Annotated in this window: 113 protein-coding genes, 1 tRNA gene and 5 pseudogenes (1 of these 119 running past the window's edge); 65 read left to right on the forward strand and 54 right to left on the reverse strand. The window is 70.9% G+C overall.

Going from position 1 to position 111,653, the window contains the following annotated elements; all coding sequences use genetic code 11:
• Nucleotides 1-119: 119 nt before the first annotated feature.
• Nucleotides 120-500 carry a hypothetical protein gene (locus tag IPI43_11350; protein ID MBK7774714.1) on the forward strand — a complete coding sequence of 127 codons (381 nt, stop codon included), beginning with the start codon at nt 120-122 and terminating at the stop codon, nt 498-500.
• Nucleotides 501-1,225: 725 nt separating this feature from the next.
• Here IPI43_11350 and IPI43_11355 read toward each other — a convergent pair.
• From IPI43_11355 to IPI43_11400, 10 genes are all read right to left on the reverse strand, one after another.
• Nucleotides 1,226-1,495, reverse strand: a complete 270-nt coding sequence (locus tag IPI43_11355; GenBank protein ID MBK7774715.1) for a hypothetical protein — start codon at nt 1,493-1,495, stop codon at nt 1,226-1,228.
• A 42-nt stretch (nt 1,496-1,537) separates the two neighbouring features.
• Complete coding sequence (locus IPI43_11360) at nt 1,538-1,687, reverse strand: hypothetical protein (protein MBK7774716.1); 150 nt, start codon at nt 1,685-1,687, stop codon at nt 1,538-1,540.
• A 22-nt stretch (nt 1,688-1,709) separates the two neighbouring features.
• Nucleotides 1,710-1,865 (reverse strand): hypothetical protein, encoded by a 156-nt coding sequence (locus IPI43_11365; protein ID MBK7774717.1) that lies wholly within the window; start codon nt 1,863-1,865, stop codon nt 1,710-1,712.
• A gap of 542 nt (nt 1,866-2,407) precedes the next feature.
• The gene (locus IPI43_11370; protein MBK7774718.1) at nt 2,408-2,677 is read right to left on the reverse strand and encodes a hypothetical protein; all 270 of its coding nucleotides are present in this window, start codon (nt 2,675-2,677) and stop codon (nt 2,408-2,410) included.
• Entirely contained in the window at nt 2,674-3,324 is a 651-nt protein-coding gene (locus IPI43_11375) for a hypothetical protein (GenBank protein MBK7774719.1), read from the reverse strand. The genes IPI43_11370 and IPI43_11375 overlap by 4 nt, the downstream gene beginning before the upstream one ends.
• Before the next feature lie 348 nt (nt 3,325-3,672).
• Entirely contained in the window at nt 3,673-4,233 is a 561-nt protein-coding gene (locus IPI43_11380) for a hypothetical protein (protein MBK7774720.1), read from the reverse strand.
• Between the two features lie 588 nt (nt 4,234-4,821).
• Nucleotides 4,822-5,625: a hypothetical protein gene (locus tag IPI43_11385; GenBank protein ID MBK7774721.1), complete on the reverse strand. Its 804-nt coding sequence runs from the start codon at nt 5,623-5,625 to the stop codon at nt 4,822-4,824.
• Nucleotides 5,622-6,185 (reverse strand): ATP-binding protein, encoded by a 564-nt coding sequence (locus IPI43_11390; GenBank protein ID MBK7774722.1) that lies wholly within the window; start codon nt 6,183-6,185, stop codon nt 5,622-5,624. Before IPI43_11390 ends, IPI43_11385 begins: the two co-directional genes overlap by 4 nt.
• An 11-nt stretch (nt 6,186-6,196) precedes the next feature.
• Nucleotides 6,197-7,393, reverse strand: coding sequence for a serine/threonine-protein kinase PknK (locus IPI43_11395; GenBank protein MBK7774723.1), 1,197 nt, complete (start codon nt 7,391-7,393; stop codon nt 6,197-6,199).
• 40 nt (nt 7,394-7,433) lie between these two features.
• Complete coding sequence (locus IPI43_11400) at nt 7,434-8,495, reverse strand: alpha/beta hydrolase (GenBank protein ID MBK7774724.1); 1,062 nt, start codon at nt 8,493-8,495, stop codon at nt 7,434-7,436.
• A 117-nt stretch (nt 8,496-8,612) separates the two neighbouring features.
• Here IPI43_11400 and IPI43_11405 point away from each other — a divergent pair, with 117 nt between their 5' ends.
• The 7 genes from IPI43_11405 to IPI43_11435 all read left to right on the forward strand — a co-directional run bounded on the left by IPI43_11405 (nt 8,613) and on the right by IPI43_11435 (nt 15,985).
• A complete protein-coding gene (locus IPI43_11405; GenBank protein MBK7774725.1) occupies nt 8,613-9,077 on the forward strand; it encodes a hypothetical protein in 465 nt (154 codons plus the stop codon).
• A complete protein-coding gene (locus tag IPI43_11410; protein MBK7774726.1) occupies nt 9,074-10,438 on the forward strand; it encodes a GAF domain-containing protein in 1,365 nt (454 codons plus the stop codon). Before IPI43_11405 ends, IPI43_11410 begins: the two co-directional genes overlap by 4 nt.
• Nucleotides 10,439-10,568: 130 nt before the next feature.
• Nucleotides 10,569-11,195, forward strand: a complete 627-nt coding sequence (locus tag IPI43_11415) for a hemerythrin domain-containing protein (GenBank protein MBK7774727.1) — start codon at nt 10,569-10,571, stop codon at nt 11,193-11,195.
• A gap of 73 nt (nt 11,196-11,268) precedes the next feature.
• Nucleotides 11,269-12,804, forward strand: a complete 1,536-nt coding sequence (locus IPI43_11420; GenBank protein MBK7774728.1) for a hypothetical protein — start codon at nt 11,269-11,271, stop codon at nt 12,802-12,804.
• Nucleotides 12,805-12,809: 5 nt separating this feature from the next.
• On the forward strand, nt 12,810-13,736 hold the full coding sequence (locus IPI43_11425; GenBank protein MBK7774729.1) for a hypothetical protein: 927 nt from the start codon (nt 12,810-12,812) through the stop codon (nt 13,734-13,736).
• A gap of 108 nt (nt 13,737-13,844) precedes the next feature.
• A complete protein-coding gene (locus IPI43_11430) occupies nt 13,845-14,417 on the forward strand; it encodes a hypothetical protein (GenBank protein ID MBK7774730.1) in 573 nt (190 codons plus the stop codon).
• A gap of 14 nt (nt 14,418-14,431) precedes the next feature.
• The gene (locus tag IPI43_11435; protein ID MBK7774731.1) at nt 14,432-15,985 is read left to right on the forward strand and encodes a CehA/McbA family metallohydrolase; all 1,554 of its coding nucleotides are present in this window, start codon (nt 14,432-14,434) and stop codon (nt 15,983-15,985) included.
• Here IPI43_11435 and IPI43_11440 read toward each other — a convergent pair.
• Nucleotides 15,915-16,907 (reverse strand): bile acid:sodium symporter, encoded by a 993-nt coding sequence (locus IPI43_11440; protein MBK7774732.1) that lies wholly within the window; start codon nt 16,905-16,907, stop codon nt 15,915-15,917. The genes IPI43_11435 and IPI43_11440 overlap by 71 nt on opposite strands.
• Nucleotides 16,908-16,984: 77 nt before the next feature.
• On the opposite strand from IPI43_11440, the gene IPI43_11445 reads away from it, so the two are divergent.
• Together IPI43_11445 and IPI43_11450 are read left to right on the forward strand one after the other, a co-directional pair.
• Nucleotides 16,985-17,584 (forward strand): DUF2378 family protein, encoded by a 600-nt coding sequence (locus tag IPI43_11445; GenBank protein MBK7774733.1) that lies wholly within the window; start codon nt 16,985-16,987, stop codon nt 17,582-17,584.
• Nucleotides 17,585-17,634: 50 nt separating this feature from the next.
• The gene (locus tag IPI43_11450; GenBank protein ID MBK7774734.1) at nt 17,635-18,285 is read left to right on the forward strand and encodes a hypothetical protein; all 651 of its coding nucleotides are present in this window, start codon (nt 17,635-17,637) and stop codon (nt 18,283-18,285) included.
• A gap of 29 nt (nt 18,286-18,314) precedes the next feature.
• On the opposite strand, the gene IPI43_11455 is transcribed toward IPI43_11450, so the two are convergent.
• From IPI43_11455 to IPI43_11470, 4 genes are all read right to left on the reverse strand, one after another.
• The gene (locus tag IPI43_11455; protein ID MBK7774735.1) at nt 18,315-19,004 is read right to left on the reverse strand and encodes a TetR/AcrR family transcriptional regulator; all 690 of its coding nucleotides are present in this window, start codon (nt 19,002-19,004) and stop codon (nt 18,315-18,317) included.
• Nucleotides 19,005-19,067: 63 nt separating this feature from the next.
• Entirely contained in the window at nt 19,068-20,441 is a 1,374-nt protein-coding gene (locus IPI43_11460; protein MBK7774736.1) for a hypothetical protein, read from the reverse strand.
• Between the two features lie 16 nt (nt 20,442-20,457).
• Nucleotides 20,458-21,444 (reverse strand): NAD(P)-dependent alcohol dehydrogenase, encoded by a 987-nt coding sequence (locus IPI43_11465; protein MBK7774737.1) that lies wholly within the window; start codon nt 21,442-21,444, stop codon nt 20,458-20,460.
• Complete coding sequence (locus IPI43_11470; GenBank protein MBK7774738.1) at nt 21,441-25,967, reverse strand: DEAD/DEAH box helicase; 4,527 nt, start codon at nt 25,965-25,967, stop codon at nt 21,441-21,443. The genes IPI43_11465 and IPI43_11470 overlap by 4 nt, the downstream gene beginning before the upstream one ends.
• 84 nt (nt 25,968-26,051) lie before the next feature.
• Between IPI43_11470 and IPI43_11475 the strand changes: the two genes are divergently transcribed.
• Entirely contained in the window at nt 26,052-26,891 is an 840-nt protein-coding gene (locus tag IPI43_11475) for a hypothetical protein (protein ID MBK7774739.1), read from the forward strand.
• 34 nt (nt 26,892-26,925) lie between these two features.
• Here IPI43_11475 and IPI43_11480 read toward each other — a convergent pair whose 3' ends face one another.
• Nucleotides 26,926-27,651 carry a hypothetical protein gene (locus IPI43_11480; protein MBK7774740.1) on the reverse strand — a complete coding sequence of 242 codons (726 nt, stop codon included), beginning with the start codon at nt 27,649-27,651 and terminating at the stop codon, nt 26,926-26,928.
• 146 nt (nt 27,652-27,797) lie between these two features.
• Here IPI43_11480 and IPI43_11485 point away from each other — a divergent pair, with 146 nt between their 5' ends.
• Entirely contained in the window at nt 27,798-28,565 is a 768-nt protein-coding gene (locus IPI43_11485; GenBank protein MBK7774741.1) for an arginyltransferase, read from the forward strand.
• A 33-nt stretch (nt 28,566-28,598) separates the two neighbouring features.
• Nucleotides 28,599-29,042 carry an STAS/SEC14 domain-containing protein gene (locus IPI43_11490; GenBank protein ID MBK7774742.1) on the forward strand — a complete coding sequence of 148 codons (444 nt, stop codon included), beginning with the start codon at nt 28,599-28,601 and terminating at the stop codon, nt 29,040-29,042.
• Here IPI43_11490 and IPI43_11495 read toward each other — a convergent pair.
• Genes IPI43_11495 through IPI43_11515 form a run of 5 tightly spaced genes read right to left on the reverse strand, consistent with a single transcriptional unit; the run spans nt 29,002 to nt 33,357 of the window.
• On the reverse strand, nt 29,002-30,477 hold the full coding sequence (locus IPI43_11495) for a hypothetical protein (protein ID MBK7774743.1): 1,476 nt from the start codon (nt 30,475-30,477) through the stop codon (nt 29,002-29,004). The two genes, IPI43_11490 and IPI43_11495, sit on opposite strands and share 41 nt — an antisense overlap.
• 45 nt (nt 30,478-30,522) lie before the next feature.
• Entirely contained in the window at nt 30,523-31,488 is a 966-nt protein-coding gene (locus tag IPI43_11500) for a hypothetical protein (protein ID MBK7774744.1), read from the reverse strand.
• A 42-nt stretch (nt 31,489-31,530) separates the two neighbouring features.
• The gene (locus tag IPI43_11505; protein MBK7774745.1) at nt 31,531-32,076 is read right to left on the reverse strand and encodes a hypothetical protein; all 546 of its coding nucleotides are present in this window, start codon (nt 32,074-32,076) and stop codon (nt 31,531-31,533) included.
• Between the two features lie 50 nt (nt 32,077-32,126).
• On the reverse strand, nt 32,127-32,963 hold the full coding sequence (locus IPI43_11510; protein MBK7774746.1) for a hypothetical protein: 837 nt from the start codon (nt 32,961-32,963) through the stop codon (nt 32,127-32,129).
• Between the two features lie 13 nt (nt 32,964-32,976).
• A complete protein-coding gene (locus IPI43_11515) occupies nt 32,977-33,357 on the reverse strand; it encodes a hypothetical protein (GenBank protein ID MBK7774747.1) in 381 nt (126 codons plus the stop codon).
• A 104-nt stretch (nt 33,358-33,461) separates the two neighbouring features.
• Between IPI43_11515 and IPI43_11520 the strand changes: the two genes are divergently transcribed.
• From IPI43_11520 to IPI43_11535, 4 genes are read left to right on the forward strand one after another with little or no spacing between them, the layout of a single operon-like run.
• Nucleotides 33,462-34,091, forward strand: coding sequence for a hypothetical protein (locus IPI43_11520; GenBank protein MBK7774748.1), 630 nt, complete (start codon nt 33,462-33,464; stop codon nt 34,089-34,091).
• A gap of 58 nt (nt 34,092-34,149) precedes the next feature.
• Nucleotides 34,150-34,452: a hypothetical protein gene (locus IPI43_11525; GenBank protein ID MBK7774749.1), complete on the forward strand. Its 303-nt coding sequence runs from the start codon at nt 34,150-34,152 to the stop codon at nt 34,450-34,452.
• A 13-nt stretch (nt 34,453-34,465) separates the two neighbouring features.
• Nucleotides 34,466-35,056 carry a nucleotidyl transferase AbiEii/AbiGii toxin family protein gene (locus IPI43_11530; GenBank protein MBK7774750.1) on the forward strand — a complete coding sequence of 197 codons (591 nt, stop codon included), beginning with the start codon at nt 34,466-34,468 and terminating at the stop codon, nt 35,054-35,056.
• A 40-nt stretch (nt 35,057-35,096) separates the two neighbouring features.
• Nucleotides 35,097-35,678: a hypothetical protein gene (locus IPI43_11535; GenBank protein ID MBK7774751.1), complete on the forward strand. Its 582-nt coding sequence runs from the start codon at nt 35,097-35,099 to the stop codon at nt 35,676-35,678.
• A 17-nt stretch (nt 35,679-35,695) separates the two neighbouring features.
• Here IPI43_11535 and IPI43_11540 read toward each other — a convergent pair whose 3' ends face one another.
• Nucleotides 35,696-36,547, reverse strand: a complete 852-nt coding sequence (locus IPI43_11540) for a sel1 repeat family protein (GenBank protein MBK7774752.1) — start codon at nt 36,545-36,547, stop codon at nt 35,696-35,698.
• A gap of 107 nt (nt 36,548-36,654) precedes the next feature.
• Between IPI43_11540 and IPI43_11545 the strand changes: the two genes are divergently transcribed.
• Both IPI43_11545 and IPI43_11550 read left to right on the forward strand, forming a co-directional pair.
• Nucleotides 36,655-38,187 carry a mechanosensitive ion channel gene (locus IPI43_11545; GenBank protein ID MBK7774753.1) on the forward strand — a complete coding sequence of 511 codons (1,533 nt, stop codon included), beginning with the start codon at nt 36,655-36,657 and terminating at the stop codon, nt 38,185-38,187.
• Nucleotides 38,188-38,238: 51 nt separating this feature from the next.
• Nucleotides 38,239-38,910 (forward strand): hypothetical protein, encoded by a 672-nt coding sequence (locus IPI43_11550; GenBank protein MBK7774754.1) that lies wholly within the window; start codon nt 38,239-38,241, stop codon nt 38,908-38,910.
• A gap of 22 nt (nt 38,911-38,932) precedes the next feature.
• Here the strand turns inward: IPI43_11550 and IPI43_11555 are convergent, their stop codons facing one another.
• Both IPI43_11555 and IPI43_11560 read right to left on the reverse strand, forming a co-directional pair.
• On the reverse strand, nt 38,933-42,268 hold the full coding sequence (locus IPI43_11555) for a hypothetical protein (GenBank protein ID MBK7774755.1): 3,336 nt from the start codon (nt 42,266-42,268) through the stop codon (nt 38,933-38,935).
• A 54-nt stretch (nt 42,269-42,322) separates the two neighbouring features.
• A complete protein-coding gene (locus tag IPI43_11560) occupies nt 42,323-42,739 on the reverse strand; it encodes a YjbQ family protein (protein MBK7774756.1) in 417 nt (138 codons plus the stop codon).
• A 107-nt stretch (nt 42,740-42,846) separates the two neighbouring features.
• Here IPI43_11560 and IPI43_11565 point away from each other — a divergent pair, with 107 nt between their 5' ends.
• Entirely contained in the window at nt 42,847-43,116 is a 270-nt protein-coding gene (locus IPI43_11565; protein MBK7774757.1) for a hypothetical protein, read from the forward strand.
• A 15-nt stretch (nt 43,117-43,131) separates the two neighbouring features.
• Nucleotides 43,132-43,935 (forward strand): subclass B1 metallo-beta-lactamase, encoded by an 804-nt coding sequence (gene bla, locus IPI43_11570; GenBank protein MBK7774758.1) that lies wholly within the window; start codon nt 43,132-43,134, stop codon nt 43,933-43,935.
• On the opposite strand, the gene IPI43_11575 is transcribed toward bla, so the two are convergent.
• From IPI43_11575 to IPI43_11590, 4 genes are all read right to left on the reverse strand, one after another.
• Complete coding sequence (locus tag IPI43_11575) at nt 43,936-45,309, reverse strand: FAD-binding protein (GenBank protein MBK7774759.1); 1,374 nt, start codon at nt 45,307-45,309, stop codon at nt 43,936-43,938.
• A gap of 82 nt (nt 45,310-45,391) precedes the next feature.
• A complete protein-coding gene (locus IPI43_11580; GenBank protein ID MBK7774760.1) occupies nt 45,392-45,535 on the reverse strand; it encodes a hypothetical protein in 144 nt (47 codons plus the stop codon).
• A gap of 87 nt (nt 45,536-45,622) precedes the next feature.
• Nucleotides 45,623-46,885: a GAF domain-containing sensor histidine kinase gene (locus IPI43_11585; protein MBK7774761.1), complete on the reverse strand. Its 1,263-nt coding sequence runs from the start codon at nt 46,883-46,885 to the stop codon at nt 45,623-45,625.
• A gap of 85 nt (nt 46,886-46,970) precedes the next feature.
• Complete coding sequence (locus tag IPI43_11590) at nt 46,971-49,241, reverse strand: protein kinase (protein MBK7774762.1); 2,271 nt, start codon at nt 49,239-49,241, stop codon at nt 46,971-46,973.
• Nucleotides 49,242-49,298: 57 nt separating this feature from the next.
• Here IPI43_11590 and IPI43_11595 point away from each other — a divergent pair, with 57 nt between their 5' ends.
• Nucleotides 49,299-49,712 carry an HIT family protein gene (locus IPI43_11595; GenBank protein MBK7774763.1) on the forward strand — a complete coding sequence of 138 codons (414 nt, stop codon included), beginning with the start codon at nt 49,299-49,301 and terminating at the stop codon, nt 49,710-49,712.
• A 3-nt stretch (nt 49,713-49,715) separates the two neighbouring features.
• Here IPI43_11595 and IPI43_11600 read toward each other — a convergent pair whose 3' ends face one another.
• The 3 genes from IPI43_11600 to IPI43_11610 form a co-directional block, all read right to left on the reverse strand.
• Nucleotides 49,716-50,957: a DUF2236 domain-containing protein gene (locus tag IPI43_11600; GenBank protein ID MBK7774764.1), complete on the reverse strand. Its 1,242-nt coding sequence runs from the start codon at nt 50,955-50,957 to the stop codon at nt 49,716-49,718.
• Between the two features lie 357 nt (nt 50,958-51,314).
• Complete coding sequence (locus IPI43_11605; GenBank protein MBK7774765.1) at nt 51,315-51,485, reverse strand: hypothetical protein; 171 nt, start codon at nt 51,483-51,485, stop codon at nt 51,315-51,317.
• A 67-nt stretch (nt 51,486-51,552) separates the two neighbouring features.
• On the reverse strand, nt 51,553-53,409 hold the full coding sequence (locus tag IPI43_11610) for a hypothetical protein (GenBank protein MBK7774766.1): 1,857 nt from the start codon (nt 53,407-53,409) through the stop codon (nt 51,553-51,555).
• Nucleotides 53,410-53,536: 127 nt separating this feature from the next.
• Between IPI43_11610 and IPI43_11615 the strand changes: the two genes are divergently transcribed.
• Genes IPI43_11615 through IPI43_11625 form a run of 3 tightly spaced genes read left to right on the forward strand, consistent with a single transcriptional unit; the run spans nt 53,537 to nt 56,630 of the window.
• Complete coding sequence (locus tag IPI43_11615) at nt 53,537-53,827, forward strand: hypothetical protein (protein ID MBK7774767.1); 291 nt, start codon at nt 53,537-53,539, stop codon at nt 53,825-53,827.
• Nucleotides 53,824-55,266: a TolC family protein gene (locus IPI43_11620; GenBank protein MBK7774768.1), complete on the forward strand. Its 1,443-nt coding sequence runs from the start codon at nt 53,824-53,826 to the stop codon at nt 55,264-55,266. The genes IPI43_11615 and IPI43_11620 overlap by 4 nt, the downstream gene beginning before the upstream one ends.
• 2 nt (nt 55,267-55,268) lie before the next feature.
• Nucleotides 55,269-56,630, forward strand: a complete 1,362-nt coding sequence (locus IPI43_11625; protein MBK7774769.1) for a copper oxidase — start codon at nt 55,269-55,271, stop codon at nt 56,628-56,630.
• Nucleotides 56,631-56,633: 3 nt separating this feature from the next.
• On the opposite strand, the gene IPI43_11630 is transcribed toward IPI43_11625, so the two are convergent.
• From IPI43_11630 to IPI43_11645, 4 genes are all read right to left on the reverse strand, one after another.
• Nucleotides 56,634-57,386, reverse strand: a complete 753-nt coding sequence (locus IPI43_11630; GenBank protein MBK7774770.1) for a hypothetical protein — start codon at nt 57,384-57,386, stop codon at nt 56,634-56,636.
• A gap of 144 nt (nt 57,387-57,530) precedes the next feature.
• Nucleotides 57,531-58,454 carry a class I fructose-bisphosphate aldolase gene (locus IPI43_11635; GenBank protein ID MBK7774771.1) on the reverse strand — a complete coding sequence of 308 codons (924 nt, stop codon included), beginning with the start codon at nt 58,452-58,454 and terminating at the stop codon, nt 57,531-57,533.
• A 36-nt stretch (nt 58,455-58,490) separates the two neighbouring features.
• Nucleotides 58,491-58,576 (reverse strand) — tRNA-Ser (locus IPI43_11640).
• A gap of 106 nt (nt 58,577-58,682) precedes the next feature.
• Nucleotides 58,683-60,428 carry a serine/threonine protein kinase gene (locus IPI43_11645; protein MBK7774772.1) on the reverse strand — a complete coding sequence of 582 codons (1,746 nt, stop codon included), beginning with the start codon at nt 60,426-60,428 and terminating at the stop codon, nt 58,683-58,685.
• 166 nt (nt 60,429-60,594) lie between these two features.
• Between IPI43_11645 and IPI43_11650 the strand changes: the two genes are divergently transcribed.
• The 6 genes from IPI43_11650 (at nt 60,595) to IPI43_11675 (ending at nt 68,595) form a co-directional block, all read left to right on the forward strand.
• Nucleotides 60,595-63,108: a serine/threonine protein kinase gene (locus IPI43_11650; protein MBK7774773.1), complete on the forward strand. Its 2,514-nt coding sequence runs from the start codon at nt 60,595-60,597 to the stop codon at nt 63,106-63,108.
• 33 nt (nt 63,109-63,141) lie between these two features.
• Nucleotides 63,142-63,876 (forward strand): hypothetical protein, encoded by a 735-nt coding sequence (locus IPI43_11655; GenBank protein ID MBK7774774.1) that lies wholly within the window; start codon nt 63,142-63,144, stop codon nt 63,874-63,876.
• A 23-nt stretch (nt 63,877-63,899) separates the two neighbouring features.
• Nucleotides 63,900-64,718, forward strand: coding sequence for a hypothetical protein (locus IPI43_11660; protein ID MBK7774775.1), 819 nt, complete (start codon nt 63,900-63,902; stop codon nt 64,716-64,718).
• 132 nt (nt 64,719-64,850) lie between these two features.
• Nucleotides 64,851-65,849, forward strand: a complete 999-nt coding sequence (locus IPI43_11665; protein ID MBK7774776.1) for a hypothetical protein — start codon at nt 64,851-64,853, stop codon at nt 65,847-65,849.
• Entirely contained in the window at nt 65,846-66,388 is a 543-nt protein-coding gene (locus IPI43_11670; protein MBK7774777.1) for a hypothetical protein, read from the forward strand. Before IPI43_11665 ends, IPI43_11670 begins: the two co-directional genes overlap by 4 nt.
• Nucleotides 66,385-68,595 carry a hypothetical protein gene (locus IPI43_11675; GenBank protein MBK7774778.1) on the forward strand — a complete coding sequence of 737 codons (2,211 nt, stop codon included), beginning with the start codon at nt 66,385-66,387 and terminating at the stop codon, nt 68,593-68,595. Before IPI43_11670 ends, IPI43_11675 begins: the two co-directional genes overlap by 4 nt.
• A gap of 26 nt (nt 68,596-68,621) precedes the next feature.
• Here the strand turns inward: IPI43_11675 and IPI43_11680 are convergent, their stop codons facing one another.
• Nucleotides 68,622-69,434: a DUF2199 domain-containing protein gene (locus tag IPI43_11680; GenBank protein ID MBK7774779.1), complete on the reverse strand. Its 813-nt coding sequence runs from the start codon at nt 69,432-69,434 to the stop codon at nt 68,622-68,624.
• A 198-nt stretch (nt 69,435-69,632) separates the two neighbouring features.
• Between IPI43_11680 and IPI43_11685 the strand changes: the two are divergent.
• Nucleotides 69,633-71,230: pseudogene (locus IPI43_11685) on the forward strand (glycerol-3-phosphate dehydrogenase/oxidase).
• A 424-nt stretch (nt 71,231-71,654) separates the two neighbouring features.
• On the opposite strand, the gene IPI43_11690 reads toward IPI43_11685, so the two are convergent.
• The 4 genes from IPI43_11690 to IPI43_11705 all read right to left on the reverse strand — a co-directional run bounded on the left by IPI43_11690 (nt 71,655) and on the right by IPI43_11705 (nt 73,471).
• Nucleotides 71,655-71,819 (reverse strand): hypothetical protein, encoded by a 165-nt coding sequence (locus IPI43_11690; protein ID MBK7774780.1) that lies wholly within the window; start codon nt 71,817-71,819, stop codon nt 71,655-71,657.
• A gap of 551 nt (nt 71,820-72,370) precedes the next feature.
• Nucleotides 72,371-72,664 carry a hypothetical protein gene (locus IPI43_11695; protein MBK7774781.1) on the reverse strand — a complete coding sequence of 98 codons (294 nt, stop codon included), beginning with the start codon at nt 72,662-72,664 and terminating at the stop codon, nt 72,371-72,373.
• A gap of 5 nt (nt 72,665-72,669) precedes the next feature.
• Entirely contained in the window at nt 72,670-72,921 is a 252-nt protein-coding gene (locus IPI43_11700; GenBank protein ID MBK7774782.1) for a hypothetical protein, read from the reverse strand.
• 7 nt (nt 72,922-72,928) lie between these two features.
• The gene (locus IPI43_11705) at nt 72,929-73,471 is read right to left on the reverse strand and encodes an SRPBCC family protein (protein ID MBK7774783.1); all 543 of its coding nucleotides are present in this window, start codon (nt 73,469-73,471) and stop codon (nt 72,929-72,931) included.
• Nucleotides 73,472-73,500: 29 nt separating this feature from the next.
• Here IPI43_11705 and IPI43_11710 point away from each other — a divergent pair, with 29 nt between their 5' ends.
• The 3 genes from IPI43_11710 to IPI43_11720 all read left to right on the forward strand — a co-directional run bounded on the left by IPI43_11710 (nt 73,501) and on the right by IPI43_11720 (nt 75,265).
• On the forward strand, nt 73,501-74,097 hold the full coding sequence (locus tag IPI43_11710; GenBank protein ID MBK7774784.1) for a hypothetical protein: 597 nt from the start codon (nt 73,501-73,503) through the stop codon (nt 74,095-74,097).
• Nucleotides 74,063-74,374 (forward strand): hypothetical protein, encoded by a 312-nt coding sequence (locus IPI43_11715; GenBank protein ID MBK7774785.1) that lies wholly within the window; start codon nt 74,063-74,065, stop codon nt 74,372-74,374. The genes IPI43_11710 and IPI43_11715 overlap by 35 nt, the downstream gene beginning before the upstream one ends.
• Before the next feature lie 303 nt (nt 74,375-74,677).
• Nucleotides 74,678-75,265, forward strand: coding sequence for a hypothetical protein (locus IPI43_11720; GenBank protein MBK7774786.1), 588 nt, complete (start codon nt 74,678-74,680; stop codon nt 75,263-75,265).
• Here the strand turns inward: IPI43_11720 and IPI43_11725 are convergent.
• From IPI43_11725 to IPI43_11735, 3 genes are read right to left on the reverse strand one after another with little or no spacing between them, the layout of a single operon-like run.
• Nucleotides 75,262-75,522, reverse strand: coding sequence for a hypothetical protein (locus IPI43_11725; GenBank protein MBK7774787.1), 261 nt, complete (start codon nt 75,520-75,522; stop codon nt 75,262-75,264). The genes IPI43_11720 and IPI43_11725 overlap by 4 nt on opposite strands.
• Nucleotides 75,519-76,016 (reverse strand): hypothetical protein, encoded by a 498-nt coding sequence (locus IPI43_11730; protein ID MBK7774788.1) that lies wholly within the window; start codon nt 76,014-76,016, stop codon nt 75,519-75,521. Before IPI43_11730 ends, IPI43_11725 begins: the two co-directional genes overlap by 4 nt.
• Entirely contained in the window at nt 76,013-76,879 is an 867-nt protein-coding gene (locus IPI43_11735) for a TIGR02147 family protein (protein ID MBK7774789.1), read from the reverse strand. The genes IPI43_11730 and IPI43_11735 overlap by 4 nt, the downstream gene beginning before the upstream one ends.
• Before the next feature lie 260 nt (nt 76,880-77,139).
• On the opposite strand from IPI43_11735, the gene IPI43_11740 reads away from it, so the two are divergent.
• The 5 genes and pseudogenes from IPI43_11740 to IPI43_11760 all read left to right on the forward strand — a co-directional run bounded on the left by IPI43_11740 (nt 77,140) and on the right by IPI43_11760 (nt 81,872).
• Nucleotides 77,140-78,492 (forward strand): hypothetical protein, encoded by a 1,353-nt coding sequence (locus IPI43_11740; protein ID MBK7774790.1) that lies wholly within the window; start codon nt 77,140-77,142, stop codon nt 78,490-78,492.
• A 192-nt stretch (nt 78,493-78,684) separates the two neighbouring features.
• Nucleotides 78,685-79,850 (forward strand): annotated as a pseudogene (locus IPI43_11745) (DUF1016 family protein).
• A gap of 32 nt (nt 79,851-79,882) precedes the next feature.
• Entirely contained in the window at nt 79,883-80,152 is a 270-nt protein-coding gene (locus IPI43_11750) for a hypothetical protein (GenBank protein MBK7774791.1), read from the forward strand.
• Between the two features lie 93 nt (nt 80,153-80,245).
• On the forward strand, nt 80,246-80,632 hold the full coding sequence (locus IPI43_11755) for a YciI family protein (GenBank protein ID MBK7774792.1): 387 nt from the start codon (nt 80,246-80,248) through the stop codon (nt 80,630-80,632).
• Nucleotide 80,633: 1 nt separating this feature from the next.
• A complete protein-coding gene (locus IPI43_11760; protein ID MBK7774793.1) occupies nt 80,634-81,872 on the forward strand; it encodes an RNA polymerase sigma factor in 1,239 nt (412 codons plus the stop codon).
• Between the two features lie 97 nt (nt 81,873-81,969).
• Here IPI43_11760 and IPI43_11765 read toward each other — a convergent pair whose 3' ends face one another.
• Nucleotides 81,970-82,236 (reverse strand): hypothetical protein, encoded by a 267-nt coding sequence (locus tag IPI43_11765; GenBank protein ID MBK7774794.1) that lies wholly within the window; start codon nt 82,234-82,236, stop codon nt 81,970-81,972.
• Between the two features lie 128 nt (nt 82,237-82,364).
• Between IPI43_11765 and IPI43_11770 the strand changes: the two genes are divergently transcribed.
• The 6 genes and pseudogenes from IPI43_11770 (at nt 82,365) to IPI43_11795 (ending at nt 85,644) form a co-directional block, all read left to right on the forward strand.
• Complete coding sequence (locus IPI43_11770) at nt 82,365-82,841, forward strand: SRPBCC family protein (protein MBK7774795.1); 477 nt, start codon at nt 82,365-82,367, stop codon at nt 82,839-82,841.
• A 19-nt stretch (nt 82,842-82,860) separates the two neighbouring features.
• A pseudogene (locus IPI43_11775) lies at nt 82,861-83,324 on the forward strand (GyrI-like domain-containing protein).
• Nucleotides 83,325-83,399: 75 nt separating this feature from the next.
• Nucleotides 83,400-83,636 (forward strand): type II toxin-antitoxin system ParD family antitoxin, encoded by a 237-nt coding sequence (locus tag IPI43_11780; GenBank protein MBK7774796.1) that lies wholly within the window; start codon nt 83,400-83,402, stop codon nt 83,634-83,636.
• Complete coding sequence (locus IPI43_11785; GenBank protein MBK7774797.1) at nt 83,633-83,938, forward strand: type II toxin-antitoxin system RelE/ParE family toxin; 306 nt, start codon at nt 83,633-83,635, stop codon at nt 83,936-83,938. The genes IPI43_11780 and IPI43_11785 overlap by 4 nt, the downstream gene beginning before the upstream one ends.
• A 532-nt stretch (nt 83,939-84,470) precedes the next feature.
• A complete protein-coding gene (locus tag IPI43_11790; GenBank protein MBK7774798.1) occupies nt 84,471-85,415 on the forward strand; it encodes a hypothetical protein in 945 nt (314 codons plus the stop codon).
• The gene (locus IPI43_11795; GenBank protein MBK7774799.1) at nt 85,375-85,644 is read left to right on the forward strand and encodes a hypothetical protein; all 270 of its coding nucleotides are present in this window, start codon (nt 85,375-85,377) and stop codon (nt 85,642-85,644) included. The genes IPI43_11790 and IPI43_11795 overlap by 41 nt, the downstream gene beginning before the upstream one ends.
• A gap of 322 nt (nt 85,645-85,966) precedes the next feature.
• Here IPI43_11795 and IPI43_11800 read toward each other — a convergent pair whose 3' ends face one another.
• From IPI43_11800 to IPI43_11810, 3 genes are all read right to left on the reverse strand, one after another.
• Complete coding sequence (locus IPI43_11800) at nt 85,967-86,641, reverse strand: hypothetical protein (protein ID MBK7774800.1); 675 nt, start codon at nt 86,639-86,641, stop codon at nt 85,967-85,969.
• Nucleotides 86,642-86,703: 62 nt separating this feature from the next.
• Complete coding sequence (locus tag IPI43_11805; GenBank protein MBK7774801.1) at nt 86,704-87,240, reverse strand: hypothetical protein; 537 nt, start codon at nt 87,238-87,240, stop codon at nt 86,704-86,706.
• Between the two features lie 68 nt (nt 87,241-87,308).
• Nucleotides 87,309-87,524 (reverse strand): hypothetical protein, encoded by a 216-nt coding sequence (locus IPI43_11810; protein ID MBK7774802.1) that lies wholly within the window; start codon nt 87,522-87,524, stop codon nt 87,309-87,311.
• A 221-nt stretch (nt 87,525-87,745) separates the two neighbouring features.
• On the opposite strand from IPI43_11810, the gene IPI43_11815 reads away from it, so the two are divergent.
• The 7 genes and pseudogenes from IPI43_11815 (at nt 87,746) to IPI43_11845 (ending at nt 93,815) form a co-directional block, all read left to right on the forward strand.
• Nucleotides 87,746-88,276, forward strand: coding sequence for a hypothetical protein (locus IPI43_11815; protein MBK7774803.1), 531 nt, complete (start codon nt 87,746-87,748; stop codon nt 88,274-88,276).
• Nucleotides 88,257-88,625, forward strand: coding sequence for a hypothetical protein (locus IPI43_11820; GenBank protein MBK7774804.1), 369 nt, complete (start codon nt 88,257-88,259; stop codon nt 88,623-88,625). Before IPI43_11815 ends, IPI43_11820 begins: the two co-directional genes overlap by 20 nt.
• 405 nt (nt 88,626-89,030) lie before the next feature.
• Nucleotides 89,031-89,375 (forward strand): hypothetical protein, encoded by a 345-nt coding sequence (locus IPI43_11825; GenBank protein ID MBK7774805.1) that lies wholly within the window; start codon nt 89,031-89,033, stop codon nt 89,373-89,375.
• A 36-nt stretch (nt 89,376-89,411) separates the two neighbouring features.
• Nucleotides 89,412-90,062 (forward strand): SOS response-associated peptidase, encoded by a 651-nt coding sequence (locus tag IPI43_11830; protein ID MBK7774806.1) that lies wholly within the window; start codon nt 89,412-89,414, stop codon nt 90,060-90,062.
• 155 nt (nt 90,063-90,217) lie between these two features.
• Nucleotides 90,218-91,187 (forward strand): annotated as a pseudogene (locus IPI43_11835) (nitronate monooxygenase).
• A gap of 572 nt (nt 91,188-91,759) precedes the next feature.
• Nucleotides 91,760-92,461, forward strand: a pseudogene (locus tag IPI43_11840) (thioredoxin domain-containing protein).
• Nucleotides 92,462-92,627: 166 nt separating this feature from the next.
• On the forward strand, nt 92,628-93,815 hold the full coding sequence (locus tag IPI43_11845) for a thioredoxin domain-containing protein (protein ID MBK7774807.1): 1,188 nt from the start codon (nt 92,628-92,630) through the stop codon (nt 93,813-93,815).
• Nucleotides 93,816-93,833: 18 nt separating this feature from the next.
• Here IPI43_11845 and IPI43_11850 read toward each other — a convergent pair whose 3' ends face one another.
• The 3 genes from IPI43_11850 to IPI43_11860 all read right to left on the reverse strand — a co-directional run bounded on the left by IPI43_11850 (nt 93,834) and on the right by IPI43_11860 (nt 96,897).
• Nucleotides 93,834-94,913, reverse strand: coding sequence for an Rpn family recombination-promoting nuclease/putative transposase (locus IPI43_11850; GenBank protein ID MBK7774808.1), 1,080 nt, complete (start codon nt 94,911-94,913; stop codon nt 93,834-93,836).
• Between the two features lie 120 nt (nt 94,914-95,033).
• Nucleotides 95,034-96,395: an amidase gene (locus IPI43_11855; protein MBK7774809.1), complete on the reverse strand. Its 1,362-nt coding sequence runs from the start codon at nt 96,393-96,395 to the stop codon at nt 95,034-95,036.
• Nucleotides 96,396-96,402: 7 nt separating this feature from the next.
• A complete protein-coding gene (locus IPI43_11860) occupies nt 96,403-96,897 on the reverse strand; it encodes a DUF2505 family protein (GenBank protein MBK7774810.1) in 495 nt (164 codons plus the stop codon).
• 125 nt (nt 96,898-97,022) lie between these two features.
• Between IPI43_11860 and IPI43_11865 the strand changes: the two genes are divergently transcribed.
• The 4 genes from IPI43_11865 to IPI43_11880 all read left to right on the forward strand — a co-directional run bounded on the left by IPI43_11865 (nt 97,023) and on the right by IPI43_11880 (nt 100,351).
• On the forward strand, nt 97,023-97,499 hold the full coding sequence (locus tag IPI43_11865) for a hypothetical protein (protein ID MBK7774811.1): 477 nt from the start codon (nt 97,023-97,025) through the stop codon (nt 97,497-97,499).
• Between the two features lie 27 nt (nt 97,500-97,526).
• Nucleotides 97,527-97,994, forward strand: a complete 468-nt coding sequence (locus IPI43_11870; protein MBK7774812.1) for a hypothetical protein — start codon at nt 97,527-97,529, stop codon at nt 97,992-97,994.
• A 72-nt stretch (nt 97,995-98,066) separates the two neighbouring features.
• Entirely contained in the window at nt 98,067-99,824 is a 1,758-nt protein-coding gene (locus IPI43_11875) for a long-chain fatty acid--CoA ligase (protein MBK7774813.1), read from the forward strand.
• Nucleotides 99,825-99,838: 14 nt separating this feature from the next.
• The gene (locus IPI43_11880; protein ID MBK7774814.1) at nt 99,839-100,351 is read left to right on the forward strand and encodes a hypothetical protein; all 513 of its coding nucleotides are present in this window, start codon (nt 99,839-99,841) and stop codon (nt 100,349-100,351) included.
• A gap of 27 nt (nt 100,352-100,378) precedes the next feature.
• On the opposite strand, the gene IPI43_11885 is transcribed toward IPI43_11880, so the two are convergent.
• Nucleotides 100,379-100,966 carry a DUF1266 domain-containing protein gene (locus tag IPI43_11885; protein ID MBK7774815.1) on the reverse strand — a complete coding sequence of 196 codons (588 nt, stop codon included), beginning with the start codon at nt 100,964-100,966 and terminating at the stop codon, nt 100,379-100,381.
• 147 nt (nt 100,967-101,113) lie between these two features.
• Between IPI43_11885 and IPI43_11890 the strand changes: the two genes are divergently transcribed.
• The gene (locus IPI43_11890) at nt 101,114-101,659 is read left to right on the forward strand and encodes a hypothetical protein (protein ID MBK7774816.1); all 546 of its coding nucleotides are present in this window, start codon (nt 101,114-101,116) and stop codon (nt 101,657-101,659) included.
• A 47-nt stretch (nt 101,660-101,706) separates the two neighbouring features.
• Nucleotides 101,707-102,375: a TetR/AcrR family transcriptional regulator gene (locus IPI43_11895; GenBank protein ID MBK7774817.1), complete on the forward strand. Its 669-nt coding sequence runs from the start codon at nt 101,707-101,709 to the stop codon at nt 102,373-102,375.
• 3 nt (nt 102,376-102,378) lie between these two features.
• Here the strand turns inward: IPI43_11895 and IPI43_11900 are convergent, their stop codons facing one another.
• Together IPI43_11900 and IPI43_11905 are read right to left on the reverse strand one after the other, a co-directional pair.
• A complete protein-coding gene (locus IPI43_11900; protein MBK7774818.1) occupies nt 102,379-103,251 on the reverse strand; it encodes an SDR family oxidoreductase in 873 nt (290 codons plus the stop codon).
• 5 nt (nt 103,252-103,256) lie between these two features.
• The gene (locus tag IPI43_11905) at nt 103,257-103,802 is read right to left on the reverse strand and encodes a hypothetical protein (protein ID MBK7774819.1); all 546 of its coding nucleotides are present in this window, start codon (nt 103,800-103,802) and stop codon (nt 103,257-103,259) included.
• Between the two features lie 69 nt (nt 103,803-103,871).
• Here IPI43_11905 and IPI43_11910 point away from each other — a divergent pair, with 69 nt between their 5' ends.
• From IPI43_11910 to IPI43_11935, 6 genes are all read left to right on the forward strand, one after another.
• A complete protein-coding gene (locus IPI43_11910) occupies nt 103,872-105,176 on the forward strand; it encodes a hypothetical protein (GenBank protein ID MBK7774820.1) in 1,305 nt (434 codons plus the stop codon).
• A gap of 538 nt (nt 105,177-105,714) precedes the next feature.
• Nucleotides 105,715-106,815 carry a D-alanyl-D-alanine carboxypeptidase family protein gene (locus tag IPI43_11915; protein MBK7774821.1) on the forward strand — a complete coding sequence of 367 codons (1,101 nt, stop codon included), beginning with the start codon at nt 105,715-105,717 and terminating at the stop codon, nt 106,813-106,815.
• A complete protein-coding gene (locus tag IPI43_11920) occupies nt 106,812-108,014 on the forward strand; it encodes a trypsin-like peptidase domain-containing protein (GenBank protein MBK7774822.1) in 1,203 nt (400 codons plus the stop codon). The genes IPI43_11915 and IPI43_11920 overlap by 4 nt, the downstream gene beginning before the upstream one ends.
• Nucleotides 108,011-109,159, forward strand: a complete 1,149-nt coding sequence (locus IPI43_11925; protein ID MBK7774823.1) for a hypothetical protein — start codon at nt 108,011-108,013, stop codon at nt 109,157-109,159. Before IPI43_11920 ends, IPI43_11925 begins: the two co-directional genes overlap by 4 nt.
• An 18-nt stretch (nt 109,160-109,177) precedes the next feature.
• Nucleotides 109,178-110,335, forward strand: a complete 1,158-nt coding sequence (locus IPI43_11930) for a trypsin-like peptidase domain-containing protein (GenBank protein ID MBK7774824.1) — start codon at nt 109,178-109,180, stop codon at nt 110,333-110,335.
• Nucleotides 110,332-111,138 carry a crotonase/enoyl-CoA hydratase family protein gene (locus IPI43_11935; GenBank protein MBK7774825.1) on the forward strand — a complete coding sequence of 269 codons (807 nt, stop codon included), beginning with the start codon at nt 110,332-110,334 and terminating at the stop codon, nt 111,136-111,138. Before IPI43_11930 ends, IPI43_11935 begins: the two co-directional genes overlap by 4 nt.
• Before the next feature lie 10 nt (nt 111,139-111,148).
• Here the strand turns inward: IPI43_11935 and IPI43_11940 are convergent, their stop codons facing one another.
• Nucleotides 111,149-111,653: the 3' portion of an inorganic diphosphatase gene (locus tag IPI43_11940; GenBank protein ID MBK7774826.1), read on the reverse strand. 47 nt of this gene lie beyond the right edge of the window; only the last 505 of its 552 coding nucleotides appear in the window; its start codon lies off the right edge, out of view; its stop codon occupies nt 111,149-111,151.

Raw genomic sequence — 111,653 nt, forward strand, 5'->3', positions numbered from 1 at the left:
CGTGCAGCACGCGTTCCACAGCGCCATCACGTCCATCCGCGTGCTGGACGGGCTCGGCGTCCGCGCGACGTCGCCAGCGGACCCGGGTTCGCCCGTGGGGCTGTCGATGGGCCTCTTAGGTGTCCCTCTCCACGGTCACGCTGAAGCTCGAGCCCGAGTACATCTTGAACGGCTGGACGTCGGTGCAGCAGGCCGGGGACTGTCAGATCGACCTGTTCGGCGACGGTGACGCCACGCGCCCATCGCTGCAGAAGTTCTTCGAGACCAACGACTACGCGCGCCTGCTCTACTGGCCACAGAAGGGCGTGGAGCGGGTGGAGATCTGGACCGCCGAGCGCGCCGCGAAACGCCCGGCTGGAAGCCGAAGCCCTACCGTCAGTTCGACCGCGCCGTTCCTCACGCGGTGGTTCGTGCGCTTCTTGTACGCGCGTGCTGCCGCGCATCGACCTGGTGCCCGGAGACGCGGACGCCGCCGCCGCGGGGCCTGGCTGCGCCTTTGATCGATGACGCGTTTGCGGACGCGGGCCTGAGCGCGCCAGCGCTGTCAGAACCGTTCCTGGACAACCTCATCGACAACCTGGCCGACACGCTCGAGGACGTGGATGACAGCGTGGACAGCGTGAAGGAGGTGCTGGTGCGCGAGGCTCCATCCGCATGGTGGTCTCGCTCAGCAACAAGAGTGGCGGCGTGTACGAGGAGGAAGGGCTTCACGGACACCTGGTACGACGGGCTGCCGCACGATAGCCAGATGGACGACCAGCTGATGCCGGTGCTCTTCACCGGGCTGTGGGTGCCGCTCGACAGAGCGCCGAAGGTGATGCGCGCGCTGCGCGACTTCTGGGCGGCTGGCGGTCTCGAAGCCACCGGCACGTTCGCCACCGAGATCTACGCCGCGCCGGCCAGCCCCTTCACGCTGAGCGCGGCGCACGGCACGCCCGTGCTGCGCATCGACCCGTTCGTGTTCTGGCGCGACGGCGCGGCCGAACCGACTTCTTTCACAGTACTGGGAGCTGCTGAAGAGCTTCGACGCGCGCTTCCACTGGGGCAAGTCGCTCTCGGCCCCGGGCAGCAGCACAGGCTCGGCCTACCGCCGCGACAAGTGCAGGGCAGCCGCGTGGGACTCGTGGAAAGCTCTGCGCGCCGCATGGGACCCCAGCAGGTGTTCGTGAACCACTACTGGCGCGCCCACCTGGGGCTCCAGGCACGGGGCTGGCTCAGGCCGCCCTCAGGGCATGGGGGGCAGCGTGAAGAGCGCGTCCTGCAGCAGCTGGAGGGTGGGCGCCGTAGGGCGTGTGGGCCCCTTCGTAGTGCTGATGCATGTGCTCCTCGGGGGGGTGGTGTAGCCCGCGTAGTCGCCCGCATAGCCAATCAGGCTGGCGCTGCTCACGCCCCGAGCGCCGCGAGACGCCGCCAGCTCCACGCGCCGGCCCGCCACGGTGGTGGGCTCGCCCGGCACCGTCAGGAACACGTGCGTGCCCGGCTGCAGGCGGTGCACCGGATGCCAGGGCGAAGGCGAGGCCCCGCCGCGCAGGAAGCGCTACAGCACGGGCAGCACCGAGCGCCCGGGCCACTGCCTGTCGCCGGGCGGCTGGGTGCCGGGGCGCTTGCGCATGCCCTCGCGCAGCACGCTGCCCAGGATCTCCGGTGCGCCCGTCCTCGGCCCCGAACAAGATGGGGTAGCCAACATCCACGGGTGCGCGGGCCGGGAATCAACGCGCCGCCCATGCGCTGAGCGTGAGCGGCGTGCTGCTGCTGAGCAGGTTGGCCAGCAGCTCCGCCACCACGGCGCCCACACCCCGCTCCCACGCCAGGCCGGGGACTCGCCCTGCGCGGCCCTCCACTTCGCCGGGAGGCAGCGGCGTCACGTCCCCCCGCGCAAGCGAGCCCCAGCGCGGCCACCACGCCGGTGGGGTGCGCGCTCTCCACCCGCGCCAATGGCGTAGCCCGGCCATCGCGGTGGTAGGTGGCCTGCTTCGGCCCGAGCGCCGTGGCGTGGCACGCATAGAACGCGAACGCCGCCGCGTCACCCGTGCCGCTGGGGCGCGCCGCGATGCACGTGACGCGCGGGTCGATGGCCTTCTGCGTGGGGTCGAGACCGGCTGGCGCGCTGGCCGCAGGGTGGCCCGCGGTCGCCCACGCGCTGGCCTCGGGGTTGGCCACGAAGGGCGGCTCGGAGCGGTTGCGCGCGAGCCAGAAGCAGTCTTTCTGGCCCACCCCACCACACCCGGGCGCAAGCCGCGCGCGCGCGCCATGACCCCGCTCGCGATGGCGTCCCGGCCAGCTGGTCGATCCACGCCGTGTCGGGCGTGAGCAGCGCGTCGGGCCGCACGGGCCTGCGCGAACACCCAGTAGAACGAGTCCGCGTAGTAGTGCCCCGGCGCGGTGTGCGTGTGGGTGCCCGCCAGGATCAGGCGCTCGGCGGGGACGCCGCTCTTGGCCACCACGGCCTCGAAGACCGCGAGCGACGGGCATGGGGTCCACGATGCACACCGGCCTCTTCGCCGCTAGCGTCTTTGAGCGCGAGGCTGCGCGCGTAGAGCGTCTGGCCCCCCCACGGCGCCCTTCTTCCCGCCAGCGAGTAGCCGGCCATGCCGTAGTCGTCGGGCAGCGGGAGCGGGTGTTCGCTGGTGCCGTACTCGAGGGTGCCGACGCTGTGCCAGGTGATGCCGGTGGTCATGGGGTGGGCTCCCTGCGCTCCACGCGCATGCCGGGCAACATCGCCTCGAGGTTGCACATGTTGATGGTCTCATCGATGACCTCCTCGAGCTCCGCGCTCGTCAAGGCCGCAAGGCGGTCGAGACGCGCGCTCTGCAGCGCGCCATAGCCGGCCATGATCAGGCGCCGGTAGGTGGCCACGTACGTGATGGCGGCGGTGCTCACCTTCTCCATCTGGATCGCGCGGAAGATGGTGGGGTCGACCGCACGCTGGTAGTCCGCACGCAACTCGAAGAGCCCCACGAGCTGCGCGGAGAGGTAGATGCTCACGAGGAAGCGCCACTCCGCGACCTCCGCCTCGCTGGGGATGAGCAGCTCATAGAGGTGACGGCAGTCCGGATAGGTGATGCCCAGCTGCTGGGCCAGGCGGGTCCCGCGCGTGACCACCGCGAGGCTCATGTCTTCGGGAGAGTGCACATAGCGACGCAGGTCACTCATGGCCTGTTGGATCTCGGGCTCGCTCAGCGGCGCGAGCTCCTCTTCACAGTGGTAGCCGTCCACGTGGATGGGCACCGCGCCCTCGGGGCACGGCACGTCGTACAGGTCCAGGATGTGTCCGTCGGGGCCCGCGCCGATGTTGCCGCGCCGCGCCGCGCCGCCCGCGCGCACGTCACCCCGAGCGGCATGGACCCGTCGGCGCAGCGGTACTCGGCCACGCGCCGGTAGTCACTGCGCGTGTCGAAGCACGCGTGCCACGCGGTCTCGGGCGTGCGCCCGTCGCGGCCGTCGGGCATGGCACCCACCTCGCCCACCTGAGCCGCCGGGCGAGGTGCCGTGGCGGCCGATCCACCGCAGCCGGCGAGGCCGAGCGCGAGGATGAACAGAGACGCACCGACGCGGATCGGCGCAGGGAGGTGGGCAGTCCTCGTCATCGCCACACGGTAGGCGCGACGTCGCCCGAGCGTCAATCGCGTCGTGTGCTCGGCTCGAGACGCGGTGTCCCCTCAGGGACAGCGCCTACAAGAACTGCCCCTCGCCGAAACCCGGGGTGAGGTACCGCGCCCAGCGCGTGGGGACCGTCATGCCGTGGTCCGCCAGCGCCGCGCCCAGCGCCTCGTCGGGCTCGCCCCGCAGGCGCAAGAGCGCGCGCTCCACCATGAGCCCATGCGCGCCCAGCCGGGCCACATCACAGGCAGCCTTGGCCCGCACCAGCTCGGCCTCGGCCTGTGCGCGCGAACCCGCCGCCAGGTGCAGCGCGGCCTGCGCAAACTGCCCGAGCGCAGGCCCATCCGGACGCTTCACCGCGCGCAGCTCGTCGCACGTGCTCTTCACGCGCTTCCGCAAGCGACCATCCCCGCGGTTCTCGGCCCACGCCGCCATCTCGGCGGCCAGGCGCACGTGCAGGATGGCGGGCAGCACCACGGGCACGCGCAGCAGGTTGGCCGTGCGGATGGCAGGCCAGGCGGCGTCCACCAGCTCGAGGGCGCTCGCGGGGTGGTCGCCCATCAGGCGCTCCAGCACTTCCAAGCGCAGGCGGTAGAAGTCCCACATGCCGAAGTCCACCGTCCACGAGTCCATCGTCGCGCATGTCGCGGATGGCACGCGACAGGCCCTCGGCGTCGCCGGCCGCGGCCAGCGTGTAGCCCAGCGCGCTGGTCACCATGACGAAGGTGATCTGCTCGCCGCTGTTGGCGGTCTGACGCAGGAACTCTTCGCTGCGGGAGCGCATCTCGCGCAGGCGCCCGCGGTACTCGAGGCACGCGGTGATGGTGGTGCGCGCAATGGCCACGCTCCACGCGGTGGGCTCGGGCGATGCCGTGAGCAGCTCGACCGCACGGTCGCCGTGCTCGATGGCCGCGTCCCAGCCGCCCTCCAAGAGACCGCGCTGGCACCACGCCACGTGCACCAGGCCGCGCAGCGTGGGCGACTCCTCGGCGTCGGCGATGCGCCGCGCCAAGGCCATGAAGTCGTCGGGGCGCGTGCCCATGAACGGCACGAAGCCGGAGCCCACGAAGAGCAGGCCGTTGGCGGCCGCGCGCGGGCAGCCCGAGTCCAAGCCATAGAGCAGGCTGCGCAGGATGGTGACCGTGCCCTCGACCGGCGCGATGTTGCTGAGCCCCTTGCCCACCGACCAGCACAGCGCGCTCTTGAAGAGGGCGTCTTCGTTCACCTTCGGGCGTGGGGTGAGCGCCGCCTCCCGCACGCGCATGCGCACGCGCGCCGTGGCCAGCAAGAGCCCACGCAGCGCAGCCCCGCTGTCCTTCGGGAAGGGCGTCGGCCGCCGCGAAGAGCGGCCGCAGCACCTCGAAGGGCCTCCTTCACGGCGCCCGCCGCCAAGAACGCCTCGGCGGCCAGGCGCTGCAGCTCCATGCGCGCGCGCCCGTCCTGCACACCCTCCACGGCCGCCAGGTAGGCCGCGCCGGCTTCGTCGCAGCGCCCCGCTTGGTGCAGCGCGTCGGCGCGCGCCCGCTGCACCGCCGCCACGTTGGGCAGCTGGCCACCGGACCACAGCAGCGCGTCGCGATACGAGTCCGCCGCGGCCTGATACGCGAGCGTGCGCTGGGCCTCGGCCGCGGCCAGCAGCGCGTACTCGGCCGCCTCGCGCAGCTGCCCCGAGCCGTGCAGGGGTGAAGCCACCAGCTGCGGCGCCACGTCGGGCTCGCCAGCAGCTCGCGCGCCAGCGCCAGCGTGGCAGTGGCGCCGCTCCTCGGGCTCGAGCGCCAGCAGCACGCCCTCGCGGATGCGGTCGTGATAGGCCACCACGTTGGCGTTCAGGCCCGCGCCATCCACGCGCAGCAACGACTGGCCGCCAGCGTGGCCACCGTGGCGCGCGCGTCGCTCACGGCCGCCGCGCGGCAGCAGCAGCTGCTGGGGCAGCGGCTGGCCCGCCACCGACACCGTGCGCAAGAGGCTGCGGGCCTGGTCGGACAGCTCCTCGTAGCGGGCCTTCACCACGGACTCCACGCTCACCCGCTGGCCCGTGCGCGCCGTGCAGCGCCAGCTGCTCGATGAGGGAACGGGTTGCCGCCCGCGTCGGCCGCGATCTCCGCGAGCTCCAGCGTGTTCACGTCGTGGCTGCAGCGCCGCGCCAGCTCCACGCCAGCGGCCGCGGAGAGCGGGGCGAGGTCCAGGTGGCTCTCGTGGTGCAGGTCACGCCCCGACAGCGGCGCCAGCTGCTGCAGCAGCGCGCTCTCGTGGGCCTCGTCGGAGCGGTAGGCCAGCACCCAGAAGACCGGCAGCGAGATGGGCGGGCTCATCAGCGAGGCGAGGATGCGGCCCGCGCCGGCGTCGCCCCACTGCGCGTCGTCCAGCACCAGACACAGCGGGCGCTCGAGGTGCAGCGCCGAGAGCAACGTGGCGAGGCCGGCATAGGCCAGCTCGCGCACGTCGGCGCCGCCTGGGAGGGCCGGCGCGTCGGGCAGCTCGGGGAAGGCGCCGTAGATGGCCGGGAACATGCGCGCCGCGTGCGTGGTGTCCTCGGTGTTGAGCGCCTGCCGCACGTCCGGGGGGAAGCGACACAGGCGCAACACCGCCTGGTCGATCAGGTCGTCCAGGCCCTTGTACGGAATCGCCTCCGAATCATGGCGCTGGCGTTGAGTACGGTGGCCACGCTGGACAGGCGCAGAACGGCCTCTTCGATGAGCCGCGACTTCCCCACGCCCGAGCGCCCGCGCACGTGCAGCACCGTGGGGCGGCTGGTGTCGCGCTCGTGGTAGGCCGTCAAGATGGTGTCCAGCTCCTCCTCGCGGCCCACCAGCGCCACGGCCGTGGCCCCGAGCGCGCGGCCAGAGCTGGCCAGCTCCGGCCGCAGCACCGCCAGGATCTCGTCCAGCGTGGGGCGCGCTCCGGGGTCACGCTCCATCAAGGCATGCGCCAGGTCCGCCAGCGGCAGGCACTCGGGCGGCAGCGCCACCACGTCGCTCGGGTGCGGCAGCGCCTCCGAGCACTTGCGCATGATGATGGTGAGCGCCGAGTCGCCGGCCTTCTCGAAGGGCCGCCGCCCCACCAGCGCCTCGTACAGCATGACGCCCAGCGCATAGAGGTCTGCGCGCGTGTCGGTGGGTGCCCCGCGCGCCTGCTCGGGCGCCATGTAGAGCGGCGTGCCCACCACGCGGTGGCCCTCGGTGCCGCGCGTCTGCCCGCCCTTCAGCGCAGCCACGCCGAAGTCCAGCAAGAGCACGCGGCCCTCGTCCGACACCATCACGTTGCTGGGCTTGAGGTCCAGGTGCCGGACCCCCGCGGCGTGCAGCGCACCGAGGCCATCCACCAGCTGCGCGAACACGTCGCGCAACACACCGGCCTGCAGCGCCCCGGGCGGCGAGCGCAGCGTGAGGTGCTCGCCCAGGTCCGCGCCCGGCACGTGCTCCATGGTGAAGAACCACGTGTCGTTGGCCACGCCCAGCTCGTAGAGCTTCACCAGGTTGGGGTGCGCCAGCGCGGCCGTGTAGCGGAACTCGCTCTTGAAGCGCATGAGCGCCACCGGGTCGGGCGAGCGCAGCGTCTTCAGCGCCACCGCGCGCGCGTCTTCGGGCTCGAACGGGTCGCGCGCCAGGTAGACCACCCCCATGCCGCCAGAGCCCAGCACCTCGTCGATGCGGAAGCGCCCGATGGTGGCCGGCGCCGCCGGATCCGAGCGCCGCACCGGGTCCGCACGCGTGGCGGTTCCGTCGTTCGTGACCACGCCGCTGTCTTGGCGCGTCTGCGCCGCCGAGTCAGCTTCGGGTGGGTCCCAGGGCATGCCGTGGTGTACCACTTCTGGGTGTCGGAACGGCGCGGAATCAGGCCCGGCGCAGGGCTGCCGGGAGCCGAATGAGGCGGCCGCTCGGGGCTGCGGCTGGAGCCACCGGCGCGGCCTCGAGGGTCACCCCCGCGGGGGCCGGCAGCGCGTGCTTGGCCCCCTGCCGCAAGAGCGCGCGCCACTCGTCGGCGCTGTGCGTGCAGGCGCTGGTGCTCGCGTAGAACTCGCGGAACACGCGCAGGAATCGGGCCGGGTCGTGCTGGTGCGGGAAGTGCCCGGCGCCCTCGAACACCTCGAGCCGACTGTCGGGCAGCGCTTCGTGGATGCGCCCCGCGTGCTTCACCGGGATGACGCCGTCGCGCTCGCCCCAGACCACCAGCGTGGGCATGTCCTTGGCCAGGTAGCAGCGGTCCAGCATGGTGATGGCCTGCCCGCGCCAGTCCACCGCGCCGCGCAGCGTTCGCACGAAGGCGCGCCGGGAGGCCGCGTTGGGCAGCGCGTCGAAGATGCGGACGAGCTGGGCGGAGTCGAGCCCGATGTTGGTGTCGAGCGCCCGCAGCGCGGCGAACACGCCCTTGCCCACGAGGCGCGCGCCCGGGACGCTGAGCAGCGGCAGCACCAGGTCGGCGTTGGGCGCGGCCACGAAGCGCAGCACCGGGTTCACCTCGTGGCTCACGCCGCCCGTGCCCACCAGCACCAGGCGCTCGCAGCGCTCGGGGTACTGATAGGCGAACTGCATGGCCACGCCGCCGCCCAGCGAGTGCCCCATGACCGTCACGCGGTCCACGTCCAGCACGCTCAGCAGGTCGCGCATGGCGTTGGCGTACGCGCCGATGGAGTAGTCCGCGCGCGGCTTGTCCGACTCGCCGTGGCCCAGCAGGTCGGGCGCGATGACCGTGAACTCCTCGGCCAGCTCGGGGAGCACATCTTCCCAACTGTCGGCGTTGTCGCCGATGCCGTGGATGAGCAGCAGCGCCGGCCCGCTGCCCGCCTTGATGAAGGCGCGGCGGTACCCATGCACGTTCCGGAACTGCCGACGCAAGGTGGTCACGATTTGCACAGCGTAGCCGTCCGGGGGCTGGCTGGCCCTCGGGAGGGACACGCCGCGTGTCGAAGTTGCGGGGCTGATATGGCGACGAAACAAGGCTGAAACGGGTGCGCGGTTGGAGCGTGAGCGCCCGCACGGTTCGTGGTACCCCTCTCGGTCGGACAGCCACCCATGGACCAGGTCGACATCGCGGAATTCTTGAAGGTGGGGCTGGGCGTGCTGGTGGCCACGCGCAGCGAGCAGCTGGTCCCGCACTGCGTCTCGGGCGCTGCGCTGTCGCTCACCGGGCCCGAGCACGCGGTGGTCTTCCTGCCCCAGTACGAGGCCGCGCCAGCCATCGCGAACGTGAGCGCCAACGGCGCCATCGCCGTGGTGATCGAGCAGCCCACCACGCACCGCGGCATCCAGCTGAAGGGGCGCGCCACGGCCGTGCGCGACACCACGCCCGGTGAGGAGGCCGAGATCGCGGCGTTCGTGGGTCGCACGCTCGCGGAGTACGCCATGATCGGGCTGGCCCCCGCCGTCATCGCGCGCATGGTGTTCACGCCCTGCAAGGCCGTGGAGTTCACGTTCACCGACGTGTTCGAGCAGACCCCCGGGCCAGGCGCAGGGCGCGCCGTCACGGTGCGTCGATGAAGCTCGCGGACTTCTCCCACTGCTTCCAGGGCGTCACCCCCGCGGGCATCGCCACGTGCGGCGCCGACGGCGTGCCGAACATCGCCATGCTGAGCCAGGTGCACTACCTGGACGAAGGCCACGTGGCGCTGTCCTGCCAGTTCTTCAACAAGACGCGCCGCAACGTGGACCAGAACCCGTTCGCCAGCGTGCGGCTGTGGGACCCCGTCACGCTCCAGCCCTACCTGCTGCAGCTGCGCTTCCTGCGCGCCGAGACCGAAGGCGCGCTGTTCGACGACATGTCGGCGCGCATCGAGGCCATCGCGCGCACCACCGGCATGAGCGGCATCTTCAAGCTGCTGAGCGCCGACGTGTACGAAGTGCTGTCGTTCACGGTGCTCCCGGACGCACTGGCTCCCATGACCGAGCTGTCCGGCACCTGGTCGGGCTGCCCGGAGACCACGGCCGACCAGCGCCGCGAGGAGCTGCGTGGGCTGCAGCTGCTGAGCGACCGCATCTGCCGCGCGCGCACGCTGGACGCGCTCTTCGCCGCCGTGCTCGAGAGCATGACCACCTTGTTCGGTGCACAGCACGCGCTGTTGCTGCTGCACGAAGAGGAGCGCGCCACGTTGGTGGCCATCGACAGCACCGGCTACGAGCGCAGCGGCGCGGGAGCCGAAGTGGCCGTGGGCGAAGGCCTGATCGGCACGGTGGCGCAAACGCTACGCCCGCTGCAGCTCAGCGGCCTCAGCGCGGTGCGGAGGTACGCGCGCGCGGTGCAGGAGAGCGCACAGAAGGCGGGCGCACAGGTCACGGCGGAGATCCCGCTGCCGGGCCTCACCGATGCCCAGGCGCAGCTGGCGCTGCCGCTGGTGGCGCACGACCAGCTGGTGGGGGTGCTGGTGCTCGAGAGCCGCGACCCGCTGGCCTTCGAGAACTGGCACGAGGCGTACCTGGGGCTGCTCGCCAACCAGGCGGCGCTGGCCATCGCGGTGCTGTCCGAGCGCGACGACGAAGACAGCGGCGGGGACGCCTGCCCGGAGACGGCGCCCTTGCCGGCGCACCGACGGGTCTTCACGTGGTACGCGGCCGACGAGAGCGTGTTCGTGGACGGCGAGTACCTGATCCGCAACGTGCCCGCGCGCATCCTGTGGAAGCTGCTGAACGAGCACGCGGGTGGGCGGCGCGAGTTCACCAACCGTGAGCTGCGCATGGACCCGGCGCTGGGCTTGCCCGAGTACCGCGACAACCTCGAGAGCCGGCTGATCCTGCTGCGCAAGCGCCTCTGCGAGCGCTGCCCCGACGTGCGCCTGGTGCCCATCAAGCGCGGGCGCTTCGTGCTGGAGCGCGACTGCGAGCTGCAGCTCGAGGCCAAGCCCTGAGCAAGCGCGGCGGCGCGCTTAGGATCTATTTAGCAAGTCGCTAAGGAACACTTAGCGAATGGCCCGCGCGCGCTCGGCTATCTCTCTCTCGCTGGCACTTCGCCAGCCCACTCATACGAGAGAGACGCTCATGACCACCAGCCGCTACAACTTCTACACGATCATCCACAAGGGCATCCGCCACGAGCTGGGCGAGCTGCTGCGCCTCGGCGCCGGCACCGACTTCGCGGGCCCCGAGGCCGCCGCGTACGTGGCCCGGCTGCGCGCCTCCATCCGCCTGATGAACGAGCACGCGCTGCACGAAGACCACCACGTGGAGCCGCTGCTCGAGCGGTTTGCGCCCCCGCTCGCGCGGCGCGTGGCGGCCACCCACCGCGTGCTCGAGGCGCACGAGCACGAGGTGCTCACGCTGTGCGAGCCCGCGCTCGGCAGCCCCGCCGACGGCCACGCGCTGTACCTGGCGCTCACGCGCTACGCGGCCACGCAGTACGGCCACATGGCCGAGGAGGAGAGCGACGTGATCGAGGCGCTCTGGGAGCGCATGAGCGACGAGCAGATCATGGGGGTGGAGCACGCCATCGTCAGCAGCATCGCCCCCGAGGACAACGCGACGTACATGGCGTGGATGATCCACGGCATCAGCGACCCGGAGCGCGAGGCCTTCATCGGGGCCATGCGGCAGGGCGCGCCGGCCGAGGTGGTGGCCTACGCCGAGGCACTGGCGAACTCGGCGCGGCAGATGCGGCTGGCCGCCTGAGAGGGACGTCAGCGGTCCATGAGGACGTCACGGACTGTGGACGACTCGACACCGACGCGACCATCATCCGCCGATGCCGCACTGGTCGCTGAGCTTCGAGGGACCTGTCTCGTGGGACGAGCTGACGCGCGCGCTGGGCGCCGCGGTGGACGCGCTGGCAGGGCAGCAGGCGCCGTGGGTGGACCCTGGGCGCGAGGCGCTGGACGACCCGAACGGACCGACGGGCAACGCGTTCCGCCACGCGCTGACGCGCCCCGAGGCGACGCTGGCGCTCGCCCAGGAGGCTGGCGAGGGAAACCCGCGCGACGGGTACGGGTACCACCGGTCCGTGGTGCTCACGGTTGCCACACCGGGAGTGCTGTTGCAGGCGCGCGAGAGCGGCTACGAAGGCGGCTTCCGGCGCCTCGACCTGCACTTCGAGGCCCCGCGCGCCGAGGACGTGGACACCATCCGGGGCGCGCTGCGCGGCGTGCTCGGCCCCGCGCGTGACCGCTCCGCCGCAGCGTCGCTGGCGGCCCGGAACATCGCCGTGGCGCTGCCCCTCGACGAGGCGCGTGCGCGCCGCTGGCTGGCGGAGGGGAAGGCGCAGGGCCCGCAAGCCTATGGCTGGCGCGAGCTCTTGGCGCTGGCGGCGGAGCTCGAGGGCAGCACGCCAGCGCTCCTGACGCAGCGGCTGCGGGAGGCGCCCCACGACGTGGCCGCGTGGCGCGAGGCCACCCCCGAGACCAGCGGGCTCGCCGCCGAGGTGCTCACCGAGGTGCGGTGGCGCTTCGAGGCGCCGGCACCCACGGACGGCTGGCGACGGCTCGAGGACGGTCTCGGGCCGATTGGCGGACGCATGGGGCTCTCAGGCAGGCTCGACTCCGCGCTGTGGGGCGAAGCGCTGCCCCAGGAGAGCGGGCTCGTGCGCACCGCAGATGCGAGCGGCGCGACCCAACGCGGGCTGCGCGCGGCGTGGGCCGGCGGCGAGCTGCCGCGCATGGGTGTGGAGGAGCTCGACGCCGTGCAGGGGGAGCGCACCACCACGTTGCACCTCTGGGACGACACCGCAGGCGATCGCGTGGTGCTCCGCTGGGTCATCACCGACAAGAAGCCAACGGCGCTGCACCTCGGGTACGCCGCCGCCGCGGAGGGGAGCGCCGCGTTCCAAGCGCGGGCCTGGGCAGCGCTCGAGACGCTGAGCCCCGGCCGCTGGGAGCCCACGCCAGTCGCCGAGCTCTTCGCAGAGCGCGCACCGCGCCACAACGCGTTCGTGTCCCGCGCGTTGTCACGCCGCGAGCGGGTGCTGGCGACACTCGCGCTCACCGGGGACGACCTGCTCCCCGAGCTTACGGAGATCCTGCGCGCGTGCGCGTGTGACGAGCCCTACTGCCCACACGCCCGCCGCCTCATCGACCTCGAGCGCACCGCCGAGCGCGCGGTCTCCGCCGCCACCCTGTGGGCCGACCTATGCGTGCAGGCCACCCGCGCCGCCGCGCTCGACGCCGCCGTCGCGCTGCTGCAGGGGCGCCCCGACAGCGTCGACTACGCGCTGGCCCGCGCCGAGCACCACTGGGCCACGCACGAGTCCCTGCGGCCTGGGGTGGCGCTGAGCGACACGGTAGGCTGACCGCCATGCTGAGATCCGCGCGCGGTCTGGTGATGATGCTGCTCACTTGCGGGTGGCTGGCGCCGGGGTGTGGCCCCCACTACGAGCACTTGGTGGAGCGGAGCCTGCCCGCATCCGTCGAGCTCGCCTGCCCGGGCTACGTGGTCTGGAACCAGGAGCCCGTGCGGGACGTGTTCGTCGTCATGAATGGCTCGGGGACACTCTCCAACGCGTTCGTGCATCCCACCTTCGAGCGTGTGCTCGAGACACGGCCCATCGCGTACCTGACGTACGACAAGCCGGGCATCCGCGCCCCGTTCGGCGATCCGGGAGCCGTGCAGCGCGACCCCGCGCTGTTCCAGCAATACACGCTCGGTCACGGGGTGGAGTGCGCCACCCACGCGCTGCGCTGGGCGCGTGAGCAGTTCGGCGACGCGGTGCGCCTGCACCTGCGTGGTCACTCCGAGGGCACGCTGGTGGCCCTGTACACGTACGACGCGCTGCTCGAGCGTGATCCGGCGACGGGCGCGCGGATTGCGAGTCTCGTGCTGAGCGGCCTGGCGCTCGAGCCCTTCGCAGACATTCTCGAGCACCAGCTGGCGACCATGCCAGACGGCGACCGCCTGCGGGAGGCGCTCGCGTCGTGTGATGCCCGCGTCCTCGCTGCGAATCTGGGTGTCTCGTGCGCCTACGTGGACGACGCCACGCGGCGTCCCTCCGGTCGTGCCATGTTCGAGCGCTTGGCGGCGCGAACACCAGCGGCGCAGTTCCACGTCTTCCACGGCATCCAGGACTGGAACACGCCCGTGCAGCCGGTCCGCGACCTCGAGGCGTGGAACGCGGCGGAGGGTCACCTGGACATGACCTTTCATTACTACGAGGGAGGCCACGCGGGCAGCCACGCGGTGCGAGCGGAGCTGGCGCGGCTGCTCTCGGCGATCACCTCGAACTGAACCCACCCTTCCGCTCGGCGCAGACACCTGATGCGGGCCCCCCGCCATCGCGTGTACCCTGCGCTTCGGCGTCACCCCCCGCGTCCACTCTCTCCCCGAGGCCCCTGCATGTTCCGTCACGACTCTCTTGCCGCGCATCGTCCCACCCCTCGCTCGTTTCACCGCGTGCTCATCGCGCTCGCGCTGTGCACCGGGCTCTTCACCAGCGCCTGCGGTGGCGGCAGCACGGAGGGCGGCGAAGGAACCGCGGGTGGCGAGGAGACCTCCGCCATCCAAGCCGCCGAGGTGCCTCTCGACCAGAGCGCGCCCCAGGGCGAGACCGTGGCCGTGCTGTTCACGGCCGCGGCGCTCACGGGGCCGGACGAAGAGATCCCGCGCAACAGCGTGGGCGTCATGCTCACCGACGAGACCGGCACCACCGTGGAGGTGGCGCTGGTGGACCTCACCGGCACCTGCGGCGCCGTCGAAGCGGCGGCCGGTGGCATCGCGTCGTTCCAGTGCTGGTGGGCTGGCGGCGGCACCAAGCTGCACGCCCGCGCCGAGAACGGCGAGCTGGTGATCTACCGCGAGGAGCTCGAGGAAGAGAGCCCCGAGGACCCGACCGAGGCCGTGGCCATCCACCGCTTTGCGCTGGCCGCGGGTGCCAATGTGGTGGCGGCGCCCACCGACAGCCCGCTCTGAGGCACCATGGCGGGATGACGCGCTCCGCTCTCCCGCTGTTGGTGCTCCTGCTCTCGCTGCCGCTCGGCGCCCGCGCCCAAGTGGTGCTGACCCTCGACGGCGCCGTGCCGGACGGCGACGAGACGCACTTCTTCGTGCCGTTCGAGGTGCCCGCGGACATCGTGGAGATCGAGATCGCGCACGACGACCTGTCGGCGGACAACATCCTCGACTGGGGCGTGGAGAACCCCGCCGGCTTCCGCGGCTGGGGCGGTGGCAACACCGAGCCTGCCGTCATCGGCGTGGACCGCGCGTCGCGCAGCTATGTGCCGGGGCCCATCACCCCGGGCACGTGGCGCGTGGTGGTAGGCAAGGCGAAGATCGTGGCCGAGCCCGCCATGTACCAGCTGCGCGTGACCCTGCGGACGGCGGCCCAGGCCACGCTTGCCGCGCAGCCCGAGCGCGCTCCCTATGCGGACCCGGGCGCGCTGGCGACAGGCCGGCGCTTCTACGCGGGCGACTTCCACGTGCACTCGCGCGAGAGCGGTGACGCCGGGCCCACGCTCGACGCGATCGCCACGGCGGCCCGGGCGCGGGGCCTCGATTTCGTGGTGATCACCGACCACAACACGCACACTGCGCTCGACTACATGAACGACGCGCAGGCGCGCCACCCCGACTTGCTGTTCATCCCGGGCGTGGAGTTCACCACGTATGCGGGGCACGCGAACGCCATCGGCGCCACCGAGTGGGTGGACCACCGCATCGGCGTCGAGGGCGCCACCATCGAGGACGCGGCCGCGGCCTACCGCACACAGGGCGCGCTCTTCTCCATCAACCACCCGGCGCTCACGCTGGGTGACCTGTGCATCGGCTGCGCCTGGGAGCACACGCTCGCCGACGAGGCCATCGACGCCGTGGAGATCATGACGGGCGCGAGCGCCATCGCGCAGAGCGCGTTCCTGCAACCGAGCCTCGCGCTGTGGGACGGGCTCTGCGCGCGCGGGAGGCACGTGGCGCCCCTCGGAGGGAGCGACGACCACCAGGCTGGCGAAGGCACCGGTGGGCTCGACTCGCCCGTGGGCTCTCCGACCACGATGGTGGAGGCCGACGAGCTGTCGGTGACGGGCATCCTGGCGGGCATCCGCGCGGGCCGCACCGTGGTGCGCATCCCCGGCGAGAGCGCGCCCATGGTGGTGCTGAGCGCGCGCGAGCCGCTGACCGGCGACACGGTGGAAGCCCGCCGGGTGCGCCTGCTGGTGGACATCACCGGCGGCATGGGCGGCACGTTCCGCGTGGTGATGAACGGCGCGTTGCTGGGTGAGGCCATGGCGGTGGACTCGGACGCGTTTCACTTCGAGCTGGACGTGGTGGCCCCTGCGCTGGGCGAGGACCGCTACCGCGTGGAGGTGGTGGAGGAGCGCCGGCCCGTGACCATCACCAGCCACGTGTACGTGCGGCGGCCCGCGGGTGGCGGAGGCTGCGCCGTCCTGGGCGGCGCGACGGCGCCGGTGGCGCTCACGCTGCTGGGCTTGGCTCTCGGTCTGGCCTTCGCGCGAAGCGCTGCGCGAGCACGGCGCAGACCATGAGCTGGAGCTGGTGGAAGAGCATGAGCGGCAGCAGCAAGAGCCCCAGCGTCTGACCCGCGAAGAGCACCTGCGCCATGGGCACGCCCGTGGCCAGGCTCTTCTTGGACCCACAGAACAAGATGGTGATGCGGTCCTCGAGGCTGAAGCCCAGCCACTTGCCGAGGAGGTGCGTGGACAGCAGCGCCAGCGTGAGCAGCACGGCGCACGCCACCCCGAGTCCCAGCAGCGTGAGCGGCGCCACCTGCTGCCAGAGCCCGCCGATGACCGCGGCGCTGAACGCCGTGTAGACCACCAGCAAGATGGACGACTGGTCCACGTACTTGAGCACGTCCTTGTGGCGCGTGACCCAGGCGCCGATCCATCGGCGTGCCAGCTGCCCCAGAACGAACGGCAGCAGCAGCTGGAGCCCGATCTTGGCGATGGCGTCCAGCAGCGAGCCCTCGCCCGCGCCACCCGAGACGCCTAGCAAGAGCCCCACCAGAAGCGGCGTGACGAACACGCCGAACAGGCTCGACGCCGCCGCGCTGCAGATGGCCGCCGGGATGTTGCCGCGCGCGAGCGAGGTGAACGCGATGGCGGACTGCACCGTGGCCGGCAGCGCGCACAGGTAGAGCACGCCGCGGTACAGCTCGGGGCCCGTGAGCGGCGTGAGCAGCGGCCGCAGCGCGAGGCCCAGCAGCGGGAAGAGCGCGAAGGTGCACGCGAAGATGAGCAGGTGCAGCCGCACGTGGCTCGCGCCGGCCAGCACGGCCTCGCGCGAGAGCTTCGCGCCGTGCAGGAAGAACAGCAGGCCGATGCCCACGTTCGTGATCCACCCGAAGGCCACCGCCACGTCTCCGCGCGCCGGCAGCAGCGTGGCCACGGTCACCACCGCCACGAGGCTGAGCGTGAAGTTGTCGGGCAGTAGGCGAGAGCGGGCCATGGCGACCGGCCTGGTATGGGCGCCTTGGGCACACACGGCCAGCGGACGCCTCGGATTCTCTGCTAGGGTCCGCCGCCGTGTCGTACGTGTTCGTCAAACCCCGCTTCGACCAGCCCGTCGACGTGGAAGGCCACCTCGCGCGGCTGCCGGCGAACGCCACCTGCAAGGGCATGTTCTTCCGGGACCTGATCGCGCTCGCCACGCCGCACGTCTCGGAGGAGGACCTGCTGGCTTCGGCAGGCATCCCGGCGCGACGCTACCTGGCGTTCCTCGACTACCCCATGCGCGACAACCTGAAGCTCACCGTGGCGGTGGCGAAGGTGGTGCATCCGCACGTGCCGCTGGGCGAGGGGCTGCGGCGCCTCGGGCGCACGGGCTACCAGACCTTCCTCGCGAGCCACGTGGGCAAGGTGCTGATCCTGGCGGTGAGCCACGACCTGGCCGCGGTGCTGGAGCTGGCGCCGCGCGCCTATCCGCTGGTCATGAACTTCGGCGAGCTGAGCACCGAGCGGCCGGCCCCGCGCACGGTCATCGCCCGCTGCCGCTCTTTCCCGGCCTTCGTGGCAACCTACCAGGTGGGCACCATCGAAGCGGTCTTCCAGCACTTCGGGGTGGAAGGACAGCTGCGGGTCTGCGTGGAAGACATCGCCAACGTGGCCATCGAAGCCAGCTGGTGACGTGGTGTTTGCGCTTGCCTGCACGCAAGCGCTGACGGCATGGTCCGAGCATGCGACCCATCGCCGAGCTGTGCGCCGAGGTAGACCATGCACTGCAGCAGGTCTCGCTGCAGCTGACCAACGACGGCTTCGTGAACCGCCGCTATGAAGGCACGCTGGACGGCCTGCCGCTGCGGGGCGCGCTGAGCCTGTTCATGGACACCGGCAGCAACATCCGGCTGACCAGCGGACAGGCCACCGGCTATCAGCTCTCGCTCGAGTACGACAACGGGCTGCCCACGCGCTGGGTGATGGGCCACGACATCCCGGTGCTGCTCGGCGCGGGCCTCACGCGCGTGGCCAACGTCACGCCGAACGCGCTGCTGCGCGCCGACGACACCGCCTGGGCGGGGCGCTTCCTGAGCCCCGAGGTGAAGCCCGCGTTCACGCACCTAGCGGAGGTGGCCACCTTCGCGGAGCAGCGTCCCGGCGTGATGCAGCTCCAGGTGCGGCGCTTCGGAGACACCACGCTTCCGCCGCTGCTGCCGCTGTTGCATGCGTTCGCGGCCGTGGCGCGCGCCTCGCAGGCAGCGCCAGCGCCGCGCCCGAGCAAGGCACGGCTGGCCGACAACCGTGCGCTCATGATGGTGCTGATCACGCTGGCGGTGCTGGCCACGTTCGGCACCTGCCTGGTGCTGGGCTTCAGCCTACTGCCGTACTGAGCTGGTGCTGTCCTGACCGCAACGCGCCGTCACTCCGGTAGCGTAGCCTGACCGAAGGCGCCTCCGCGAGGCCAGGTGAGCGGCAGCGGTGGAGGCGTCAAGAAGGTGGCCTCCTGCGTAGCCAGCTTCTTGGCCTTGGCAGCCCGCACGCCCAGCTGCTGGAGCAGGCGCGTGGCCCCTTCGTCGATGGCGCTGGCGGGGATGATGCGGCGATAGACGTCGAGCGCCATGCCCAGCATGCCGCCAGCCACGATGCTCACCGTGAGGTCGGGGTCCACCACGGTGAACGTCCCGTTGGCAATCCCACGCTTCACGTCGGTGTAGAGGTGGGTGCGCATGCCACGCAGGAAGTGGTCCATGGGCAGGCCGGCGTCGAACAGGTACTTGCCGTAGTGGGGTGACTCCGCGATGAAGCGCAGGGTCTGGCGCGTGGACAACGCGAAGATCTCGGCCGAGTCGCTCACGCCGGCGGTCAACGTCGCCATATGCTGACCGTGCGTGACGGTGAAGAGCAGCGACAGGTTGTCGAGCAGCGCCTCCACGGTGTCGAAGTAGTTGTAGAACGTGCCGTGCGACAGCTCCGCCTGGTGGCTCACGTCGCGGATGGTCAGCGACCCCGCCGAGCGCTCCAGCAGCAGCTCCTGCGTGGCGATGAGCAAGCGGTTCCGCGTGCGCTCGCGCTTGGTGCCGCTGTCACGGGGGTCGGGGATGACGCGCATCGCGGGACCCTGCCAGATGCTGACGCGATGTCAATTATGACTGAGGGGGCGCGCCGGTGCCGCTCACGGGACCAGGCCGATGGCGTCGATCTCGTTCCAGCCCATGACCTGGTTGGTGTCCAGGTAGAGGCGCACCGTCTCGATGGTGCGCGGCGCGGGCAGCGACACCGTGACCACGGCGGAGGCGTACTGGGCGCTGGGATCCGTGCCCGTCCACAACGTCACGGGAGCGCTCGGGTTGGTGAGGTCGTCCACGCGCACCACGGCGCCGGGGTTGAACGTGGCCAGCCACATCACGTAGCGGGCGGCGACCGGCGCAGCGAAGCGGACGGTGATGTGCTGCAGCCCACCGTCGGACACCAACGTGGCCCAGGCCGCGCTGAGGTCTCCCGCGCGCGGATACACGTCGGGAGCGCCCAACGCCTGTGCGGCCGAGTTGGCCGACGACCCGTACTCGGTGGAGAAGTCCACCACCGAAGCGGCCCACACGGGGTTGCGCGCCAGCACCGTCTCGAGGGCCGGTGCCTCGGCGGCGATGGTGGTCCCCGGCACGCTCTCCGCGGCCGGCGTCATGACCGTGGGCGTGGAGGCGCTGCTACCCTCGCTCGCCACCGCCGCCACGATGCCGCCCACCACGCACAGCGCCACGACCGCGAACATCACCCACATGGCACCGCCGACCGAGAGCTCTTTGGTGGGCGGCGGGATCATGGGGCGCGCCGCGAGCGGCAAGAGGTCACGCGCGAGGAGGGCCACCGTGTCGATCTCGGCGTAGCCCGGCGTGTTGGTCAGGTAGACGCGCAGCTTGCGGATGACGCGCGGCCCGTCGAGCGTGACCTCGAGCGCGCAGGCCACGCTGCGCGGGTCGGCGGGTCCGGCATAGAGCAGCTCGTCGCCCGACGTGTGGTCCACCACCGCGTACACGCTGCCCGACTTGTTGGTCTCGTAGACGCGCAGCGCCGTGACGGGATAGTCGCTGGTGTACTCGAGCTCCACCCACTCGACCGGGCTCGAGCTGGACGACGGCGCCCAGGCGCCGCCGATGTCGCCGTAGCGCGGGAACACCTTGGGCGGGCCCACCATGGCCGAGGGCGACCAGCTGCCACCGTAGGTGCTGGAGGCCGCCGCGCGCGTGGGCCAGATGGCGCGGTCGGCCGGCACCAGCGCCTCCACCTTCATGTCGCGCGTGGTGAGCCGCGCGCCGCGCCCCTTCGCCGGCACGCTCCCCGGCCCGCTCAGCAGCCGCTCGTGGATGCCGGTGGGGCGCTCGGGGTGGGCCGCCGCCGAGGCCAGCTCTTGCTGCGCGCCGCTCACGATGGTGGCCGTGAGGTACGTGGCCTGGCTGCAGTACGCGCACTCCACCACGTTCTGGCCAGGCACCGGCGAGAGGTTGGCGCCGCAGTTGCCACAGCGCAGGACTTGCGATTCGGAAGGCATGGAGGGCGATCCTACATCAGCCGACCTCGAGCACCACCTTGCCGCGTGCGCGCTTGGTCTCCATGTAGCGGTGCGCCTCGGCCACGTCGTCGAGCGCGAACGAGCGGTCCACCACCACCGTGAGGCGACCGGCGTCGATGTGCTCACGCAGCCACTCGAGCTGGGCGCGCTGCGAGCGCACCACCACCAGGCGCGCGCGCTGCTTCGAGAACACGGTGCGCGCCACGTCCTTCACGATCTGGCCGCTGGGGATGGTCTGCACGTAGGTGCCGCGCTCCGTGAGCAGCGGGCGCAGCGTGTCGAAGCGGTAGTTGCCGAACACGTCGAAGATGGCGTCGAAGCGCTGGGTCAGGCCCGTGAGCGGGGTCTCCGCGTAGTCCACCACGTGGTCCGCCCCGAGGCCGCGCACCAGCTCGGCGTTGCGCGCGCTGCACACCGCAGTGACCTCGGCGCCCAGCAGCTTCGCGATCTGCACCGCGAACACACCCACGCCGCCCGACGCACCGTTGACCAGCACGCGCTGCCCAGGCTTGACGCGCGCCTCGTCGCGCAGGCCTTGCAGCGCCGTCTGCGCGGCCAGCGGAACGGCGGCAGCGGTGCGCAGGTCCACCGTGGTGGGCACCGCACACAGCGACTGCGCGTCCACGGCGGCGTACTGCGCATAGGCCCGCCCGGCGAAGTCGTTGATCATGCCGAACACCTGCTGGCCCACCGCGAGGTCTGCGCCGGGCGCGGCCTCCACCACCTCGCCGGCGATGTCGTGGCCCACCAGCAGCGGGAACTTCTTGCCGGTGGCGATCTTGAACTTGCCCTTGCGGACGATGACGTCTTTCGGGTTCACGCCGATGAAGCGCGTGCGCACCAGCACCTGGCCGCGCGTGGGCACCGGCCGTGGCACCGTGGCCGGGCGCAGCACGTCGGCCGCGCCGTAGCGGTCGATGACCACGGCGTGCATGGTCTCGGTGGGGTGGAGGTGCTTTCCGTACTGCGGGAGGGCGCTCATGGTGCGCTCGTCGTACCACGCCGGAAGACGCCCCGCCCCGACGCGCGGTAGCCGGCGGCGTCCAGCCAGGGCGCGAGCGCGGACTCCTGGGGGTGCCCGCCGTCGACGGCCTCGAGGTGCGCGGCGCTCGGGCTCTGCGCGAGGGCGCTCACCAGGGCCGCTGCGAGGCGCCCACGCTCCGGGTCCGCCGCTGGCAGGTGGGTGACCAGGTTCTTGCCGCTGGCCGCGCGGTAGCCTGCGAGTGCACCATCCACCAGCCAGACACGCGCGCCGGCGCTACGGGCGAAGCGGCCACCCCCCGCCGGCCAGGGGAGCACGGCGCCGTAGGGCTGAGCCGGGTCCATGGCGGCCAGCTCCAGCACCTCGGGGCCCGCGCTCGCGGCACGCTCACGCAGAGTGCGCAGGCGCTCGGCCGCGCCGGGCCACGCAAACTGGACCCCGCCCAGGTCCTTCACGAAGTAGCCGCGCCGCACCCGCCCGGCCGTCTCCATGGCGTCCAGCACCGGGTAGATGCCGCCGAAGCCGCCTGGCACCTCCTCGGCGGTGAGGCTCTCGCGCAGCAGCACGCCGTGCCGCAGCAAGAGCCGCGTGACGCGGGCCTCGGCGCGCTCGGTGTCCGTGGCCTGGGTATCACTCTCGAGGTGGGGCGGGAACAGCAGCGACCAGCGCCCCTCGCCGCCTGGCGGGGTCTGCCGGCCGCGAGCTGGGCGGCCTGCCGTCCGGCCACCAACGAGGCGACCGCTGACGGGCCGACCCCGACCACGTGACGCCTCACGCCCGTCTGGGCGGGCCAGACTGCGGAGCGGAAGCAGCGTGTCATTGGTGACAACGCCCTGGTGCATGAGCTCCCAGATCGCGGCCAGCAGGTCAGCCGGGAAGGCGCGCGTCTCGGCCAGCAGCTCGTGGAAGAACATGGCGCCGTGCCCCGTGAGCGCGTGCTGCACCTGGCGTATCAAGCTGGGCTCATGCTCCTCCACCGAGATGGGGAGCGGTGCAGGCGGGACCAGCAGCGTGTCCACGCTGTCCGCGAGGAACAGCGCCACGCGCGCATCCCGCAGCCCGAGCGAGCCCCGCCCTTGAAACAGCACCTCGCCGGAGGCCAGCAGCGCGTCCAGGTCGCGCACGTCGAAGTCGGCCAGCCGCGCGGGCAGCACGCTGCGCTCGAGGTCGGTGGCGGGCAGCGGATAACCCTCGAGCTGGGCGATGACGTCCAGCAGGGCCTCGGGACCGCGACCCCGTTCCCCCACGCCCTGCCACGCGGGCAGAAAGCGCCCCAGCGTGTCGGCGGGGACAGGCTCCACCTCGCGGGCATGCCGAGCCAGCGACGCACGCCGGAGCCGCTTGAGCACCTGCTCGTCGCAGTGCTCGTGCCCTTCACCCGTGGGCAGGAAGGCACCCTCCACCACGCGCCCGTCGGCCACGAGCTGCCGCAGGGCAAGCTGAGTGGCCGCCAGCGTGAGGCCCAGCCGAGAGGCGGCATCGGCCGCGCGGAACGGCCCGTGCGTGCGGGCAAAGCGGCCCACCAGGTCACCCAGCGGGTCCGGCACGGGCTCGAGGAACACGGGCGGCACCCCAGGCGGTGGGGTGACCCCCAGTGCGTCGCGGTAGCGCGAGAGGTCTTCCGCGGCGATGACGTGCGGCACACCGTGGATATCAACAGAGATAACTCGCCAGTGCTCCGCCAGCTGAGCGAGCAGCTCCGCGAGCGGCGCTTCTCCTTCATAGCGCTCCGCCAGCGCGGGCCCCGTGAGCGCGCCGAGATCACGCAGCAGGTCGTGCACCCCATCGGCCGTGTGGGCCTGGCGGGCGTCCAGGTGTTGCAGGCTGCGCTCCACCTGGGCGATGGCCAGCGGGTCCAGCAGCTGGCGCAGGTCGGGCTCACCCAGCAGCTCGCGCAGCTGTGCGTGGTCCAGCGTCAGCGCGCGCGCGCGGCGCTCGGCCACGGGCGCGTCGTCGTCATAGAGGTAGTTGCCCACCCAGCTGAACAGCAGCGATGCAGCGAAGGGCGACGGGCGCGCGCTGTCCACCACGGTGACGCTCACCTCGCGGCGCTCGATCTGCTGCAGCAAGCTGCCGAGCCCGGGCAGGTCGAACACGTCGCGCAGGCACTCGCGGTAAGTCTCGAGCACCATGGGGAAGTCGCCGAAGTCGCCCGCCACCGAGAGCAGGTCCGCTGAGCGCCGCCGGTTGAGCCACAGGGGCACGCGCTGCCCGGGCCGGCGCTTGGGCAGCAGCAGCGCGCGGCCCGCGTTCTCACGGAAGTGCGCGGCGAACAGTGCGGTGTCTGCGAGCGCGCGCGAGACGCTGTCTTCGAGGCCGTCGGACTCCGGGAAGAACAGCGCGGGGTCCGGCGCCTGGGCAAGCTCGGGCAGCCGGAAGAGCATGCCCTCGTCGTGCCACATGACGTCCAGCGTGGTGCCGTAGGCGCTCTCGAGGCGGCGCTTGATGGCGGTGGCCCAGGGCGCATGCACGCGGCCCCCGAAAGGCGAGAGGATGGCTACGCAGCGGTCCCCCAGCGCATCGGCGAAGCGCTCGAGCACGATGGCCCGGTCGCTGGGCACGGCCCCGGTGGCGGCACGCTGCTCGGCGATGTAGCGGACCAGCTCGGAGGCGGCGAACGCGTCCAGGCTGTGCTGCTCCTGCAACACGCGCTCGGCGTCTGCCGCGGGCTGCGCGCTGAGCTGGCCCGCGAGCTCGCCGATGACCCTGCCGAACTCGAGCGGCCGCGAGGGGCGCTCGCCCTTCCAGAACGGCATGCGCCCCGCTTCGCCCGGCGCAGGCACCACCAGCACACGGTCGTGCGTGATCTCGTCCACCCGCCAGCTGGTGGCGCCCAGCTGGAACACGTCGCCCGGCTGCGACTCGAAGACCATCTCCTCGTCCAGCTCGCCGAGGCGCGTGGGCTTCTCGGCGCCGGCCAGGTACACGCCATAGAGGCCACGGTCGGGGATGGTGCCGCCGTTCACCACCGCCAGGAGCCGCGCACCGCGCCGCGCCTCGAGCCGCCCCGTGACGCGGTCCCACCTGATGCGCGGCCGCAGCTCGGCGAAGCGGTCGGACGGATAGCGTCCGCTCAGCATGTCCAGCACGCCCTCGAACGCGCGCCGCGGCAGCTCCGCGAAGGGGGCCGCGCCGCGCACCCACGCATACAGCGTGCTCACGTCCACCGGCTCGGCCGCCAGCATGGCCACCACCTGCTGCGCCAGCACGTCCAGCGGGTTCACCAGGTAGCGTGTTTCTTCCACGTGGCCCGCGTGCACGTGCTGCACCAGCGCCGCGCAGGCCAAGAGGTCGCTCCGGTGGGTGGGGAACAGCACGCCCTTCGACACCGCGCCCACCTGGTGCCCGGCGCGCCCGATGCGCTGGATGCCGGACGCCACCGACGGCGGTGCCTCTATCTGCACCACCAGGTCCACCGCGCCCATGTCGATGCCCAGCTCGAGCGACGACGTGGCCACTACGGCGGGCAGCGTGCCCAGCTTGAGCCGCCCCTCGAGCTCCGCACGGGCCTCCTTGCTGATGCTACCGTGGTGCGCGCGAGCCACCTCGGTGCCCGCCAGATCGTTGAGCGCCTGCGCCAGCCGCTCGGCCAGGCGCCGGCTGTTCACGAACACCAGCGTGGTGTGGTGCTCCTGGATCAACGCCAGCAGGCGCGCGTGCAGGCTGGGCCAGATGCTGGGTGCCGCAGGGCGCGAGCCTGCGGGCTCGGTACCCGGCTCGGCTTCCACCTCGGGCGGCAGCTCCACACGCAGCGCAAAGGTCTTGCCTCGGCCCGCGTCCACCACCGTGACCGGGCGCGGGGTGAGCTGCGGGACCTGAGGCGTGGCCGGGTCCAGCGTGACCTCGAAGCCGCCCAGGAACGCGGCCACCTCGGTCAGCGGCCGCTGCGTGGCGCTCAGCCCGATGCGCTGGAGCGGCGGGGCTTCCGGGTTGGCAGCGCGCCGCAGCGCTTCGAGGCGCTCGAGGCTCAGCGCCAGGTGCGCGCCGCGCTTGGTGCCCACCACCGCGTGGATCTCGTCCACGATGACCGTCTCGACGTGAGCCAAGCCCGCGCGCGCCTGGCTGGTGAGCAGCAGGTACAGCGACTCGGGCGTGGTGATGAGGATGTCCGGCGGCCGCTTGCCCAGCTGCGCGCGCACCTTTTGGGGCGTGTCGCCGGAGCGCACCCCCACGCTGGGCACCCGATGCGGCACGCCATCGGCAAGGGCCTGCTGCGTGATGCCGGCGAGCGGCACGGCGAGGTTGCGCTCCACGTCCACGCCCAGCGCCTTGAGCGGCGAGAGATACAGCACGCGCGTGCCGGGTTGCTGCGCGGGCGTGCCGAACATGAGTTTGTCGAGCGCCACCAAGAACGCGGAGAGCGTCTTGCCCGAGCCCGTGGGTGCCAGCAGCAGCGTGGAGGCCCCGCTCGCGATGGACGGCCAGGCCAGCGCCTGCGCCTCGGTGGCGCATGGGAACGCCTGCTCGAACCAGCGCTGGGTCGACGGGTGCGCGAAGCGGAGCGCGTGGGGCGGGGTGGCCACCCCAGGGTTCTACGGGGTGGGTGCGACACTGTCACGGGTCCTGGGGCGCGCCACGCGCGTCCAGCGGTATAAGCTCGGGTGCCCATGAAACGAAACCGCGCGCTGACGAGCCTGGCGACCACGAGCCTCTGGCTGTTCGCCACGCTGGCCCTCGGGTGTGGCCGGCCTGCCTCGGTGCCTGGGCCGACTACCCCCGCGCCGTCGCAGGTGGCCTCCGATGCGCCCACCAACCTTCTGAGCCGCCCGCTGGCGGGGGACGTCTACTGGGTGAGCGGCGGGGATGACGACGTGCGCGCCGTCTTCCTGGAGATCGAGGCGATGCCGCAGCCGGAGGGCGACGTCATCGGGAGCATCGAGCTGCACCACGCCTTCCGCGTGCTGCGCCTGGTCGATGAGGTCCCCGCGCCGGCGACCGTGGTCATCGTGGATCAGACCAACCTCTGCGAGGCAGAGGTGACCCGCGCGCGCCGCGTTCACACCCTCTTCGTGGGCGAGGACGACCCGGAGACGCCCCCGAACGATCCGCGCACCTACCTGGTGCTGGACTTCGAGGGCTGCGACGACGGGACGGCGGGCATCAGCGGGGTGCCGCGCGCCGACATCCGCGTCCGCTCCCTGCGCCGTGACGCCCTCACGGAGCGCGCCACGCCAGCGCTCGTCGCCGCCGTGAGGCCCAGCGACGATGGTGTGTGGGGCGACGACCCCCTGCCCACCGACGCGTTCCGCATGATGGCGCTCCCGGCCCACGGCGTGACCATCGTGGTGGGCAGCAGCTCATGGGTGGTGCGCGACGGTGTCGTGCTGGCGGGCGCCGCGCCCGTCACGCTGATCGAGGCGGGGCCGCTGGTCCTGCTGGAGCTGGAGACGCCCAGCGAGGGCTGGCTCGGCACGCTGGCCGACTTCACGGACCCAACGCACCCCTGAGCATCCCGCGCAGAGGGGCTCACACGCGGCCAACTCAGTCGCGCACGTCCACGTCGTTCGAGCGCACCGACACCGTCCCATTCGCACCCACACACGCGAGCCGCACACGCGCCCCCACGGCCGGCGGGTTGGCCCCCGGCATGTCGATCTGGCAGCGCCCGGGCGAGTGGTAGAGCCTCTGCACGCGGTCCCCGGAGCTCACCGCATAGAGTCCATAAGCCGAGCCCTGCGCGGCAGGCGCCACCGCCACGCCCACCACGTCCGTCGGGAGCGCCGTGTGCAAGCGCGCCTCGAGACCCCAGGTGGGTGGCGAGTACGGCTCCGATGTCCCCTCGTGGCGAACCACGCGCACGGTCGCCACACGACACGGCGCGGGCGGCGTGGCGGCGGCGTCCACCAGCGTGACCGGCAGCTCACCCGCAGGCCCACGCACCACACCGGCCCCGACCACGAACTGGTTCGGCAGCAGCCGGATCATCCCTGGTGCGAGCGGCGCTGCGTGCAGCCGGATGGTCGCGCCACCCACCGTGAGCGTGTAGTGGCCGCCGAACGGGTCCTCCATGCCCCCGCCGAAGTGCAGGTCGGCGCTGAGCAAGATGGCCCCACCGCGCCCGAGAGTGGCGCCTGCCACGGTGCGGTACGCCGGCCCGAAGCCAGGCGGTGCACACGCCCCCGCACGCGCGGTGCTGGGCAGGAACGCGCTCAGCGCCGAGGTACCCAGGGTGGCCACCGACCAAGCAAGCATCTCTCGTCTGCGCATGTGATCCCTTGTGGTGTCGGGTGCTCGTCGATGCGACGCGGCACCCCCAGCATGGTCTCCGACCCAGGCGACCACGTCACGCTTGGATCGCGCGGCTGACCGATCCGTGCGCACACCCTTGTCGGGCCCCGGTCCGGCCCGCCATCATGTGGGCGATGGATCCCTTGCACACCCTGCCCCGCCTGCTGGACCGCGTCCCAGCAGAGGTCTTGGTGCACTCGGAACCCGAGCCCTGTCCGTACATCGAAGGGCAGGTGGCGCTGATGCCGCTGCGCCTGCCCATTCGGCGCCTGCAGCCCGGCGAGCTGGACCAGCGCCTCGAGCAGGGCGACCGGCGTCACGGCGCGCTGCTCTACCGGCCCACCTGCGCGGAGTGCCACGCTTGCGAGGCCATTCGCCTGGACGTGAGCGCGTTCAAGCTGCGGCCGCATCACAAGCGCGTGCTGCGCAACGGCGACAAGGTGCTGCGCGTGGAGCTGGGGCCGCCGCTGTCGGACCGCGAGCGCGTGCAGCTGTTCGAGCGCCACAAGCGCCTGCGCGGGCTCGAGAGCCCGAGCGCGCGGCCCATCACCATGCTGTCGTACCAGCGCTTCCTGGTGGACCGGCTCTGTGGCTCGTTCGAGATGCGCTACTACCACGAGGGCCGGCTGGTGGGCGTGGCCGTCACCGACAAGGGCGAGAAGGCGCTGTCGGCGGTGTATTGCTACTACGACCCGGAGCTGCCGAAGCTGAGCCTGGGCACCTATTCCATCCTCAAGCAGCTGGAGCTGGCCAAGCGCTGGGGCATGCGGCACCTCTACCTGGGGCTCTACATCGAGGCCAACGAGCACATGGCCTACAAGGCGCGCTTCCTGCCGCACGACCGGCTGGTGCGCGGCGAGTGGCGCAAGTTCGAGCGCGAGCCGGCGGATTGACCGGCCCCCGCGCGGTCGATAGGTTGCCGCGCCGTGAGCTCCATCTCCCTCATCCAGTCCGAGTGGCCCTTGGTCGTGGCGCGCTGGCCCTCCGACGGAGAGCTGTCCGACATCGACGCGTACTTCGACCTCTACCCGGCGCTCATCCGCCGCGCCCGGCTCGAGGGACCCATCGTGTTCATCACGGACCTGCGCAAGATGACGATGTCGGCCACCAACGCCACCAAGCGCAAGCGCGTGGCCGACCGCTCGGCCGAGACGCTGAGCGCACTGCGGCCCCTGATCCGCCGCGAGGCCGTGCTGGCGTCGTCGAGCTGGGCGAAGGCGAGCCTCACGGCGGTGTTCATGTTCTCGAAGCCGGAGTGGCCGCTGCGGGTGTTCACCGACGAGGGCGAAGCGCGCGCATGGCTGGCCGAGGCCGAGGCCGCGGTGCAGCTCACTCCGCCGGTGGGGACTGGGGTGTCGTTCTCCCGCTAGTCGGGCTCTCGAGCCCTTCGAGGTAGGGGTCGACGCCTGCCAGGAACGCGGCCTCGTCGTAGACCACCGCGAGATCGGGCGCGTGGCCCTGGCCGTCCACGCAGCCCGGGGTGGCAACGTGGCGGAGCTCCAGCAACGACATCAGCACGCTCACGCCGCGGTGCGGCGTGGTGTAGACCACCGGCACCTCGCCCACGTGGCGGCCGCACTCGCCGCCCGTGGGTTCGCCGTGCAGCTCCGCGTCGGGACGCCAGGCGCGCAGCGCGGTCACCAGCTCCACGGCGGCGGAGTTGGTGTGGCCGTCGATGAACGCCACCACGCGCCCGCGGTGACCCTCGCCATGCGGGACCATGAGCGAAGCGAGCGGGTCGCCGGTGCGCACCCACAGCTCGCCGTCGCGCTCGGCGCCGGCCAGCAGCGCGGCCAGGTGTTCCTCCGGCACGAAAGGAAACGTGGTGAGCGAGCGAAATGCGCTAGGCACGCGCAGCACGCGTGCGCTCAGGCTCGCCCACTGCGCATAGGGCGCACCCAACACGTGGTTCAGCACCGCCACGCCGTGCGTGCGCAGGCCGCCCTCGTTGCCCCGCAGATCGAGGATGAGGGTGTCGTCGGGGTCGATCTGCGCGAAGAGCGCGTCCACCCGCACGCGATAAGCCTCCTGGTCCGCGATGCCGAAGCTGGGCAGTCGCAGCAGCACGGTGCCGTCGGCGACATCCACCACGAAGGGCCAGGGCGGCTCTTCGGGCGACACGGGTCCCCATACGGGGGCCGAGTGCCGCGCGCGCGAGAGCGGACCGAGGGCGTCGCGCGGGACGCCCGCGAGTGTGAGCGTCTGCGCCTCCCCGTCGGGCAGCTCCACGTCCACGCGATAGCTGGCGCGCATCCCGCGCAGCAGGTGGTAGTGGCGCGCGAAGCCGCGCTCGAGCGCCGCCCGTCGCGCGCTCTCGTGCACCCCATCGGCCAGCACCAGCGCCTCGAGCTCGGCCCACAGCGCCTCGATGGGCTCCCCGTCGATGGCGATCAGCCGCGTCCCGCGCGGCAGCTCGGTGCTGCACGCGTCCACGAAGAACGTCTCCCCAGCAAGCTTGGGCAGCAGCGGCAGCAGCGTGAGCGCGCTGGCCACGTCGTCTTGGAACACGGGCAACGCCACGGCCACGTGCCCATCGCCGAGACGCGCGAGCACCCGGTGGAAAGCGAGCCCCACCGTGAAGTCGTCGGGCGCGTCGAGCGCGTCCAGCCGCTGCGCCTCCGCCTCGGCCAGCGCCTCGAGCTCCGCGCGCGAGACGTAGGCGTAGGGCCGTGGATGCGTGGCCTGCACGAAGCGCAGGAGCCCGCGCAGGTCTTCTCCGGGGCTGCTGGGCGCGCTGGCGCAGCCGCCTGCGAGCATCGCCGGAAGCACGGCCACGAGCAGGAGAGTGGTCCGGTCACGGAGCATCAAGGCCCACTCTAGCGTCGCTGCGCTAGGCGTGCCCCTGCGAGTCTAGGCGCTCGCGCTGAGCAGGCGTGTGGCAGCGATGCGAATGGCCGCGTCGTCCGCGCCAGAGGCCACAAGCTGCCTGAGCGATGCGGCGCTCTCGGGGCTGGCGCGCATCAGGTCGCGGAACGGAACTCCGGCTTCCACCACGCGCCGCGCCAGCTGCGCCTGCTCGGCCTCGCGCGCGTAGGCCCCGAAACCGGTGGCGGCGCTCCGGCCGAGCCAGCTCTTCGAGAGCCAGTCCGAGGTGTCCTCTTCGAAGGGGACGATACCCAGTTCGTCGCGCACCTCCGAAAGCGGGCGCGGCAGCAGCTCCTCCCAGTAGGCGTACATGGGCGGCAGCCGCTCGTGCGCCAGAACGCCGTTGGCATAGGCCTGCCGAAGGAGCGCGCGCCAGCGCGTCTGGCCCACGTGGGGGCGCAAGAAGAGCAGCGGGCCGAGCCCATGAGGCGAGAGCGCCATCCGGCCGAACGACTTCGGCTGGTGGTAGGCGAACTGGAAGTAGATGAGCAGCCCCTCGCCCGCCAGGTCCGTGCCGTACCCGGTGAGCACGTGGAACATGTCGTGGAGCCAGCGCGTGCGCTCGATGGCGTAGCGCACGTCCTCGGGCATCTCGTATCCGTCGAAGAAGCCATCACGGTAGATGAGCCCGGCCAAGAGGTAGCCGGGGATGCCGCCCGGCACGCTCATGGAGTCGAAGAACGCGCGCCCCAGGCTGCCCGGCGGCATGGTCGCGAGCCCGGATGGATTCGAGAGCGTGGCGGCCAGATCCGGCCGGTCTGCGAGCACACGCTTGCCGGTGGGGTGGGACCGCATGCGCTCCACCGCGGCCAGCATCTCGGGGCCGTTCGCGTAGAGCAGCATGCGGGGCACCTGCTTGGCGCCACCCTCGGACACGGGGTTCACGAGCCAACGCACGCCGGCCGCGAGAGCTCGCAGGGGATAGTGCTCGGTGATGGTCGGTGCAGTCATACGATAACCTATCGTAGATCCACTCAATGGCGGCGTCAACGCCTACTCATCGAGGTCACGTGTGGTGACGGCCAGCATCTCGCCACAAGTGCGGGCCCGGCAGAGACGCAGGCGCTGCGTGTCCACCACCGTGGCCCCCAGACGGACGGTGCTGCCCACCTCGAAGCGCGTGCCCAGCGCGTGCGCAAAGGGGATGTCGGTGTCCACCCAGCTGCGCCGGCAGCGGGTGAGCGACTTGGTGGTGATGGTCTCCACGTGCAGGGTGAGCAGGCTCACGGCGGCGTCGCGCCCACGGGCCGGCGCCACGTCATAGCGGCCGCGCACGAGCGCGGGGTTGCGCAGGCCCTCGGGCCAGACCGACAGCTGGAAGCGCTCGCCGCGCACCTCGAAGCACAGGTGCTGCCCATGGCGATGCGTGTCGCGCTCCCAGCGAGCCGAGGTGCCCCACGGTAACGCGAGGCTGGGAGGCTGCGCCGAGGCGGCCCGAGGCTGGGTGGGGGCCGTGTCCTGTGCGGCGCCAGCGACCACCAGAGCTACCGCGAGCGCCCGCAGGCCCACGAGGGAAACGCTCCGTGGCAGCCGGCCCATGCTCCGCACGGTACCAGAATGTAGGCCGCTCGGGGACGGTGACCCGGTGGCTAGCTCGAGCTCACGGAGCGGTATGGCCCGCCTTCACTGGCCTGGACCCCGCGCAGCGCGTCCAGCTGCTTCTGCCAGCGCTTGCGGATGTCCTTGCGCGCCGCGCTCACGTCCGCGCGCGGGTTCGCGTCCAGCAAGCGCAGCAGGCCTCGGTCGTCCGCGCTGGTGGCCTCGACCATGATGGCGAGGGCATACCCCAACTCGGCTTGCGACAAGGTGCCGGACCTCGAGGACTGCCAGCCCAGCATGGTGCCGGTGGTGAACTGTCGAAAGCGAAACGACGCGTTCGCCAGGAACAGACCAAAGCCCATGAGCACCGCGCCGAGGTCCACGTAACAAGGCCGCTGCTCCGCAGTGCCGGGCACGGGTTGGGCCGCCTCGTAGAGTAGGTAGTGGCTGAGCGAGCGGGCCATGTGCGCCACCAGCGTGACGGGGTCCTCGAGGTTCTCGGCGCGGTACGTCACCACCAGCGGCTCCCCCTCCGGGATGGGCACGCCCTCTTCGTCACTGGGTGGGATGTCGGCGGAGCTCACGTGATGAGGAAGAGGGCCGAGCGCGCGCTGGATGTCGAAGCTGTCCTCCGCCTCGAGCACGACGTGCCACTCCAGCATCTGCGCGTGCTCGAGCACCGAAGCGAAGATCAGCTCGGCGAGTTCTTCGCCCTCCAGCGTTCCGTCGAGCGTGAAGTAGTCATCGGTGGGCAGGACGATGGGAGTGCTCGCCAGCGCGGCGAAGCCGCCGAAGTTGGCGGTCCACCACGCCGTGGCATCGAACAACCAGCGGATGGCCTCGTCGGACAAGGACGTGGCGGGAGCACGAGAGAAGAACGAGAACAACGGCGGCGAGTCCTCAGCCGATCGGCGTGGTGGTGGTGTGGGGCAGCCCGCTGTAGACCAGCCACGCGGCGACGATGAGCACCCCCACGAACACGGCGGTGTACAGGCGCTTCCCCGAGGTGACCTCCTCGGGCACGGAGCCTGCCTCTTGGAGCATGGTGGTGAGCGTTCGCAGCTTCTGGAGCCCCACCAGGGACAGCAACGCCGCGATGGCGCCGAGCGCCAGGCGTCCGAAGTCCGGGCCGTAGACCGCCGTCGCAGAGCCCACCCCATTCACGACCTCGCTCGAGGTCACCACGCTCTGGAAGGAGACGACGCTCCCCGCCGCGGCACACGCCGCAGCCGTGATCGCGCTCTTCTTGGTCTGGGCGAGTGGGTTCTCCTCATCGGTCATGCTGCAGCCTCCAGGTAGGTGAGCAGCGTACGTGTTCTCGGTTGCCATGTCTTGCACGGCGCACACGCTTGACCGGCCGCCAGGGCGAGCACCAAGGTGCGGGCATGCGGAACCTCCACCGAGACGTGCTGCGCCGGAGCCTGGACGCTCCCGGTTGGGCGTACCTCGAGCTCGGACCCGGCACGGACCGCCGCCGCATGCGCGAGGCCATGCGGCGCCTGGGGCTCGAGCTCAGCAGCACGGAGCAGCGCCTGCACGGGCGTGGCCTCGTGCCCACGGCGCTGACTCAGTTCGACCAGGGGGAGACCACCCCGTTCCACGTGGACGGAGGCCCCGACGAGTCCGTGCTGATCCTGGGCTACGAGCCCACGCCTCGCTCGAGTGTGTTGCGCGTGGCCTGCCTCTCGACGTGCGCCGCCGCTCACGGGCAGACTCCACGGGCCTTCGTGGAGTCCCACCCACGGGGAATCCCGGCGGACGACTCCATCATGCAGACGCACGCCACCGAGATCCCCATCCTCTCGGAGCGCTGGCCCATCGTGCTGCTCTGCAACAGCGTGACCGACCTCGGCGCGGGATGGCTCGGTGTCCTGCATCAAGCCGAGCTGGCCCTCGAGCCGCGCGGCGAGCGCATAGTGAACACCGTCCACCTGGGCGTGAGCTCGGTGGCAGACGCCAACGCGTCGGAAGCCAGCGCCGCTTGGGACGACTGGGTCGCGGTGGGAACGCGCTGAGCGCTCCCCGCACTCTCTCGCGATCGACTTCCCGGCTCGTCGGCCATACGCTGTCGGCATGCTGCGCGCGCCAACGCCCCCTGATCAGCTCGTGGATCGGCGCGGTCGTCCCTACTTTCTGTGGGATGTCGAGATGACGCTCACCGACTGGCTCGCGAAGGTGAACGGGCCCGACGCCGACGACGCCGCCTACTGGTTGGCGCGTGCGCTTCGGGACGCGAAGCCAGACGACGTCCTCGAGTTCGTCGATTGGGAGCGTATCGAGCGCGACTGGCAGCGCATGGCGCCGCACCTGGGACGGCAGCGAGAATTCTGGGCCTGGTGGCTCGCAAAGGTCGGTCGTGCAGTCGACGCTCAGTAGCTTGCAGGACCGCGTGCTGGGCGTGGTCGCCACCGTCGGCGGCTGGACGCTCACGGGTGGTGGCGCGCTCGCGGGGGTGTATCTGGGCCACCGCGTCACGGACGATCTCGACCTCTTCCTCTATGGCCCCCGCAGCTTCGACCAACAGCCAAGGGTGTTCGAAGATGCGCTGGTCGCAGATGGACTCACCGTGACGGCACTCCAGCGCACGCCCGGATTCGTGCGGCTCGCTGTCGACGACGAGCAGGAGCGCCTGATCGTGGATCTCGTCGCCGAGCCCGTCCCGAGGGTGGATCAACCCGTCGAAGTGCGGCCCGGTCTCTGGGTCGACTCGGCGTACGAGATCTTGGTGAACAAGCTCGGCACCCTGTTGTCGCGGTCAGAGCTGCGTGATCTCGAAGACGCCCGCGTGCTGGTCGCCAGCGGGCTCGACCTAGGACGGGCTCTCGAAGATGTGCCGCGGAAGGACGGTGGCTTCTCTCCGATGACCCTCGCATGGGTACTTCAGCGGTTGGACCTATCCCGCGCCACGGTGCTGGGGTTCGATCCCGCCGAGCTACAGCGGTTCCGCCAGCAGCTCGTCGCGCGGCTGACGAGCAAGTAGCGGCGCGGGAATGCCCGGGCGCGTGCCACGGTTGCCTCACGTGACGCGCACCTGGCCACGCTGGACTCTCGCGCTGAGCCTGCTGCTGGGCGCGTGCGGTCTGCTCTGGGCTGGCGAGAGCGCGCGGCTGGGAGGCTGCACCCCACGCGCGCCCCGCACGGACGAGGGCCCCATGGACGTTCCGCTCGTGCACGCGCCGAGCGACCCCAACGCCGAGCGCGAGGTCACGGGCGCCGTGGCGCTCGAGCCCACCGGCGCCGCCCGCAGCGCGTGCGAGGCCGCGTGCGAAGACGTGTTCTGGCCAGAGGCCACGGGCTTCGCGCCAGCGCCACGACGTGCCGGTGCCTCGCTTCGTGCGCTTCCAGGGGCCCGTGGATGGTGGGTGGACGCGGCACCCGACCACGAGCACAGCGCCCTGCTCTGTGTGGAGAACGAGCCGCCGGAGCTCGAGTGCCCGTGGGTGATGCCGCTCGCCGCGATGGTGCCGTGGGGCGGCGGTGAGGTGTACGTGCAGGCCACGCTGGGCGCCGCCGAAGCGCTGCTGGAGATCACGCTGCACCCCGCCGCCAACCGCCAGTCCTGCGTTTGCCCGCTCTTCGACCTGCGCGCGCGCGCCCACTGAGCGGCTTCACAGAGCGCCTAAGCGCCGGTCTGCTGCAGGCCCAGGGCGAGCTCGGCGGCCGCGTCGCGCAGCGCCGTGAAGATGGCCTCGCGCTCGGCAGGCGCGGGGTGCGGCTCGAACGACGCGAACACCAGCTCCCAGCGCGTCTTCTTGCGGTAGAAGTTGATCTGCACGTGGCGCAGCGGCGCGTAGATCGTGAGCTCGAGGTCGTCGCCGTCGAGCGCCTCGTGGGGCGTGGGGCCGGGGACGTCCACGGGGTCGCCGTCCACCTCGGCCGAGACCGTCAGGTCGGGCCAGGTGGCCTCGAGCCGCGCCAGCGTCTCGCCCAAGAGCGTGTTCAGCTGTGCCGCATCGGCCTCCACCTCGAAGGTGCCGGTCAGCTCGTCGGGCTGCTCGGCCGCCTGCTGGGCGATCTGCTCGAGCGACTGCGCCGCGAACTCGCGCAGCGAGCCGGCAAGCCCACCCGTGGCCAAGTGCACCGCATGCGGCTGCCCCAGGAGCGCCGCCTTCACCAGCCAACCCTGCGACTCGGCGCGCGCCGCCGGGTCGTCGCCCTTCAGCCCGTCCAGCAGGTTGGCCATGGCGTCCACGTTGCCCAGCTCGGCCGCGCGCGTGTACCAGCGCCGCGCCTCCGCGCGGTCTTGCGGCACCCCACGGCCGCGAAAGTAGTAGTCCCCCACGCTACACGCCGCGCCTGCGTGGCCCAGCTCCGCGGCCTGCAGTTCGAGCTGCAGCGCTCGCGCCGGGTCCACCGTGGCGCCGCGGAGGCCCGAACGCAGCGCGTCGGCCAGGCGCACCAGCGCCCGCGCTTCACCCCCCGCGGCGTCAGCCTCCAAGTCCTCGATGGTCTTCTGGTAGAACGCCTTCACGGTACCCCCTGGTTCGACAGTCCGAGAGCAGTACCACATCACCCCGGACGAGTGCGCCCCTGCCGTCCCGCTTCCGACTTTCGCGCGGCGGTGGTATCGAGCGCACTGTGACGTTCGTGAATCATCTCTGGAACCTTTCGGTGTCGCTCGGCGTGGTCTGGATGGTGGTCGCCGCCCTGCTCGCGCGTGGTGCCGTGCTCGACTCCCCGAAGGGCTCCGAGCCGCGCGCGCGCTTCCGCTTCGCCTTCTCCGTCTTCGTGCTGTTCGTTGTCATGCTCGGCGTGACCGCGCTGATGGCCACGCTCGATCACAGCAGCGCCGAGGAGCTGCGCGTGGGCACGGGTTTGCTCGGCACGCTGGCGGGCGTGGGGCTGGTCAGCGTGGTCATCTTCGAGGGGCTGGTGCGGCGCGTTCGCCCCGGCGTCCCGCGCATCGTGCCGGACGTGCTCACCACCATCGCGGGCCTGGTCGCGCTGATGCGTGCCTCGTCCCACTTGGGCCTCGACCTGAGCGGCGTCATCGCCACGAGCGCGGTGCTGACGGCCGTCATCGGCCTCTCGCTGCAAGACACGCTGGGCAACATCCTGAGCGGCCTCGCGCTGCAGATGGACGGGTCCATCCAGGTGGGCGACTGGGTCAAGATCGGCGACGTGTCGGGGCGCGTGTCCGAGATCCGCTGGCGCTTCACCGCCATCGAGACGCGCAACTGGGAGACCGTGATCTTTCCCAACAGCGTGCTCACCCGCGGCCAGGTCATGGTGCTGGGGCAGCGCGAGAACCAGCCGTTGCAGTGGCGCCGCTGGGTGTACTTCCATGTGGACTTCCGCCACACGCCCACGGACGTCATCGCCACCGTGGAGCAGGCGCTGTGCGCGCAGCCCATCACCAACGTGGCCGCCACGCCGCTGCCAAACTGCATCACCATGGACTTCGACACCAGCTCCACCAAGTACGCGGTGCGCTACTGGCTGACGGACCTCGCGGCCGACGATCCCACCGACAGCCTTGTGCGCACGCGCATCTTCTTCGCGCTGGCGCGGGCCCGCATGGCCCCGGCCATCCCAGCGCAGACCGTGTTCCTCACCGAGCACGACGAGGAGCGCGCGCAGGCCAAGCGCGAGGAGGACTTCGCGCGGCGCATGAAGGCCCTCGGCGACGTGGACCTGTTCCGCGGCATCTCCGACGAAGACCGCTTGGCGCTGGCCGAGAGCCTGCACCGCGCACCCTTCGCGCAAGGCGAGACCATGACGCGCGAGGGCGCCAAGGCGCACCACCTCTACATCATCGTGCGCGGCGAGGTCTCCGTGCGCGTGGGTGGTATCGGGGAGGACAACCAGGTGGCGCGTCTCTCCGCCGGCAACTTCTTCGGCGAGATGGCGCTGCTCACGGGCGAGAAGCGCCGCGCCACGTGCATCGCCATGACCGACGTGGAGTGCTACCGCCTGGACGCGAGCGCGTTCCGCACGCTGCTGGCCAAGAACCCGGAGCTCGCCGAGCAGGTGGCGGCGAGCCTGGTGGAGCGCCAGACGGGCCTCGAGGCCGTCCGTGGACGCGTGGACGAAGCCGCCGACGCCAAGCGCCGCGCGGAGAACCAGCGCGACCTGACGTCGAAGATCCGCGCCTTCTTCCAGCTGGATTGATGGCTCGCGCGGCGCCTCGCGTAGAACGCCGATTATGGTATACGGCGCCAAATGCAGGCTCAGTACAGCAGCAAGTTCACCATCCTCATGTCGCTGGGGATCGGGTGGTCCGTCTATCGCATCGTGACCGAGCCCCCCAGCTGGCAGGCCATCCTCATCATGGTGGTGCTCTGCTACTTCGTCACCGACATGGTCAGCGGGCTGCTGCACATCATCCTCGACAACCCGCGCTCGCTGGACATCAAGTTCATCGCGCCGCTGGCCCAGGGCTTCCAGAACCACCACAACGACCCCGAGAAGATCTTCCGAGAGCTGACCCTGTATCAGCACCTCTACGTCATGCACCTCCCGCTGACGCTGTTCTTCCTGGCGGTCGCGCCGTTCAACAACCCGCTGGTGTTCGTGGCCTTCCTCAGCATGGTGGCCATGCTGCACCTCATGCAGATGAGCCACCGCTGGGCACACATCCCGGACGCGCAGCGCGGCGCGCTGGTCACCAAGCTGCAGAAGGTGCGCTTCATCATCCCGTACAGCGCACACGCGAAGCACCACGTGGACCCGTACGACCACGACTTCTGCATCATGAGCGGCCTCTGCAACAAGCCCCTCAACGTGGCCGCGCGGATGCTGGGTGTCCGCACGCACGGCTGGATCCTGGTGTTCCTGCTGATGTGCTTCGTGCCTATCGGCGCGGGCCTGGCCATGCACTACGCGGGCGTCTGAGCGCCGTGACGCTCGCGGGCCCCTAGAGCCCGCCCACGGTGGTGACCCCGGCCGGGCACCCCCCCGAGCAGCCGCCCGGGTCACAGACGAAGAAGCAGTCGGTCGACAGCACGCCGGCCTCGCCGACCGTGCTCTCGCCCCAGCAGCGGACGGCGTCGTCGAGCCCCACCGCGCAGGTGGTGTGTCGGCTGCCGGCGATCTGCGTGGCGAGCACGCCCGGCACGCGCTGGGCCACGAACAGCTGGGATGAGATCGACGGGTGCGGACCGGCTTGGCCCGACCCGTTGAAGCCCCAGCAGTAGACCTCGGCGAGGTCATCGATGATGCAGGCCGTCTCCCCGGTGAGGTGCAGCGCCGTCGCGTTTCGGACGTCACGCACCGGGATGGGGGTGGGCGAGAAGGGGCGGTTGGCGCCGGCGCCCAGCTGGCCGGATGTGCCCGTGCCCCAACAGTAGACGCTGCCGGCCACGCGGCGCGCGCACGTGACACGGTTCCCGGCCTCCACCTGCACGACGTCGTCGAGCGACACCACGGCGACGGGCGTCACGCTGTCGATGCCGAGCCCGTCCCCCAGCTGCCCCTCGCCACCGCTCCCCCAGCAGGCCACGGCCCCGCTGCGGCGCACAGCGCACACGTGCGACTGGCCCACGGACACGCTGAGCGCGTCGTCGACGCCCGGAATGGCGACCGGAACGCCAGCCGCGGTGATGCTCGTGTCGAGGCCCAGCTGACCCGTGAGGTTCTGGCCCCAGCAGCGGACGCCGCCGGTCGCGAGCACGGCGCAGGTGGTGTAGCTGTTGGCGCTCAGCGAGACCGCTTCCTCGAGGTCCACCTGGGCGGCCGCGAAGAGGCCGTTCTCGATGGTGCCGTTGCCGAGCTGACCGAAGTCGTTGAGGCCCCAGCACCAGACCTCCCCGCCCGCGCGCAGCACACAGGTGTGGGAGACCGCGACCACGGCGGTGTGGATCTCATCGGTCTCCGCGACCACCGAAGCCATGGGATCGCCGCCGCCCCAGCAGCGCTGCTCACCGCTGCGCATGACGGCACACGTTCCCCCGCGCGCGATGCCGCGGGCGGTGTCGAAGCCCGTGACGCGCGTGGGCGCGCTGCGGCTCTCCGCGCTGCGGTCGCCGACCTGTCCCACGTCGTTGAGGCCCCAGCACCAGGCCTGCCCGGCGGTGTCGATGGCGCAGGTGGTGTCGCCCCCGGCCTCCACGGTCACGAACGACGGGGCCGCCGGCACGTCTTCGATCTCGCTCGCGCTGTCGGTGGTGCCGCGGCCCAGCTGGCCGAAGTCGTTGCCGCCCCAGCAGGCCACCGTGCCATCCGCGCGGCGCACACAGGCGTGGTCGCGACCAGCGCGGAGGGCCGTGAGCGCCGCGCTGTCGGGCGACTGCGCCGCGACGACGAGTGGCCGATCCACGCTGGTGGGGGGAGGCACGAGCCCCTGCCCGTGGCTGTTGTCACCCCAGCAGGCCACCGAGCCGCCGTCCGCCGAGCAGGTGAAGCCGTCTCCGACAGCCACCAGGTCGTGCGCGAGGTCGGTGTCCACCGCGAGCGGGCTCGAGGAGCAGAACACCTCGCTCGCCACTGGGAACGTGGGCTCCACCCAGGGGCACAAGGGCAGCACCGTGTCGTCGCCGAGCTGCCCGAACTCGTCCGACCCGAGGCACCAGAGCCCATCCACCGGGCCGCCGAAGCCGCACAGCGTGCTGCCTCCGAGCCCGATCTCGCCGCCCCCCGAGGCGAGCAGGGCGGGCGTCGTCTCCTGCAGGAGGCCCGGACCCCAGCCCCAGCACCACACGCCGTCGTCGCGCTCTGCACAGAAGTGGCGGCCGGTACCCGTGATGGCGCGCACGTCCGTCAGGTCGCTCACCACCGTGGGCAGCGCGAAGCTGGCGGCGTTCCCCACGCCGCGCTCGCTGTAGCGGTTGTGCCCGTCGCAGAACACCCGCCCGTCCACCGCGATGGCGCAGGTGGTGCCCGTGCTGGTGGCGACCGCCGTGGACGCGCCGAAGCGGCTCGAGTGCGAGGCGTAGCGGCGCAGCTCACTGGTTCCCGCGCCGAGCTGACCGTCCGAATTCTCACCCCAGCAGCCCACGGCACCTCGGCTGGTGACCACGCAGGCATGACGCTCTCCCACGGCGAGGTCCACGGCGTTGGGCAGCGCGCAGAGCCCCGCGGTGCACGTCTCCGCCAGCGGGCAGGTTCGTTGGCACGTTCCACAGTGCGTGGCGCTGGTGGCCAGGTCGGTCTCGCAGCCATCGCGGGCATCGGCGTTGCAGTCGCCGAAGCCGGGCTCACACGCGGCCACGTGGCAAGCTCCGTCGATGCAGAAGCCCGCCGCGACGCCGCTCACGGCGCAGCTCGCGTCCGCGTCCACGCGCTCGTCCGAGCTTCCGTCGCAGTCGTTGTCCACGCGGTCGCACAGCTCCGTGGCGTCTGCGTAGGTGGTCGCGCTGAAGTCGTTGCAGTCGTCCACGGGCGCGTTGCCCCCGCTGCACACCGAGCCCGGGTCGAGGTGGCCGTCCCGGTCGAGGTCGCGCTCGAAGAGCCCATCACAGTTGTTGTCCGCGCCGTCACAGAGCTCCGAGGCGCCCGGCCGCACCGTGTCGTCCGCGTCGTCGCAGTCGAAGCCGTTGAGCGAGTCGCCGTGCTCTTCCGTGCACGCGTGCTCCACCGGGAGTGTGGGGTCGCCGAACCCGTCGCCGTCCGCGTCCCGGTAGAAGGTGGCCTGCACGCCCTCGTCCAGCATGCCGTCGCAGTCGTTGTCGAGGCCGTCGCAGGCCTCGGTGCCGGTGGGGCTGATGCCCGGCGCCGCGTCGTCGCAGTCGCGCCCGCACGTCTGCGCGCCGCCCGGTCCGTCGTTGCAGCAGGTCGCGTCGGCCACGCCATCGCCATCCTGGTCGCGAAAGCCGAAGGTCGTCGGGTCGCAGTCCTCGTCGCGATCCTCCACGTCGCAGACCTCGGTGTTGCCCGGGAAGCGGACGCGGTCGCTGTCGTCGCAGTCGTCGCCCCCGCAGACCATGGCGCGGTGCCCGTCGTCGTCGGCGTCCTCGGTCTCGGAGCAGACCGTCTCGCAGGCCAGCTGTGCCTCGAGGCAGGCCTGGCCCGTGAGGCACGGCGCAGCGGCGCTCACACAGCCGCGCTCGTCGGCGTCGGGGCTCGTGGGGGTGCAGCGCTCCGCGCCGTTGCAGAACAGGCCGTCATCGCAGTCGAGTGGCGTCTCGCAGCGCTCGTCGGGCGGCAGGCCCGCGTCTTCGCCGGGCGGGGTGTTCGCGTCGCCGCACCCGATCACAGCGGGCAACAGACAGCACAGCGCGAGCACTCGGAGCGCGCGAAGAGGACAGCGAGTCATGGGGGGACAGCTCCGCTACAGTGGAAATGTTCACCCACAATAGAACACGGTGGGTCAGCCCACCACGGAGATCGTCACGCGGCGTGTGTGCGCGCGGGTGCGGTGCTCCCAGAGGTAGACGCCCTGCCAGGTGCCGAGGTCCGCGCGGCCACTCTCGACCGGGATACCCAGCGAGGTCTGCGTCAGCGCGACGCGCACGTGGGCGCTCATGTCGTCCGGGCCCTCCTCGGTGTGCACGAAGAGCGGGTCGCCGTCGCGCACCAGGCGCGCGAGCCAAGCGTTCAAGTCCACGTGCACGTTGGGGTCGGCGTTCTCGTTGATGATCAGCGACGCGCTGGTGTGGTGCACGAACACGGTGCACAGCCCGCGCAGCGTGCCGGATGCGCCCACCACGCGCTGCACCTCGCGGGTGATGTCGTGCGTGCCGCGCCCACGCGTGGCGATCTCGAGGGTCTCGGCGAAGTAGGTCATGGCGGGCGCTTGGCGTACCACGACCGCGCGCGCGGCACGAGGACGAGTGGGCACCCCGCGACCCCGTCCGCTACCTTGGGAGACACCCCTCGAAAGGACGCCCGTTCATGAGCTCACCCCTTCGCCTCTGTCTGCGCGTGGCCCTCGGCGCGCTCGTGCTCACCGCCTTCGACGCTGCGCTGGCCAGCGACGCCTCTGCGCAGTGGGAGCGCCCCGCGCGCGTCACGGACCTCGATGGCACCGTGGTGCAGGGCATCCCCGAGGGCCCGGGGACGTTCTACGTGGTGAACCGCGCTGCCCAGGAGTACCGGGCGCCCGACGTGCGGCCGAGCTTCGTCCCGCGCATCGTGGACAGCGTGGCGCGCGAGCCCTTCTGACCGCACGCTGCGCGCATGCGCTCTCTGCTCTTCCTCGTGGTCGCGCTGATGCTGGCTGGCTGTGGCGCGGCGAGCCCTGTGGCTCCCGCTGAGCCCGCGTCCGGCTCCGCGCCAGCGGCTTCCACCCTGCCGTCCACCGACGTGACACTCCACGCGGACCTCGTGGTGCGCCGACTGAGCCCCAACGTGCTGCTGCACGTGTCGTGGAAGGAGCTGCCCGAGTGGGGGCGCGTGTCGTCCAACGGCCTGGTGGTGATGGGCCCCCATGAAGCGCTGCTGGTGGACACCACCTGGGACGACGCGGGCACGGCGCTCCTGCTGGACCACGTGGAAGCCGCCCACGGCCGGCGCGTGACGCACGCCATCGTCACGCACTCCCACGACGACCGCATGGGGGGCATCCGCGAGGCGCAGCGCCGCGGCATCGTGGTGCACGGCCTCGCGCTCACGGCCACACGCGCCGTGGCCGCCGGTGAGCCCCCGCCCAGCGAGACCTTCGCGAGCGAGACCACGCTGCGAGTGGACGGCGTTCGCGCAGAGGCGTTCTTTCCTGGCGCGGCGCACGCGCCCGACAACCTGGTGGTGTGGCTCCCCGACGAACACGTGCTCTTCGGGACCTGCATGGTGCGCGAGCAGGCCGGCACGTCCGTGGGCAACCTGGCCGACGCGTCGCTCGAGACCTGGGAGGCGGCCCTCGCGGCGGTGCGTGCGCGCGTGCCGGCGCCACGCGTGGTGGTCCCCGGTCACGGCGAGCCCGGCGACGCCGGCCTGCTGGACCACACTCTCACGCTCGTGCGGGCGGCGCGGGGAGAGCGCTGATCAGGCGCCTTGGCTCGGCAGCAAGCGCTGCGCCGCGGCCTCCCACGCCTTGAACGCGAGGCCGTTGCGGCGCCTCGGATAGGCCCGGTACAGGCCCTCCGACGCGCTCAGGGTGGCCAGCGTGGGGACGACCACCCGCGCGAGCGCAGGCCGCTGGAGCAGCCGCCGGCCCGCGCGCAGGGCCTCGCCGGGGGCGAGCTGGCCACGCCGCTGATCGAGGCCCGGCCGCACCAGCGACGGCGAGAAGATCCCCACCGCGAAGAGCGTCTCCACGCCGGCCGACCCCAGCGCGCAGCTCATGCGGCGCACGGCGTCGTAGCCCGAGAGCGTGCCGCCGAACTCGCGCAGGAAGCCCGCCTGGTAGCGCCACAGAACGTCGGCCGCGCCCGGGTCGCGTGCGCCTGCCACGGCCTCGGCCAGCATCTTCCCCGCGATGAGGCCGAAGCCGATGCCGCTGCCGTGGCCGGTCATCACCTGCCCGGCGGCGTCGCCCACCAGCGCGATGCCGGGCGCGGTGAAGCGGTCGTAGACGCGCCGCAGCGGGATGGTGCCGCCTCCGCCGAAGAGCGCTTCGCCCATCCAGGGGTGCTGGGCGCGCACCTGTCGCACCAGCTCGGCGCCGCCCGGGGCACCACCCACGGGGATGGAGCCCGCCAGCACGGACACGTGCTCGAACGAAGGGTCCACCCCGACGTTCACCGTGGAGTAGCCGCCTGCCGTGGCCAGCCAGGACACCACGTCACCCGGGGAGGCCGCGTGCTCGCGCAAGAACGCACGCGCCCCGGCCACGTCGTCGATCTTCAGCATGAACTGCTGGGCGGTGCACAGATCGGAGGGCGCGCACGGCGGGCACGCGCGCGCGAGCTCCGGCACCTGCGAGCGCAGCACCCCGCGGTAGCCAGCCGCGTCCACGAACAGCGGCGCGTCGAAGGCGAGCGGGTGCTCTCCCTGGCGCGCCGACAGCCCCGCCACGCGCCCGCCACGGAGCGACAGCGAGACGTCGCTCACACCCCAGCGGAGGTCCACGCCCGCGGCCTCGGCGCGTGCACGGAGGTGATCCACCAGGGCCCGCATGTCGGCCTCGATGATCGGGTTGTCCTCGATGGTGAAGCGGTGCCGGCCGCTGGGGCTCAGCATGTGGGACGCGCTCGTGCGGGGGTACCCCGTGATCCAGCTCGTGCCCAGCCCGGCCCGCGTCAGCTGCCAGTCCAGCACGCCGTTGCACCAACGCGCCCCGCTGCGCCCTGCGCCGCGCTTCTCGAGCACCACCACCCGCAGCCCCAACACCGCGAGCTCGCCTGCGGCATGCAGCCCCGCCGTGCCTCCGCCCACCACTACAACGTCAAAGGTCTCGCGGGCTGCCGTGGTCGCCATGGTGGCGCCGAGCATAGCAGCTGCGACCTATGCGACGGACACGACCTGCACGAGGCAGGCCGAGCCGCGCGAGGGCCGTGCCCTACTTCTTCCCCTTGGCAGGCGCGGGGGCCGCCTGCTTCGCTTGGCTGGCCTGCTTCGCGGAGGCCTTGTTGGCGGTCTCCTTCTGGCTGGCCTGCTTCTGGCTGTCGTTCTTCTGCTTCGACTTCGGGGACTTGTCACCCATGAGGACCTCCGTGAGGTGGCACGCGCCACCAGCGTCAAGGATCACAGGTCTCCGAGAATGCACAAGGGTGATATCGCCTTGGCTGGCTCAGGTTCTTGCGCCGCCCAAGCGAGGCAGCAGCACGGTGATGGTGGTGCCCTCGCCGAGGGCGCTGCTCGCGCTCACGGTGCCGCCCGCCGCGGTGACCACCGAGTAAACCGTGGAGAGCCCGAGACCGTCGCCTTCGCCGCGCTCCTTGGTGGTGAAAAAGGGCTCGAAGGCTTTCTCGCGCGTGGCGTCGTCCATGCCCACCCCCGTGTCGGCCACCACCAGCCGCGCCAGCGGACGGGCGGGGTCGTCACCATTCGGGCCAACGTCCAGGGTCAACGTGAGCCTCAGGTGGCCCCCGCCGATCAGCGCGTCGCGCGCGTTCTTCACCAGGTTCATCACGATCTGCTCGGCGCCGCTCTGCTCGAGGCGCACGTAGACCGGCTCGTCGGGCAGCTCCATGGTGAGGTCGATGCCGTCGTCCGCCAGCGCCGAGAGCGCCGGCCGCATGGCGCGCAGCACGTTGGCCAGGTCGATGACCGTGGTGGGCGGCTGATCCTGGTTGGCGAAGTCCAACAGGTTGCGCACCAGGCGGCGCCCTTGGTCGACGATGCTCAGCAAGTCCGCGCCTACGTGGCCACGGTCCTCTTGGGGTGGATCCTTGCGCATGAAGTCGGTGCGCAGCTGCAGGGCCAGCAGCACGTTGTTGAAGTCGTGGGCCACGTTGGCGGCCATGCGTCCGAGCGACTCCATCACGCGGTGACGCTCGAGCTCACGGCGCGCGTCCAGCAGCTCTTGGTAGTGGCGTGCCGAGGCGCGCTGCTCGAGATACAGGCCCAGCATGTCGGCCACCGTGGCGGCGAAGTAGCGGTCTTCGGCGGTCCAAGCGCGCACGGCGCCGACGTGCTCGTGGCACACCACCCCAATCGCGTCGCCCTGCTCGAAGACCGGGCAGTCGAGCAGCGCGTGGATGTCGTTCGCGACGAGGTAGGGCGTCAGCTCGCCGGTGCGTGAGTCCTCGCGGGCGTCCTCGGCCATCACCACGCGACGCGTGCGCAGGGCCTCGGCGTAGCGTGGGCAGCGCAGCAGGTCGATGACCTCGCCCGGGGCGGCGTTCCCGGTGCGGCGGTCGAACAGCATCTCGCAGCGGATGCGCGTGCCGTCCTCTTCGTAGCGCCAGATGCCCACGCGGGCGACGTTCAGCGTCTCGGCGCTGAGCTTCAGCGCGTTGAGGAAGGCGCGGGAGAGGGTCTCGTCATCATCCACCGAGCGGCGGACCAGCGTGAAGCGCGCAGCCTCGCGAATGCTGAGTGGCTCATCCATCGGGCTTCCCTTTCTATTTGCAGTATGCCTGCACGGCGCGACCCGTGAAAGGGCCTAGCCGAGGCCGAGGCACGCCCGCGGACGCTCAGGCCGAGCGGCGCCGCATGGAGTGCGCCGCGTCGATGCGCACGGGCAGCGCGCTCGGAGCGTGGTCGTCCTCCGGCTTCGCGGGGCGCTCTTGTTCGAGCTTCGCCCACCAGCGCTGTCGGTCCTCGGCGCTCCACTCCTCTGCGTGCTCGGCCGCGATCTTGCGCAGCACCTCCGCCAGCACCCGCGCGGACGACGGGCGGTGGTCGGGCTGCTTCGCCAGGCAGCGCGTGAGCAGCTGTGCCAGTGCGCGCGGCGTGTGCTTGGCCACGTCCTCCGGCAGCGAGGGCAGGGGCCCGTGCACGTGTTGCGCGAAGAGTCCCTCGCGGTGCGAGCCCGGATACGGAGGCTGGCCCGTCAGCAAGAAGAAGCCGAGCCCGCCCAGCGCGTAGAGGTCCACGGCCGGGCCAATGGGCTCGCCCAGGATCTGCTCGGGCGCCATGTAGGCCGGCGTGCCCTCGATGGTGTGCGGCGTCCCGACGTCGCCCGGCTGACCCACGGCGCGCGCCAAGCCGAAGTCCAGCACCTTCACGAAGTCGAGCGCCTCGGCGATGCGGCACAGGAATACGTTGCCGGGCTTGATGTCCTGGTGCACCAGCCCACCTTCGTGGGCCTCGGCGAGCGAGTCGCAGACCTGGGCCAGGATCGCGGCCACGCGCGCCGGTGCCTGCGGCCCGTCGTAGGCCACCAGGCTGGCGAGGTCGAGCCCGTCCAGGAGCTCCATCACCAGGAAGTAGCGTCCGTCCTCGGACACTCCGAAGTCGTGCACGCTCACGGTGTGCAGGCTGTGCAGGCTGGCCAGCCGCTGGGCCTCGTCGAAGAAGCGCTGCCGGCGCTCCTCCATGCGCGCCTCCAGCTCACCGGTCGCGTCGCTTCCGCGCGAGAGGTCGCGCCACTTGATGAGCTTGAGGGCGGCGTCGCGCGCCAGCAGCGTGTGCCGCGCCCGGTAGACTTCGCCCATGGCGCCCGCGCCCAAGAGGCTCACCAGCTCGTAGCGTCCCAGCTGGCGCACCTGCTCTCGCGCGCGCTGCGCCGCCGCCTCGGCCAGGCGCCGCTTGCGCCGGTGGTGGGCGAGGCTGGCCGAGATGGCAAAGGCCAGCAGCAGCCCCAGCAGCGTGAGCGCGCCCGTGGTGAGCGCACCCCGCAGCGCCTGCTGGTGCGCCGCACGGTAGAGCTCGCGCTCGGGCACCGCGGTCAGCAGCAGGACTCGCTGGCCAGACAGGTTGGCCACCACACGCGCGTCATAGCGATAGGCCTCGCCGGCCACGGTCATGGCCGCCGCCACGCGCTCGTCGCCGGCACCGAACAAGCTGCGCATGGCCACCACGACGGGGTCCGTGATCGCCGCGAGCGTCGGCACGGGCCGCTCGCTCGGGTCGAGGTCAGCGGCCAGCTCGTCGAGCGCCACGCCGTGCGCTGCCAGCACCACGCCGCCCGAGGTCACCACCAGCGTGCGCTTGTCCGCGTAGACCGGGGCGCCCAGCAGCTGGGTCAGCTCTTCGGCGTCGAAGTCCACGGTGAGCACCGCGATCAGGGGCGCACCCGGCGCGTCGCTCTGGTACACCGGCTCCACGCGCGTCACGCCCGTGCGCCAGTCGGGCAAGAAGGTGTAGGGCTCGGTCCACACACGCGCGCGCTCCCGCACAGCCAGCTCGTAGAATGGCCGGCGACGCGGGTCATAGGCCGACAGCGCACGCGAGCGCTCTCGCACCCGGCCACGCTCGTCGAGGGCCAGCCGGCGCTCCACCCCCGTGGCGGCGCGCTCGGCGTCCGTGGCGTTGGGGTCGTCCCACGTCTCCACCGTGGTCGCCTGCGCCTCGAAGCGACCGTCTTCCCCGCGGGACACCCCCACGAAGGTGCCGTCCGGATAGCTGACGCTGACCCACGTGACCCCCGTGCGTCCCGCCGCGAGCGCATGCAGGCGCGGCACCAGGCCGTCCACGCGGTCATCGCCGGGCTGGCCACGCACGAACGCGGCCAGGTGGTCCAGCAGGGGGTCGGCCACGCCGAAGGCCTGCTCGAGCGTGCCCTCGAGGTGCGCGCGCCGCCCGTCGAGCCACGCGTCGGCCCGCTCGTGGCCCGCCTGCTTCAGCGTCAGGTACGACGACGCGGTGGCCAGCAGGCCCACGGTGGCCACCAACGTCACCACGCACGCAGCGAGGATGATGGGCGCCCCCAGCGTGGTCCCCACGCGCGCCATCACGCGTGTCCTCGACACGTCACCGCTCACGCTCACGCTGGGCTTGTTGTTCACCCCATGGGATGGCACCGCCCGCTAGCGTATCGTGTTTCGCGCGACCGCGGCGTCTCTCCTACACTCCGCCGCATGACCTTCGCGCTGCACCCCACCCTGGCCGCCGACAGCGTGCCTGTGACCTCGCTCGGGCTGTCGGACGTGCGGCTCATCCGTGACGCACGCTACCCCTGGACCATCCTGGTGCCGCGCGTGGCGGAGGTGCGCGACGTCTACCAGCTGAGCGAGGCGCAGCAGCAGACGCTCACACGCGAGTCCGCGCTGCTGAGCCGGGCGCTGGTGGCGCTGTTCGCGCCCTTCAAGCTGAACGTGGCCGCGCTCGGGAACATGGTGCCGCAGCTGCACCTGCACCACATCGCGCGCAGCCCGGGCGACGCTGCCTGGCCGCGCCCGGTGTGGGGGGTGGGCGACGCCGAGCCCTACACCGACAACGCTCTGACCGAGCGGGTCCATGAGCTGCAAACCGCGCTGGCCCGCACAGCCTGACCGTCAGCGCGTGAAGTTGCTGACCGCTTGATACTCGGCGTGCCGCGCGCCGAGCCGACCGTGCACCCACGCCTTCGACTTCTGCCGCGCGCGGCGGTCCACCCACTCGTCCACCTGCGGCACGTGACGCCGCAGCGTCTCGAGCGCGTAGCGCGGCAGGAACTGCGCGGGCGGATGCAGCGCCCAGAGCCCGGGGCCCGGCAGCTTGTAGGCGAAGTGCGACTGCGGCGGCAGGAACCACGCCGCGTAACCGCGCTCGAGGCCGTGCTCCAGCTTCTTGATCAGCACGTCGCGCTGGCTGTCCGTGGGCGTGGGGCGGAACGACTCGAGGTAGGACACGGCCAGCTTCCGGCCATCCTCGCCCGAGCGCCGCACGCCCTTGATCTCGCTGGCGTAGAGCAAGCCGATGCCCTCCTCGGGCGTGGCCGGGTACCAGCGCGGCTGCACGCCCAAGAGGTGCCCCACGTAGCGCCAGAAGTGCAGCAAGGCCACGATCTCCTCGCGCGGCACGCGGAAGCCCAGCAGCCGCATGCCATAGCCCGGCGCCACGCTGCCGCCCATGAGCGTGAGCATCGCGTCACCCTGCGAGATGGGCACGCCCCAGGCCTCGAGGTCCCACTCGGGGTGCGCCATCAAGCGACGCCGCACGAAGACGTGCATCAGGCGCACGCGCAGCGCGGTCTCGATGCCCTTGCCGCCCTTACGCAGCCCGCCGGGCTCCGACACATCGATCCAGAACGCCGCCGTCTCGAGGAAGCGCCGGTTGGCGGACTCCCCGTTGTAGGCCCCCGTGAACGACAGGGGCTTCGCCACCGAGTTCTCGCGGTAGCCGTGCAGCGTGATGACCCCGGCGAAGCTGTAGACATACGTGCTGAAGCGCCGGAAAACGCGCGCGCCCAGCTCCACCTGCTCCCAGTCGAGCCACTCGGGCATGACCTCGATCTCGCTGAACAGCCGGCGCAGCGAAGCGGGCGCGTTGGGCACGCTGTCCACACCATGCGCCAGCGCCTGGTCCACCATGGCGCGCCCCGCCACCTGGCCCTGCGTCAGGTACACCTCGTCGATGAACGCCTCCGCCACCGGGTCGGCGTCGTAGTAGGCCTCGGCATACTTCCGCACCGCCTCGTCCGGCAGTCGCGGCTCCACGCCGAAAACGGCACGCAGCAGCTGCCGAAGCGCCTTCGCATAAGGCGTCTCGAGCTGCTCCCAGTAGCGAAACTCGGTGGGGATCCGCGGCTTGCTCATGCCCGCAGTGTGACCGCGTTTCAGCTAGACGGCTGGTGAAAAGTGGCTGGAGACGGACAACGTGGGGTCCCGGGGGTCCGAAAATCGTCGCGTAGCCCCTGAGCCGACAGGCGAAGGTCGTACACGTAGTCGTAGTCGTGGTCGTACTCGTGCTCGTTGACGTGCTCGTGCTCGTGCTCGTACTCGTGTCTCTACAAGCACCCCACCACCTACCAAGACAGCTTCGACAGCATCGACCCGACCCGTCCGAGCGTCTCGACCCCACTGGCCGTGGTGCTCGTCCGTCCATACCCCCAGACGAACGACGTCGAGCTCTGCCGCGCACTCCATCGCCGAGCCGCCCGCGTTCGCGAAGTGTCACGGAGCATCGCTTTGCACAAGTCTGTGGCAATAGACGCGATTTCGATGCTGCAGCGGGTTGGCGAGTACGAGCACGAGCACGAGCACGAGCACGTCAACGAGCACGAGTACGGCTACGTCGACGACTACGGCGACGACTACGTGCAGCGCTTCGCGCTTCGGGTCCACGCGCTGACCGATGAGCTGTTTGGAGGCACGTGGTCGCGCAGATGCCCCCGAGCGGTCTCCGGCCCCGTCAATCGCAGGTGCCGGACATTTGGCACGCACTCCACTGCGCGCTGCAGCGCTGCGTGAAGCAGCTGAAGCTGAGGCACGGCGGGAAGGTCAGGATCTGCTGGAACGCGCAGTTGAAGAACTGGTCCGCGAAGAACAGCGCGTCGGCGCACGCCCCGTTGCCGCAGGTGTTCACGCAGCTGGCCACGTTGGTGGGCGGGAACAGGCAGTTCACGGTGCACGGCGCGATGTCCTCGCAGTCCACGGGCGCGCAGCCGCCGCAGTCGCCCGGGCAGTTGGCGCAGTTCTCGAGCGGCTGGCACACGCCGTTGCCGCACACGGAGCACGAGCCACAGTCGCGCGCGCAGCCCGCGCAGTCCTCGGTGGGGGCGCACACGCCGTCGCCGCAGCCCATGCAGCGGCCGCAGTCGCCGGGGCAGTTGGAGCACGTCTCGGGCGCCGCGCAGGTGCCGTTGCCGCAGGTGGGGCAGAAGCCGCAGTCGGGCGCGCAGGAGCCGCAGGTCTCGCCCTCGCCGGCCACGCAGAAGCCGTCGCCGCAGAAGCCGCACTCGCCGCAGTCCTCTTCGCAGTTGGAGCAGCTCTCGCCCATGGAGCAGACGTTGTCGCCGCAGGTCACGCACGCGCCGCAGTCCGCCGCGCAGGTGGTGCAGTTCTCGAGCGGGCCGCACACGCCGTTGGGGCACGTCACCGGACACATGCCGCAGTCCTGTGGGCAGGTGTTGCAGTCCTCGCTGTCATCGCAGTCCATGTCACCGCACGACGGGCACATGCCGCAGTCGGCCGGACAGCTGGTGCAGTCCTCGTTGGCGCCGCACTGGCCGTTGCCGCAGGTGGGGCACGCGCCACAGTCCGCCGGGCAGCTGGTGCACGTCTCGTCCATGCCGCAGACGCCGTTGGGGCAGGTGAGCGGGCACATGCCGCAGTCGGTGGGGCAGGTGTTGCAGTCTTCGTCCGCGCCGCACACGCCGTTACCGCAGGTGGGGCACGCGCCGCAGTCCTGCGCGCAGTTGTCGCACGTCTCGCCCGTGCCGCAGGTGCCGTTGGGGCAGGTGGGGCACACGCCGCAGTCCTGCGGGCAGCTCAGGCAGCCTTCGCCCGCGCCACACTCGCCGTTGCCGCACGTGGGGCACGCGCCACAGTCCTGCGGGCAGCCCGCGCAGGTCTCGGCCATGGAGCAGGTGTTGTCGCCGCACAGCTCGCACGGGCCGCAGTCGGCCTGGCACGACGCGCAGTTCTCGGTGGGGCCGCAGACGTTGTCGCCGCACGGCGGGCACACGCCGCAGTCGCCGGGGCAGGTCTGGCAGCTCTCGTCCGCGGCGCACACGTTGTCGCCGCAGGGCGGGCAGGCGCCGCAGTCGCCGGGGCAGGTGAGGCAGCTCTCATCGGCGCGGCAGACGTTGTCGCCGCAGGTGGGGCAGGTGCCGCAGTCGCCTGGGCACGTGGAGCAGTCTTCGCCGGCCTCGCACACGTCGTTGCCGCAGCTCAGGCACTCGCCGCAGTCCACCTGACAGTTTTCGCAGTTCTCGGCGGGGCCGCAGGTGCTGTCTCCGCAGTCCGGGCACAGCCCGCAGTCGTCCGGGCAGGTCACGCACGACTCGGTGCTGTCGCAGAAGTTGTTGCCGCAGCCCATGCAGGCGCCGCAGTCCACCGCGCAGGTGTCGCAGTTCTCGCCGAAGCCGCAGACCATGTCGCCGCAGAAGGGCTCCGGCAGGTCGGGGATGTCCAGGTCCAGGCCCACGTCGGGCACGCCACCGTCTGCCGTGGGGTCGGGCACGCCCAAGACCGAGCGGCCGCAGCCGGAGAGGGTCAGCGCGAAGAGCGCGAGCAGGGCGAGGATAAGCGGTAGGAAGCGACGCATCGAGACTCCACGGAAGCGGTCCGAGATCAGCGTAGACGATCTCGGAGCGGCTGGCACGAAAGCGCCCAGATCACGAAGCAGTGGCCCTTTTTCGACTTTCCAGGGGTTCCAGTGTCACGGTCGGCGCGTGCCGCGCCCACTCCCCGTGATGCCTCGCGTCCTCTCTCGTGCGGCCTTCGCGCTGCTGCTGGTCGCCTGCGCGACGCGCTCCGTGCCCACGCACACCCCCCGTCGCTCGGCCGCATCCAAGGCGGCTCCCGAGGCGTCGGCGGCGGTGCTGACCACGTCGCTCACGGGCGATCCACCGCTGCCGGGTGAACCCAGCGCCGGCTGGGTGGGGCTCGATGCGGGGAACGGCGCTGCGGCCCAGTCGGTCGACCCGCACCAGGGACACCGTGGACACAGAGGCACACCATGAGCGGCTGGCAGTCCTCGGCGCGGCTCAGCGGGCTGGTGTCGGTGGTCCTCGGCGCGGCCAGCCTGACGGCCTGCGCGGGCCCGTCCATCCACAGCGACGTGACCCGCGTGCAAGACCTCAGCCGGGTGGAGCACCTGACCCAGCTGGTCGAGCTCGAGGTGGACCCCGTGGCGGCCGAAGACGCCCAGCGCCTGCTGGCCGGCACGCTGGACGCCGACACCGCCGTGCGTGTGGCATTGCTGAACAACCGCGAGCTGCGCGCCACGCTGCGCGAGCTGGGGGTGGCCCGCGGGCACCTGATGCAGGCGGGCGTGCTGCCCAACCCGGTGGTGGAGTTGGAGATCCTCCCGGAGCGCAACTCGCAGCTGGAGCTGCGCGTGGAGTGGGACATCACCAGTGTGGTGCTCGCGCCGCGGCGTGCGCGTGCGGCCGAGCCCGCGCTCCTGGCCGCCCGCTACCGCGTGGCCGGCGCCGTGGTGGACTTGGGCTACCGGGTGCGCGTGGCGTTCTATGCCGTGCAAGCGGCGCAGCAGCGCCTCGGTGTCGCGCAGCGCATGCTGGACACGTTTGCGGCGGGGCGTGACGCCGCGCGGGCCATCTTCGAGGCGGGCAACAGCGCCGAGCTCGACCTGGCCAGCCAAGAGGTGGCCTACGAGCGCGCCCGCATCACGGTGGCGCAGCTCGAGCTGGACGCGGCCACCGCGCGCGAGGTGCTGCAGCGGCTGCTGGGCGCGCACGGCGAGGACACGGCCTGGACCGTGACGGCGGAGCTGCCCGACGTGCCCGCGAGCGTAACGCTGCCCGACGCGCTCGAGACCCAGGCGCTGCAGGCCAGCCTCGAGCTGCACGAGACGCGACAGCGCCTCGAAGGGCTGGCGCGGCGCACGGGCGTGGCACGCGTGGCGGGCTGGCTGCCCGATGTGGCGGTGGACGTGCACGCGCTGCACGGCAACCCCGAGGACGGTGCAGCGGGCGGCTCGCGTGGCTGGCGCTTCGGCGGCGGCGTGAGCGTGGGGGTGCCCGTCTTCGACCAGCAGCGCGGCACCACGCGCGCGCTCGAGGCCGAGTTCGATGCGCTCATGGAGCGCTACTACGGCATGGCGGTGGACCTGCGCTCGGCGGCACGCGACGCCCGCAACCGGGTGGTCTCGGCGCACGCCCGGGCGCGGCAGTACCAGGCGGTCATCGTCCCGGCGCAGGCGCGCGTCTCGGCGCAGACGCTGCTGCAGTACAACGCCATGCAGGTGGGCATCTTCCAGCTGCTGCAGGCCCGCCGCGAAGAGCTGGACGCACAGTTGGCGCTGGTGGACACGCGCCGTGAGTACTGGAGCGCCACCGCCGAGCTCTCGGCCCTCTTGGCGGGCCAGCGCGTGCGGCCGGCCGAGGGCAGTACGTCGGGCAGCGGCATGAGCACGTCCGCAGCGACGGGAGGGCACTGAGCATGGACCGACGAGACTTCATTCGTTACGGCGGCCTCGCGGCGGGGGCCGTGATCGCGGCGCGCGTGAGCCCGGCCGAGGCCCAACAGGCTCAGGAAGCGGCAGCGGCGGCGGCAGCTGCACCGGCCACGCCCGGCGCGCGCCAGCCCATCGTGGCGCCCGGCGGTCAGCCCGCGGTGGTCACGCCCAACGGGTCCACGCTGCCGCTGCGCACCGTGAACGGCGTGAAGGTGGGCCACCTGATCGCCGAGCCGGTGGACCACGAGTTCGCGCCCGGGCTGCGCGCCGAGTGCTGGGGCTACAACGGCAGCACGCCGGGGCCCACCATCGAGGCCGTGGAGGGCGACACGCTGCGCCTCTACGTGAGCAACCGCCTGCCGGAGCCCACCACCGTGCACTGGCACGGCATCATCTTGCCCAACGGCATGGACGGCGTGGCGGGGCTCACGCAGCGCCCCATCCCGCGCGGCGAGACCTACGTGTACGAGTTCACCGTGCGCCACCCGGGCACGTACATGTACCACCCGCACTACGACGAGATGACGCAGATCGCGCTCGGCATGACGGGCATGTTCATCGTGCACCCGCGCCGGCCGCGTGGGCCGCGCGTGGACCGCGACTTCGTGATGATGACGCACGAGTTCCGGCTGAACGTGGGCGCGCGCCGGCCGGACCCGAACGAGATGAAGGACTTCAACGTGCTGACCTTCAACAGCAAGGTGTTCCCGGGCACCGCGCCGCTGGTGGTGGGGCGCGGCGAGCGGGTGCGCATCCGCCTCGGCAACCTGAGCCCCATGGACCACCACCCGATCCACCTGCACGGGCTGTTCTTCCACGTCACCGCCACCGACGGCGGGTACATCAACGAGTCGGCGCAGCGGCCGGACACCACCGTGCTGGTGCCGGTGGGCAGCACGCGCGTGATCGAGTTCGTGCCCGAGGAGCTGGGCGACTGGGCCATGCACTGCCACATGACCCACCACGTCATGACGCAGATGGGCCACGGCAACCCGCCCATGGTGGGCGCCGACTCGCGCAACCTCGACCGGCGCATGGCCCGCGTGATGCCCGAGTACATGACCATGGGCCAAGACGGCATGGGCGGCATGGGCGAGATGGACATGCCCATCCCGCCGAACAGCCTTCCCATGCGCGGCATGCACGGCCCCTTCAGCTACATCGACATGGGCGGCATGTTCACGGTGCTCAAGGTGCGCGAGCAGCCCGATGCAACGGACCCGGCCAGCTGGTACCAACACCCGCCCGGCACGGTGGCGGGGCCGGCCGACGCGGCGCGCATGCAGGCGGACGGGGTGCGCGCGCCGAGGCCACCACGTGGGGCCGAGCCTGCGGCGGACGAGTAGTGCTCAGAAGCGCAGGGTGCCGGCCAGCCCGTAGCGGCCGCCCACAGGATCCACGGCTGGGCTGAGGGAGAGCTGGCGTGCGTAGGCTGCGCGGCGACGGGCGCGCTTGCCAGCCTGGATGGGCAGCACCACCACCAGCCCGAAGAACGCGAGCGGTGCGCCGATGCTCAGCAGGACGAACCCGCTTCGCCTCTGCGTGTCGCAGCGATCTTCAGCGGCCGAGCCAGTGCCGCTGCAGTCGTTGTGGGTCAGGACCCACAGACCTCCGCCGAGGAGGGACGCCCCGAGAATCATCATGACCGCCGGCGCGGCCAGACTGGGCAGCCGAAGCGTCAACCGGAAGCGCTGCTGCGCCGGGTCGGGAGGGGCCCACGCCTGGGGGGCGCCGGGACCCGCGGCCACCACGTAGTACGGCGCGGGCTGCGGGGGCGGCGCGAGCGGCTCGGGCTGCGCATACGGGGCCCCGGGGGGCGGGGGAGGCGGAGGCGTGCTCCCCGTAGAAGCCTGCGCGGTGGTCGGCGTGACGTGCAGCTCGGCGATCTGCTCGTTCGTGACCGTCACCACTTCACCCGACGCGGTGCGCAACACCACACGCCGGCCGGGCTCGTAGATCTCGATGGTCCCGCTGACCACACCGCCGTCCCGGAGCCGAACCGTCCCCTCGTCCGCGCTGGCGGTGCCAGGACCGATGACGAGCGCCAACAGCCCCAGCGCGAGCGGCAGCAGCCTTCCCAGTCTCTGCCTTGCAGCCATCACGCCCTCAGGCTGACACAGCAGGGCGCGAATTCACAACCGCTCACCAGCGCAGCACGAGCCCGAAGAGCCTGGGACCCCCGCCGCCTCTCCGCGTGGGGTGTCGACGCGTGCCGCCGGTCAGCGGCGCCGGGCTGCCCAGGGTGCTCAGCCCTTCTTCGCCGCGGCCTCGTAGATGTCCATGATGGACGAGAGCAGCTTCTTGCCCTCTTCGGGGCTGCGCTGGAACGCGTTGCGACCCACGATGGAGCCGTAGCCACCGCCGTCGGCGATGCCGCGGATCTCTTCGAGCACGGCGTCGGTGCCCTTGGCCGCGCCACCCGAGAAGATGACGATGCGGCGGTTGCCGAAGGCGGCCTGCACGATGTGCGCGATGCGCTCGGCCAGCGTGCCGATGGGGATGCCCTCGTAGTTCTTCTTGGCGGCGCTCTGGTGCACCAACGCGGTGGGCGGCTTCACCTTGATGACGTGCGCGCCCAGCTGGGCGGCGATCTGCGCGGCGTAGGCCACCACGTCCACGGCGGTCTCGGCCTCGGCGGTGAGGTTGGCGCCGCGCGGGTAGCTCCACAGCACGGTGGGCAGGCCGGCGGCGCGCGCCTCACGGATGAGGTCGCGCAGGTCGCGGTACTGCTCGTTGCGCAGGCTGCTGCCCGGGTAGATGGTGTAGCCGATGGCGGAACAGCCGAGGCGAATGGCGTCCTCCACGGACGACGTGAGCGCCGAGCAGGGCGCGGGCGGCTCGCCCAGGCCGTCGCTGTTGTTCACCTTGAGGATGAGCGGCAAGCGCCCGGCGTACTCGGCAGCCACGGCCTCGATGAAGCCCAGCGGCGCGGCGTAGGCGTTGCAGCCCGACTCCAGCGCCAAGCGCGGGTGGTACTTGGGGTCGTAGCCCACGGGATTGGGCGCGAAGCTGCGCGCGGGGCCGTGCTCGAACCCCTGGTCCACCGGCAGGATGACGAGCTTGCCGGTCCCACCGAGGCGGCCGTGGTTGAGGATGCGGCGCAGGTTCCCGAGCACCCCGGGGGTCTCGCCGGCGTAGTTGGCGAGGATGCTTTCAACGGCTTCGGACATCTGTCTCTCCAGGCAAAATCGGATCGCGGGTTCAGCTGGCGGAGGAGGAGGGATTCGAACCCCCGGAACTTTCGTTCAGCGGTTTTCAAGACCGCCGCCTTAGGCCGCTCGGCCACTCCTCCTGGGCCCCGAGAGGCTCAGTGGGAGGGCTCCTAGCACACCTTTGTCGGGGTGGACCAGCCCCCGTCACGGTGGGACAGCGGCGCCGCGGGGCAGGTGCGGTGCAGCTCAGCGCGGTGGCTGGAGCGATGTGGTCGCGGCGCCGCGTGTGCGGGAGCGCAGATCCCGCAGCTCCACATAGGTGCGGTCCACGGCATCGACCCCCAGGTCGCGGAACACGGCGAGCGGACTGCGCGCCGCAGCAGGAAGGCGCAGGGCCTCGCCCGGGTCGGGGGTCGCCGCCGCGCGTGCGGAGCGCGACGGAGGCGCGCGAAGCACGAAGCGCTCCACCATGAGCGCCAGGAGCGCCGCGCACGCCAGCAGGGGCAGGAGCCCGGGCTCGCGACCGACGCTCCCTGCAGGGCTGGCCAGCTCGGCCAGCAGGAGCGGGACCCCGGCGCCGAGCCCCACCGAGAGCGCCAAGCGCGCCGGGTAGCGCAGCGCCGGACGCAGGCCGCCACCGCGGAACATGGCCATGCGGGCCCGCTCGTGTTCGTCGCGGCGCTCGGCCTCGGCCACTCGTTTCGCCAGCGGCGGGGGCGGCTCGCTGATGCGCCCCAGCATGGTCGCTGCGCCGCGGGCGTCGTGGTTGTCCAGCTCGTACTCCACCATGGACAGGGTGGCGGCGCGCAGGCCGCGCTGCGCCGCGCCGTTCTCGGGCCACTCCTTGAGAGCCTCCCGAAACGCGAAGCGGCACTCGGCGTGCAGCCGGTGCAGGCGCAGGTGCCGCTCGGGGTCGCGCTGGCCCGGCTCGGCTTGCGCCAACTCACCGTACAGCTGCTCCAGGCGGCGGGACGCGCGGCGCGCGAGACGACGCGACCCGCGGTGACGCACGAAGCCCTCGAGCGCGAGCTTGAAGTCGAGCGCGCTCGCGTGCCGGTCATGCGGGTGCAGCGCCATGGCCTGTGTGCAGATGCGCGTCAGCTCCTGGGGGGCGTCGTCCGGGATGGGCGGCGGGGAGGCGAGCACGCTGGCCAGGATCTCGGCGAAGGAGTTGCCCGGGTGCGGACGCGCGCTGAGCATGATCTCGTAGAGCATCGCCCCCAGCAGGTACACGTCGGTGCGCGGGCTGAGCTGGTCACCCGGTCGGCCCAGCATCTCTGGGGCCATGTAGCAGGGGGTGCCGGCCAGCTCGCTCGCCTTGTTCGCCAGCGGCAGCCGCGAGGCGAGCTCCTCACGCAGCGTGACCGCGATGCCCCAGTCCACCACGTAGACCTGACCGTGCTCGCCCACCATCACGTTCTCGGGCTTGAGGTCGCGGTGCACGATGCCGCGCGCGTGAGCGAATTGCACCGCATCACACACCTGCATGAGCACGCGCAGGTTCCACTCCAGCAGGTCCGCTGCCCCCCAGCGCCGTCGGACCGTTTCGGGGTCGTCCATCAGCTCACCCCAGGCAACGCCGTGGATGCGCTTCAGCAGGATCAAGGGCGAGCCCTGCGCGTCCACCGTGATGTCGTACACCGGGATCACGTTGGGGTGCTCGAGGTAACCCGTGACCCACGCCTCCTGCAGCAGCTTGAGCGTGCTGTAGTCGTTGCGGGCCTCCGGCTTCAGGCGCTTCACGGCCACGTCGCGCTCCATGGACACCTGCTCGGCCAGCAGCACCTCGCCCATACCGCCCTCCCCCAGCCGACCACGCAGGCGCACGCCTCCACCAGCCGGCCCCTGGCAGAGCGAGCGCAGGGTGTGGAGTCGCTGGGCCACGCTCTCGGCGGGCTCGCGTGGAGTGATGGTCGCCGTGGGCGGGTGGGCGATGGCGTCCAGGGTGTCGGCACACGAGCGCAGCGCGGGGTCGATGAGAGGGGGGGTCATCAAGATCGACTTTGGCTCCACGCCCCGCGCCGCGCGGTGACGATTCGGCACCAGCCCGCTGTGGAATGAGGCGGGCGCGGGGCGCGCACGCGGCAGAGCACACGTCGCAGCATCGGCACCCAAGTGTTGCTTCGAATGGCCATGCCGTGCGGCTAACTGGTCCGGCATGAACCCCGAGTGGGCCAACGTCCCCCGCGTGACCCTCGGCCGCTATCGCCTGCTCTCGGTGATCGGGCGCGGCGGCATGGCCGACGTGTACCTCGCAGCGGCGCTGGGACATGCCGGCTTCCAAAAAGAGGCCGTGGTCAAGGTGCTGAAGCCGGAGCTCACCGCCTCTCGCGACTTCGTGACCATGTTCACCGACGAGGCGCGGTTGGCGGCCCAGCTGCACCACCCCAACATCGTGCAGACCTACGACGTGGGCGTGGAGCAGGGCGTGTACTTCCTGGCCATGGAGTACCTCGACGGCCAGTCGCTCGACCGGCTGCTGGCCTGCCTGAAGCGCGACGGCGAGGTGCTGCCCGACGCGCTCGCCGTCTTCATCGCACGCGAGGCGCTGGCCGGGCTCGAGTACGCCCACCGGCTGACCGACATCCACGACGTCCCGCTCGAGATCGTGCATCGCGACATCTCGCCGCAGAACACCTTCGTCACGTACCGGGGCGAGGTGAAGATCGTGGACTTCGGCGTGGCCAAGTCCGCCGGGCAGGTGGCCCTCACGCAGGCGGGCACGTTCAAGGGCAAGGTCGGGTACATGTCGCCCGAGCACGCGGCGGGGGACTCCATCGACGGGCGCGCCGACCTCTTCGCGCTGGGCGTGCTGCTGTGGGAGATGCTGGCTGGGCGTCGCATGTGGCGCGACCTGCCGCCGGCCACCATCGCGGCGCGGCTGATCGCGGGCAACGTGCCCGGCCCCGATCAGCTGGAGCGTGAGGTGCACCCCGCGCTGCGGCAGGCCCTGCGGCGCGCGCTGGCGCCCGACGTGAGCGACCGCTACTCGAGCGCGGCGGCGTTCAAGGCCGACCTCGACGAGTACCTGAACGCGCTGGCCGGCCCCACGCCGCAGGAGGAGCTGGGCCAGCTGGTGCACCGGCACTTTCAGGAGGAGCGCCGCACCCTGCGCGCCGAGGTGCGTGCGCAGCTGAAGTCGCTGGGTGGCGCGGTGGGCGATTGGTCCGGCTCGCTCTCGTCGAGCGAGGGCTCGGTCCCGAAGGGCCTGCTGTCGAGCTCGGATCAGGAGGCTACGCGTGTCTCGGCGCTGCCCACGCGTCCTGCCGGCACCATCACGCCGGCTTGTTCAAAGCGCAGGGCGCGCCTGGCGGCCGGGCTCGTGGCGGGCCTGGCGGTGACGGGGGCGCTGGGCTGGACGGTGGTGCGCTCGCTCCACTCGACAGAGTCCGCTCCCGTCCCACGCGCATCGCAGGGCCTGGCAGCCAGCGGGGCAGCCACTGGAGTGGTCGATGGCTCTGGGCCCGGCGCCACGTTCGGCCCGCTGAGCGGCGAGGCACCGGGGGGCTGCGGCGGCGCCGATGCCCCCATCGTGGAGCTAACGGGCGACATCGACGACGACGCGTCGCTGCCGTGCGACCGTCGCTACCGGCTGCGCTTCAACGTGGTGGTGCGCCCGGGCGCCACGCTGACCATCGCCCCCGGGACCACGTTGGTGGGGGACCACGAGACCAAGGGCACGCTCGTGATCATGCCCGGGGCGCGCTTGATCGCGGACGGCACGCGCGACCTGCCCATCGTGTTCACCAGCGAGCGGGAGCCGTCCGAGCGGCGCGCCGGAGACTGGGGCGGCGTGGTGCTCATGGGGCGCGCGCCCACCAACCTGCGCGGCGCCGAGGGGCAGAGCGTGCGCGGTCGCGTCGAGGGCCTGCTGCGCGATGGCGAGTACGGCGGCGACGACCCGACGGACAGCAGCGGCGTGCTGCGCTTCGTGCGCATCGAGTACCCCGGCATCGCCATCGCGCCCAACAACGAGCTGAACGGGCTGACGCTGGCGGGGGTGGGGCGCGGCACGGTCATCGAGCACGTGTACGTGCGCAACACGGTGGACGACTGCTTCGAGTTCTTCGGAGGCACGGTGGACGCACGCTATTTGGTGTGCGAGTCGCCCGGCGACGACGGCGTGGATTGGGACTTCGGCTACACGGGGCGCATCCAGTTCGTGGTGGTCATGGACGACCCGCTCGGCTCCGGCGGGACCAGCGCGCTCGAGGGAGACAACGATCCCAACGGGTCGCTGTACGAGCCGCGGAGCGCGCCGACCATCTTCAACGCGACCCTCTGCGGGAGCGGTGGTCACGGGGAGCGCGTGACGCGCGGGATGCACTTGCGGCGCGCCACCCGGCTGACACTGGGCAACAGCCTGGTCACGGGCTTCCACGTGGGCCGCGAGGATCTGGGTGAGAGCGTGGAGGCGCGGCTGCTCGGCACGGCGTTCTTCGGACAGCGCCAAGCGGACTACACGGCCTCGGAGGCCCCAGCCACATCGCTCGAGGTGGGGGTGGTCGCGTGTCGCAGCGGCTTGGCCGCCGTGCGCCCGCGCGAGGCGCTGATCGGTGGCGCCGTCACGCCGCCGCGCGATGCGTTCTTCGACGCCGAGGCCCGCTACCTGGGCGCGTTCCGCGATGCTAGCGATGGCTGGGCCACGGGTGCGTGGGCCACCGCACGCTAGCGGTTGGCTCACCAGGCCCTGTATAACCAACGTGTGACACAAACCTCGATCCACCTCCCCACCACGCTCACCCTCGACCAGTACCGCACCGTGGCCGAGTGTGTGGTGCGCGTGCTGCGGGACTCGAACCGCACCGAAGACATCATCACCGCCGAGGAGCTCACCGCCCAGGCGCAGCTGGTGTATCTGCAGACCAGCGGGGTGATGCAGACGGGCGATGGCCCCGACCTGATGCGCGAGCGCCCCGACTTCGTGAACGTGGACATGGACGCGCTGCGTGCCCTGCCGCCCGAGACGCTGGGCGGTGCGCTGGCGCGCTTCTTCGACGCGAACGGGCTCGACACCAAGCTCTATGGCGTGCCCACGCTCTACACGAGCGACCCGGAGCGCGCGTACCTGATGCGGCGCATTCGGCAGTGCCACGACCTCTGGCACGTGCTCACGGGCTTCACCATCGCAGGGCACGACGAAATCCTGCTGCACGCCTTCCAGCTCGCCCAGACGGGCATGCCCAGCTCGGTGGCGCTGATGGCGCTCGGGTCGCTGAAGCACATGCTGCTGGAGGCGCGCTTCGGCGCGCTGCGCACGGGGCTGCTGGCCGCCTACCGCCGGGGCCGCGCCGCCGAGCCGCTGCTGCCGGTGTACTGGGAGCGCTACTTCGAGGAGCCGCTCGACAGCGTGCGCGCGCGCTACGGCATCCGCGCGTGGAGCCGCGCCGATCACGAGGCCACGCGGCCGTTTCGCCTGGTAGGCCCGGTGGCGGCCTAGGGGTGCGTGGGTGGGGGTGCGCCTTGGCAGCGGGGCTGCTGGCTGCGGGGCTGGGCTGCGCCACGCCCGAGCCGCTGCTGGCTGCCGCCACCGTGACGCCCGGTGAGCGCTGGGCGGGGGATGCGCAGCGCGCCTACCGCGTGCACTCCACCAACGGCGGGCGCTTCGTGGAGCTGCAGCCCACTGCGGGTGCTGTGGAAGCCACTGGCCTCGAGTCGCGGGTGAGCTCCGGCGACCCGCGCGTGTTCTTCGTGGTCCACCCGCAGGCCACCGTGGATGCCCGCTCGCCGCAGGTGTTCACGCTGCTGAACCGCGCCGGCGAGGCCTGCGTGGTGGAGGTGGTGCGCGCCGTGGTGCTCGAGCGGCGTCTCCATGAACCTCCCGAGCAAGCCCCCGACCCCGTCACGCCTGCCCCCGCGGCGCTGGCGCTCGAGGTGGACCCCGCCGGCTGCGGGTCGGCCGAGGTGGCGCTTCCGGGAGCCCACCCGAGGGCCCGCCTCGAGCCCGTGCCGCTGCGGCGCGGATCGCGCGAGGTGCTCGAAGGGGTGACGCCCGAGACGATGCTGCGGGCCACCCTGACCTTCGCGCCCAGCCCGGGTGGCGGCTGCCCAGGGCTGCCCGCCACCCTGCGCTTCGACTGGGACGACGTGCGCCACGTGAGCCTGCGCGTGGAGCAGCACGTGATCGAGCTGTTCCTGCTGCACACCGGCGTGGAGTCCCTGGTGTGGGTGGGCCACGTGGGCGAGACCGCGGTCTACAGCCTGAGCGAGGGCACCCGCGTGGAGACCATCGCCGAGACGCGCGACGTGGGGCTGGGGGCCGGCTGCACCGCCGGACGGTGACCCGCAACACCATCCCGTATACGGCGCGAATACGGAATCGGGTGGGAGGCGCATCGGCAAGAGTGGGCACGGCGGTGATCTCGCGTAACCCTGGAAGGGCTTATGCTTATCCGGTCCCACTCCTCCCCCTCCGTGCCCGCCCAGCTGCTCCTCTTCGCATGGCTGGGCGGGTGCGGGGGAAGCTCCTCGCCGGGCACGGGTGACCAAGGCCAGGGCCTGCCGGACGCCGGCCCGCACGAGCAGCGCTGGGAGCACTGCCCGCCGGCCAGCAGCTTCGTGGGCGAGTCGTCTTGGCCCATGACGGTCACGGCCACGAACGAAGCCATCTACTGCACGCGCGTGAGCGAGGGGCGGACGCTGCAAGAGGAGCTGGCTGCGAAGCGCCAGCTGCGCGTGGTGCCCGGCACCTACCGCCTCCCGGGCGCAGGCGACACGCACGCCTTTCGCCTGCCGCTGTGCGTGGCCCTCGCGAACGGCCCGGGGCCCACGTCCACCGGCGCGGCGGGAACGCTCACGCACACCTCGAGCGTCTACGAGGGAGACACGTACCACCAGCTGCACTTCCAGCAGGCACTCACCAGCGGTAGCGCCTCGGGAGACTTCTCGCCGGTGCAGGTGGGCAGTGTGTTCCCGAGCCCCGTGCTGGACGGCAGCCCGGTCGATCCGTTCGGTGGCAACGGCTTCACGTTCTTCTTCGAGCTGTGCGCGAGCGGCGACTGCACGCAGGGTGGCGCGCTCTACTTCGACTCCTGCACGCACGCGAACTCCACCCTCCACCAGCACCACGTCACGCTCGAGGGCAGCGCCGAGGTGCACTTCGAGCTGCGCATCGGGCAGAGCCCCGCCAGCACCGAGCCGGCCGCCTTCGTGCGCGCCCACGGCGAGTTCGAGGGTGTGACCTTCGACCAGCGCGACTATTTCAAGTTGGTCTACAACCCGTCGCACCACCACTTCGAGCGGCAGTTCGCCGTGCTGTTCGACGCGCCCATCGACGGCGTGTGCGGCATCGAAGTGGAGGGCCTCGAGCCCTGGGACGACTACACGCCGGACACCGCGTATGCGGTGGACTGCGCGCTCGAGCGCCTGCGTGAGCTGGACGTGGTGGCGCACACCTGGGAGCGAGAAGAATGACGCTGCCCCGCGCGCTGCTCGGTCTGACACTGCTGCTGGCACACGCGGGCTGCAGCGAAGCGCACAGCACCGGAGACGCCGGAAACGGCGACGCTGGCGAGCTGACGCTGGACTCGTGCTTCGCGGGCATCGCCCCCACCGGCGACGCCCCGTGGGTGGGCACGCAGAGCTTCGAGAACGACGATGGCAGCGTCCGCGTGCGCCTGGCCCGTCAGCCGGGGGACCGTCCGTCCGTCGGCGAGACCTATGCCTACGACATGGTGCGCTTCGGCATCGAGCGTGATGGCGTGGTGGAGTGCATCACCGACCAGGACGCGCTGGCGTACGACTTCGGGCACCACAACTGGAACGACACGGCCACGGCCGAGGGCAACGGGACCTACGTGGTGACCATGCGCTTCGACGTGGCGGCCGAGCCAGCGGTGTGGGTGGACGCCCTGCAGATCAACGAAGCCGCCCCCATGACCCTGCACGCCACGGCGTGTGACGCGACCCCCTTGGATCTCAACCACTGCTTGCTGCGAAACATGTTCCCGTGACCCACGAACACCCTGCCCCTCGACGTGCCGCGCTCGTCGCTCCCGCGCTCCTCGCCCCTGCGTTGCTGCTGGGGCTGTGGCTCGGCGGCTGCGGCGACTCGAACGGCAGCCCAAACCCCGACGGTGGCCCCGCGCCCATGGACGGCGCCATCGAGGGCCCCGACTACCTCGAGCAGATCGACACGCGCGCCCAGTACGACAGCCTCGCGGCCGACGGGGTGGTGAAGTACCTGACCATCGTGGACGGGCGCGAGCCGCTGGTGCCGGACGCCGACTGCCTGTTCCAGAACTCGCGGCGCTTTCCGTTCCACGCCCAGTTCCTGCGGACCGTCTTCCCCGCGTTCAGCGACCTCAGCTTCGACACCTACGTGAACTTCGTGCTGCGCAACGCCACGCGGCGCGCGTGGGGTGGGGCCATCGAGCGGCGCGACCGCATCACGCACCCGCTCAGCGGCGCGCCGGGCATCTACATCTACTACGCGTATCAAGAGCGCGAGCCCGACGAGAACCTGACCGTCGCGCAGATCGTGGAGCTGGACCGCCGCCTCAAGGCCTGTGCGCCGCTCACGGCCAGCTCGCTGGTGTTCGTGCCCAGCATCCTCGAGCAGGAGAACCACATCCGCCCGCTGGTGGGCGAGCTCAACGCCGCCGGCGTGGCCGTGCGCTTCCCGGCCGACCTGGTGGAGCGCGAGTACGAGGCCTACAGCGTGGGGGAGAGCTACGGCTACCTGCACGTGGTGCCAGCCGGCACGGCGGTGCCCGAGGACTACGGCTCGCGCGACGTGCTGGTGCTCGAGGCCGCGCCGCCCGACCTGACCACGCTGGCGGGCATGATCTCCACGCTGCCGCAGAGCTCGCTGAGCCACTCCAACCTGCGCCTGCGCGAGCGCGGGCTGCCCAACGTCATGCTCACCAGCGCGTACACGGACAGCCGCGTGCAGGCGCTCGAAGACCAGCTGGTGCACGTGGTGGCCACCGAGACCGAGCTGACCCTCGAGTCGGCGACACTGGCCGAGGCGCAGGCCTACTGGGACGCGCACAGCCCCATGGTGGGCCCCGTCACGAGCGACCTCACGGTGACCGCGCTCGAGGGCATGGACACGCTCACCCACGAGGACGCCATCGCCTACGGCGCGAAGGCCGCGAATCTGGGCGAGCTGCACGCCATCCTGCCGGCGGCGAATCGTGTGGAAGGCTTCGGCATCCCGTTCAGCGCCTACCGCGACTTCATCGAGCACAACAACATCGACGCGGACATCACCGCGCTCTTGGCCGACCCGCAGGTGGACACCGACCGGGGCTACCGCGACGACGCCCTCGACAATCTGCGCGACGCCATCCGCGACGGCGCGCTGCAGCCCGGCTTCTTCGCGGCGCTCGAGGCGCGCCTGCGCGAGGTCTACGGCAACGGGGTCGAGACGCAGTTCATCCGCTTCCGCTCCAGCACCAACGCCGAGGACCTGGACGAGTTCAGCGGCGCGGGGCTGTACGACTCGAAGACGGGCTGCCTGGGCGACGACCTCGACGGCGACGCCACCGGCCCGTCGCGCTGCCTGAGCGCCGCGCACCGCGAGTGGATCGAGGCCGAGCTGGTGCGGCGCCGCGCTGAGCAGACCGCCCACCCCGAGCGCTGGTGGCTGGCGGCCATCATCGCGGACCTCGAGGACGACCTGGTGGACGAGAAGCCCATCGCCGAGGCCCTGGTGAAGGTCTGGCGCAGCCTCTGGAACCTGCGCGCCTACGACGAGCGCGAGTACTACGGCATCCCGCACACCGACGTGTACATGGGCATCGCCGTGCAGCCCACCTTCGTGCTCGAGCGCCAGGAGTCGGTGGCCATCACCAACCTGCGGCCCGACGCGGGCGACCCGGTCTACCGCGTGGTCTCGCAGCTGGGCGAGGTGGGCATCGTGCGGCCCATCGACCCGGGTGCCGTGCCCGAGACGCTCACCTTCCGGCGCAGCGGCAACAGCGCCACGAGCGTGCAGGTGGTGGTGCCGTCGTCGCTGTCGCCCGGCGCGGCCGCGCTCTACAGCCCCGCCGAGACCACCACGCTGGCCTCGCTGCTCTTCACCGTGCACGACCACTTCGCCACGAACGTGTACCCGGACATCACCGACCTGCGCCTCGACATCGAGATCGAGGTGACGTCCGACGACCGCATCGTGATCAAGCAGGCGCGCCCGTACCTGGCCGTGGAGCCGTAGCGTCTGTCCGCCACGGGATCGTCGCGTCAGAGGAACCCCCGGGCTAGGGCCCACTGCTCGAACTCCGCTCTCGCCCACGTTCTGGAGAGCAGCGTGGTCAAGGCGCCAACGGGCGAACCCTTGACCGTCGGGGGGGCATCAGCATCGGGAACGTGAAGGAGGACCTCGTCTCCCAGCGACACCGGAAGAGCAAGGTCACCCTGCACGTCGTTCGCGACGCGCCCCGCGAACTGGAGGGTCGGGTATTGAACGGGGTCGTCCCACGTGGCCACGAGCTGGTCGTAGTCGACCTTCGAGACCTCCACCCAAAGGCCGATGCACCACGCCCCGTAGCCCTCGACCGGTACGGGCAGGAGGCAGCGAACGAAGAACCGCTCGCCGTCGAGAACCGCGAAGTTTCGTCGGGTCTCCCCACGCGATTTCTCGTCTGCGCCGAGCGAGAAGATGACGTCTGGGGCCTGAAAACTCTTCTCGAGAGGCACGGAGGAGTCGCCGCACTGCACGCGATGAAGGAACCCGCGAAGGGAGCGATCCTGTTGAAACGCCTCGTCCAACACCTCGAAGGCCGTCGCCTTCCATGGGTGCTGACGCGCCTGCTCGCGGGCAAGCTTGGTCCCGACGATGTCAGCGGTGCCCCACGCCGACTCTGCGGCGTCGCCGAGCATCACCTCGTACGACTTGGTCGTCGGACGAACGCGGCAGTAGAACGCGACCCGCTCCGACGCGACGCTGCCTTCACCCCATTCGCCAAGAGACACGAGCATGGCGATCTCTTCGTGCGCGTCGTGGTTCGAGTACGCAGCGTAGTAGATGGCGAAGGCGTCACCCGCGCGGTGCACGAAACGCGTGAGCCTGACGGTCAGGCCACCGCAGCACTCGCAGCGAGACGCTGTGGGCTCGGAGAACTCGATCTCGTAGCGACTGGACATCGGCACGGTAGCCATACCATGCGACTCCACCGACCGATACGGCGCTGCTTGCCCCGGCTCACTGCCGTTTCGGGCCGCTCGGAGTGTGGCAAGCTCACGCTCCCACGCATGAAGAACGCCACCGAACCCTCCGCCCCGAGCCAACGCGCGGGCTGTCTCGAAGCCCTGACGCACCGCACCACCCCCTGGGACGTGCTGGTGGTGGGCGGCGGCATCACCGGCGCGGGTGTGGCCCGCGAGGCGGCGCGTCGAGGCCTGGCGGTGCTGCTGGTGGAGCAGCGCGACTTCGCGTGGGGCACGTCCAGCCGGTCGTCGAAGATGGTGCACGGTGGCCTGCGCTACCTGGCGCAGGGTGACTTCAAGCTCACACGGGACGCCCTGCGCGAGCGCGAGCGGCTGCTGCGCGAGGCGCCCACGCTGGTGACGCGAGCGGGCTACTTCTGGACCCATCGCAAGGGGCAGTCCCCGGGGCGCATCGCGCTCGGGCTGGCGCTCGAGCTGTACGACCGCATGGCGGGCATCCGCGACCATCACTTCGTGCCGCGGCGGGAGTACCTGGAGCGCGTCCCCGGCCTCAACTCGGAAGGGCTGCAGGGGGCGACGTACTTCACGGACTCCCTCGTGGACGACGCGCGCCTGGTGCTGCGCGTGCTGGACGAGGCCCGCGCCGACGGGGCGCTGGCCATCAACTACATGCGCGTCACGGGGCTGCTGCACGAAGGCCCGCGCGTGGCCGGGGCGCGCATCGAGGACGTGGTCAGCGGAGCCAGCTTCGAGGTGCCTGCCCGCGTGGTGATCAACGCGACCGGTGCATGGGCCGACGGTCTGCGCGGGCAGCTGGTGCCCGAGACCAAGGTGCGCCCCCTGCGCGGCAGCCACCTGGTGTTCGCGCGCGAGCGGCTGCCCTTGAACGAGGTGGTGGGCTTCCTGCACCGCAAGGACAACCGTCCCGTGTTCGTCTACCCGTGGGGCGGCGCCACGGTGGTGGGCACCACCGACCTGGACCACCGCGCCCCGCTGAGCGACGAGCCACGCATCACGGAGGAGGAGCTCGCCTACCTGCTGGGCGGTGTGCAGCGCGAGTTCCCGCAGGCCGGGCTCGGGCGCGAGGACGTGGTCTCCACGTGGGCCGGCGTGCGCCCCGTGGTGGCCTCGGGCAAGGGCATCAGCCCGTCGAAGGAGCGCCGTGACCACGTGGTGTGGGACGACCGCGGGCTCATCACCGTGACGGGCGGGAAGCTCACCACCTTCCGCTCCATCGCGCTCGACGCGCTGGCCAAGGCGGCGCCGCACGTGCCGGGCCTCGAGCGCGCGACGACCGGGCGCCCACGTTCCGGCGAGTGGAGCGCCTGCCCGCGAGCACCCTGCCGCAGCCCGTGCTGGACCGTCTGGTGGGGCGCTACGGCCCCCTCGCGGCGCGCTTCGTGGCCGAGATGCCCGCGAGCGAGCTCGTTCCCATCGGCGGGACCGACACGCTGGTGGCGGACCTGCGCTGGGCCGCGCGGCACGAAGCCGTGGTGCGCCTCGAGGACCTCCTGCTGCGCCGCACGCGCCTCGGCATCGTGCTGCCCGACGGAGGCAGCGCGCAGGTGGAGCTCATCAAGCGCACCGTGCAGGCGGAGCTGGGGCTCAGCGACGACGCGTACGCGGAGGCGTGGAGCGCGTATCTGCAGCTCGTGCGCTCGTCCTACGGGCTGCCCGGGTAGTACATCGCGTCGGAGGTCTCGGCCGGTTGCCGCCAGGGGACCGATTGACCTCGCTGCAAGGTCCTATGGGCACCCACCGCTGAAGCGGTGGGCAGCAGACCAGGTGGCTGATGAGCATAAAGTCCCCCGCCTTGCGGCGGCGGACTACGTGGCTGCCAGCAGGGTTTGCCCTACCCAGGTTACCCAAACACAGCGTCCGGCAACCCTCGGGAGAGCGCACCCCGTTGCCGATCACTTAGTCCGCCTGAAGGGCGGACCTTCGGTAGGTCCAGGCCTGGTCTGCTGCCCCCGGCTTCCAGCCGGGGGTGTCCATCGCACCTGGCAGCAAAGCAGCTCGGCCACCTGGTGAGATGTGCGAATTCTCAGGCTTCAGCCCTGGGTGCCCACAACGCACGACGGTGGGATCGCCACGGCCACCGTCAGACTACGGTGTGTCGCGCGGCTGCAGACACAGCACGCGGAGCGCCTCGTGTGTGGGGTCCGTGCCCGAGATGGACGCCATGCACGCGTCGACCTCGGCGCGACGCTGCGCCCAGGCCGCATCCTGCTGGATGTCCAGCACAGGCTCGATGCTGGCGAGGAGGACCATGGCGAGCACGGCAGCCGCCTCGGGGGACGTACCAACGCCAGCGTCGCGGCGGGCGGCCCTCCGCGTGCACACGCTGAGCGATCTCGGCGAAGCGGCCCTCGCGCGCCGCGTCGAGCGTCCATCCGAGCATCCCCGACCGGTCTCGGACGAACAGCTGCGCACGCTCCAGCTCCTCGAGCGCAGCCTGAGCCCCCTTGCTGGGCGAGCCGGAGCGCGGGGCCTGCGGGACCTCCGCGAGTTGGTCCCACGTGGTGACGCGCTCGCGCAAGAACCCCACCCGACGAATCGACCGAGCGCCGATCAGGATGCTCCCGCGCAGCCGGACCCTGGTCAGGACGACCGGCAGGAGAAGCAACACCGGGACCCAGCCCAGCAGGGTCCAGTCGCCCCGCCGTGGACCAGCGCGCGAACGAGCTGGGGGACCGCGAGGGCGAGCGGCAGCACGAGGACGTGGCCGAGCAGATAGCGAAGATCGTGGCGCCCTTGGTATGCGCGGGGCAGGAAGACGACGTGGTCGGACTCGAGATGCGCCGGAGGCTCACGGTAGGGGTTCATGGCGCCGTTTGTCGACGCTCGCGCGCCGCGTTGGCTTGGCTCGCGCGGATTCTCGTGACGCGGCGGCAGCCTGCCGTGCGGCCTATGGCCCAGCGTTCATGTCGCGCAGGTGGCGGTCCACCGCGCGGCGCATGAGTGGCGCGATCAGCCGGAGCAGCAGCCCCCCACCACGTGCGCGGGTGCAGCTCGAAGCTGCGCACGACCCGACAGCCGGTGGGCGTGGGCTCGAAGACCCAGCGCTCGATGAAGTGCGTGGCGAAGCGGCTGAGGGGCGCCGTGAACTCGCTCATGCGCATCACGATGCCGCCCCGTGTCGAGCCACGCCGTGATCTCCTCCACGTGGCTGGACCCGTCGCGGTTGGTCACGGCGATTTGCGTCCACCACGGCGTCCGTGCGCCGCCGGAAGCGCGCCTCTCGGATGCCGGGCAGGGGCCCGTAGCCGCGGAAGTCGGGCCAGTTCTCGAGCGTCAGCACGGCTTCGCCCACCTGCGCGGGGGTCAGCCGCAGCTCGCACAGGGAGCGCACATGGATGGGCGGGCGGGCCATGAGCCTGCTAGTGCGCCGAGCTGAGCAGCCGCTCCAGCTTGGCGAGGCCGCGCTCGAAGTCGGCCCCCAGCATGCTGTCCATGCCCACGATGGCGTCCATCGCGCGGCCCATGAAGCTGAGCTCGCCCTCGATGGTCCAGGTCACGCGTGTGTCTGCGCCCTGCGGCGCGAGCTCCATGTAGACCACCGCGTGGTCGTCCATGGGCGCCGTGAAGTGCAGCGCATAGTCCACGCGCGTGGGGGTGATCGCCGTGATCTCCATGCGGCCCGAGCCCACGTCCTCGCCGGCCCACGTGTACCAGGCGCCCACGCCCGAAGCCGGGTCCGAGTACTCTTTGATCGACGTGGGCTCGAGCTCGTCCCACGGGTTCCAGAGGATCCACTGGCGCAGGTCCGTGAGGTAGGGCGCCACCACCTCGGGTGTCCCACTCACCACCTGACTGCGCACCACGGTGTAGCTCGTGGGCCGCGTGGCGACGTAGGCAGAGAACCCTGCAATACCGAGGGCCAGGACACCCAGCACCCCGAGAGCGATCTTCTTCTTCGACATGCGCGCGAGGGTAGCTGGTACGGTGGCCCATGTCTGCTGACTCCTCTCGCGCGCCGCTGGTGTTCGGCGTGGTGTTCTTCTCCCTGATCGCCACGGTCATCGCGCACGTCATCGGCGGCAGCAACCCGTACACGCCGGCCGGCTCCGAGGGCTACGTGTTCCACCAGCCGCTGGTGATCGGGCAGCGCGAGTTCATCGAGGTGCAGCGCGGGCCCACCTCCACGGGCTGGCGTTGGGCGCAGCAGGTCATCAACCTGGACATGCGCGTGGCCACCTACACCGAGCAGATGCAGATCTTCAGCCTCGACAACCTGGAGGTCACGTTCGAGGTGCACGCCCGCATCCGCCTGCGGCCAGGCACCGCCCGCGAGGTCATCGAGCGCTATAGCGGTGCGGACTGGTTCGCCACCAACGTGCGCCGTCCGTATGTGACCGCCACGCGAGTCGGTGCGCACGCACGCCGCGTTCGCCATCAAGGACGCGAGCGTGGCCATCGGAGAGGCCATCCTCGCCCGCTTGCGCGAGGAGTACGCCGACAAGCCCTTCGAGTTCATGTCGCTGTCCATCGGCAACATCGAGTACCCGTCCTCGGTGACCGAGCGCGTGGTGGCCAACCTGGCCGCTGAGCAGCGCCGCCAGCGCCGCGAGGTGGAGCGCCAGATCGCGGAGTCCAACGCCGCCATCCGCGAGGTGCGCGCGCGCGGCGAGGCCGAGGCCCAGCAGATCGAGCAGGAGACGCTCACGCCGCTCTTCGTGCAGCACGAGGCGGCCGACCTGTACCGAGCGCTGGCCGACGAGACCGAAGACGAAGACGGTGTGGCGCGCGCCCGTGTGGTGATCGTCATGCCCACCCGCAGCGACCGTGCCGGCGTGCCCCGCATCTACCAAGGAGAAGCCCGATGAAGTCCTCCTCCATCAGCTTCGCGCTCGGCGTGCTCGCGGCCCTCTCGGGGCTGCTGGGCGGCTGCTCCAACGAGTCCACCTCCGAGGGGCACGTGGGCTACATCTACCACCAGCCACTCGTGTTCGGGGAGGCGCGCTACGTGGGCACCCAGGTGGGCCCCACCTCCACCGGCGTGGCCTGGCAACTCTACGTCATCAACGTGGACGTGAGCGCCAAGAACTACACCGAGGAGTTCCACATCCTGAGCCGCGACAACCTGACGGTGGGCTTCGGTGCCACGCGCATCGCCGTGCGGCGCGGCCGTGCGCACACTCATCGAGGAGATGGGCTCGGGCGAGACGGTGCCCAACACCACCTGGCCCGAGTGGTACGAGCGCGCGGTCCGTCAGCCCTACCGGAGCGCGGTGCGCGACATCGTGCACGAGTACGAGGCCTACGACATCCAGACCAAGACGCAGGAGATCAGCGTGGCCATCCTGCAGCGCCTGCGCGAGGAGTACGCCGACTCGCCCATCGAGTTCGAGTCCATCTCCATCGGCAACATCGCCTACCCCGACGAGATCAACGCCGAGATCCAGCGCAAGCTGGCCGCCGAGCAGGACCTCGAGCGCATGGCCCGCGAGCGCCAGATCGCCGAGCAAGAGGCGCAGATCGTGGTCACCAACGCACGTGGCCGCGCTGCGGCTCAGCGCATCGTCAACGAGACGCTCACCCCGCTCTACGTGCAGCACGAGATGCTGGAGAGCTTCACGCAGCTGTCGCGGTCAGCCCGCGTGACGGTGATCGCCACGCCCACGAACGACACGGGGGGTCGCCGGTGGTGCTGGGGTTGTAGCGCTGCAGCGCACGGGCCGCGCACGCGAGGCCGGTGCCGCGCGAGCTCGCGCTAGGGAACCTCGCCGAGCGCCAAGCGCTCCTCGCCCGTGTCGAGCGTCCCGTTTCCGTTTCGGTCGGCGCCCAGCTCGAGGGCGCGGAGCATGTTCGCCTCGAACGCCTCGAGGGCCTCCGGGTTCGACAGCGCGTCGATGCGGATGCTGTCGTCCGGGCCCACCTCGAGTTCGTCGAGATCGAGGTCGCCGAACCAGCGCGCCACATCGAAGCTGAGCACGAATTGGCTCATGGGAGCGCTGATGAGGAAGCTGGTCATCGGGCTGGTGGCCTCGAGCTCGACCTCCTGTTGGAGCACCAACGTGAAGCGACGCCCCGCGGGGTCAGGCCGGTGATCACCACGGAGCTGTCCTCCAGCTCGGCCGGTGCGCCCACGGGCAGCGGCAGCTCGGCCTGCGAGAGATCGGCCCGCAAGCCCGTGTATTCGGCGGGATCGAGCGCGAACTCGAGGCGGCTAGAGCTCGGGTCCGTGAGGTCCACCACGACCAAGCCCTCGATCTCGACATCGGACTCTTCCTCGTCTGGCGTGTCCAACCGCACCAGGCTGATGTCACTCACGCCGAGCCACGCTTCTTCGATGAAGATGCCGTTCGTGCCGGTGCGGAAGTCCGCCGTACCGGGGTCCGAGGTGTGCACGGAGAGACCCATCTGGCTGGGCTCGACCGGGTTGCCCGTCTCGGAGCCACCGGTGCAACCCAAGGTGATCAGCGTGGCGAGCGCGGCAGACGGAGCTCTCGCGAGTCGGAAGGTCATGGTTCGCGGTCCGGGGGCAATGAGAGGGGAAAGAGCTGGAAACCGACCTGGACGACCTGGGTGCCCGCAGACTCGGCCACCGCCAGCTCGAGGAGCTCCCGCCGGAAGCGCTGGATGCGGGCCTTGATGCGTGCCACCCCGCCCTCGGACAGCAACAGCGTCACGCTCGAGATGTCGCGCTCGCTCGACGGGATCAAGTCGATGCTGGCGGCAGCGCGCTCGAGCATCATCAGGTGGTAGTTGGCGATGTGCACCGCAGGCAGCTCGGGCCCGGTGGTGACCACGTCGCTGGCCTGAACCAGTCGGCCGTCGGCGTCGGTGACGAGCAGCCCCAGCTCCTTCAGCGTGTGGAGCGCGCGGTTGGCCTCCGCGAGGGAGATCTTCGGCCACAGGCGCTCCGCCAGCCACTTCGCGCTGCCGTCGAAGTCCGCACGCCCTGCCAGCTCTCGGATGGCGGGGACGTACCACTGCGCGTGATAGGCAGCGTGGGCCATGTCCAGCTGCTGCGCCTGGCGATACCCCCGAAAGCCCGAGAGCGCCCCGTGCACTTCCTGGCGCTCCTTGACCGTTGTGGCCTGCTCGAGGCGCACCAGCTCCTCGAAGTAGTGCGCGGCGTCGCCCGTCAGGCGACAGGCCTTCGCGAACTTCCTGGCCGTCTCGAGCGCGAGGTTGCGGTCACCCTCCATCACGCGCTTGAGATGATTCGGAGAGCTGAGCCCAGCGCGACGACTGAACGCGCGGAACGAGAATCCCTTCTTCGTCGCCTTCTCGTGCACGTAGAAGTCACGGAGAAACGCCCGGAAGTCGAGGTAGTCGAACACGTCGATCTCGGCTTCCACGTCGGCGTCGCTGGGGCGGTCCATGAATCCCCGTAAGCTATCAGCGGCTAGGCCCGAACCCCATCCGGAACTGCAGTATTCGTATTCTCGAGGATACGCTGTGGCTCCAGACGCCTTCATTCGATGAGGTCTTCTCGTATTCGGCGAGGTCCGCTGTATTCCCGAGGATACAGAATCGCTGCCGCCAAGTGGTGGGCCCGAGCGCCGTCTGGGCAGACTGGAACGACCCGCGCATCGACGCGGCCACACGTTCTTTGCGCCCTTATCCATCGGAGATCATCACTATGAAGACCACACCCCTATTTCTTGCTGGCGTGCTCGCCCTGGGCTGGGAGGGCGGCTGCAGCTCCCCCAATGACGGCCTGCTCCCAGACGGAGCCGTGGCCCCCTGCTCGGCCACCGAGGTGATGTGCGGCTCCGGCTGCGCCGTGCTGGCCACCGACGACATGAACTGCGGTCGCTGTGATCGGGCGTGCGGCAACGGACAGTCTTGCACCGACGGGGTCTGTGCCTGCGCGGCGGGCCTGGTGACGTGCGGGATGGACTGCGTGGACGTGTCGTCGGACGTGGATCACTGCGGCGGCTGCGGCGACAACTGCGACCCCGGTGAGCTCTGCATCTCGGGCAGCTGTGCGTGTCCCGCGCCGGGCGTCACTTGCCCGAACGGCTGCTTCGACACGTCGTCCGATCCGCAGCACTGTGGATCCTGCGACAACGACTGCGGTCCGGGCGCCATCTGCCCGTCCGGCACCTGCGACTGCCCGCCGGATCGCACCGACTGCGGCGGCGGCTGCACCACGGGCCTCGACGCCGACCCGCTGAACTGCGGCACCTGCGCGAACACCTGCGCCACCGGCGCGACCTGTGAGACCGGCGTCTGCACCTGCCCCGCGGGTCAGATCGTGTGCGACGGGGCCTGCGTCGACGTCTCGAGCGACGAAGCCAACTGCGGGGCGTGCGGCGACAGCTGCCCGGCCCGTGCCACGTGCACCTCGGGCGTGTGTGCCTGCCCCGGCTCCGAGGTCGCGTGCGGCAACTCCTGTGTGAACCTCGCCAACAACCCCGAGCACTGCGGCGGTTGTGGCAACGACTGCGACCCCGTCGGCGGCTGCACCTCCGGCGTCTGCTCCTGCCCGGCGCCGCTGGTCGCGAGCGGGCGGAACTGCCTGGACCTCAGCGCCGACGTGGACAACTGCGGACAGACGGGGAACCAGTGCAACGCCGACCAGTACTGTGTGGCGGGTGACTGCGTGTGTCGCCCCGGTCTGACGCTGCTCGGCGGCAACTGCGTGGACACCAGCTCCGACCCGAACCACTGCGGCGTGGGCGACGTGACCTGCGGCGGAGGGACCCCGCGCTGCTCGGCCGGCGTCTGCGTCGTGAACTGCCCCAACAACCTCGACGAGTGCAACGACGCGTGCGTGGACACCGACACGGACCCGCTCAACTGCGGCGGGTGCGGAGACAGCTGTGACAATGATGAGCTATGCGTCGGTGGCAACTGCCGCCAGTTCCAGCCGGCCCTCGCGTGCAACGCCTGCCCCTGTCCCGTGACCTGCGTGGGCGACGCGGACCAGTGCTGCACGTACCCGAACACGAACGAAGCCGTGTGCGTGGAAGGCAACTCCTGCCCCTGAGCGCAGTGGGTCGCTCTAAGTGAATCGAAGACCGCGGTCGGAGCCATCCGGCCGCGGTCTTCTCGTCAGCTGTGCAGAACGGGGGATGCCAAACGAACACGCGGCGGTCCTCGACGCGGTCCGCGCGGGTTGCCGGTGGTGCTGGGGCGGCAGCACGCAAGAATCGCGTAGAGCCGCCGACAACGGGCTGGCATGACTCCGCGCAAGCACGCTCAGCGTCCACCTCCCACGTCCCAGAAGCCCAGGACCAAGGCGGACGGGGTTTCCCTGCCCCGGCGATCACGTGGGGACGCCATCAAGAAGGCTACTCCCGCAGCGCTCCCCGAGGACGAGGCCACCGTCGCGACGCTCGTGCGTGACGTCGGAGCAGTGATCGACGTGGCGCGTCGACAGGTTGCGGTCACGACGAACGCGACCCTGACAGGACTCTACTGGCAGATCGGTCGGCGTGTACGCACTGAGGTGCTCGACGAACGCCGCGCGGCGTACGGGGAGGTGATTGTCTCCGCAGTGGGGAGACAATTGGAGGCGGACTACGGGCGCGGCTTCGGCGAGAAGAGCCTGCGACACATGATCCGTTTCGCGCAGGCTTTCCCGGACGGAGATTGTCTCCGCACTGCGGAGACAATTGTCGTGACGCATTTCTGCAGCTCCAGCTACATCGACGATGAGCTGAAGCGCACCTTCTACGCCGAGATGTGCCGGGTCGAGGGGTGGTCCAGACGCGCCCTCACCGAGCGCATCGACGGCATGCTCTTCGAACGCACCGCTCTGTCGAAGAAGCCGGACGCGCTCGTCCGCAAGGAGCTGGCCGCCCTTCAGGACAAGAGCGAGCTCTCCCCCGCGCTCGTATTCCGCGATCCGTACGTGCTCGACTTCCTCGAACTTGCCGACGCGTACAGCGAGAAGGACCTCGAGACCGCGATCCTCCGAGAGATGGAGCATTTCCTCCTCGAGCTCGGCACGGGCTTCGCGTTCGTTGCTAGGCAGAAGCGCATCACGCTCGATGGCGACGACTACTACCTCGACCTCTTGTTCTTTCATCGACGGATGCGGCGCCTCGTAGCCGTCGAGCTCAAGATCGGTGACTTCAAACCCGCAGACTCCGGTCAGATGCAGCTGTACCTGAGCTGGCTCGATCGCCACGAGCGCCAGCCTTTCCGAGCAGCCCCCGCTCGGAATCATCCTTTGCGCAGGCAAGAAGCGCGAAACAGTCGAGTATCTGGATCTCGACGCACGGGGCATCCACGTCGCTGACGTACGTGACCGAGCTGCCTCCTCGCAAAGTGCTCGAGGAACGTCTGCACCGCGCGATCGAAGCCGCTCGGAACCGGATTGTGACACGTAGAGACAGGTGACCAACTCAGGGGTTCTGGTGTAGGAGTCGGGCATGTCTGGATGGAGCCCGGTCAGCGGTACCGAAGCAGCGACCCTCGAGCGCGAGCTGGCGCGTGAGCTACCGACCGGGCACGTGTTGAAGACGCTGAGGGTGCGAGCGATCGCTCGGCGCTTCGACTGTGACGACGTAGCCTTCGAGGTGGAGGACGGTCGGCGCTGCGTGGTGCACCTCACCTGGCGCGTCGACACCGACCCTCTGTGGCCGCGCTGCGTGTTCGTGAAAGAGCTTCCTGAGCGGAACGCCGAGGACGAGGACGGGTAAAGACACGCCTCGGAAAAAACCACCGCCCATGTCGGCAGCGGCTAGCCTCGTTCGTCCTCGCTACACCCCCCGGACGAAGGGAGCCCCTGACCGATGCTTTACGCCCTGCTTTGCTGCAATCCTGAAGACGTCGTCTGTGCCTGGACCAAGGAGGAGGACGACGCCGTGATGGCGCGCCTCGGGGTGGTGCACGAGCGCTGGGAGCGCGCCGGGAAGCTGAAGCCGGCCATTCGCCTGCTGCCCACCACGGCAGCCACCACGCTGCGCAAGGCCGATGGCCTGGTGCTGGACGGGCCGTATGCCGAGACCAAGGAGCAGCTGCTGGGCTTCTACATCGTGGACGTGGCGAGCCTCGAAGAGGGGCTGCAGTTCGCGCGCGAGCTGACCGAGGCCAACCCGGGCGGCGCCTACGAGCTTCGCCCGGTGGGGCTGTATCTGCCGGGCTCGCCCGTCAGCAGCGCGCAAGGCACCGGAACCTGACGTGAGCGACCTCGGGTACATGCAGAGCGCCCTCGGTGCCGCGCGACCGCGCGCCGTGGCGGCCCTGCTGCGCTACTTCCGCGACCTCGACCTCGCGGAAGAGGCCTACCAGGAGGCGTGCCTGCGGGCGCTCAAGGTGTGGCCCGAGAACGGACCGCCGCGTGACCCGGCCGGCTGGCTCATCATGGTGGGCCGCAACGCCGCGCTCGACAGCGTCCGCCGCAGCGCCCGGCAGACGCCCCTGTGCGAGGCCCCGCCCGAGCGCGTGCACGGGCTGCCCACGGACACCGAGGCCGAGCTGGTGGAGCGCCTGGACGACAGCCACTACCGCGACGACGTGCTGCGGCTGCTGTTCATCTGCTGCCACCCCGAGCTGCCGTCCACGCAGCAGATCGCGCTCGCGCTGCGCATCGTGTCGGGGCTGAGCGTGCCGCAGATCGCGCGCGCCTTCGTGGTGACCGAGGCCGCCATGGAGCAGCGCATCACGCGCGCCAAAGGCAAGGTGGCCGCTGCGGGCGTGCCCTTCGGCAACCCCACGCCAGCCGAGCGCGCCGAGCGCCTGGGCGCCGTGGCCGCCATGCTGCAGCTGGTGTTCAACGAGGGCTACAGCGCCGCCGCCGAGCCCGAGCGCGCGCCGCTGGCCGACGAGGCCATCCGGCTGATGCGCCTCTTGCTGCGCATGTTCCCGGCCGAGCCCGAGCTGATGGGGCTCCTGGCGCTGATGCTGCTGCAGCACTCCCGCGCCGCTGCGCGCTTCGGCGCTGCGGGCGAGGCCATCCTGCTGGACGACCAGGACCGCTCGCGCTGGAACACGCGCCTCATCCACGAGGGCCTCGCGCTCATCGACAAGGCCATGCGCCACCGCGCGCCCGGTGCCTACCAGGTGCAGGCCGCCATCGCCGCGCTGCACGCGCGCGCCAGCACCCCGGCCGACACCGACTGGGCGCAGATCGACCTCTTGTACGGCACGCTCGAGCGCCTGACGCCGTCGCCCGTGGTCACGCTCAACCGCGCGGTGGCCGTGTCCAAAGTGCGTGGCCCCGAGCCCGCGCTCGCCATGGTGGAGCCACTGGGCGAGCGGCTGGCCGGCTACTTCCACTTCCACGGCCTGCGCGGCGGTCTGTCTCTGCAGCTGGGCCGCCCGCAGGAAGCCCGCGCGGCGTTCGACCGCGCCATCGCGCTTGCCACCACGGCCGCCGAGGCCGCCCACATCCGCATGCACCTCGACCGCCTGCGCTGACCCTCTGACCCCGAGCCCCGAGAACTGGAGAATCCGTCATGTCCCGCAAGATCTTCGTCAACCTGCCCGTCAGAGACCTGCCTGCGTCGCGTGGGTTCTATGCCGCGCTGGGCTTCACCTTCAACGAGCACTTCTGCGACGACACCGCCGCGTGCGTGGTCATCTCCGAAGACATCTTCGCCATGCTGCTCACGCACGCGAAGTTCACGTCGTTCACGGAGCGCGCCATCTTGGACCCCAAGCAGCACATCGAGGTGCTGAACTGCCTGTCCTGCGACAGCAAGGAAGAGGTGGACCGCGTGGCTGGCGCCGCCCTGACCCACGGCGGCAAGGAGCCGCGCCCCACCACCGACATGGGCTTCATGCCACTACCGCACGGTCGAAGACCTGGACGGACACACCTGGGAGTTCATGTGGATGGACCCAGCCGCCATCCCGGGCTGAGCTCCCGCCACCACCCTTCCGCTCACCACATCACCGAGAGACACCGTCATGACCACCGAGATCACTCCCATGGACGAGCGCGAGCTCGTGCTCACCCGCCTCGTCGACGTGCCCGCCGAGAAGCTCTATCGCTGCTGGACCGAGCCGGCCCTGCTCACGCAGTGGTTCGCGCCGCTGCCATGGACCACCCCGCACGCCGAGCTGGACGTGCGCGCCGGCGGCGCCAACCGCATCACCATGCGCAGCCCCGAGGGCGAGGACATGCCCAACGAGGGCATCTACCTCGAGGTGGTGCCCAACCAGAAGCTGGTGATCACCGACGCGTTCCGCGCGGGCTGGATGCCCACGGCCGCCGCGTTCATGGTGATCGTGCTGACGTTCACGCCGGAGGACGGCAAGACGCGCTACATCGCACGCGCCCGCCACTGGACCAAGGAGGCCGCCGAGCAGCACGAGCAGATGGGCTTCCACACGGGCTGGGGCATCTGCGCCGACCAGCTGGTCGCGCTCGCCAAGACGCTCTGAAGCAAGGAGGAACGCAGCCATGCTCGACACCCCCGTCATCCTCGAGACCACCCCGCTGATCACCGCGTGCGTGCACGTCACCGTGGCGCGCGACCAGATCCAGCACGTCATGGGCCCCGCCATCAGCGAGGTCTACGGCGCCGTCATGGCGCAGCAGCGCACGCCCACGGGGCCATGGTTCACGCACCACCACCGCATCGAGCCCCACGCTCTTCGAGTTCGACGCGTGCGTGCCCATCGACCAGCCCATCACGCCGGTGGGGCGCGTGTTCCGCTAGCGAGTGGCCGGCTACGCGCGTGGCGCGCGTGATCTACAGCGGCCCGTATGAAGGGCTCGGCGAAGCCTGGCCCGAGTTCAAGGCCTGGCTCGAGCGCGAGGGCCACACGGGCCGCAGCGACCTGTACGAGCGCTACCTGGTGGGCCCCGAGAGCACGCAGGACCCGGCGGAGTACCGCACGGAGCTGATCCAGCCGCTCGTGTGACGTCCAGCCGCAGCCCCCTCGGCAACGTGTGATGGTGGGCTTTCACAGCATACTAGATTCTAGTATGATGTGAGCATGGCCAAGACAACGAGCCTGATCCTCGGTGACCACTTCGAGCAGTTCGTGCAGAGCAAGGTGGCGAGCGGCGAATACGCGAGCGCCAGCGAGGTCATCCGCGACGCTCTCAGGACGTTCGAGAAGGAAGACGAAAAGGAGCGGGCGCTGCTGCGCGAGCTCGACCGCGCGAGCGCCAGTGGCCGTGCCAAGCCCGGGGTGTTCGAACGACTGCGCGCGAAGCACGGCATCAAGTGACGCGCCGACGGAAGGCCGTCGTTCACTACTCGAAAGTTGCCGAGGAAGCGCTCGACGCCATCGCCATGTACACAGCAGTCGAGTGGGGCCATGCCCAACGGGACCGCTACATCGCTCTCCTCCAAGACGCGTGCGAGCGCGTGGTTCCGCTCCACGCCACCCTCGCCCGCCCGGTCCCAGGCATACCCGAGCTACGGACACTGCGCTGCGAGCGCCACGTGATCTACTTCCGAGAGGTCGAGGACGGCTTCGAGATCGTGCATGTGCTTCACGATCGCCAGCTGCCCACGAAGCATTTGTAGGGCTTGTTGTGGACTGCAGTGGGCGATGAAGTCGTGGCGTGGCCCTTGGGCTTGCGGTGCGACCCGTCGACAGGATAGGGATCATGCATGTCCCGCGTCGCGCTCCTGGTCGTGCCTGTGCTCACCGCGCACGCGCTGTGCTTCGTGATCGGCTGCGGAGGCGGTGGCGACGGCACGCCGGATGATGGTGGCAGCTCGGCGGACACCGGCACGCGCATGGACCAGGCCGTCGACCAGGCCGTCGTCGACTTGGGGCCCGAGGAGCAAATCACCCCCGATGACCCCGGCGCGGCCGACGTGCGCTTCGAGATCGCGTCGGCCAGCGACCGCCACGCGATCAGCCCATGGATCTACGGGTCCAACCAGGTGGACGATGGCGACACGCACGGCGTCTCCATGGGCCGCATCGGGGGCAACCGCTGGACGGCCTACAACTGGAGACCAACGCGTCCAACGCGGGCTCCGACTACCTGTACCAGAACGACACCTACCTCGGCGGCGGCTCGGCTCCCGGAGGCGCTGTCGCTGGGCCGTGGGCGACCTGCACGACGCGGACCTCGGCGCGCTGCTCACCGTGCCCATCGCGGGCTGGGTGTCGGCCGACACCACGGGGCCCACGCCCAGCGACGGCAGCGGGCGTGGCACACGCTTCCTGCCACCAGAGGCCACTCGGGGCACGCTCAGGGGCGCGCCCAGCCTGAGCGACGGCACCGTCTACACCGACGAGTTCGTGGACGGGGTGCGGCGCACGCTCATGCCCAGCGGCACGGTGTTCTTCTCGCTCGATAACGAGCCCGACCTCTGGTCCAGCACGCACTCCGAGATCCACCCCACCGCGGTCACCTACGCCGAGCTGGTCACGCGCAACGTGGAGCACGCCACGGCCATCACCAGTGTGGTGCCAGCTGCCGTGGTCTTCGGCCCCGTGAACTACGGCTACGCCGGCTTCATGAACCTGCAGGCCGCGTCCGACGCCATGGGGCGCGACTTCATCGACTTCTACCTGGACGCGATGAGCGACGCCGAAGACACCGCACGGCGCCGCCTGGTGGATGTGCTGGACGTGCACTGGTACCCCGAGGCGCAGGGGCGGGGGCGTGCGCATCACCGGCGACGGACGGGCGATGCCATGGCGACCGCGCGCATGCAGGCCCCACGATCGCTGTGGGACGCGAGCGTACACGGAGACCAGCTGGATCACGGGCTGCTGCAGCGACGGCGCCATCCGCTTGATCCCGCGGCTACAGGACAAGATCGACGCGCACTACCCTGGCACGGGCATCGCCATCACCGAGTACAACTACGGCGCGGCCGGGCACATCTCGGGCGGCGTGGCGCAGGCCGACGTGCTGGGCATCTTCGGACGCGAGCGCGTGTTCGCGGCCATGTGGTGGCAGCTCTCCGCCGAGCGCGCCTTCGTGGACGGCGCGTTCGAGATGTTCCGCGACTTCGACGGTGCGGGCTCGCGCTTCGGTGACACCTCCATCTCGGCGACCACGTCCGACGTCGCGCGCGTGTCCGTGTATGCCAGCGTGGACGCGGCCACCTCGGGCCGCATGGTGGTGGTGGCCATCAACCGCAGCAGCCAGGCGCTCTCGGCCGGCATCCGCATCGCCCACACGCGGCAGTTCAGCTCGGCGCGCGTCTTCCGACTCACCGCGGCGTCCCCGTCCCCGGCCGCCGATGGAACCGTGACGCTCTCCTGACCAACGCGCTGACGGTCATGCTCCCCGCGCGCAGCGTGACCACCCTCGAGCTGGTGCCCTGAGGGCACCGGCGTCCTGGCGTCACGGCGGCGGCGGCGCGGGCGGCCCACGTGGACCAGTCACGACGTATGTCGTCGAACGTGGTGGTGCCGGTGAGGGTGTAGTTGGACTCCGTGATCTCGGTCGCGGCGCACACGCTCGCCGTGGGACCGGTGACGCAATAGATCCCGCGCCTCGAGCTGTCGGTCCGCGCCAGGGCCCGCGCGACGACGGAACTCGTTGCCGCTGGCGTCCGTGCCTTGCGCGGAGGCGCCAGCGACCGTCACGTTCTGGATTCCAGCGGCGCGCAGCGCCCCGCCCAGCGCCTCTCCCTGCGGGGCAGCTGGCCCTGCAGCTGCGCGAGGATGCGCTCCCTCACCGCGGTCCCAGGGCCGCGCACGGCCAACGCCACCACGCTGCCCTGGACGCGCGAGACGTTGATGCCGGGCCCGGTGCTCTCCACCGTGACCGTCACCGTCTGTCCGCGCTGGCCCGTCGCGACGAACGACCAGTCCACCAGCGGGTCCTGCGGTCGCTGCTCCCTGGGCACGAAGCCATAGCCCACGAAGCGAGCGCTCACGGCAAGGGCGCTGGGGGCCGCCGCGAGGGGCGGATCGGTCAACGGGGGGATCGTGGGCGGCCACTGGTCGATGGCCGGCTGTACCGCTGCTTCGGCTTGCTGTTGCGCCACGGCGGCGACCGCGCTGGCCATGTTGGCGTCGTTCTCGGCCTGACGGTCGGCTTCCTCCTGCTCGGTCATGTGCTCGGACACGAGCGAGACGATGCTGCCCACGACCACCAGCGCCGTGAGCACGGCGCCGGCCACCACGAGCTTCGTGCGATGTGTCTTGGCCAGCGTGAGCAGCGGCACAGGCGTCTCGCCGCGCAGGCGCGCCGCCCGGGACCGGATCCTGTCGATGGCAAAGGCCCCCAGCGCCCCGCTCAGGGCTGACACCATCAAGGCAAAGAGCCCGTTGACGATGTAGCCGTTGGCGAAGAACGCCAGGACACCGGTCAGGTTCAGCCGACCGCGAAGCCAGTGGCTGCCACCGCGAGCGCCCAGTGGGCCAGCATGGCTGGCATGTCCAGCCCGGGGAGCCGCGGGAAGTCGGTCCCCCGCGCGGGGAAGCCCTGCGCCGCAATCCCCTGCGTCAGCCACGGGGTGTATCCCGCGACGAACGCCTCCTGGCCCTCGTACCCCGCGAGCTTCTTGGGCACCAGGAACTCGTACACGAGCCCGTTGGCGAGTGTCAGGCGCATCCCGATGGATCCGAGCGCGAACGCCTGGAACGTCTCCGCCTTCACCAGGTCAGCATGCTCGATGGCGGCCGGTGAGCCCGCCTTTCGACCAAAGAGCCGGCCACCGCGCGTGAACAGCAGCAGGCGTTCGTTGGTCACGGCCACCTGAAAGTCTTCGAGGTACGCGAAGCGGATGAAGCGCAACGTCCGCACCAGCGCGGGGACCTGGCGCTCCACGTAGGCGGTGCTGGTGACGGCCTCACCCGGACGGAGGTGCGGGGCGGCCATGGCGGCGATCGCGGCGTCGTGCGCTTGCATGGCGGAAAGCTAGACCGCGCGTGGCGTGGAGCTCCCTTATTGGCACCTTAATTCGTTCGTCCATTGTGCTATCCAGGGCTGGACTGCATCCCGAGTCGTAGGAGGTCCACTTGTCCCGTCAGGCACGCGTCGCGCCTCGTTCTCTGCGCTGGTACGTTGAGTATGCTCTCGGCCGTGGGCTGGGGTGTGGCCCAGCCGGCGGCCACGCCGAGCCCCGGCGCAGCGCCCACGCCCACGCCCGAGGCCCTCATGGAGGGCGTGCCCACGAAGATGGGGCGGCGCATCGTGAGCCAGCTTCGGACGGCCCATGGGGCCATGCCCACGGTCTTGCGCGCGGCCCATCTCACCCAGCCCGACGGGGGCGAGCAGGTCTTCTTCGTGTACGAGTACTCCTCTTCGATGCCTGCGTGGCCGCCGCCCCTCACGCGCCGAAGGGCGCCAAGCGTGCCGCGATCGGCTCCAGGAGGACGCGCGGCTGACCACCGCCAAGGCGGCGTTCGTCACCGTGGCGGCCACGCCCGCTGGCCGCGCCGCAGGCACCGGAGGCGCCATCACGGTGGTGTTCGACGCGGACGTGCGCCGCGGTTGCCGCACCCACCGCGTGCTCGAGGTGGCCCTGCGCGACGTGGACGCGGACCAGCGGCCGGAGCTCTTGGTAGACATCGTGGGCTCGCATCCGGAGCGCGGCTTTCGCTCGGGCAACGAGTACGAGCGGCGCCTGCGGGACCCGGTGATCTTCGATGCCACCGGGCGGGAGCAGCTCCATGCGGAGCTCGGCGCCTGGGGCCCGACCGACGACGAGAGCGCCACCAGCAGCGTGTCCGCGCGCTGGAGCATGCGGGACACCAACGCCGACCGTCGCCCCGATGTGGTGGTGGAGTCGTTCGCCTACGAAGAGATGTACGACTGTCCGGTCACCGACGACGGCTGGTTCACGCCGCGCTCGGAAGACGACGAAGACGGCTACGAGTGCTCCGGTGCGCCACGGCTCACCACGTTCCGCTACGACACGGCGCGTGACGTCTTTGTGGAGTAGCCCAGCGCGCGCCGCCGCGCTGTACGTGACGGCCGGCATGGTCACGGCCGGTGTGGTGGCCAGCTCCCTGTCGTGGGCCGGGGCGCGCTCGCAGGTCGCCACTCCGGCAGCGCCCGCGGCGAACCTCGTGACCCCACGCGGGTGTGCCGGCTGCCACGCCGAGGTCACCCGCGAGTGGCAGGAGTCGCTGCACGCCCAGTCGTTTCGCGACCCCATCTTCCAAGCCGAGTTCCAGCCTCACCCGGCCGAGGACTGCGTGGCGTGCCACGCGCCGCTCGCCACGAACCTGGTGGCGCCCGCGGAAGCCGACACGCGCGAAGGCGTGGGGGTGCGTTTTCGTGTCACGTGAACGCCGCGGGGCACATCCTCGGATCCGCGCGGGGCAGGCAGCGGTCGAGTGCATCGGCTCCCGCAGCGGCAGGCCAGGTAGACCCACCGCACCCTGTGCAGCGCAGCGGTGAGCTCGGCTCGGCGGCGCTCTGCGCGCGCTGCCACGAGTTCGCCTTCCCGCCTCCGCGCGCGGGGAGCCTGGGCTACGACCCGGCGATCTTGCAGCAGGCCACGTTCACCGAGTGGCGCGCCTCGCGCGCCGGTCGCCAAGGGCTCGCGTGCGTGGGCTGTCACATGCCCCGACGCGCCGACGGCCACTTCGACCACCGCATGCCGGGGGCGTCCGCCGAGCTGCTGGCACGCGCGGTCCGCGTCCAGGTGCGCGCCACCCGCGACGCCGACGGGGTCACCGTGCGGGTCACCTTTGCGAACACGGGAGGTAGGGCACGCGCTCCCCACCGGCGACATCTTTCGGCGCCTCATCGTGCGGGCCGAGCTCGGCAGCGAGCGCACGTCCACCGAGCTGCGCCGCTACTTCGGCACCAGCCACGTGGGGGGCGCGCTGGTGACCACGGAGATCGACGACACCCGCGTGATGCCGGGCCGCCCGCGCGTGGTCACGCTGCGCCTGCCGCGCGTCCCCGGTGCGAACCGCGTCCGCTGGAGCGTGGCTCACGCGCGCCTCGACCCGAGCGTGGCGCAGGCTCGCGCGCTGCCGATGAGCGATGTGGAGACGGTGTTCGAGTCGGGCGAGGCCCTGGTACGCTAGCGAGAACACGTCACAGCCCGCTGCTAGCCTGTGGGCATGTGCGGTCGCTACACGCTGTCCGAGATGCCCGAGTGGTCGGAGCTCCACATCCGCATCCCGGATGAGCTGCTGCTGAGGCCCCGCTACAACGCCGCGCCCGGCGCGCACCAGCTGGTGGTCACGCGCGACCCGGGCGGGCAGCTCACGCTGGGGGAGCTGCGCTGGGGTGCGCGCGCGGGGCAGCGCATGGTGCAGAACGCGCGGCGAGAGTCGCTGGGAGCGCCCGTCTGGCGGGAGCACGCCGGCTCGCGCTGCGTGGTGCCGGCCGATGGCTACGTGGAGTGGCAGAAGACGCCTCGCGGGAAGCAGCCGCTGTGGCTCCGAGACGCGAGCGAGCCGGGGCGCACGCTGTGGATGGCGGGCCTGGTGCTGCCGGATGGGTTCGTGATCATCACCACACCGCCTTCGGAGGACGTGGCCGCGGTGCACGCCCGCATGCCGGCGCTGTTGGGGGCTGACGTAGTGGACGCGTGGCTCAGCGCGCCGTGGTCGGCGGCGCGTGCGTTGCTGGTGCCTGCACCAGAAGGGTTGCTGGCGGCACGGCTGCTGGGGGCGCGCATCAATTCGAGCCTGCACGACGACGCGCGGTGTTTGGAGGCGCCTGAGCCCGCGGCCCAGCTGCAGCTCTTTCGGGACGCCGCGCGCTAGCGGCAATCGCCTCGAGGGTGACCGAGATCGCGCTGGCACGAACCGCTGAGCGCTCCGCACCTTGCGCATGGCCCGGCGGCCATCTAGCTTCGGTAACAGAAGCTATCATCCAACCCGCCCGCGAGACCCCACGCGGCGCGCACCGAAGGACACGCATGAAGACCAAGATCACCGAGCTGTTCGGCATCGAGCACCCCATCATCCAGGGGGGCATGCACTTCGTGGGCTTCGCCGAGTTGGCCGCGGCGGTCTCCAACGCTGGCGGGCTCGGCATGATCACCGGGCTCACGCAGCGGTCGCCGGAGCTCCTGGCAAAAGAGATCGCGCGCTGCCGCGAGATGACCAGCAAGCCCTTCGGCGTGAACCTCACGTTCCTGCCCAGCCTCAACACGCCCGACTACCCGGGCTACGTGAACGCCATCATCGACGGCGGCGTGCGCATCGTGGAGACCGCCGGCCGCAACCCCGAGGCGTACATGCCCACGCTGAAGGCGGCGGGGGTGCGCGTGATCCACAAGTGCACCTCGGTGCGCCACGCGCTGAAGGCGCAGGCCATCGGCTGCGACGCCGTGTCGGTGGACGGCTTCGGAGTGCGGCGGCCATCCCGGGGAGGACGACATCCCCAACATGATCCTGCTGCCGCGCGCCGCCGACGAGCTGAGCATCCCGTTCGTGGCCTCGGGCGGCATGGCCGACGCGCGCTCGCTGGTGGCCGCGCTCGCCATGGGCGCCGAGGGCATCAACATGGGCACGCGCTTCATCGCCACGAAGGAGGCGCCCGTGCACGAGAAGGTGAAGCAGGCCATCGTGGCCGCCACCGAGCTGGACACGCGCCTGGTGATGCGGCCGCTGCGCAACACGGAGCGCGTGCTCACCAACGCGGCCGTGGAGCGGCTGCTGGTGAAAGAGAAGGAGCTGGGCGACAAGCTCACGTTCGAGGACATCCGCGAAGAGGTGGCGGGCGTGTACCCGCGCATCATGCTGGAGGGCGACATGGACGCGGGCGCGTGGTCGTGCGGCATGGTGGCCGGGCTGATCCACGACATCCCCACCTGTGAAGAGCTCATCAGCCGCATCATGCGCGAAGCCGACGCCATCATTCAGGGCCGGCCCGTGCGCATGCTGGCCCTGAGCCAGACCCGGCGCATGTCACGTTCGTCGCTCAGCGGTGTGGACTGCGGCGTTGCCCAGGCGCTCGACATCATCGGCGAGTGGTGGACGTTGCTGATCCTGCGCAACGCCTTCCACGGCATGCGCACCTTCGACGCGTTTCAGGAGCACCTCGGCATCTCGTCGAGCGTGCTCAGCGCACGCCTGAAGACGCTGTGCGAAGCGGGCGTGCTCGAGAAGCTGCCGTCCGAGCACGACGGCCGCTCATTCGAGTATCGGCTGACCGAGCGTGGCCTCGACCTCTACCCGGTGCTGGCCGGGCTGGTGCTGTGGGGCGAGAAGTGGTTCCCCAACGGCCGCGGCCCGCGGACGCAGCTGCTGGACAAGCGCACCGGCAAGCCCGTGGACGGCGTGCACGTGCTGGCCCGCGACGGCACGCGCCTCGGACCGCGCGACGTGACGCCGGTGGCAGGACGCGGGGCCGATGAGAAGGTGCGCGCGCTGGTGGCGCACCGGAAGACGCGCCGCGCGTAGCCACGCAAACTCGGGTACCTTTCGCGCTGTTCACAGCCCCAGGAGACGCCGAGATGTCCATGAAGAGAGTCCTGACCGCGTTCGTGCTCCTCGCGGGAGCCAGCGTCGGCCCGAGCGGGTGTGGCTCCGCGCCGCCGCCGTGTGTGTGCCCGTGCGCCGAGGGCGTGGGGGCAGGCGCCGCGCCGGAAGCCGAAGCGCCGGCGGACGACGCGTGGGCCGGTGGCGAAGACACGAGCGGCGTGCAGCGCTTCGCGGTCCCCGTGACCGCGGAGCAGCCGAGCCAGGGGCCCGCGGACGCGCTGGTCACTATGGTGGTCTTCAGCGACTTCCAGTGTCCCTTCTGCGCTCGGTTGAACCCCACGGTGGAGCAGCTGATGCGCGCCTACCCCACGCAGCTGCGCGTGGTCTGGCGCAACCTGCCGCTCGCCTTCCACCCGAACGCGATGCCCGCCGCCGAGGCCGCCATGGAGGCCTTCGCGCAGGGCGGTGACCGGGCGTTCTGGCAGATGCACGACCTGCTCTTCGAGCACCAGCGCGACCTCACGCGCGAGACCCTGGACCGCCTGGCCGCCCAGGTGGGCCTCGACACGCAGCGCTTCCAGGCCGCCATGGACAGCCACGCGCACCAGGACGCCATCGAGGCGGACATGGCGCTGGCGGAGCAGATCGGGGCCCAGGGCACGCCCAACTCGTTCTTGAACGGCGTGCAGGTCACCGGCGCACAGCCCTTTGAGTCGTTCGTCGAAGTCATGGACGCGGAGCTCGCGCACGCCCAGCGGCTGGTGCGCGCCGGGACGCCGCAGGGTGAGGTGTACGCCGCCGTGACCCGCGACGGACTCACCGAAGTACCGCCGCCACCCGGTGCGCCCGAGCCGGAGTACCCAGCGCCGGCGCAGCCCGACCCCGGCCGCTGTCTACCGCGTGCCGCTCGATGGCCGGCTGCCGCAGCGCGGCCCCAGCAACGCGCTGGTGACGGTGGTGGTGTTCAGCGACTTCCAGTGCCCCTTCTGCAGCCGCGTGGAGCCCACGTTCACCCGTCTGCTGGACACCTACGGTCGCGACCTGCGCGTGGTGTGGATGAACAACCCGCTCGCCTTCCACCAGAACGCGCTGCCTGCGGCCATCGCCGCCATGGAGGCCTTCCAGCAGGGCGGCGACGAGATGTTCTGGGCGCTCCACGGAAAGCTCTTCGAGAACTCGAACGACCTCACGCGCGAGACCATCGAGCGGCTGGCGCAGGAGGTGGGTCTCGACATGGGGCAGCTTCGCGCGGCGCTCGACCAGCGCGAGCACGAGCAGGTCATCCTCGCCCAGCAGGCCTTGGCGGTGAGCCTGGGCGCCGCCGGGACACCATCGTCGTTCATCAACGGGCGGAACCTGCGCGGCGCGCAGCCCTACGAGGCGTTCGTTGTGGTGGTGGAGGAGGAGCTGGCCAAGGCGCGCGCGCTGGTGGCGCGGGGCACGCCGCGCGCGCGGGTGTACGCCCAGACCATCCGCGACGGCGCCACCACCCAGCAGATGCTCCCCACCACAGCTAGCGGTGATGAAGCGGCGGCTGCAAACCCGCGCATCGAGCTGCCCGTCCCCCGCAGCGCCCCTTCCCGTGGACCGGCGCGCGCCACCGTGGTCATCCAAGAGGTGGGCGACTTCCAGTGCCCCTTCTGCTCGCGCGTGCAGCCCACCATCGCGCAGCTGCTGCAGGACTACGACGGCCGCGTGCGCCTGGTCTGGCGGGACATGCCGCTGCCCTTCCACCCCAACGCACACATCGCGGCCCAGGCGGCGCGCGAGGTCTTCCGCCAGGGCGGGAACACTGCGTTCTGGGCCTACATCAGCCTGCTCTTTGTGAACCAGCAAGACCTCTCGCGCGACACGCTCGAGCGCCTGGCCCAGGAGGTGACCGGGGTCAACATGGCGCAGTTCCGCCAGGCCCTCGACACCGAGCGCCACCGCGCCGCCGTGGACGCCGACTCCGCCGCGGTGCAGGCCGCCGGCATCACGGGCACGCCGGGCTTCGTGATCAACGGCGAGCACGTGTCGGGCGCCGTGCCCTACGAGCAGCTGGCCGCGGCCGTGGAACGCGCGCTCGCCGAGGCGGACGCCCGCTAGCGCGCGAGTGAGCCGACCTCAGTCGAAGACCGCGTCGAGGGTCTCGGCAGAGAGGACGCGCAAAGAGTAGTCCACGAGTTCATCGCGGGTGGCGCGGGCGATGCGCTCCTCGGCGGAACCCGGCAAGACGCCGAACTTGAACGCGAGCTGCCGCGCAAGCACCTCGCGTTGGCCGTTCAGGCCCTCCTGGATGCCCTTGACGAGGCCCTCCTGGATGCCCTTGACGAGGCCCTCCTGGAGGCCTTTGACGAGGCCCTCCCGGATGCCTTCGGTGCGGCCCTTCAGCATGCCGCGTTGGATGAGTTGTTCGGCGAGGGTTCCCAATTGGATCTCCATGGAAGGGTCGAGGTTTGCGCGGAGCAGGGCGTGCACCGCGTCCATGTCACCGTTGGCGGTTTCGAAAGTGTAGCGCAAGAGACGGGTGAGGTAGTCGCGGAACCCAGGATCCTGCGAGAGCGTACGGAGGTCGTCGACGATCAGCTCCAGCTCATCTTCGAGCGCCGACGCGGCGCGGCTTCGCTGCAGAATGAAGTAGGCCACACGAAGCGAGACGCTGAGATCCGCCCGCGCGGCTAGCGTCTCAGGCGCGAAGCCCGCGAGGTCTTCGAGCAGATAGGTGCTCGAAGGGATGAAGGGCGCAACCAACGCTTCGAGGCCCGCTGGGAGCTTGAGGCGCTCCAGCATGGTGCGAGGAGCACGCCAGTCGGCGCCGTGGCTGATCACGAGCGGGATCACCGCCGTCAATGCCAAGCCCAGCCGCCGCTGTCGCTCCCAGAGCCGGACCTGCACACCCAGCGCTCGCAGGACCATGTCTGCGTCAGGCGCCGACTGCACCTCGGCGAAGATGTGCACCCACAGGGACTGGTCGAGCCCCGCGAAGGGCACCTCCCAGACCGCGTCGCTCTCGCGCGCGTGCAGTAAGGCATCGACGATGCGCGCGGGCGCAGGTCGCAGGCGGCCCAGGTCCAGGCGGGCGAGCAGGTCAGCCGGGAGCACCGCCGCGATCGCGGAGCGCGCGTTGTCCAGCGACTCGAGCGCGCTGCGGATGAGGCCGTCGTGCGGCTGGCCCTGCGCTGGCTTGGAGCGTTTGGATGCCATGAGCGCCCCTTGTCGGTCCACCCAGAACGGGATTGCTCACGAGGTGTCCAGGAAGCCGAGCGCCGCTAGCGCCGCCACCCCGCGCCGGATCTCCGCTCCAGGCGGCGAGTGCGTTGACGGCTACGCGCCCGGCAGCGTGACCAGTGGGGTGCCCAGCACCTCGAGCACGGTGCGGCCGAGCGCCAAGAGCCGCCCGTCATCGCCGCGCCGCCCCACCAGCTGCACGCCCAGCGGCCGCCCGTTCACCAGCACGGGCAGGCTGATGGCGGGGTTGCCGGCCGCGTTCAGCGCCGCGGTCCACGCGCCCAGCACGGCGGCCCGCTCGAAGCGCTCACCCGCATCGCACCCGCTCAGCTCCCCCACGGCGGGCGGCGGCACGGCCACGGTCGGCACCAGCCACACGTCCATGTCGGCGAAGAGCGCGTCCACGCGGGCGGTGATCACGTCGCGCGCCCGCAACGCGGTGGCCTTGTCCACCTTCTGGCCCGCGTCGCGCAGCCAGCGCGTGGTGGGCTGCAAATAGCGCGGGGCCAGCACCGGCGTGTTGGCCACCAAGTACTGAAAGATGGGCAGGAACTCCGCCACGCTGCCCACCAGCGGCTGGCCCTCGCCCACGTGGTGGCCCAGCGAGGCGAGCGCGCGCGCCACTTGCCCCACCGCGGCCTGCACGTCGGGGTGCGCGGCGATGATGGAGCTCTCCACGGTGACCGCCACGCGCAAGCGCGGTGGCGCCTGCCGGCACGCGGCCAAGAGCCCGGCGCCCTCGGGGAAGCCACACAGCGTGTCCAGCAGGGCGGCCGCGTCGGGCACGCTGCGCGCCAGCGGGCCCACCACGGAGATGCCGATGGTCTCGAAGGTCTCATGCGGGTTGGGCACCAGACCACGCGTGGCCTTGTGCCCCACCAGCCCGCAGAACGCCGCGGGGATGCGGATGGAGCCGCCCCCATCGCTGCCCGGCGCGATGGGCAGCAGCCCGCCCGCCACCGCCGCCGCCGAGCCCCCAGACGAGCCTCCCGCCGTGCGCGTGGGGTCCCACGGGTTGCGCGTGGGCGGCGCGAGGTCCGTCTCCACGAACGGCAAGATGGCCAGCTCCGACGTGCTGAGCTTCCCGGTGATCACCATGCCCGCGCGGCGCACCGTTTTGCTGGTGACGTCGTCCATGGGCGCCCGCATGTGCCGCCACGCGCGCGAGCCCATCTGCGCCGGGAAGCCCGCCGTGAAGTGCAGGTCTTTCAGCCCGGTGGGCAGCCCCCACAGCGGCCCGCGCGGCGCGCGAGGATCCCGCCGGCGCTCGCGGTCCAGCATGCGAGCCGCTCGCAGCGCGCGCTCCGCGTTCACGTGCACGAAGGCCCCGAGCCCCCCGTCCCGCGCGGCGATGCGCTCGAGGTAGGCGGCCGTCAGCGCCTCGCAGGTGACCTCACCTCGCCGCAGGGCTGCGGACTGATCGAGCGCCGACTGCGCCATGAGCTCGTCGTGGGGCACCGAGGCCTCAGCCCAGCTCGCCGCGCAGGTACTTCCCAATCAGCGTGGCGCTCTCGTCGTAGCTGCGCTGGAGCGCGCTGCGGACGAACGTCTCCACCACCTTGCCCACCCCCAGCGGGATCTTGGCGTCGATGTCGAAGTGCACGATACGCGTGAGCCTGTCGGTGCCCAGCGGCTCCACGGCCTGGTAGCCCGTGATGGTGATGTTGCCGCGCGAGGGGTGCACCACGAAGTCGTAGCGCCCGGTGGCCTTGTCGGTCTGGCCCTTCTCGTGGAAGTGCAGGTCGTCGCCCATGACCTTGCGCACCACGGCGGGCACGTCCTGGCTGGGCCAGGTCTTCACCTCGCGCACGCCCGTCTCGGGGTCGCGCTGGATGAGCTGGTAGCGCATGCCCAGGATCTTGTGGATCGTCTCCTGGTAGTGCTCGCTCCAGTGGATCTTGGCGATGAAGTTGACGGGGTCGGTGGGGATCTCGTGGCGCAGTGTGACCTGGGTAGACATGGCCGGCGTTCATACCACCTTCCCATGCCTGGGGTGTAGCCCCTGCTCGACGCCTGGCCGCTCGCAGATAAATGCCCCGGAATCACCCCAGGGGCCGAATGTTGGGTATAACGAACCCCTGAATGATGTCGGACAACAGTCGCACCACGAACCGCCCACCGCCGGCGCGCCCGTTTCGCACGCTGCTGGCCGAGCACCAGGGCCGCGACTATGGCGAGCTGGACGACGGCCGCGGAAAAGTGCGCATCTGGCACCTGGGTCACCGCATCGCGGTGTTCGAGTCGTCGGGGTCCATCTGCCAGGCCCACTCGGACTTCATCATCGCGTTCCACAAGAAGCACATCGAGGGCCACCCGCGGCCGTGGTTCACGTTCGGCAACTGGATGACGCTGCTGGCCTACACCCCCGAGGTGCGCCGCAACCTCACCGAGTGGCAGCGGCAGATGCGCTACGACGAGACCTACGTGGCGCACAACTCGCGCCTCCTGGCCATGAGCGTGAGCCTCGCCAACGGCGTGCTCGAGAACACCATCCACGTGCTGACCGACGAGGAAGCCCTGGACGACGTGCTGATCTCCGTGCGCAAGCGCATGAGCGTCTGACGCACGTTTCGGGTTAGGCTTAAGCCGATGACGAAGTTCCCCACCCGCCCCCCTCCGGCGCGCGCCTTTCGCACGCTGCTGGCCGAGCACCAGGGGCGCGACTACGTCGAGCTGGACGACGGGCGCGGGAAGGTGCGCCTCTGGCACCTGGGGCACCACATCGGCATCTTCGAGTCGTCGGGCTCCATCTGCGAGGCCCACTCGGACTTCATCGTCGCGTTCCACAAGAAGTACATCGAGGCCCACCCGCGGCCCTGGTACACGTTCGGCAACTGGACCGACCTGCAGGCCTACACGCCGGACGTGCGCCGCGGCCTCACCGAGTGGCAGCGCACCATGAAGTACGACGGCTTGCACGTGGCGCACAACTCACGCCTGCTGGCCATGAGCATCAACCTCGCCAACGCGGTGCTGGAGAAGACCGTGGAGGTGGTGCCCACCGACGAGCTGCTGGACGACGTGCTCGTCACGGTGCGCAAGCGCATCGGGGTCTGAGCGCTCGCGCCGCTTCCTTTTTCGGCGAGAACCGTTACCCTCCTGCCCCACCTAGAAACCAAAGGGCAAGCTGTGGCGGACACCATTCCATCGCGCCTCCTCGAGCAGGCGAACATTCGACCCTCCTCCCCCGCTTACTACGTTCGTGACGCGGGCGTCTGGCGTGCCACCAGCTGGGGCACCTACTCGGATCAGGTGAAGCAAGCGGGCCGCGCGCTGGTGGCGCTCGGCCTCGACACGGGCTCCACCACCACCATCCTCGGCTTCAACCGGCCGGAGTGGGTCATCGTCAACGTGGCCACCATGGGCATCGGGGGCGCGGCCGCCGGCATCTACACCACCTGCTCGCCGGTGGAGGTGGCCTACATCGTCAACCACTCGGAGGCCCCGCTCATCCTGGTGGAGAACGAGGAGCAGTGGAAGAAGGTGCTGGCCGAGCGCCACAACCTGCCCAAGCTCAAGTACGTGGTCACCATGAAGGGCGCCGCGCGCATCGCGGACCCCATGGTGCTCAGCTGGGACGAGTTCATGGCCAAGGGCGACCAGACGCCCGAGAGCGACTACCTCGAGCGCGTGCATGCATTGAAGCCCGAGGGTCTGGCCGCGTTCATCTACACCTCCGGCACCACCGGCCCGCCCAAGGGCGTGATGCTCTCGCACCACAACCTGGCGTGGACGGCCAAGGCGGCGCGCGACATGAACGGCCTGACCAACAGCGACGTCACCCTGTCGTACCTGCCGCTCAGCCACATCGCCGAGCAGATGTTCACCGTGCACGCGCCCATCACCACGGGCGGCCGGGTGTACTTCGCCGAGTCCATCGAGGCCGTGCCCGAGAACCTGAAGGAAGTGCAGCCCACGCTGTTCTTCGGCGTGCCGCGCATCTGGGAGAAGTTCCACGCCGGCATCAGCGGCAAGCTCAAGCTGGCCACGGGGCCCAAGGCCAAGCTGGTGGCGTGGGCCTTGAAGGTGGGCCGCGAAGCCAACCTGCGCCCGGGCGGCAAGAAGGGCCTCGAGTACAAGCTGGCCCAGAAGCTCATCTTCTCGAAGCTCAAGCCGGCCATCGGCATGGCGCGCGCGCGCATCTGCGTCAGCGGCGCCGCGCCCATCGCGCAAGAGGTGCTCGAGTTCTTCGCCAGCCTCGACATCATCGTGCTCGAGGTCTACGGCCAGTCCGAGGACACGGGCCCCACGTCGTTCAACATGCCGGACAACTATCGCTTCGGCAGCGTGGGTCCCGCGGTGCCTGGCGTAGAGGTCAAGATCGCTAGCGACGGCGAGATCCTGGTGCGCGGGCCCAACGTGTTCATGGGCTACTACAAGGAGCAGGCGGCCACGGACGAGACGCTCATCGACGGCTGGCTGCACTCCGGCGACCTCGGCGAGTTCCGCGAGGGCTTCCTGTACATCACGGGTCGCAAGAAGGACATCATCATCACCGCGGGCGGCAAGAACATCGCGCCCAAGAACATCGAGGCCTCGCTCAAGAACCACGAGCTCATCAACGAGGCCGTGGTCATCGGCGACCGGCGCAAGTACCTGACCGTGGTGGTCACGCTCGACCCGGAAGCCACCGCCGCGTGGGCCAAGGAGCGTGGCATTCCGCTCGCGGGCATCGGTGAGAACCCCACCCTGCGGGCCGAGATCCAGACCGCCGTGGACCACGTCAACACCGAGCTGGCACGCGTGGAGCAGGTGAAGAAGTTCAAGGTGCTCGGGCGCAACCTCACGGTGGAAGACGGCGAGCTGACGCCCACCCTCAAGGTCAAGCGCAAGAAGGTCTACGACCACTTCGCGGACGACATCGAGTCCATGTACGAAGGCGCCTGAGGCCTTCGGGCGTCATGCGCCGGCTGATCGTCGAGTCGGAAGCCACGCGGCAGGTGGATGCCTACCTGCCGCGTGTGCGCGTCCTGCTCTCGGACTTTCCGCGGGCCATGCGGCTGCTGCCCATGGTGGGCCTGGTGGAGCGCGTGTCGGCTGGCGAGCCGGCCTTCGACGCGGCCCACGAGCGCTACCGGGTGCACCTCGGTCCGTTCGGCGTGGGTGGCTTCCGCGGCACCCTGCGGCTGGTGGTGGACGTGCGGCGCAGCACCGCCGACGACCGCTACGCGCTCGAGATGACCACCCTGGCGGGTGAGGGCAACACCGACGCGTCCATCGACTTCGTGGCGCGGCAGACACCCGAAGGCACCCAGGTGCGCTGCCACGTGTGGGCCGCGCCGCGGAAGGAGATCCCCGCCATGCTGCCGCTCAGCTTGGTGCGCCGCGCCGCTTCGCACGTGCTCGAGGGCGCCATCGACACGGGGCTGGCAGGGCTCTCGGGCTCGGTCGCGGGCGACGGTCTGCAGGACTGAACGCCCGCCCGGTGAGCCCTGTGCCCATCACTCGAAGGGCGTCTTGAAGTCCACCGCGGGCCACACCTGCGCCACCAGGAGCGAGACGTTGCGCTGCACCCGGCCGCGCGCCTCGGCGTCCTGCACCCCCGAGCGGTCCTGCCAGGCGTGCATCCCGCCCTCGAAGGCCGTGGCGTACTGCTGCCAGCTGGCATAGCGGTCCTGCAGCACCTCGGCGATGCGGAAGGTCCAGTCCTTCACGTCGGAGGCGCTCAGGTAGCCCGCCGCAAAGCCGATGCGCACCGTGTCGGCCCCGCGGCCTGCGTCCCAGGCCGGGTTGCCCGTCTGGCGGCTGCGTACCAGGTCTTCGAGCAGCGCGTCCAGGTCAGCCTGACTCTCCACGCCATACCAGCTGCGCAGAGAGCTGGTGGCCCGCGAGCGCTCCCACGTGCCGCTGTCCTCGAGGCCCGTCCACGTACCGTACGCCCCCGCCAGCCACCGAGCGGCGCGCGCCGCACGGACGCGGGACTGGAAGTACAGCCAGCCGAGCGTGGCAAAGATGGCGAAGACCGCGAAGGCGACGATGAGCACCGCCATGGTGAGCGTGCCTGAGTCCATGGTGTCGATGGGGTTCATGGGTGCCTCCGTGGCTGCATGGAGTGTCGCTGCTCTCGGGACCGGCGTCTATGCCCGTCCGTTATCGGCGTAACGCATCTTGGTGTCGCGACGACATTTGGTGTGGACTATAAAAATAGCCATCACACCAGAGAAAGAGTGTCACTCATGAAACGGTACATCGCCCCCTTCGCGCTCGCCCTCCTCCTGCTGCCCGCCGGACGGGCCTCGGCCCAGCGGGGCGCGGAGGCACCGCTGGATCAAGCAGGCTCCGGGCCCAGCTCGTCCGCCAGCAACCTTTCCATCGCGATCGGCGTCACCGCCATGGCCGCCGGTGGGGTCTCGCTGGGCCACGACTCGCGTTTGGTGTTGGGCATGGGCGTGCCCTTGCTGGCGCTCGGTGTGTCGGACGTGATCCTGGGTCTGGCGCAGCGCAGCGCGGACGGGCCAGGAAGCCCAGGGTTCCAGCAGCGGCTGCGCACCGCGCGCGTGAGCTTGTTGGTGAGCGGCGCGGGGCTCGCCAGCCTGGGCGCGTTTTGGAGCTCGGACCTATCGCTCGGGGCAGGCGTGGCGCTCTTCAGCCACTCGGCCTTCCGGCTGCTGATGGAGCTGGTCACGCCACGCGCCCAGCCGCCCCGCTTCGAGGTGGGCGTCAGCGTGCTGCCGTCGCCCTACGGCCGCGTGGCCACGGCCACCTTCGGCGGCGCGCTGTGAGCGTGGTGGTTGGCGTGCCTGCGGAGGCGGGGCATCCTTCGGCCGCGATGCCCGTCAACCCCACCGAGCTCGGCGAGCTGCCCCTCCGCGAGCGCAAGTTCGCGCGCACGAAGGTGGCGCTGCTCGAGTCGGCCATGCGCCGCGTGCGCGAGGGGCGCCGCCTGGACACCATCTCGGTGAAGGAGATCTGCGCCGAGGTGCAGGTGTCCGAGGCCACCTTCTTCAACTACTTCCCGAAGAAGTCGGACCTGCTGCTCTACTACGTGCAGCTCTGGACGGTGGAGGCGGGCGCGCGCACGGCAGCGCTCTCGGGCCTGCGCGCCATCGAGGCGATCTTCGCGTTCACCGGAGAGCGCCTGGGCACGCAGCCCACCGTGCTGCTCGAGCTGATCGTGACGCTGGCATCCGACGAAGGCCCGCTCGAATTCCCGGACGTGTCTGTGGCCGAGCGCGCGGAGGCCTTCCCCGACCTGCCCGGCGCGCTCGACGCCGAGGTGCGCATCAACGTGAGCAGCCTGTTCCGGCAGCACCTGCTGCAGGCCGTCGCGAGCGGCGAGTTGCCCGCGCACACCGAGGTGGAGCTGGCGGTGCGCACGCTGGGGGCGCTGTTCTTCGGCATGCCGATGGTGAGCCATTGCTCGGGGCTGAGCGTGCCCGCCGACCAGCTCTGGGCCGCGCAGCTCCGGCTCTTGTGGGCCGGCCTGCGCGCGCTGTGACCGTCAGCCCGGGCGCAGGTCCGGGGCGCCGGTGATCACCAGGCTGCGCTTCCACAGCTCCGCGGCCAGCGCGTCGTCGAGCGCTGCGCGGTTGGGCTGTTTCTCGGCACACTTCTCGAAATAGCGGCCGCTCACGCCCTCGAGCTCGGGCGCCGTGGCGCAGTGCAGCGTGGTGGCGGCGCCCTCCTCCACGCTGATCATGAAGGCCTTGCCAATGGCGTCGAACGGCCAGGGGATGCGGCGCCAGATGTCCGTGGCCACCACGCCGGGGTGCAGCGAGTACGTGCTCACGCCCGTGCCGGCCAGGCGCTTGGCCAGGGTGCGGCTGAAGAGCACGTTGCACAGCTTGCTCACCTGATAGGCGCCCATGCCCGTGAGCGAGCGCGCGGGCTGCTGCAGCTGGTCCCAGGGGATGCGGAAGGCGCGCTCGTGAGCGCGGCTGGCCACGGTGACGATGCGCGCGGGGGCCGACTGGATGACGCGCTCGGCCAGCAGCAGCGTGAACAGGAACGTGCCCAAGTGGTTGACCGCGAACATGACCTCGTAGCCCTCCGGCGAGAGCTCGCGCACGCCTGCTAGGCCCGCGTTGTTCACCAACACGTGGATGGGCAGGCCGCGCGCCAGGAGCTCGGCCGCAGCCTCGCGGATGGCGCTGAAGCGCGAGAGGTCGAGCGCCAGGAACTCGACCTTGGGGTTGCCCGTCTCGGCGATGATGGCCTCGATGACGGGCATGGCCTTGTCGCGGCTGCGGCACGCCACGATGACGTGCGCCCCTTTGCGCGCCAGCTCGAGCGCGGTCACCCGCCCGATGCCGGTGTTCGCGCCGGTGACGACGCAGACACGCCCGGTCATGTCGGGCAGGTGCAGCGGCTTCATGCGGATCAGCCCGCGGCCGCTTCGCCGGTCTCGGCGGCCTCTTCGCCCTCGCCCTCGCCCTCGGCGGGAGCCACGCGGCCCGCGACCGGCTTGCCGGCATCCACCCAGCCACGGATGCCCGGGCGCATGACGGCCACTTCGCGGCCAGCTTCGCGCGCCCGTGTGGCCGCGTTGTCCGACGCGGTGCACTGGGTGCTACCGCAGTAGAAGACCAGCAGGCCATCGGCGGGCAGCTCGGTCATCTGGTACTCGCTGGACGAGGTGAGCAGCACGGCGTTGGGAACGGTGCCCAGGGAGTCGCGCGTCTCTTGATGGTTGGCGTCCACCGGGCGGGCGGTGCCAGCCTCGAAGAGCGCGGCAGCCGCGTTCACGTCCAGCTCGCGGATGGGCGCGGGGGCCTCGGCCGCAGGCGCTGCGGCGGCAGACTCTTCGGCGGCGACGATGGCTTCGGCCGCTTCGGTGGCGGCGGTGTCTTCTTGCCCGCCACAGCCGAGGCCGAGGAGCGCGAGCAGGAGTGGAAGGAGCGTGAGGCGTTGGCGGAGTCGGGTCATGGTGGGCAACACGATGCAAGAGCGTGACGCAGCGTGCAATGGGGTGTGCGACAAACTACAGTCGCCGACATGTCGCCTATTTACCTGCTTCGCGTCGCTCCGTTGGCCTGCATCAGCTTGCTCGCGGTCACTTCCAGCGTGGCCTGCAACAGCAGCAGCCCCAACGACGGTGGCTCCCCGCCGCCGCGCCCCACCGGCGACGTGGGCGCCCCCAGCGCCAGCTGTGGCAGCGTGCGCCTGACCAGCTATCAGCCGTTCGATCGCGGCTGGTGCGAGTACGACACCAGCTACTCGTTCTTGCCCACCTTCGTGCGCCAGGGCCTCACGGCGGCCATCGCCGAGCCGTGGAACGGCAGCAGCTACGGCGGCGCCCCCGGCGAGGCGTGCGGCGAGTGCTGGGAGATCGACACCGTGACGGCCACCGAGGTGGTGATGATCACGGACCTCTGCCCCAACCAGGGCAACTCGCTGTGCCAGGGCAGCCACTTCCACATCGACCTCACGGAAGACGCCGCCCGCATGGTGGGCGGCGGCGCGCTGGACGAGGGACAGGCGCGGCGCGTGCCCTGCCCGGTGAGCGGGGACATCCACCTCTTGGTGAACGACCACGAATTCGCCTACCTGCGCGTGGCGCTCATGAACCACCGCGTGCCGCTGCGCGGCGTGGAGATGCGCGCCACCGGGGCCGGCGTGACCGGTGACAACCCGTGGACGGCGCTGACCCGCTCGGGCGGCGCATGGGAAGCCCATGGCAGCATGCCGCACGACCGCGGCGGCGACGGCGTGCAGTTCCGCCTGACCAGCGCGCAGGGCCAGGTGGTGGAGTCGAGCGTGGTGGTGCCCACGCGCCCCGAGCGCGGCAGCACCTTCGACCTGGGTGTGCAGGTGGACGACAGCATGCCTCCCGAGGGCGCCGCGTGCGTGTTCGAGACACCCGGCGACGTGTTCGTGGACGAGTTCGGCGGCATCGACCAAGTGCGCTGGCAGCTGGACCCGTGGGGCCCGGCCGAGGGCGCGTTCTTCGGCGCCGACGACCAGGGCTGCGACGCCGGCAGCGCGGGCTGCATCCGCGTGGAGCGCTTCCACAGCGGCTCCGGCATGCACATCTACTACCGTCAGCGCTTCCCCACCTACACGTTCAGCAGCGTCTCGCTACGCGTGCGTACGGATGGCCCCACGAGCCGCGTCCAGGTGGGCCCCAGCTACGAGGGCACGCGCTGCGAGCTGAGCTTCTTCGACATCGGCCCCGAGTGGTCGACCATCACGCTGGACGTGACCGAGCGCTGCGGCGCGCTCGAGTGGCTGAACTCGCTGAGCGTGGACCTGGCCGGGGCGGACATCACGCTGTTCTTGGACAACGTGCGCTTCGAGTAGGGGATCGCCTTTAGAACAAGCACAATTGGCACCCCGAGGATTCCACACATCTTGCGAGGAGGCCGATTGGCCTTGCTGCAAGGTTCTTTGGGCACCCCCGGCTGGAAGCCGGCAGCAAACCAGCCTTGGATGGACATAAAGTCCCCTGCGGGGACTAGATGGCTGGCAGCAGGGTTTGCCCTACCAAGGGTACTCAGACACAGCGTCCGGCCGCCCTCGGTAGACCACACCCCATTGTCGACCACCCAGTCCGCCCAAAGGGCAGACTGAATGTGTCCGAGTACCCTTGGTAGAACGGCCCCCAACTTCACCGCCATTTAGTCCGCCCGCAGGGCGGACTTTCAGGTCGCCCAGGCCTGGTCTGCTGCCCCCGGCTTCCAGCCGGGGGTGCCATTGTGCCTTGCAGCAAGGCGAGTCGGCCCCCGAGCGAGATAAAAATGCTCAACTCGAAAGCCGGGGTGCCCATCATGCCTTGAATTAGGCCCCATTCGAGCAACCGAACTACCCGATCCCCGCCGCTTCTGATATCAGGAAGGCGATGAACGGCGTTGGCGTGGTGACGAGAGCGCTCCTCCTGCTGAGCGCAGCGAGCGCCACGCTGCTGACCACCACCACCGCCGCCCACGCGCAGACCATGAGCCAGGTGGCCGCAGGCCAGAGCAGCTGCACCACCGCCGGCGGCGAGGGCCTGTCCACGCAGCTGGTGGACGTGCAGCGCTGCCTGCACCCGGGGCAGTTCGTGTCGTTCGCCAACGCCGACATCACCGCCACCAGCGCGCGGGTGCACCTGGTGGCGCAGGCCAGCGCGCGCACCGCGCTGCAGACGGCGGCGGCGATCGTGCCGCTCGAGATCAACTCGGGCTTCAGGCCGCTCTCCGACCAGTACTTGCTGTGGGCGTCCGGGCAGTGCGCCGTGGTGGGCGTGCCGGGCAGCAGCAACCACCAGAGTGGCCGGGCCGTGGACGTGAACAACACGGTGGAGGCGCGCACGGCGCTCACCAACGCCGGCTGCGTGTGGTTCGGGGCCAGCGACGCGGTGCACTACGACTGCCCCGGCGTGGACCTGCGCGATGACTCGGTCGCCTCGTTCCAGCGGCTGTGGAACATGAACAACCCGAGCATGCCCCTGTCCGAAGACGGCAGCTGGGGCCCCATGACGCTGGCCGCCATGCAGATGTCGCCGGCCGACGGATTTCCCATTGGCGGCCTGACCACCTGCGGGCCCTGCGCCGCCGGGGCCGAGTTGAACGACTGCGGTGACTGCGGCGCGCCTCCCGTGGAGGTCTGCAACGGCAGCGACGACGACTGCGACGGCATGACGGACGAAGGCTGTGGCGGGCCCGACCTGGACGCAGGCGTCATGGACGACGGCGGGATCACGGCTGACGCCGGGATCACCGTCGATGCGGGCGCGCTGCTAGACGGCGGGATGAGCGGAGACGCATCGCTGCCCACGGGCGACGGCGGCGACGTTCGCGCGGACCTCGGCGCGGGGCGCCCGACCTCGGGCTGCACGGTGGCCCCGGGTGGAAACTCGGTCCCGGGCCCTGGGAGCGGCAGCGGATCACTAGCGAGCCTGCTGCTGGTGGGCGCAATGTTGCGCCGCGCGCGTCGTGTGGAACGAAAGGGGCTGTCATGAAGTCCGCTGCGCTCACCCTACCCCTCTTGCTGGCAGGCCTCTCCGGCTGCGCGTCGTCCGAGACCCCGGGCCACACACACGCGCCCGTGGTGTACGGCACCGACGACCGGCAAGAGGTCTATGCGCACCCCTCGGCCAGCCTGCGCACGCTGGCGCACGAGTCCATCGTGGCGCTCATCCGTGACACCCGCCTCGAGGAGCAAATGGACGGCAGCTTCGAGCGCACCCCCACGCTGACCCTCGGCGAGGCGCACGACCTGTGCAGCGACCAGCGCTTCATCGACCAGCCCACCAGCGCCTTCTGCTCGGGCACGCTGGTGGCGCCCGACATCGTGGTCACGGCGGGGCACTGCATCGAGACGCTGTCCGAGTGCATGAACACGCGCTTGGTGTTCGACTACCTGTACACGGCCGACGGCGTGCTGGCGCCGCTCGAGGCCGATGACGTGTACGGCTGCGTGGAGATCCTGTCGCGGCAAGACGGCGTGCTGGACTACGCCTACCTGCGCCTCGACCGCGAGGTGGTGGGCCACAGCCCGGCCACGCTCTCGCCCGGTGTGGGCAGCACCTGCCGCAACGTGGTGGACGAAGAGGCCGTGAGCGCCCTCGGCTTCGGCTCGGGGCTGCCGCTCAAGATCGACTCGGGCGGGGCCGTCACCAACCCGTCGTCACGCGGCACCAACTTCTTCCTGACCTCGCTCGACACCTTCGCGGGCAACAGCGGCTCGGGCGTGTTCAACGCCTCGGGCCAGCTGGTGGGCGTGCTCTCGAGCGGCCTCGGCGATTACCGCGAGCGGGCGGGCGAGGGCTGTGACGAGGTCAACGTGCTGTCGGAGCTCTTCGGCGGGGAGCAGATCGGCCACCTGTTCCCCACGCTGCTGCGCTACTGCGACGAGGCGAGCGCGCCGGACGCCACGCTGTGCGCCGCCGCCGACAGCGCTTGCCCGGACGGACCCAGCCCCGATGCGGGCATGCCGGACGCGGGCATGGACCCGGACGCGGGCGTGGACCCGGACGCCGGCGTGGACGCGAGCGCCGACGCTGCGACGGCCGACATGGGCCGGCCACGCGGCTCCGGCCGTGGCTGCTCGATCACGGAAGTGGCTCGCAGTGGCGCGGGCCCACAGGGTGCACTGCTGGCCGCGCTGCTCGGGCTCGCGTTGCGCCGCCGGCCCCGTGTGCGACCACGCCACACATGAACCCCTTCCGTCTCTCGGTCCTCGCACTCGTCGCAACCGGACTGTTGGCGGCCAGCCCGGCGGTCGCCCAGACCTGGGAGGTGGCCGGCGCCGCGGGCGGTGAGCTGGCCGTGGCCCCCGCGCTCACCGGCCATGGCTTCTTGTTCCTGCAGGCGGCGCGCAGCGACACCCTCGGTGGCACGCTGCGCCTGACCTACAACACCGACACGGTCGACGTGACGCTCGAGCGCCTGCCGCTGGCAGAGCGCCTGGAGCTGACGGTGGGCATGCGCGGCGAGGCGCTCATCGCGGGCTTGAACCTGGACTACTTCCAGCAAGGCGAACGGCTGTCCGACCGCGGCTTCTATGCGAGCTACCTGCAGGGGCACGCTCGGCTGCAGCGCCACCTGCCTGCGCACAACACGGTGGAGCTGGACACGCAGGTGCGCCGCTGGTGGTTCTCGGACACGGGCAGCACGGCCGACACGCTGCAGCTGCCGCAGGAGACCTGGCACGCGCAGGTGCGGCTGGCGTGGATCTACTGGAACATCCAGCTGCCGCGCGAAGAGTGGGAGGCGCACCGGCTGTTCCCGCGTGTCACGGGCTTCGCGTTCCGGGTGGCGGCCGAGATGCTGCTGCGTGGTGAGGCCGGGGCCTTCGGCGCCGAGGTGGCTCCGGGGGAGCTCGACCCGCGCAACGACGCCGGACGCGGAGCGGCCACGCTGCGTCTCTGGGCGGCCGGGGGCACCCGCTTCGGTGCGCTGCGCCTGGCCTTCGAGCTGAACGGCGCCTGGGGCACGGGCCATGACGACATCACGCGCGACCGCGTGGGCGGGCTCACGCCCTATGTGGTGCGCGTGCCGGGGCTGCCCTGGGCGGCGCTGCTGTCCGAGCGCTACCTGGTGGGCGAGGCCCGGCTGGCCCTCGCTCTCGGAGACGAGCGCGCCCACGAGCTGGGTGTCCTCGTGGCGGCCGGCGTGCTGAACGACCCGCGTCGGCTCGGGCTGCGCGAGGCGGGCGGCCTGGGTGGTGGCGCGCTGTTCGCGGACCTTCGCTTTGGCAGCTGGCAGATCCACGCGCAGGGCGCCATGGCCGCGCCGGTGGGCTGGCTCACCGACCGTGTCCACCTCTCTGGGCTGGTGGGTGTGGGCGTCCGGCTGAAGTGACATTAGACTGCCGGCTTCATGCCGAACACACAGTCGCTCTGGTCCCGGGTGTCTTCACTTCTTGCGCCGGGCGTCTCGTCCGGGGTGCTCGTCAGCGCCTCGCTCGTGGCAAGCCTGAGCGGCTGCGCCGATGAGGGCAGCGTGGGCGCGCGGCCCGAGGCCGTGGTCTACGGCGAGGACGACCGCACGGACGTCTACGCCCACCCGAGCGCGTCGCTGCGCAGCCTGGCCACGGAGTCCATCGTGGCGCTGGTCCCTGGGAGCGACCTGACAGACAACGGTGACGGCACATGGGACCTCGCGTCGGCTTTCACGCTCGAGGAGGCCTTCGACCTCTGCGACGACCAGCGCTTCCTCACTCAGCCCACCAGCGCGTTCTGCTCCGGCACGCTGGTCGCGCCCGACGTCATCGTGACCGCCGGCCACTGCATGGAGAGCATGGCGGACTGCCTCGAGACCAGCTTCGTGTTCGACTACCTCTACACGGCGGATGGCGTGCTGGCCGAGCTCGAGGACGACGACGTGTACAACTGCGCTGAGATCCTCGCGCAAGAGAACGGCGTCATCGACTACGCGTACCTGCGCCTCGACCGCCCGGTGGTGGGACACACGCCCGCCACCCTCTCCGCGGGCATCGGCGACACCTGCCGCAACGTGGAAGATGGCGAGGCCGTCACCGTGCTCGGCTTCGGCTCCGGCCTGCCCCTCAAGATCGACGACGGCGGCAACGTCACCGACCCGAGCACCCAGGGCTCGTACTTCTTCGAGACCTCGCTCGACACCTTCGGCGGCAACAGCGGCTCGGGCGTGTTCAATGACGCCGGTGAGCTGGTGGGCGTGCTCTCAGCGGGCGCAGCCGACTACGTGACACGCGACGCCGAGGGCTGCGACGAAGTCAACGTGCTCCCCGAGAGCGCCGGCGGCGAAGTCATCGGCCACGTGTTGCCCACGCTTGCCGACTACTGCGCCGACGCTCCGGACCCCGACGCCGACCTGTGCGCCCTGTTCGACACCGCTTGCCCCAACGGGGTGGATGGCGAAGGCCCGGCTGGCGAAGGCTCGAGCTGCAGCGTGAGCAGCCCCGCCGCTGGCACGGGCAGCGCGCCGCTCGCGTTCCTCGCGCTGCTGGGCCTGGTGCTCGGCCGCCGTGTCCGTCGCCGCGGGAGCGCGGAGTGAGCGATCGCGTCAGCATCGACCGCCGCGCGGACGTCGCCTACCTGGCGCTCACCCACGCCAGCAAGCACAACGCGCTCGACTGGGAGATGCTGAGCGCGCTGGTGGAGGCCGCCGAGTCGCTCAAGGCCGACCGCTCGCTGCGCGGGGTCATCCTGCACGCCGAGGGGCCGTCATTCTGCAGCGGCCTCGACTTCCCGAAGTTCACCAAGGAGCCGGCGCGCATGGCGCGGGCGTTCGCCAAGCTGGGCCTGCGCAGCACCAACCTCTTCCAAGAGGCGTGCTGGGCGTTCCGGCGGCTGCCCGTGCCCGTGGCGGCCGTCACCCACGGGCGCTGCTTCGGTGGGGGCCTGCAGCTGGCGCTGGCGGCGGACTTCCGCTTCACCACGCCCGACTGCGAGTTCTCCATCATGGAGGCCAAGTGGGGCCTCATCCCGGACATGACGGGCAGCGTCACGCTGCGCGAGCTCATGCCCATGGACCAGGCCAAGCGGCTCACCATGACGGGCCGCGTGTTCAGCGGCGTGGAGGCCAAGGGCTACAACCTGGTCACCGAGGTGGCGGCTGACCCCATGGCCGCCGCCGAGGCGCTCATGGCCGAGCTGGTGACGCGCTCACCCGACTCGGTGGCCGCCACCAAGCAGCTGTTCCACGAGACCTGGGTCGCGCACGAAGACGCCGCCTTCTCGCTCGAGAGCCGCCTGCAGGCGCTGGTGCTCATGGGCAAGAACCAGCGGGCGGCCATGCAGGCCAACTTCAAGAAGGAGGCGCCGCGCTTCGGGCGCCGCCTGCGCGTGCTGGGCTGACCGCCGCGCCTCAGTGGCGCGGCTTGACCTCACCGCGCCGCAGCTTGCGGTACATGGACAGGGACTCGGTCATCACCTTGATGGCCTCGTCCTTGTCCATGATGTCGTCGATGACCACCTCTTTGTTCTCCAGCACCTTGTAGTCCTGGAAGAAGCGCTTGATCTGCCGCAGCGTGTGCGAGGGCAGGTCCGTGTGGTGGTGGATCTCGTCGAACGATGGGTCCCCGTTGCATACCGCGATGATCTTGTCGTCGATGCCCTTGTCGTCGCGCATGCGCATGACGCCGATGGCGCGCGCGTCCACCACGGTCAGCGGGTAGAGCGGCTCCATGGTGAGCACCAGCGCATCGAGCGGGTCGCCGTCGTCGCAAAACGAGCGCGGGATGAAGCCGTAGTTCGCGGGGTAGTGCACCGCGCTGTACAGTACGCGGTCCAGCTTGAGCAGGCCGCTCTCCTTGTCCAGCTCGTACTTGTTCTTGCTGCCCGTCGGGACCTCGATGATGACGGGGAACGCG

Source organism: Sandaracinaceae bacterium (assembly GCA_016706685.1).
Taxonomy (GTDB): domain Bacteria; phylum Myxococcota_A; class Polyangia; order Polyangiales; family Houyiibacteriaceae; genus JADJJE01.

Bases quoted from the DNA above. Each gene is read 5' to 3' on its own strand.
- IPI43_11910 (MBK7774820.1), top strand. From the start codon at position 103,872: ATGTCGCCTATTTACCTGCTTCGCGTCGCTCCGTTGGCCTGCATCAGC.
- IPI43_11415 (MBK7774727.1), top strand. From the start codon at position 10,569: ATGACCACCAGCCGCTACAACTTCTACACGATCATCCACAAGGGCATC.
- IPI43_11480 (MBK7774740.1), bottom strand. From the start codon at position 27,651: ATGCGCAGACGAGAGATGCTTGCTTGGTCGGTGGCCACCCTGGGTACC.
- IPI43_11895 (MBK7774817.1), top strand. From the start codon at position 101,707: ATGCCCGTCAACCCCACCGAGCTCGGCGAGCTGCCCCTCCGCGAGCGC.
- IPI43_11465 (MBK7774737.1), bottom strand. From the start codon at position 21,444: ATGAGCGCCCTCCCGCAGTACGGAAAGCACCTCCACCCCACCGAGACC.
- IPI43_11645 (MBK7774772.1), bottom strand. From the start codon at position 60,428: ATGACCCCCCCTCTCATCGACCCCGCGCTGCGCTCGTGTGCCGACACC.
- IPI43_11370 (MBK7774718.1), bottom strand. From the start codon at position 2,677: ATGACCACCGGCATCACCTGGCACAGCGTCGGCACCCTCGAGTACGGC.
- IPI43_11475 (MBK7774739.1), top strand. From the start codon at position 26,052: ATGAAACGAAACCGCGCGCTGACGAGCCTGGCGACCACGAGCCTCTGG.
- IPI43_11880 (MBK7774814.1), top strand. From the start codon at position 99,839: ATGCGCCGGCTGATCGTCGAGTCGGAAGCCACGCGGCAGGTGGATGCC.
- IPI43_11460 (MBK7774736.1), bottom strand. From the start codon at position 20,441: ATGCCTTCCGAATCGCAAGTCCTGCGCTGTGGCAACTGCGGCGCCAAC.
- IPI43_11735 (MBK7774789.1), bottom strand. From the start codon at position 76,879: ATGGACCGCCCCAGCGACGCCGACGTGGAAGCCGAGATCGACGTGTTC.
- IPI43_11920 (MBK7774822.1), top strand. From the start codon at position 106,812: ATGAAGTCCGCTGCGCTCACCCTACCCCTCTTGCTGGCAGGCCTCTCC.
- IPI43_11435 (MBK7774731.1), top strand. From the start codon at position 14,432: ATGACGCGCTCCGCTCTCCCGCTGTTGGTGCTCCTGCTCTCGCTGCCG.
- IPI43_11885 (MBK7774815.1), bottom strand. From the start codon at position 100,966: ATGAACCCCATCGACACCATGGACTCAGGCACGCTCACCATGGCGGTG.
- IPI43_11830 (MBK7774806.1), top strand. From the start codon at position 89,412: ATGTGCGGTCGCTACACGCTGTCCGAGATGCCCGAGTGGTCGGAGCTC.
- IPI43_11670 (MBK7774777.1), top strand. From the start codon at position 65,846: ATGACGCTGCCCCGCGCGCTGCTCGGTCTGACACTGCTGCTGGCACAC.
- IPI43_11565 (MBK7774757.1), top strand. From the start codon at position 42,847: ATGAGCTCACCCCTTCGCCTCTGTCTGCGCGTGGCCCTCGGCGCGCTC.
- IPI43_11440 (MBK7774732.1), bottom strand. From the start codon at position 16,907: ATGGCCCGCTCTCGCCTACTGCCCGACAACTTCACGCTCAGCCTCGTG.
- IPI43_11740 (MBK7774790.1), top strand. From the start codon at position 77,140: ATGAAGACCACACCCCTATTTCTTGCTGGCGTGCTCGCCCTGGGCTGG.
- IPI43_11925 (MBK7774823.1), top strand. From the start codon at position 108,011: ATGAACCCCTTCCGTCTCTCGGTCCTCGCACTCGTCGCAACCGGACTG.
- IPI43_11795 (MBK7774799.1), top strand. From the start codon at position 85,375: ATGTTCCGCGACTTCGACGGTGCGGGCTCGCGCTTCGGTGACACCTCC.
- IPI43_11410 (MBK7774726.1), top strand. From the start codon at position 9,074: ATGAAGCTCGCGGACTTCTCCCACTGCTTCCAGGGCGTCACCCCCGCG.
- IPI43_11595 (MBK7774763.1), top strand. From the start codon at position 49,299: ATGACCTTCGCGCTGCACCCCACCCTGGCCGCCGACAGCGTGCCTGTG.
- IPI43_11730 (MBK7774788.1), bottom strand. From the start codon at position 76,016: ATGACCTTCCGACTCGCGAGAGCTCCGTCTGCCGCGCTCGCCACGCTG.
- IPI43_11800 (MBK7774800.1), bottom strand. From the start codon at position 86,641: ATGGTGTCAGCCCTGAGCGGGGCGCTGGGGGCCTTTGCCATCGACAGG.
- IPI43_11890 (MBK7774816.1), top strand. From the start codon at position 101,114: ATGAAACGGTACATCGCCCCCTTCGCGCTCGCCCTCCTCCTGCTGCCC.
- IPI43_11380 (MBK7774720.1), bottom strand. From the start codon at position 4,233: ATGGACTCGTGGACGGTGGACTTCGGCATGTGGGACTTCTACCGCCTG.
- IPI43_11930 (MBK7774824.1), top strand. From the start codon at position 109,178: ATGCCGAACACACAGTCGCTCTGGTCCCGGGTGTCTTCACTTCTTGCG.
- IPI43_11610 (MBK7774766.1), bottom strand. From the start codon at position 53,409: ATGCGTCGCTTCCTACCGCTTATCCTCGCCCTGCTCGCGCTCTTCGCG.
- IPI43_11555 (MBK7774755.1), bottom strand. From the start codon at position 42,268: ATGACTCGCTGTCCTCTTCGCGCGCTCCGAGTGCTCGCGCTGTGCTGT.
- IPI43_11905 (MBK7774819.1), bottom strand. From the start codon at position 103,802: ATGACCCGACTCCGCCAACGCCTCACGCTCCTTCCACTCCTGCTCGCG.
- IPI43_11505 (MBK7774745.1), bottom strand. From the start codon at position 32,076: ATGGGCCGGCTGCCACGGAGCGTTTCCCTCGTGGGCCTGCGGGCGCTC.
- IPI43_11485 (MBK7774741.1), top strand. From the start codon at position 27,798: ATGTGGGCGATGGATCCCTTGCACACCCTGCCCCGCCTGCTGGACCGC.
- IPI43_11500 (MBK7774744.1), bottom strand. From the start codon at position 31,488: ATGACTGCACCGACCATCACCGAGCACTATCCCCTGCGAGCTCTCGCG.
- IPI43_11580 (MBK7774760.1), bottom strand. From the start codon at position 45,535: ATGGGTGACAAGTCCCCGAAGTCGAAGCAGAAGAACGACAGCCAGAAG.
- IPI43_11690 (MBK7774780.1), bottom strand. From the start codon at position 71,819: ATGGTCCTCCTCGCCAGCATCGAGCCTGTGCTGGACATCCAGCAGGAT.
- IPI43_11865 (MBK7774811.1), top strand. From the start codon at position 97,023: ATGTCGGACAACAGTCGCACCACGAACCGCCCACCGCCGGCGCGCCCG.
- IPI43_11750 (MBK7774791.1), top strand. From the start codon at position 79,883: ATGTCTGGATGGAGCCCGGTCAGCGGTACCGAAGCAGCGACCCTCGAG.
- IPI43_11770 (MBK7774795.1), top strand. From the start codon at position 82,365: ATGACCACCGAGATCACTCCCATGGACGAGCGCGAGCTCGTGCTCACC.
- IPI43_11515 (MBK7774747.1), bottom strand. From the start codon at position 33,357: ATGACCGATGAGGAGAACCCACTCGCCCAGACCAAGAAGAGCGCGATC.
- IPI43_11765 (MBK7774794.1), bottom strand. From the start codon at position 82,236: ATGAAGCCCATGTCGGTGGTGGGGCGCGGCTCCTTGCCGCCGTGGGTC.
- IPI43_11635 (MBK7774771.1), bottom strand. From the start codon at position 58,454: ATGTCCGAAGCCGTTGAAAGCATCCTCGCCAACTACGCCGGCGAGACC.
- IPI43_11600 (MBK7774764.1), bottom strand. From the start codon at position 50,957: ATGAGCAAGCCGCGGATCCCCACCGAGTTTCGCTACTGGGAGCAGCTC.
- IPI43_11850 (MBK7774808.1), bottom strand. From the start codon at position 94,913: ATGGCATCCAAACGCTCCAAGCCAGCGCAGGGCCAGCCGCACGACGGC.
- IPI43_11450 (MBK7774734.1), top strand. From the start codon at position 17,635: ATGCGACCCATCGCCGAGCTGTGCGCCGAGGTAGACCATGCACTGCAG.
- IPI43_11755 (MBK7774792.1), top strand. From the start codon at position 80,246: ATGCTTTACGCCCTGCTTTGCTGCAATCCTGAAGACGTCGTCTGTGCC.
- IPI43_11900 (MBK7774818.1), bottom strand. From the start codon at position 103,251: ATGAAGCCGCTGCACCTGCCCGACATGACCGGGCGTGTCTGCGTCGTC.
- IPI43_11915 (MBK7774821.1), top strand. From the start codon at position 105,715: ATGAACGGCGTTGGCGTGGTGACGAGAGCGCTCCTCCTGCTGAGCGCA.
- IPI43_11780 (MBK7774796.1), top strand. From the start codon at position 83,400: ATGGCCAAGACAACGAGCCTGATCCTCGGTGACCACTTCGAGCAGTTC.
- IPI43_11560 (MBK7774756.1), bottom strand. From the start codon at position 42,739: ATGACCTACTTCGCCGAGACCCTCGAGATCGCCACGCGTGGGCGCGGC.
- IPI43_11585 (MBK7774761.1), bottom strand. From the start codon at position 46,885: ATGGATGAGCCACTCAGCATTCGCGAGGCTGCGCGCTTCACGCTGGTC.
- IPI43_11650 (MBK7774773.1), top strand. From the start codon at position 60,595: ATGAACCCCGAGTGGGCCAACGTCCCCCGCGTGACCCTCGGCCGCTAT.
- IPI43_11700 (MBK7774782.1), bottom strand. From the start codon at position 72,921: ATGGCCCGCCCGCCCATCCATGTGCGCTCCCTGTGCGAGCTGCGGCTG.
- IPI43_11495 (MBK7774743.1), bottom strand. From the start codon at position 30,477: ATGCTCCGTGACCGGACCACTCTCCTGCTCGTGGCCGTGCTTCCGGCG.
- IPI43_11805 (MBK7774801.1), bottom strand. From the start codon at position 87,240: ATGCAAGCGCACGACGCCGCGATCGCCGCCATGGCCGCCCCGCACCTC.
- IPI43_11860 (MBK7774810.1), bottom strand. From the start codon at position 96,897: ATGTCTACCCAGGTCACACTGCGCCACGAGATCCCCACCGACCCCGTC.
- IPI43_11395 (MBK7774723.1), bottom strand. From the start codon at position 7,393: ATGCCCTGGGACCCACCCGAAGCTGACTCGGCGGCGCAGACGCGCCAA.
- IPI43_11705 (MBK7774783.1), bottom strand. From the start codon at position 73,471: ATGTCGAAGAAGAAGATCGCTCTCGGGGTGCTGGGTGTCCTGGCCCTC.
- IPI43_11430 (MBK7774730.1), top strand. From the start codon at position 13,845: ATGTTCCGTCACGACTCTCTTGCCGCGCATCGTCCCACCCCTCGCTCG.
- IPI43_11405 (MBK7774725.1), top strand. From the start codon at position 8,613: ATGGACCAGGTCGACATCGCGGAATTCTTGAAGGTGGGGCTGGGCGTG.
- IPI43_11425 (MBK7774729.1), top strand. From the start codon at position 12,810: ATGCTGAGATCCGCGCGCGGTCTGGTGATGATGCTGCTCACTTGCGGG.
- IPI43_11695 (MBK7774781.1), bottom strand. From the start codon at position 72,664: ATGAGCGAGTTCACGGCGCCCCTCAGCCGCTTCGCCACGCACTTCATC.
- IPI43_11870 (MBK7774812.1), top strand. From the start codon at position 97,527: ATGACGAAGTTCCCCACCCGCCCCCCTCCGGCGCGCGCCTTTCGCACG.
- IPI43_11625 (MBK7774769.1), top strand. From the start codon at position 55,269: ATGGACCGACGAGACTTCATTCGTTACGGCGGCCTCGCGGCGGGGGCC.
- IPI43_11420 (MBK7774728.1), top strand. From the start codon at position 11,269: ATGCCGCACTGGTCGCTGAGCTTCGAGGGACCTGTCTCGTGGGACGAG.
- IPI43_11575 (MBK7774759.1), bottom strand. From the start codon at position 45,309: ATGGCGACCACGGCAGCCCGCGAGACCTTTGACGTTGTAGTGGTGGGC.
- IPI43_11550 (MBK7774754.1), top strand. From the start codon at position 38,239: ATGCAGGCTCAGTACAGCAGCAAGTTCACCATCCTCATGTCGCTGGGG.
- IPI43_11810 (MBK7774802.1), bottom strand. From the start codon at position 87,524: ATGCGCCGCCCCATCTTCGTGGGCACGCCCTCCATGAGGGCCTCGGGC.
- bla (MBK7774758.1), top strand. From the start codon at position 43,132: ATGCGCTCTCTGCTCTTCCTCGTGGTCGCGCTGATGCTGGCTGGCTGT.
- IPI43_11620 (MBK7774768.1), top strand. From the start codon at position 53,824: ATGAGCGGCTGGCAGTCCTCGGCGCGGCTCAGCGGGCTGGTGTCGGTG.
- IPI43_11520 (MBK7774748.1), top strand. From the start codon at position 33,462: ATGCGGAACCTCCACCGAGACGTGCTGCGCCGGAGCCTGGACGCTCCC.
- IPI43_11725 (MBK7774787.1), bottom strand. From the start codon at position 75,522: ATGACCAGCTTCCTCATCAGCGCTCCCATGAGCCAATTCGTGCTCAGC.
- IPI43_11360 (MBK7774716.1), bottom strand. From the start codon at position 1,687: ATGTTGGCTACCCCATCTTGTTCGGGGCCGAGGACGGGCGCACCGGAG.
- IPI43_11710 (MBK7774784.1), top strand. From the start codon at position 73,501: ATGTCTGCTGACTCCTCTCGCGCGCCGCTGGTGTTCGGCGTGGTGTTC.
- IPI43_11525 (MBK7774749.1), top strand. From the start codon at position 34,150: ATGCTGCGCGCGCCAACGCCCCCTGATCAGCTCGTGGATCGGCGCGGT.
- IPI43_11455 (MBK7774735.1), bottom strand. From the start codon at position 19,004: ATGCGCGTCATCCCCGACCCCCGTGACAGCGGCACCAAGCGCGAGCGC.